General features: G+C 28.8%; 84 protein-coding genes (1 of these 84 cut by a window edge). 30 read left to right on the forward strand and 54 right to left on the reverse strand.

Going from position 1 to position 89,018, the window contains the following annotated elements; genetic code table 11:
* The 8 genes from pheS to HRT41_05870 form a co-directional block, all read left to right on the forward strand.
* Positions 1–214 carry the 3' portion of a phenylalanine--tRNA ligase subunit alpha gene (pheS, locus tag HRT41_05835; GenBank protein ID NQY23532.1) on the forward strand. It extends 779 nt beyond the left edge of the window, so 214 of the gene's 993 nt are visible here — the last part of the coding sequence; its start codon lies off the left edge, out of view; the stop codon is at positions 212–214.
* On the forward strand, positions 211–2,535 hold the full coding sequence (locus HRT41_05840) for a phenylalanine--tRNA ligase subunit beta (GenBank protein ID NQY23533.1): 2,325 nt from the start codon (positions 211–213) through the stop codon (positions 2,533–2,535). Before pheS ends, HRT41_05840 begins: the two co-directional genes overlap by 4 nt.
* Positions 2,536–2,538: 3 nt before the next feature.
* Positions 2,539–3,819, forward strand: a complete 1,281-nt coding sequence (gene aroA, locus HRT41_05845) for a 3-phosphoshikimate 1-carboxyvinyltransferase (protein NQY23534.1) — start codon at positions 2,539–2,541, stop codon at positions 3,817–3,819.
* The gene (locus HRT41_05850; protein NQY23535.1) at positions 3,819–4,652 is read left to right on the forward strand and encodes a 4-hydroxy-3-methylbut-2-enyl diphosphate reductase; all 834 of its coding nucleotides are present in this window, start codon (positions 3,819–3,821) and stop codon (positions 4,650–4,652) included. The genes aroA and HRT41_05850 overlap by 1 nt, the downstream gene beginning before the upstream one ends.
* 69 nt (positions 4,653–4,721) lie before the next feature.
* Positions 4,722–6,380 carry a 30S ribosomal protein S1 gene (locus HRT41_05855; GenBank protein NQY23536.1) on the forward strand — a complete coding sequence of 553 codons (1,659 nt, stop codon included), beginning with the start codon at positions 4,722–4,724 and terminating at the stop codon, positions 6,378–6,380.
* Positions 6,381–6,393: 13 nt separating this feature from the next.
* Positions 6,394–7,977, forward strand: a complete 1,584-nt coding sequence (locus HRT41_05860; GenBank protein ID NQY23537.1) for a phosphoglycerate dehydrogenase — start codon at positions 6,394–6,396, stop codon at positions 7,975–7,977.
* Positions 7,978–7,983: 6 nt separating this feature from the next.
* Entirely contained in the window at positions 7,984–8,547 is a 564-nt protein-coding gene (gene efp, locus HRT41_05865) for an elongation factor P (protein NQY23538.1), read from the forward strand.
* 310 nt (positions 8,548–8,857) lie between these two features.
* Positions 8,858–10,066, forward strand: a complete 1,209-nt coding sequence (locus HRT41_05870) for a pyridoxal phosphate-dependent aminotransferase (protein NQY23539.1) — start codon at positions 8,858–8,860, stop codon at positions 10,064–10,066.
* A 109-nt stretch (positions 10,067–10,175) separates the two neighbouring features.
* On the opposite strand, the gene ribD is transcribed toward HRT41_05870, so the two are convergent.
* The 12 genes from ribD to nadA form a co-directional block, all read right to left on the reverse strand.
* A complete protein-coding gene (ribD, locus tag HRT41_05875; protein NQY23540.1) occupies positions 10,176–11,183 on the reverse strand; it encodes a bifunctional diaminohydroxyphosphoribosylaminopyrimidine deaminase/5-amino-6-(5-phosphoribosylamino)uracil reductase RibD in 1,008 nt (335 codons plus the stop codon).
* A gap of 73 nt (positions 11,184–11,256) precedes the next feature.
* Positions 11,257–11,685 (reverse strand): ribosome maturation factor RimP, encoded by a 429-nt coding sequence (gene rimP, locus HRT41_05880; protein NQY23541.1) that lies wholly within the window; start codon positions 11,683–11,685, stop codon positions 11,257–11,259.
* Complete coding sequence (gene rbfA / locus HRT41_05885; GenBank protein NQY23542.1) at positions 11,682–12,038, reverse strand: 30S ribosome-binding factor RbfA; 357 nt, start codon at positions 12,036–12,038, stop codon at positions 11,682–11,684. Before rbfA ends, rimP begins: the two co-directional genes overlap by 4 nt.
* Before the next feature lie 8 nt (positions 12,039–12,046).
* A complete protein-coding gene (gene infB / locus HRT41_05890) occupies positions 12,047–14,716 on the reverse strand; it encodes a translation initiation factor IF-2 (protein ID NQY23543.1) in 2,670 nt (889 codons plus the stop codon).
* Positions 14,691–14,993: a DUF448 domain-containing protein gene (locus HRT41_05895; GenBank protein ID NQY23544.1), complete on the reverse strand. Its 303-nt coding sequence runs from the start codon at positions 14,991–14,993 to the stop codon at positions 14,691–14,693. The genes infB and HRT41_05895 overlap by 26 nt, the downstream gene beginning before the upstream one ends.
* 35 nt (positions 14,994–15,028) lie before the next feature.
* Complete coding sequence (locus HRT41_05900; protein NQY23545.1) at positions 15,029–15,910, reverse strand: homoserine kinase; 882 nt, start codon at positions 15,908–15,910, stop codon at positions 15,029–15,031.
* 10 nt (positions 15,911–15,920) lie between these two features.
* Positions 15,921–16,373: a hypothetical protein gene (locus HRT41_05905; GenBank protein ID NQY23546.1), complete on the reverse strand. Its 453-nt coding sequence runs from the start codon at positions 16,371–16,373 to the stop codon at positions 15,921–15,923.
* Between the two features lie 2 nt (positions 16,374–16,375).
* Positions 16,376–17,287: a UDP-3-O-acyl-N-acetylglucosamine deacetylase gene (locus HRT41_05910; GenBank protein NQY23547.1), complete on the reverse strand. Its 912-nt coding sequence runs from the start codon at positions 17,285–17,287 to the stop codon at positions 16,376–16,378.
* Entirely contained in the window at positions 17,284–18,657 is a 1,374-nt protein-coding gene (locus tag HRT41_05915; GenBank protein NQY23548.1) for a M23 family metallopeptidase, read from the reverse strand. Before HRT41_05915 ends, HRT41_05910 begins: the two co-directional genes overlap by 4 nt.
* The gene (locus HRT41_05920; GenBank protein NQY23549.1) at positions 18,647–19,630 is read right to left on the reverse strand and encodes a bifunctional oligoribonuclease/PAP phosphatase NrnA; all 984 of its coding nucleotides are present in this window, start codon (positions 19,628–19,630) and stop codon (positions 18,647–18,649) included. Before HRT41_05920 ends, HRT41_05915 begins: the two co-directional genes overlap by 11 nt.
* Positions 19,631–19,880: 250 nt before the next feature.
* Positions 19,881–20,702, reverse strand: a complete 822-nt coding sequence (locus tag HRT41_05925; protein NQY23550.1) for a carboxylating nicotinate-nucleotide diphosphorylase — start codon at positions 20,700–20,702, stop codon at positions 19,881–19,883.
* Positions 20,699–21,688: a quinolinate synthase NadA gene (gene nadA / locus HRT41_05930; GenBank protein ID NQY23551.1), complete on the reverse strand. Its 990-nt coding sequence runs from the start codon at positions 21,686–21,688 to the stop codon at positions 20,699–20,701. Before nadA ends, HRT41_05925 begins: the two co-directional genes overlap by 4 nt.
* 192 nt (positions 21,689–21,880) lie before the next feature.
* Between nadA and plsY the strand changes: the two genes are divergently transcribed.
* From plsY to prfB, 5 genes are all read left to right on the forward strand, one after another.
* Positions 21,881–22,501 carry a glycerol-3-phosphate 1-O-acyltransferase PlsY gene (plsY, locus tag HRT41_05935; GenBank protein NQY23552.1) on the forward strand — a complete coding sequence of 207 codons (621 nt, stop codon included), beginning with the start codon at positions 21,881–21,883 and terminating at the stop codon, positions 22,499–22,501.
* A 167-nt stretch (positions 22,502–22,668) separates the two neighbouring features.
* Positions 22,669–22,980: a dihydroneopterin aldolase gene (locus tag HRT41_05940; protein NQY23553.1), complete on the forward strand. Its 312-nt coding sequence runs from the start codon at positions 22,669–22,671 to the stop codon at positions 22,978–22,980.
* 237 nt (positions 22,981–23,217) lie between these two features.
* Positions 23,218–24,306: a porin gene (locus HRT41_05945; GenBank protein NQY23554.1), complete on the forward strand. Its 1,089-nt coding sequence runs from the start codon at positions 23,218–23,220 to the stop codon at positions 24,304–24,306.
* 97 nt (positions 24,307–24,403) lie between these two features.
* Positions 24,404–25,027 carry a c-type cytochrome gene (locus HRT41_05950; GenBank protein ID NQY23555.1) on the forward strand — a complete coding sequence of 208 codons (624 nt, stop codon included), beginning with the start codon at positions 24,404–24,406 and terminating at the stop codon, positions 25,025–25,027.
* A 1-nt stretch (position 25,028) separates the two neighbouring features.
* Positions 25,029–26,123: a peptide chain release factor 2 gene (gene prfB, locus HRT41_05955; protein ID NQY23556.1), complete on the forward strand. Its 1,095-nt coding sequence runs from the start codon at positions 25,029–25,031 to the stop codon at positions 26,121–26,123.
* A 47-nt stretch (positions 26,124–26,170) separates the two neighbouring features.
* Here prfB and HRT41_05960 read toward each other — a convergent pair whose 3' ends face one another.
* The 17 genes from HRT41_05960 to HRT41_06040 form a co-directional block, all read right to left on the reverse strand.
* Positions 26,171–28,513, reverse strand: a complete 2,343-nt coding sequence (locus tag HRT41_05960; GenBank protein NQY23557.1) for a PD-(D/E)XK nuclease family protein — start codon at positions 28,511–28,513, stop codon at positions 26,171–26,173.
* The gene (locus HRT41_05965; GenBank protein ID NQY23558.1) at positions 28,503–29,066 is read right to left on the reverse strand and encodes a hypothetical protein; all 564 of its coding nucleotides are present in this window, start codon (positions 29,064–29,066) and stop codon (positions 28,503–28,505) included. The genes HRT41_05960 and HRT41_05965 overlap by 11 nt, the downstream gene beginning before the upstream one ends.
* Before the next feature lies 1 nt (position 29,067).
* On the reverse strand, positions 29,068–29,694 hold the full coding sequence (locus HRT41_05970; protein NQY23559.1) for a hypothetical protein: 627 nt from the start codon (positions 29,692–29,694) through the stop codon (positions 29,068–29,070).
* A gap of 84 nt (positions 29,695–29,778) precedes the next feature.
* Positions 29,779–30,009 carry a DUF4006 family protein gene (locus tag HRT41_05975; GenBank protein ID NQY23560.1) on the reverse strand — a complete coding sequence of 77 codons (231 nt, stop codon included), beginning with the start codon at positions 30,007–30,009 and terminating at the stop codon, positions 29,779–29,781.
* Between the two features lie 13 nt (positions 30,010–30,022).
* Positions 30,023–30,913: a c-type cytochrome gene (locus HRT41_05980; protein ID NQY23561.1), complete on the reverse strand. Its 891-nt coding sequence runs from the start codon at positions 30,911–30,913 to the stop codon at positions 30,023–30,025.
* A gap of 1 nt (position 30,914) precedes the next feature.
* Complete coding sequence (locus HRT41_05985) at positions 30,915–31,133, reverse strand: CcoQ/FixQ family Cbb3-type cytochrome c oxidase assembly chaperone (protein ID NQY23562.1); 219 nt, start codon at positions 31,131–31,133, stop codon at positions 30,915–30,917.
* A 9-nt stretch (positions 31,134–31,142) separates the two neighbouring features.
* On the reverse strand, positions 31,143–31,826 hold the full coding sequence (gene ccoO / locus HRT41_05990) for a cytochrome-c oxidase, cbb3-type subunit II (protein ID NQY23563.1): 684 nt from the start codon (positions 31,824–31,826) through the stop codon (positions 31,143–31,145).
* A 13-nt stretch (positions 31,827–31,839) separates the two neighbouring features.
* On the reverse strand, positions 31,840–33,306 hold the full coding sequence (gene ccoN / locus HRT41_05995; GenBank protein ID NQY23564.1) for a cytochrome-c oxidase, cbb3-type subunit I: 1,467 nt from the start codon (positions 33,304–33,306) through the stop codon (positions 31,840–31,842).
* Positions 33,307–33,814: 508 nt separating this feature from the next.
* Positions 33,815–34,288 carry an SsrA-binding protein SmpB gene (gene smpB, locus HRT41_06000; protein ID NQY23565.1) on the reverse strand — a complete coding sequence of 158 codons (474 nt, stop codon included), beginning with the start codon at positions 34,286–34,288 and terminating at the stop codon, positions 33,815–33,817.
* A complete protein-coding gene (locus HRT41_06005; GenBank protein NQY23566.1) occupies positions 34,275–35,045 on the reverse strand; it encodes a 4-(cytidine 5'-diphospho)-2-C-methyl-D-erythritol kinase in 771 nt (256 codons plus the stop codon). Before HRT41_06005 ends, smpB begins: the two co-directional genes overlap by 14 nt.
* On the reverse strand, positions 35,045–35,893 hold the full coding sequence (gene truB, locus HRT41_06010) for a tRNA pseudouridine(55) synthase TruB (protein ID NQY23567.1): 849 nt from the start codon (positions 35,891–35,893) through the stop codon (positions 35,045–35,047). The genes HRT41_06005 and truB overlap by 1 nt, the downstream gene beginning before the upstream one ends.
* Positions 35,894–36,086: 193 nt before the next feature.
* The gene (locus HRT41_06015) at positions 36,087–38,141 is read right to left on the reverse strand and encodes a UvrD-helicase domain-containing protein (protein ID NQY23568.1); all 2,055 of its coding nucleotides are present in this window, start codon (positions 38,139–38,141) and stop codon (positions 36,087–36,089) included.
* Between the two features lie 234 nt (positions 38,142–38,375).
* On the reverse strand, positions 38,376–39,719 hold the full coding sequence (locus HRT41_06020) for an amidophosphoribosyltransferase (protein NQY23569.1): 1,344 nt from the start codon (positions 39,717–39,719) through the stop codon (positions 38,376–38,378).
* A gap of 135 nt (positions 39,720–39,854) precedes the next feature.
* Positions 39,855–40,628: a 4-hydroxy-tetrahydrodipicolinate reductase gene (locus HRT41_06025; GenBank protein NQY23570.1), complete on the reverse strand. Its 774-nt coding sequence runs from the start codon at positions 40,626–40,628 to the stop codon at positions 39,855–39,857.
* 3 nt (positions 40,629–40,631) lie between these two features.
* The gene (trxB, locus tag HRT41_06030) at positions 40,632–41,561 is read right to left on the reverse strand and encodes a thioredoxin-disulfide reductase (GenBank protein ID NQY23571.1); all 930 of its coding nucleotides are present in this window, start codon (positions 41,559–41,561) and stop codon (positions 40,632–40,634) included.
* A 255-nt stretch (positions 41,562–41,816) separates the two neighbouring features.
* Positions 41,817–42,473: a response regulator transcription factor gene (locus HRT41_06035; protein NQY23572.1), complete on the reverse strand. Its 657-nt coding sequence runs from the start codon at positions 42,471–42,473 to the stop codon at positions 41,817–41,819.
* Complete coding sequence (locus tag HRT41_06040; protein NQY23573.1) at positions 42,470–44,626, reverse strand: hypothetical protein; 2,157 nt, start codon at positions 44,624–44,626, stop codon at positions 42,470–42,472. The genes HRT41_06035 and HRT41_06040 overlap by 4 nt, the downstream gene beginning before the upstream one ends.
* 185 nt (positions 44,627–44,811) lie before the next feature.
* Between HRT41_06040 and alaS the strand changes: the two genes are divergently transcribed.
* The 3 genes from alaS to HRT41_06055 are packed head-to-tail and all read left to right on the forward strand — an operon-like array spanning position 44,812 to position 48,369.
* Complete coding sequence (alaS, locus tag HRT41_06045; protein ID NQY23574.1) at positions 44,812–47,367, forward strand: alanine--tRNA ligase; 2,556 nt, start codon at positions 44,812–44,814, stop codon at positions 47,365–47,367.
* A gap of 5 nt (positions 47,368–47,372) precedes the next feature.
* A complete protein-coding gene (locus HRT41_06050; protein NQY23575.1) occupies positions 47,373–47,852 on the forward strand; it encodes a hypothetical protein in 480 nt (159 codons plus the stop codon).
* Positions 47,853–47,865: 13 nt separating this feature from the next.
* A complete protein-coding gene (locus HRT41_06055; protein ID NQY23576.1) occupies positions 47,866–48,369 on the forward strand; it encodes a C40 family peptidase in 504 nt (167 codons plus the stop codon).
* Here the strand turns inward: HRT41_06055 and HRT41_06060 are convergent.
* The 3 genes from HRT41_06060 to HRT41_06070 form a co-directional block, all read right to left on the reverse strand.
* Positions 48,362–48,763 carry a VOC family protein gene (locus HRT41_06060; protein NQY23577.1) on the reverse strand — a complete coding sequence of 134 codons (402 nt, stop codon included), beginning with the start codon at positions 48,761–48,763 and terminating at the stop codon, positions 48,362–48,364. The two genes, HRT41_06055 and HRT41_06060, sit on opposite strands and share 8 nt — an antisense overlap.
* An 8-nt stretch (positions 48,764–48,771) precedes the next feature.
* Positions 48,772–51,255 (reverse strand): transporter substrate-binding domain-containing protein, encoded by a 2,484-nt coding sequence (locus HRT41_06065; GenBank protein ID NQY23578.1) that lies wholly within the window; start codon positions 51,253–51,255, stop codon positions 48,772–48,774.
* 65 nt (positions 51,256–51,320) lie between these two features.
* Positions 51,321–52,250 (reverse strand): AEC family transporter, encoded by a 930-nt coding sequence (locus HRT41_06070; GenBank protein NQY23579.1) that lies wholly within the window; start codon positions 52,248–52,250, stop codon positions 51,321–51,323.
* A gap of 350 nt (positions 52,251–52,600) precedes the next feature.
* Here HRT41_06070 and HRT41_06075 point away from each other — a divergent pair, with 350 nt between their 5' ends.
* From HRT41_06075 to HRT41_06085, 3 genes are all read left to right on the forward strand, one after another.
* Positions 52,601–53,083: an RNA polymerase sigma factor gene (locus HRT41_06075; protein ID NQY23580.1), complete on the forward strand. Its 483-nt coding sequence runs from the start codon at positions 52,601–52,603 to the stop codon at positions 53,081–53,083.
* Positions 53,076–54,077, forward strand: coding sequence for a FecR domain-containing protein (locus HRT41_06080; protein ID NQY23581.1), 1,002 nt, complete (start codon positions 53,076–53,078; stop codon positions 54,075–54,077). The genes HRT41_06075 and HRT41_06080 overlap by 8 nt, the downstream gene beginning before the upstream one ends.
* A 78-nt stretch (positions 54,078–54,155) precedes the next feature.
* Entirely contained in the window at positions 54,156–56,609 is a 2,454-nt protein-coding gene (locus HRT41_06085) for a TonB-dependent siderophore receptor (protein NQY23582.1), read from the forward strand.
* Positions 56,610–56,690: 81 nt separating this feature from the next.
* On the opposite strand, the gene HRT41_06090 is transcribed toward HRT41_06085, so the two are convergent.
* Complete coding sequence (locus HRT41_06090; protein NQY23583.1) at positions 56,691–57,638, reverse strand: 2-dehydropantoate 2-reductase; 948 nt, start codon at positions 57,636–57,638, stop codon at positions 56,691–56,693.
* Between the two features lie 70 nt (positions 57,639–57,708).
* On the opposite strand from HRT41_06090, the gene maf reads away from it, so the two are divergent.
* Genes maf through HRT41_06105 form a run of 3 tightly spaced genes read left to right on the forward strand, consistent with a single transcriptional unit; the run spans position 57,709 to position 59,576 of the window.
* Complete coding sequence (maf, locus tag HRT41_06095) at positions 57,709–58,260, forward strand: septum formation inhibitor Maf (GenBank protein ID NQY23584.1); 552 nt, start codon at positions 57,709–57,711, stop codon at positions 58,258–58,260.
* On the forward strand, positions 58,202–59,140 hold the full coding sequence (locus tag HRT41_06100) for a DMT family transporter (GenBank protein ID NQY23585.1): 939 nt from the start codon (positions 58,202–58,204) through the stop codon (positions 59,138–59,140). The genes maf and HRT41_06100 overlap by 59 nt, the downstream gene beginning before the upstream one ends.
* A 52-nt stretch (positions 59,141–59,192) precedes the next feature.
* Positions 59,193–59,576: a hypothetical protein gene (locus tag HRT41_06105; protein NQY23586.1), complete on the forward strand. Its 384-nt coding sequence runs from the start codon at positions 59,193–59,195 to the stop codon at positions 59,574–59,576.
* Between the two features lie 68 nt (positions 59,577–59,644).
* On the opposite strand, the gene HRT41_06110 is transcribed toward HRT41_06105, so the two are convergent.
* The 8 genes from HRT41_06110 to gap form a co-directional block, all read right to left on the reverse strand.
* Positions 59,645–61,447, reverse strand: coding sequence for a 1-deoxy-D-xylulose-5-phosphate synthase (locus tag HRT41_06110; protein ID NQY23587.1), 1,803 nt, complete (start codon positions 61,445–61,447; stop codon positions 59,645–59,647).
* 9 nt (positions 61,448–61,456) lie between these two features.
* Entirely contained in the window at positions 61,457–62,569 is a 1,113-nt protein-coding gene (locus tag HRT41_06115; protein ID NQY23588.1) for a histidinol-phosphate transaminase, read from the reverse strand.
* A 13-nt stretch (positions 62,570–62,582) separates the two neighbouring features.
* Positions 62,583–63,650: a chorismate mutase gene (pheA, locus tag HRT41_06120; GenBank protein NQY23589.1), complete on the reverse strand. Its 1,068-nt coding sequence runs from the start codon at positions 63,648–63,650 to the stop codon at positions 62,583–62,585.
* A gap of 19 nt (positions 63,651–63,669) precedes the next feature.
* Positions 63,670–64,878: a diaminopimelate decarboxylase gene (gene lysA / locus HRT41_06125; GenBank protein NQY23590.1), complete on the reverse strand. Its 1,209-nt coding sequence runs from the start codon at positions 64,876–64,878 to the stop codon at positions 63,670–63,672.
* A gap of 206 nt (positions 64,879–65,084) precedes the next feature.
* The gene (fabI, locus tag HRT41_06130) at positions 65,085–65,912 is read right to left on the reverse strand and encodes an enoyl-ACP reductase FabI (GenBank protein ID NQY23591.1); all 828 of its coding nucleotides are present in this window, start codon (positions 65,910–65,912) and stop codon (positions 65,085–65,087) included.
* Positions 65,913–65,922: 10 nt separating this feature from the next.
* Positions 65,923–66,621 (reverse strand): triose-phosphate isomerase, encoded by a 699-nt coding sequence (locus tag HRT41_06135; GenBank protein NQY23592.1) that lies wholly within the window; start codon positions 66,619–66,621, stop codon positions 65,923–65,925.
* Entirely contained in the window at positions 66,622–67,818 is a 1,197-nt protein-coding gene (locus tag HRT41_06140; GenBank protein NQY23593.1) for a phosphoglycerate kinase, read from the reverse strand. It lies immediately after the preceding gene.
* A gap of 7 nt (positions 67,819–67,825) precedes the next feature.
* The gene (gap, locus tag HRT41_06145) at positions 67,826–68,824 is read right to left on the reverse strand and encodes a type I glyceraldehyde-3-phosphate dehydrogenase (protein ID NQY23594.1); all 999 of its coding nucleotides are present in this window, start codon (positions 68,822–68,824) and stop codon (positions 67,826–67,828) included.
* A gap of 185 nt (positions 68,825–69,009) precedes the next feature.
* Here gap and nadD point away from each other — a divergent pair, with 185 nt between their 5' ends.
* Both nadD and rsfS read left to right on the forward strand, forming a co-directional pair.
* Entirely contained in the window at positions 69,010–69,567 is a 558-nt protein-coding gene (nadD, locus tag HRT41_06150) for a nicotinate (nicotinamide) nucleotide adenylyltransferase (protein ID NQY23595.1), read from the forward strand.
* Entirely contained in the window at positions 69,560–69,883 is a 324-nt protein-coding gene (gene rsfS / locus HRT41_06155; GenBank protein ID NQY23596.1) for a ribosome silencing factor, read from the forward strand. The genes nadD and rsfS overlap by 8 nt, the downstream gene beginning before the upstream one ends.
* Positions 69,884–70,024: 141 nt before the next feature.
* Here rsfS and HRT41_06160 read toward each other — a convergent pair whose 3' ends face one another.
* The 9 genes from HRT41_06160 to HRT41_06200 form a co-directional block, all read right to left on the reverse strand.
* Positions 70,025–71,614, reverse strand: a complete 1,590-nt coding sequence (locus tag HRT41_06160; GenBank protein ID NQY23597.1) for an arginine--tRNA ligase — start codon at positions 71,612–71,614, stop codon at positions 70,025–70,027.
* An 8-nt stretch (positions 71,615–71,622) separates the two neighbouring features.
* The gene (locus tag HRT41_06165) at positions 71,623–71,853 is read right to left on the reverse strand and encodes a twin-arginine translocase TatA/TatE family subunit (GenBank protein ID NQY23598.1); all 231 of its coding nucleotides are present in this window, start codon (positions 71,851–71,853) and stop codon (positions 71,623–71,625) included.
* Between the two features lie 118 nt (positions 71,854–71,971).
* Positions 71,972–72,352 (reverse strand): fluoride efflux transporter CrcB, encoded by a 381-nt coding sequence (gene crcB / locus HRT41_06170; GenBank protein NQY23599.1) that lies wholly within the window; start codon positions 72,350–72,352, stop codon positions 71,972–71,974.
* Position 72,353: 1 nt separating this feature from the next.
* Positions 72,354–73,037: a 1-acyl-sn-glycerol-3-phosphate acyltransferase gene (locus HRT41_06175; protein NQY23600.1), complete on the reverse strand. Its 684-nt coding sequence runs from the start codon at positions 73,035–73,037 to the stop codon at positions 72,354–72,356.
* Positions 73,021–74,280, reverse strand: coding sequence for a hypothetical protein (locus HRT41_06180; protein NQY23601.1), 1,260 nt, complete (start codon positions 74,278–74,280; stop codon positions 73,021–73,023). The genes HRT41_06175 and HRT41_06180 overlap by 17 nt, the downstream gene beginning before the upstream one ends.
* Positions 74,281–74,307: 27 nt before the next feature.
* On the reverse strand, positions 74,308–74,982 hold the full coding sequence (gene purQ / locus HRT41_06185; GenBank protein ID NQY23602.1) for a phosphoribosylformylglycinamidine synthase I: 675 nt from the start codon (positions 74,980–74,982) through the stop codon (positions 74,308–74,310).
* A gap of 3 nt (positions 74,983–74,985) precedes the next feature.
* Positions 74,986–75,231 (reverse strand): phosphoribosylformylglycinamidine synthase subunit PurS, encoded by a 246-nt coding sequence (gene purS, locus HRT41_06190; protein NQY23603.1) that lies wholly within the window; start codon positions 75,229–75,231, stop codon positions 74,986–74,988.
* Between the two features lie 83 nt (positions 75,232–75,314).
* Positions 75,315–76,268 carry a phosphoribosylaminoimidazolesuccinocarboxamide synthase gene (locus HRT41_06195; GenBank protein ID NQY23604.1) on the reverse strand — a complete coding sequence of 318 codons (954 nt, stop codon included), beginning with the start codon at positions 76,266–76,268 and terminating at the stop codon, positions 75,315–75,317.
* A gap of 8 nt (positions 76,269–76,276) precedes the next feature.
* Positions 76,277–77,566, reverse strand: coding sequence for a S41 family peptidase (locus HRT41_06200; protein NQY23605.1), 1,290 nt, complete (start codon positions 77,564–77,566; stop codon positions 76,277–76,279).
* Positions 77,567–77,697: 131 nt separating this feature from the next.
* On the opposite strand from HRT41_06200, the gene HRT41_06205 reads away from it, so the two are divergent.
* On the forward strand, positions 77,698–78,279 hold the full coding sequence (locus tag HRT41_06205) for a tetratricopeptide repeat protein (protein NQY23606.1): 582 nt from the start codon (positions 77,698–77,700) through the stop codon (positions 78,277–78,279).
* 7 nt (positions 78,280–78,286) lie between these two features.
* Entirely contained in the window at positions 78,287–79,258 is a 972-nt protein-coding gene (locus tag HRT41_06210; GenBank protein NQY23607.1) for a hypothetical protein, read from the forward strand.
* Between the two features lie 264 nt (positions 79,259–79,522).
* Here HRT41_06210 and HRT41_06215 read toward each other — a convergent pair whose 3' ends face one another.
* Complete coding sequence (locus tag HRT41_06215; GenBank protein NQY23608.1) at positions 79,523–79,774, reverse strand: helix-turn-helix transcriptional regulator; 252 nt, start codon at positions 79,772–79,774, stop codon at positions 79,523–79,525.
* A 186-nt stretch (positions 79,775–79,960) separates the two neighbouring features.
* On the opposite strand from HRT41_06215, the gene HRT41_06220 reads away from it, so the two are divergent.
* The 4 genes from HRT41_06220 to HRT41_06235 all read left to right on the forward strand — a co-directional run bounded on the left by HRT41_06220 (position 79,961) and on the right by HRT41_06235 (position 86,071).
* Complete coding sequence (locus HRT41_06220) at positions 79,961–80,182, forward strand: hypothetical protein (protein ID NQY23609.1); 222 nt, start codon at positions 79,961–79,963, stop codon at positions 80,180–80,182.
* Between the two features lie 797 nt (positions 80,183–80,979).
* Entirely contained in the window at positions 80,980–81,600 is a 621-nt protein-coding gene (locus HRT41_06225) for a hypothetical protein (protein ID NQY23610.1), read from the forward strand.
* A 148-nt stretch (positions 81,601–81,748) separates the two neighbouring features.
* Positions 81,749–81,928, forward strand: a complete 180-nt coding sequence (locus tag HRT41_06230; GenBank protein NQY23611.1) for a hypothetical protein — start codon at positions 81,749–81,751, stop codon at positions 81,926–81,928.
* 72 nt (positions 81,929–82,000) lie between these two features.
* Complete coding sequence (locus tag HRT41_06235; protein NQY23612.1) at positions 82,001–86,071, forward strand: hypothetical protein; 4,071 nt, start codon at positions 82,001–82,003, stop codon at positions 86,069–86,071.
* Between the two features lie 207 nt (positions 86,072–86,278).
* Here the strand turns inward: HRT41_06235 and HRT41_06240 are convergent, their stop codons facing one another.
* The 3 genes from HRT41_06240 to HRT41_06250 all read right to left on the reverse strand — a co-directional run.
* Positions 86,279–87,412 carry an epoxide hydrolase gene (locus HRT41_06240; GenBank protein ID NQY23613.1) on the reverse strand — a complete coding sequence of 378 codons (1,134 nt, stop codon included), beginning with the start codon at positions 87,410–87,412 and terminating at the stop codon, positions 86,279–86,281.
* A gap of 163 nt (positions 87,413–87,575) precedes the next feature.
* The gene (locus HRT41_06245; protein ID NQY23614.1) at positions 87,576–88,568 is read right to left on the reverse strand and encodes an LLM class flavin-dependent oxidoreductase; all 993 of its coding nucleotides are present in this window, start codon (positions 88,566–88,568) and stop codon (positions 87,576–87,578) included.
* A gap of 298 nt (positions 88,569–88,866) precedes the next feature.
* The coding region (locus tag HRT41_06250) for a hypothetical protein (GenBank protein ID NQY23615.1) at positions 88,867–89,018 on the reverse strand (152 nt) is incomplete at its 5' end.

Here is an 89,018-nt window from a genome sequence, read left to right on the forward strand (position 1 = left end):
AAAAGGATGTAGAGTTTGTTCACAAACAGGATGGATTGAAATTCTAGGATGTGGAATAGTGGATGAAAATGTATTTAAATCAGTAGGTTATGAAAACGTATCTGGTTATGCATTTGGTTTGGGAATCGAACGAATGGCAATGCTTATCCATAACATTGGAGATTTACGATCACTGTTTGAAGGTGACTTAAGACTATTAGGACAATATAAATGATTATTTCAAGAACATGGTTACAAGAATTTGTTGATATCTCTCAAGTTTCTACTGAAGATATTTGTGCAACATTAAATTCTATTGGTTTAGAAGTTGATTCTACAAGTAAAAACAGAATTCCAGAAGGTGTTGTAATTGGAAAAGTTACCCAAAAGATAAAACATCCTGATGCAGATAAATTAAATATTTGTCAAGTTGATGTAGGAGATCAAAGCGTACAAATTGTTTGTGGAGCAAAAAATGTTGCCCAAGGTCAATATGTACCAGTAGCTATGGTTGGTTGTAATTTAGGGGATGATTTTAAAATTAAAAAAGCCAAACTTAGAGGAGTTGAATCAAATGGAATGATTTGTTCGTCAAGTGAAATTGGTTTGACAAAACTTAATAATGGTATCTTAGAATTAGATGATTCTATTGGCAAGCTTATTTTAGGAAAAGAATTAAATGAATACAAACTATTAAATGATGACATTATTGAAATAGAATTAACTGCCAATAGAGGAGATTGTTTAAGTATCCACGGAGTAGCAAGGGAACTTGCAGCTTACTACAATTTAAAAACCTATGAATTTGAGAAAAAATTAAACTACAATGATTCAGGAATTGGACAAAGCCTGGAAATAGAATGTGATTCAAAAATGGACGCATCGCTTATTTTTAAAGCCATTGATTTTTCTGATTTTAAATTACCAATTATGCACAAACTTCGTCTTGCATTATTAAATAAATATGAAAATAATGACATACAAGATGCTATTAATTATGCCATTCATACCAATGGTGTTTTATTAAATGCTTATGCTAAAAATCAAACAGATAAATGCAATGATTTATCTGTTTTACATATTAAAAAAGATGAAAACAATTTTGATTGTGTTTATGGAAAAGAAAAATTAAGTACTATTTGTATTTCACATGAAAAAGTATCGCAAGAAGACACAGAATATATCTTAGAAGCTTCCTACATAAACCCAGAATTATTGGCTAAAAACGTATTTGAAAAGAAAATTAAAACGGGTGATGTTTATTATAAAAGTTCAAGAGGAAGCGAACCTGATATTTCTTATGGTATTGATTATTTTACAACACTTGTATCTTCTTTTGGTGCTTTAATTCATAAAGGAAGTGAAATATTTGTTGATGACAAACAAAAACTTGCTTTAGATGTTAGTGTTAAAAAAGTAAACTCAATAATTGGACAAGTTACAAAAAAAGCAAAAATAGAATCTATTTTATCTTCTTTAGGTTTTGAAGTAAGAGAAGGTATTGATAATGTTCTTGGAGTAAAAGTACCCTTATACAGACATGATATTAAAAATATTGCTGATGTAACAGAAGAAATTGTAAGAATTATTGGAATTGATAATATTAAAGCAAAACCTTTAAGCATAGAAGAAGTAAACAGAACAAATAAAACATCACAAGCGTACGAAAAGAAGAATATTATAAGACAAAGATCGGTTTCAAATGGTTTTTATGAGACCTTGACTTATGTATTTACCAATAAAGATATTTTAGAGAAATATCATTTTCCTGTAGTAGAGGAAAGCTTGGATATTTTAAACCCTATTGTAAAAGAGTTAAATACCTATAGAACTTCTTTGCTTCCTAATTTAATTGAATCTCTTGGATTAAATGTAAAACATGGATTTAAATCCATTGCATTTTTTGAGATTGGTACTGTATTTAATGAAAAACGTGAAGAAAGTTCTAAAATCGCTTTTGTTTTTTCAGGTGAAAAAGAACAAGAACAATTATCAAATGCAGGAAAACCTCAAAACATTAACTTTTTTGAGTTTGCTAAAAAAGTATTAAATTGTATTGGTACTTTTGAAATAGTAAAAAATGAAGATAATGAAAAATTAAATGATTTTATTCACCCTTTTCAAAATGGTGATATTGTAATAAACAATAAAAAAGTAGGTTATATCTCTAAACTTCATCCAAGTGTAGCACGTGATTATTCATTAAATGATACCTTTATTGCAGAACTTGATTTTACTGCTATTAAAAATAATTTAGTAAAATCTCAAACATATTCTAAATTTCAAGCCTCTAAAAAAGATTTATCTCTTATAGTTCCTAGAGATTTAGAATATGCAAAAATTAAAAAATGTATTATTAATTTAAAAAATGAAAATATTCAACAATTTAATTTAATTGATATTTATTCTGATGATAAATTAGGAGAATTTGATTCTCTTACTATTCGTTTTGTTTTACAAAACTTTAATAAAACAATGGAAGAAGAAGATATTACATCCACAATGGATGCACTGGTTAAAACATTAAATGAAGAATTAAGTATTACACTAAGGTAAGAAATGGAAAGTATAAATATTGAAGCAGTAAAACAAAGTTTTAACAAAACAATTGACACAATAGCAAGTGATAAATCTATTTCACACAGATGTGCAATGTTTTCAATTTTTTCGAATAAAACAAGTAAAATTAAAAATTTTTTAACAGCAGAAGATACACTTAATTCCTTAAGTATTATTGAGCAATTAGGTGCAAGTGTAAAAAGAGACGGTTCTTACATTGAAATTACTCCTAATGAGAATTTCATTGAACCAGAAGAAATTTTGGACTGTGGTAATGCTGGTACAGGAATGCGTTTATTTACGGGTTTATTGTCTTCAATGAATGGTGCTTTTGTTTTAAGTGGAGATAAATATTTAAACAACAGGCCAATGAACCGTGTGGTTAAACCTTTACGTAGTATTGGAGCAAATATTGATGGACGTGAGAATGGAAACAAAGCGCCTTTATTTATAAGAGGTGGAACATTAAAAGCGTTTACCTATACTTCTCCCATTGATTCAGCTCAAATAAAATCTGCAATGATTTTAGCTGCTTTAAAAGCAGATGGCATTTGTAAATATAAAGAAAACGAATTAACAAGAGACCATACAGAGAGAATGCTTAAAGGGATGGGAGCTGATATTTTTACAGATGAAGAAGGTTTTATTAATATAAGCCCCTTAAAAGGAAAACTTAAACCTCTAGAAATTACTGTTCCAACGGATCCCTCCTCTGCCTTCTTTTTTGCAGTGGCAGCTGCAATTACTCCTAATGCAAAAGTTGTATTAAAGAATGTAACCTTAAATCCTACACGAATAGAAGCCTATAAAATTCTTGAGAAAATGGGTGCAAAAATAGAGTTTATATTGAAAGAAAATAAATATGAACCTATGGGAGATATTGTAGTAGAACAGAGTGAATTAAAGCCTGTTCATATTAAAGACAATATTCCTTGGTTAATAGATGAATTACCTGCTCTTGCTATTGCTATGGCTTGTGCTAAAGGAATATCTAAAGTTTCTAATGCAAAAGAGTTAAGAGTAAAAGAAAGTGACAGAATAGCTTCTGTTGTAAATAACCTTAAACTGTGCAATATAAACTTCAATGAGTTTGATGATGGTTACGAAATAATAGGTGGAAACTTACAAAAAGCAAGTATCGATTCACATGGAGATCATAGAATTGCCATGAGTTTTGCAATTGCAGGACTTAAGTGTGGTATGGAAATTAAAGACATAGAATGTATTCAAACCTCCTTTCCTAATTTTTTTGATATCTTAGATGATTTAAGGAAAACATAATGAAAGTAGAACTAGCGGCTTCTTATGGTTTTTGTTTTGGTGTAAAAAGAGCCATTGAAATCGCAGAGAAACATAAAAATGCTGCAACAATGGGACCTTTAATACATAATCAAAATGAAATCGATCGTTTACAAAATGATTATAATGTAGGTTTATATGAAAAACTAGAAGATGTAAAAGACAATCAAACCATAATTATTAGAACCCATGGAATTCCTAAAAATGATTTGAAGTTTTTAAGAGCTAAAGATACAAAAGTAATTAATGCAACCTGCCCTTTTGTAACAACGCCTCAACAAATTGTTAAAAAGATGTCTAAAGAAGGGTATTCCATTTTAATTTTTGGAGACAGTAATCATCCAGAAGTTAAGGGTGTACAGTCTTATGGTGAAGACCAAGAGGATGTTCATATTGTAATCAATCCAAAAGAGATAGATAGCATTAAATTTAAACACGATAAAGTTGCAACCATTGCGCAAACAACAAAAAAGAAAGAAAAATATCTTGAAATTGTAAACGCGCTTATTTTAAAAAACAAAGAAGTAAGAGTATTTAATACTATTTGTGATGCAACGCTTGAAAATCAAGATGCAGCAAAAGAACTGTCTCAAAAAGTTGACATTATGATAGTAATTGGTGGAAAAAACTCGTCCAATACCAAACAACTTCATTCCATTTGTATTGAGAACTGCAAAGACTCGTATTTAATCGAAAACGAGAAAGATTTAAAACCCCAATGGTTCAATAATAAAAGTAACTGTGGACTTACTGCAGGTGCTTCAACACCTGATTGGGTAATACAAGCTGTACAGAAATATATAGAAAAAATATAGGGCAAGTATTAAGGGAAACTTAGATATAATCTTCGCATTTAATAAATACGGTAAATACGAAGGAATAATATGGGTATTGATGACATTGATTTAGGCGAAGAGTTCGATTTTGAGCAAATGCTTAACGAGTCTTTTGAAAATACAGAGAATAACTCTGTAGTAACAGGTGTGGTTGTAGAAATCGAAGGTGACAGAGTTTTAGTAGACGTTGGTCAAAAGATCGAAGGTCAACTTTATGTTTCTGAAATCACAGTTAATGGTGAATTAAAGTTTAATAAGGGTGATGATATCCCTGTTATGCTTTTAGGTGTAAGAGGTGAAAGACCTTCTATTTCTTACAGAAAAGTACTTCAAAAAGAAAAATTTGATGCATTTATCGCTGAACACGGTGAAGATGTTGAAGGTATTGTAATTGAGGGTAAAATTATTTCTGTAAAAAACAGAGGTGGATTTGTACTTGAAGATGAGAATGGTTGTGAATATTTCATGCCTATGGCTCAGTCTTACTTAAAAGCAATTGGTGCTGTTGGTAAAAAAATTAAAGCGAAAGTTTTAAAAGTAAATGCAGCACAAAATTCAATTATTGTTTCTAGAAAAAAATTAATTGAAGATTCTAAAGCTGAAAAAGATTCTAAAGTTGCAATCATAATTGAAAAAGGTGAACCAGTTAATGGAATCATCAAAAAAATTACATCTTACGGTATGTTTATTGATTTAGACGGTATTGATGGATTGGTTAACTATAACGAGATTTCTTATAAAGGTCCTGTTAATCCTGCAAATTATTATGATGAAGGTGATGAAGTTACTGTTGCTATTCTTTCATATGAAAAAACAAAACAACATTTATCATTATCAATCAAAGCAGCACTTCCAAACCCTTGGGAAGAAATTAGAGACGAATTAGAAGTAGGTGATACTATTACTGTTACTGTTTCTAACTTTGAATCTTATGGTGCATTTGTTGATTTAGGAAATGATATTGAAGGTTTATTACATATTTCTGAAATTTCATGGAATAAAAACTTAAAAAACCCAAAAGACATTCTTACTTTAGGTGAAGAAATTAATGTTGAAGTAATTGAACTTGAAATTGATAAAAAAAGATTAAGAGTATCATTAAAAACATTACAAGAAAAACCTTTTGCTAAATTCAAAAAAGAAAATAAAACAGGTGACATTGTTACTGGTAAAATTGCAACATTAACTGAATTTGGTGCTTTTGTTACTATTGGTGAAGTTGATGGTTTATTACACAATGAAGAAGCTTCTTGGGAATCAAATGCTAAATGTAAATTAATTTACAAAAAAGGCGATGATGTTGAAGTTAAAATCATTAAAATTGATTCTGACAAAGAAAATATTTCTTTATCTGTTAAAGAAATTTCTGAATCACCTGCACAAGCATTCCAAGCAGCTAATAAAGTTGGAGACATTATTAAAGGGCAAATTAAAGACTTAAAAGACTTTGGTTTATTCATTAAAATTGAAGATAACTTAGATGGTCTTGTACGAACTGAAGACTTTGGACCTTTAGCTGAAGAACCAGAAGCATTAGAAATTGGTAAAGAAATTGAAGCAGTAATTGTGAATATTGATACTAAAAGAAATAGAGTTAGATTATCTATTAAAAGATTAGAGCAACAACAACAAAGAGAATTATTAAAAGAAGTAAATGATACTTCATCTATGACTTTAGGTGATTTATTAAAAGACCAAATGAAATAAGGATTTACATAATATGACTAAGCATACAATTGTAGTTTGTGACCATATCCATGAAGATGGATTAAATATTTTACAAAATACGCAAGACATAAATTACGTTTACGCGGCCGATATTGATAAAACTGCTTTATTAGATGTAGTTAAAGATGCTGATGTCGTAATTACGAGATCCTCAACAGATGTAGATGAAAGATTTCTTTCATCTGCAACAAATTTAAAAGCTCTTATTAGAGCTGGTGTTGGTTATGATAATGTAGATATGGATGGTTGTAGTAAAAGAGGAATCATCGCTATGAACGTTCCTACAGCTAATACAATTGCAGCAGTTGAACTTACTATGACTCATTTACTTTCTTGTATGAGAAAAATGCCTTATGCACACTCTCAATTAAAAGATCAAAGAATCTGGAAAAGAGAAGACTGGTATGGTAGAGAATTATTTGGTAAAAAATTAGGTGTTATTGGTTTTGGTAACATAGGTCACAGAGTTGCACTTAGAGCTAAATCTTTTGAAATGGACGTAATAACGTTTGATCCATATGTTCCTTCGACAAAAGCAACAGATTTAGGGATTAAGTATGCATCCTCTTTTGAAGAAATTCTTGACTGTGATATTATTACTATACATACACCAAAAAATAAAGAAACTCTAAATATAATAGGCGAAGAAGAAATAGCAAGAATGAAAGATGGTGTGGTTTTAATTAACTGTGCTAGAGGTGGTTTATATAATGAAGATGCATTGTATAACAACCTTAAATCTGGAAAAATTTCTATGGCAGGAATAGATGTATTTATTAAAGAACCTGCTACTTCAAACAAATTATTAGATTTAGACAATATTATAGTAACTGCACATTTAGGTGCAAATACAAAAGAATCACAAAAACAAATTTCAATTCAAGCGGCACAAAATGCTATTGAAGCAGCACGTGGAATTGCTTATCCAAATGCTTTAAATTTACCAATTGATGAGAGTAAAATTCCTAATTTTGTTAAACCATATATTGAATTAACTCAAAAAATGGCTTTTTTATTAGCACAAAGTGATAAAGCGGCAATACGTTCAATTACTATTTCTGCTCAAGGTGATATTAAAGAGTATTTAGATTCTTTAACTACTTTTGCAACAGTAGGAGCATTAAGTGTTAGTGCTGAGAATGATGTTAATTATGTAAATGCTTCTTTTATTGCAAAAGAAAAAAACATAACATTTGAAGAAACAGAAGTTCTAAGCTCTACTGGTTATTCTAATAGAGTTAAAATTACTATTACTACCGAAAATGGTATTAATACTATTTCTGGTACTGTTTTTGATAATGATGTTCTTAGAATTGTTGAATTTAATGGTTTTACTTTTGATATCGAACCTAAGGGAAATATGATTCTAATTAGAAATTCTGATGTACCTGGTGTTATTGGGGAAGTTGGAAGATTATTAGGTGATAATGGTGTTAATATTGCAGACTTTAGACTGGCACGTGGAAAAGAGTGTGCTTTAGCTGTAATCTTAGTCGATTCAAAAATAGATCATACCGTATTAAAAAAATTAGAAAACATAGAAGCTGCTATTAGCGTTTCTTATGTAGAAATCTAAGGAGAAATAATGGCAATAGGAATGAGTGAATTAAAAAAAGGTATGAAAATCGAATTCGATGGAACACCTTATAAAATTACAGATTATCAACATGTAAAACCTGGAAAAGGTGCTGCTTTTGTAAGATGTAAAATCAAATCATTTTTAAATGGAAAAGTAATTGAAAAAACTTTCCATGCTGGTGATAAGTGTGAAAAACCTGATTTAGAACAAAAAGTTATGCAATTTTTGTATGATGATGGTGAAATGTTGCAATTCATGGACACTAAAACTTATGACCAAATTGGTTTAACGTATTCCCAAGTTGGTGATACTGAAAAATGGATTATAGATGGAATGAATGTAGATATGTTATTCTTTAATGGTGTAGCTATTACAGTTGAACCACCTGCTACAGTTGAACTAATTATTACTGAAACTCCTCCTAACTTTAAAGGGGATTCTCAAGGTGGTAAAAAACCTGCAACCTTAGAATCAGGAGCTGTTGTACAAATTCCTTTTCATTTAATTGAAGGTGATAAAATTAAAGTAGACACCAAAACAGGTGACTATGTAGAAAAAGTAAAATAAAATAAAAAGGCAAAACTATATCGTGTAAATACTGCGATATAGCTGCTTTTCTTTCTTTCACCTACAAATGTAGGCTTTTCAATAAAAACAAAATATCTTATTTACCCAATATTTTTTATCTTTTTTTAAATTTAACTGTATTAAAATTCTTCAAATGCTTTAATTCTTAAACACTAATTTACATTATTCAAATAATTTATTATTAATAAAATATTGTTATACTTTATATATGAATAATTAATAAGTTAAGCTACTCCAATAAGCTAAATAGGATAAGCTCTTTCTTTCAGTATTTACACAAAGGAAATACATGAATGATTATCTCTCTACTCGCATTAAAAATATATCTGAATCTCTCACTCTCTCTTTAGTAGCAAAAACACTTGAATTAAAAAAAAGGAATAAACCTGTTATTTCTCTAGCAATCGGTGAACCTGATTGGTCTTGTTTAGAATGTGCTAAAAATGCAGCAATTACAGCTATAAATGCTAATAAAATAAAATATACATCAGCAAATGGAATGCTTGAGTTAAGAAGAGAAATTTCCAATAGATTTGAAGAATTATATGGTATTTATTATAATATGGATGAAATAACAGCTGGAAGTGGAGCAAAATACATACTTACTTCTGTTTTTCAAACTCTTTTAAATGAAAAAGATGAAGTAATTTTATTGGCACCTTATTGGTTGAGTTATCCTGATATGATTGAATTAACAGGTGCAAAATGTAAAATAATTAAAAATGATTCTTTTAAAATAAGCCCTGATGATTTAAAGAATGCAATAAATAAAAAAACAAAAATCTTATTATTAAACTCTCCTTCTAATCCAAGTGGAATTATGTATTCAAAAGATGAACTTTTATTATTGGCCCAAGAGTTAAGAAAACATGAACAAATAATAATTGTATCGGATGAAATATACAATGAAATTATTTTTGATAAAGATTTATCTCTTGCACACAATCTTGTTTCACTTGCACCTGATTTAAAAAATAGAATTGTATGTATTAATGGTGCATCTAAAACGTATGCGATGACGGGATATAGAATTGGTTGGGCCTTGGGTCCCAAAAAAATTATTAATAAAATGACTGCGTATCAAAGTCAAACAACAGGTTCTGCATCTCAAGTATCACAAATAGCTTGTATTGCAGCATTAAAAGACAAATCTTCTTATATTAAAGATCTTAATCTTACACTTTTAAAGAAAAAAATTCTTGTATGTTTAACTATAGAAAAAATAAAAAACCTAGATTATATAAATCCAGATGGAGCTTTTTATATATTTTTGAATATTAAAAATTTTTTCAATCTTAGCTATAAAGGTAAAATAATTAGTAATTCAGAGGATTTTGCAAATATTTTACTTAATGAGTTTTATGTAGTTACACTAGCTGGCTCTTATTTTGGAACAGAGGGATACTTAAGAATTACACTGGCTACGTCAACAAAACAAATATTAGAAGGTTTAGAAAGATTGGAAAATTTTGTTAATACTCTAAAGCATGTTAATTGACTGTATAAATATTTTTTAATAAAAGATATAAAGATTCTAATAATAATTTATACGATGGTTTACAGTAAATTTCTGATGAATTTTTGAGAGTAGTAATAAAAGAGTATATTTAAAGAGTTAATCTTTTTAAATATACTATTTTTTCTTTTCCAATGTAGTTTTCATGTACTACTTTGAAATTTTGTTCAATTGCAATAGCATTTAGACCTGTTCTCATTTTGGGAGAGATGATTAATACTAGATAATCAATTCTTTCTTTTAGTACTTCAAGGAGCGTATAAGTACCTTCAAACATAATGAATTTATAATCCAGAAGTTTAAATAAATCATCACTTATTATTACTTTTCTATTGGGAATTTTAAATAAAGGAATGTTTGTATCAAAGACTTTGTTTTTTGAATAAATAAATACATCAGGTGCTCGTCCTGCAATATATCTGGCATCAAGTGTAGGTTTATCAATCCTTACAGTATTTCCACCAATGGCTAAAAGATCAATTTTTTCTCTTAATGCATGAACATAAGCCAAAGCTTGGTTTCCTGATATTTTTCCTGAAACAGTACCATTTAATGTTTGTGCCATTTTAAAAAAAATGAAATTGCTTTTACTCCATTTTAAAAATGGGTATAGAAGCTCATAGGCCTCTTTTTTCATACAACCTAGATCAATATCTATATTATCTGCTTTAAGAGTGTCTATCCCCTTAGCTGCTTCTTTATTCATATCCTCATGGGCAATAATCACTCTCTTTAACTTTAATTCTTTTATTAAGTTTGCACAAGAAGGTGTTTTTCCTATATGATTACAAGGTTCCAGCGTTACATAAATTTCACAATCTTTAAAAAAACCCTTATGATTTTTAATTAAATATTCATGAATTTTGAAAGGATCATGCATTGTTTTTAAAACATCATTTTTGTGTATTTTTAAATATGCAGCTTTTAAAGCATTTACTTCGGCATGTGCTTGGCCAGCACTTTTGTGTGCTTCAATGCTTAATATTGCCCCATTTTTAACTACCACTGATCCAACTGCTGGATTAGGATAGGTTAATAATTGATATTTCCACGCTTCATCAAGTGCTAACTTCATATAAAAATTATCATCAATTTTCATTTTTTTCCTTTAAAAAATGTAAAAAAAAAGGAAGCTGAATATTCAACTTCCTTTTTTATGTTTTACTTATATTCTACCATTCAAAATAAGTAGCTGCTGAAAGAATAGAATCATAATCTAAGGTTTCTTCACCAAATTCAGTTTTAATAACAATATTATCATTATTAGCACTTAATAATTCGCCTCTGAAAACTTCAGTTGCAATATTTTTAACTTTAATTTTTTCACCAACTGAACCTAAATAATGATGAGGATATTTAAGTTTTCGCTCAATACCAGGAGAGCTTACTTCTAATATATAATCCCCATTTAAAGGCTCATTTAAATCCAAAATAGGAGAAATCAATCTTGAGATTTCAGCACATTTATCTAAGTTAATACCGCCCTTTGCAGTAACTAAAACTCTGTAAATATTCCTATTATGTTCTTTAGCTGTAACAATATCATACAACATTGCATCACAACCTTCGACAGTTATTCTAATTGATTCTTCTAAATTCACGATTCACTCTTTTTATTTTTAATTTGAGAAAATAAAGCTTCTATATTAAGACTTTTTTCTAATCCTGTATCTGCTTTAAATTTAAAGTCTGGACATTTATACCAGCCTGTTGAATTTAAACAATAAGACTTAATTGCGCCAGATGCTTTTATAAGAAGTTTATTCAAAACCTGATGCTCAGGTTTTGAAAAGTCACTTCCATCATAATAAACAATAGCATCATATTTACCATTTTTACAGTTAACTGCTGTAATAGATAAAGAATTAATTCTGGTATCATTTAATGTAGCTAATGCCTCAGGTATTAGCTCCATTAATAAAGATTCTGTTCGTTGTAAGTTTACGCTTTTCAAATATTATCCTAGTCGTCTATACTAACTTTTTCTTCAATTTCAATGAATGTTTCAATGAAATCTCCGACTTTAATGTCATTAAAGTTTTCAAATATAATACCACATTCGTAACCATTTGATACTTCTTTAACATCGTCTTTAAATCGTTTAAGCGATTTAATTTTACCAGTATATGTAATAACACCATCTCTAATGATTCGTGCTAATCCACCTTTAATTACTTTACCATCAGTTACAACTGTTCCTGCAACTGTTCCTATTTTAGGAACAACAAAAGTATCTCTAACTTCTGCTTGACCAGTATTTTCTTCTCTAATAATAGCTGACATCATACCAGATAATGCAGCTTTAACATCGTCAATTAAATCATAAATAATAGTATAAGTATTAATAGTTACACCATCCGCTTTAGCTTTAGCTTTAACAGAACCAGTAGGTCTTACATTAAATCCTAAGATAATACAACCCTCAGATGCATTTGCTAATACTAAATCTGAATCAGTAATCCCACCAACAGCAGCATGTAAAACTTTCACTTTTACTTCATCATTTCTAATTTTTTCTAATGAACCTTTTATTGCTTCCAATGATCCTGAAACATCTGTTTTAATGATTACTGGTAATTGTTTAATTTTACCTTCAGCAATTAATCCTGACATTTCTTCTAAAGTAACTTTAGTAGATTTAGACAATTCTTTAGCACGTGCATGCTCAGCTCTAGTAGTTGCGATATCTTTTGCTTCTTTATCCGAATCTTGTGCAACCATAACAGCACCAGCAACTGGAACCATATTTAAACCTAAAACATTTCCAGTTTCACTTAGTCCTAATTCTTTTACAGGTTTTCCAGCATCGTTAGTTAAAGCTTTTACTCTACCGTAAGTAGTATCACAAACAATATTGTCACCTACTCTTAATGTACCATTTTGAACTATAATAGTTGCAACGGGACCTCTTCCTTTTTCAATAGTAGCTTCAACAACAGCAGCTTTTGCTTTACCAGTAGGATCTGCTTGTAATTCTAGAATTTCTGCTTGAATTAAAATATTTTCTAATAAATCATCAATTCCTTTACCTGTTAGTGCAGAAACTCCAATAAATTCAACATCTCCACCCCAATCAGCAGGTGTTAAATCTTTTTCTGCCATTTGAGCTTTAACCATATCCATATTAGCAGCTTCTTTATCCATTTTGTTAACAGCAACTATAATAGGACAACCACTTGCTTTAGCATGTGAAATTACTTCTTCAGTTTGAGGTTTAACCCCATCATCAGCAGCAACAACAATTACAATAATATCAGTAATGGCTGCTCCTCTAGCTCTCATAGCTGAGAAAGCAGCATGTCCTGGAGTATCAACAAAAGTAATTTTTTCATTATTTTGTGTAATTGTATAAGCCGTAATATGTTGAGTAATACCACCTGCTTCAGAAGCAGCAACTTTTGCAGATCTGATTTTATCCAATAAAGATGTTTTACCATGATCAACATGACCCATTATAGTAACCACTGGTGGTCTTGTTACAAAGTTTGTTGCATCAATTTCTTCTGCATAATCTTCAATATAATTTACATCTTCTAATGCATCTTTAACAGTAACTTCAATACCAAATTCTTCACCAAGTATTTCTAATTCGTCTTGTTTTAAAAAGTCATTTTTAGTAACTAACATTCCTAAACCAAATAAAACAGTAATAACTTCAGAAGCGGATTTTCCACAAGCTTCAGCAAATTCGTAAACTCTTACATCTTCAGGAATAGTAACAGCTGTAATATCTTCAATTATTTCTTCTCTTGTATATCTTTTTTTACGTTTACCACGTCTTAAACCTCTAGGTCTGTTACCAAAAGCAGAAGGTCTTGTAGTTCTTAGTTGTTGTGCTTGTTGTTGTTTTTTTCTTTCATCTTCAAATAATTTTGAAGTATCAGATAAATCCATATCTAATAAAACAACTTCTTCACCTAATAATGAAGAAGTAGAATTATTAAATTCATTAGCATGATTTTGATTGTTATTGATATGCATAACTTTACCATGCTCATGAGCTTTTGCACTAACTCTCTTTTTTTCTTTTCTTACTCTTTGAGCTTGTGCTACTTTATTATCATCTGAATTATTTCCAAGTATTTCACTTAAAGATTTCATTTGTTTTTTTGATGAAGAGAAGTTATTAAATACTTCTTCTTTTACAACAGGTGCTGGTTTTGCTTTTTTAACAATTTTTAAACCTCTACGTTTTGGAACAATTCTTCTTGAATCAGAGGCATTCTTTACAGGTTCACTTACAACTGGTTTAGCTGTAACTTCAACTTTAACTTCAACTTTTGCCTCAGTGTGTTCAACTTTTGCAACTTCTGTTTCAGTTTTAGGACTTTCGTCTTTTTTAACTTCTGATGTTTTTTCTTCTGTTGTAGAAACTTCAGTTTTTTCTTCTTCTTTTTTTTCTACGATTTTCATTGCTCTTTTAACAGGTACTTTTTTCTCTTCTACTTTTTGTGGTAGTTTTGAACTTTTACCCGTCATTATATAATTTGCAATTTCTTCCGCATCTGCATATGAAACTGCGCTCTGAGGTGATTTTAGTTCAATCCCTAAATCTTTTGCTTTCGTAATAACATCATTGCTACTAGCTCCAGCCTCTTCAGCTATTTCATAAACTCTTACTTTTTCTGACATGCGTTAATATCTCCTTAAGTTGTACAAGGTACTCATCTTTATTTTTACACTCTCTAAAAAGTGATTTTTCTAGTTTTTTTATACTTTTTAGATTTTTTGTTTCATCTGTAACATCGAAACATACATCTAAGCATTGGTTACAAATATAAAAACTTCTGCCATAGTTATTGTATGGTACAAGTTTTTTATTTTCACACCTTAGCCTTAATAAATCAACTTTTTCAAGTTTACTTCTACAGACAATACACGTTCTTAAACACTTTTTTAAATTTGCCAATCATTATATCCAAATATTACTTAATTCAATACGGCTTAGTTTTCTATAGCTAAACCAGTATTGTCAAAACCAGAAATAAACACTTTAAAATGTGGAAATTTCTTTCTTAAAGCCGTTTCTATTCTTTTCGCATCACCTGCATGAGTAATTGAAAATAAAGTAGATCCAGAACCAGAAAGCGTTGACATTAAAGCACCTGTTTTTAATGCAACTTTTTGTACTTCAAAAAGTTCGGGCATTAATTTCATTCTGTATTGTTGATGAAAAGTATCTAAAGATGCTGTTCTTAACATATCCCAATTTTCACTCATAAAAGCAGCCGTTAATAAAGACGAATGTGAAATATTAAAGGTTGCATCTTCTTTTGAATATTTATAAGGAAGGGCTTTTCTTGAAAGATTTGTAGACATTGGTCTTGAAGGAACAACAATTACAGCAGATAAATTTTTTGGTAAATCTTTTTTAATGTATTGAACTTCATTGTCTTTTACTGTTGCTACACAAAAACCACCCATAACGGCTGGTGTAATATTATCAGGATGTGCTTCATAAGAAAGAGCCATATTCAAAAGTTTGTCTTTACTTAATTCAAGTCCTTCAATAGCATAAGCAGAAGCAATTGCAGAAACAATTACAGCAGAGGAAGACCCAAGTCCACGAGATAGTGGAATTTGGTTTTCAAATTCAAATCTAAAATGTTTTCTTCTTTGTGTCAAATTAAAATAAAAATCATTAAAAATGGAAACAAACATATTATTGTCTTTTAACATTGGGTTTTTTGAACCCTCACCTTTTAGTGAAACAGAATGAAACTTAGCTGGTTTTATGATAACTTGGTTTTTTAACTTAATTGCTAAACCTAAAGTATCAAAGCCAGGGCCTAAGTTTGCAGATGTTGCTGGTACCGTTATTCTCAATTATCTTCCTTTATACTGCTGGTAAATTATATATGGGCAAAGTATTTTTACTAAATAATTTTGTATTTAATACTTTTGGTAATAAAAATTGCGCAATTGTACACTCTTTATGCAAAAAGTCTGTAATAATTTCATTATTTTTATAAAAAAAGTATTTTTTCCCTAAAGCTTTTATGGGTGAGTTCTCATTAAAATGAAAACCAAAACTCGCAAAAAACTCAATATCTTTAACAATACAAAGTGTTTTTAAAAAAACATAAGCAACTTTTATAGCCATATAAGAACCAGGAGAATTAACATAATATATTTCATTAATATCATATTTTTTGAAAATTGATTTTAAGGAAGAAGGTAAAATATCAGAACTTTTACCTTCCTCATCATAGGTCTTAATTAAATTATAGTTTTCATATAAACCAATTTGTATTGGTTTTGCTATTGAAATAACGAATACTTGATACAAAACTACTCTTTATTATTAGATGTTGCATAAGCAAGTTCAAAAACACGGCTTTCTTCTTGCGCAAGTTCTAAATCAATTATTTCATAAGCACTTTTATCTGCTAAAAGTTTTTTGGTTAATAAATGATTTAAGTGATGAGATCCTGCATGTGCAGTATATTCACCAATAATTGTATATTCTAATAAACTCATGTCCCCAATAGCATCCAAGATTTTATGTCTTACAAATTCATCGTGGTATCTTAGACCTTCTGGATTAATTACTTTATTATCATCAATAGCTATCACATTATCCAAAGAAACACCTTGGGCAAGACCTACTGCTTGAAGGGATTGTAAATCATGTAAAAAACCAAAAGTTCTTGCTCTTGAAATATTCTCTTTATATTCTTCAAGCGAATAATCCAATCTGTAGGCTTGTTTTCCAATAACAGGATGTTCAAAATCAATAGAAAAATCATAAATAATATGAGAAGAAGGTTTTAAACATACTCTTTTACCTTCAGGTGTTGTAACTTCTACTTCTTTTTTTATCTTAATTACTTTTTTTGAAACATCCAGTTCTTTAATACCTGCTTCATCTAATAACATACAGTACCCAGAAGAGCTTCCATCAAGTGCAGGCATTTCATCATTATCTACAATAATTCTTAAATTATCAATTCCATAAGCATAAATTGCTGATAATAAGTGTTCAATGGTGGAAATTACAACACCTTCTTTTCCGATAACCGTTGCCATTTTTGTATCCACAACATTTTCTACTTTTAAAGGAATAGAAACACCTTTATCGCTGCGATAAAATACAATTCCCATATCTGCATCTAATGGTTCTAGAATCATTTTTACGGCAACACCTTTGTGTAAACCAATTCCTACTATTTCTACTTTTCGCCCTATTGTTCTTTGTCTCATTTATTATTTATCACTTTCTTTGCTTCATCAATTACATCAAAAATTCTACTTTTCATCCAAGTTTTGTCCATCCACTCTAAAGGATTAACTTCAATACCTTGAACTAAAACTCCAAAATGTAAATGATCACCTAATACAGCACCTGTGGTTCCTGTATTAGCTATTTGCTCACCTGCTTGGATATAATCACCTACATTAACATTTGTAGCACTTGTATGTGCATATAAGGTTTGTAAACCTAAAATATGGTCAATTATAACAGTATTTCCGTAAATTCCTAAATAATCATTAAAAATCACGCGTCCAGGATTTGATATTTTAATAGGAGCTCTTTTATATGAAGCCCAATCCATACCTAAATGCCAAGCTTCATCAATTTTTTGCCCATCCAAATAATAATGCCGTCTGTTTGCAAAACCTGCAGCAGTTGCTGAGTTTTTTAAGCGTTTAAATGCTTTTAACTCTATTTTAGAAATCATTTCTTTATTCATATATTTTCTAGAAACATCTTCAATGCTTTTTACATTGCTAGCTCTTAAAATATTATTACCTTCTACAAAAATTTCTTCTAAAGAACTTGGAACATTATAAGAACTCGTTTCTAATACATTTACCGTTACATTTTTAATAAAAGAGGAAGAAATATTTATCTTTGAATCTTTCATTTTTAATTTTCTTATATATAGAGGAATTTTTGTTTTTACAAGATTATTTGCTTTATCACTTGCAACTAATGTAACTTTTGTAAATTCTTTTACATCTACAGGCCAAGCAATTAAAGCTATATAATATCCTTCTTTATAAAAAGGAATTAATTCAAAACGTTTTTGATTTGAAAAAGAGATATAAGCATCTTTTAAATTTTCATCATTAACTTGGGCAATAACAATAGCAGAACCACCTCTTCTAATGGCATAAGAATTTGAAATAATATTAACCTGAGGTCTTTTTTTATCAATATTAACAGTAAACTCTTTAATACTTTTATTTCCCTCTAAAAAATTCCATTTAGAATCATCAATGGCTTCAACTAAAATTTTTACAACTTTTCCTTTAAAAAACATATCTAAAGCAGGAGGTGCGATTTTTAGATTTAATATTTTTTCAGGATTTTGCAATACTTTATTAAAAAGTACAATTTCATTGTCTTTGTCTTTATAAGTAACTTTATAAAATTTAATACCACTTTCATCTTTTAATTGTAAATCTAAAGAGTCTTTTAAATTCCAATAAATTCCATCTTTAAAAGTAATTGTAGGTACTTTTTTTTCAAAAGTAGGAGAAATATAAATAAATACACCTGCACATACTGCTGCTATTGTTATTAAATAAAATACAACTTTTCCAAATCCACTTTTATTATTTCTCACTTATTTCCTTTAATACTAATTCTTTTGCTTTATATATATCAAGTGTATCTATTGCACAACCTGCTGCATTAAAATGGCCACCACCACCAAATATTGCTGCTATTTTAGAAACATCAATATTATCTTTTGAACGAAGAGAAACTCTAACTTTTTCATTTACTATTCTAAAATATACTGCAATTTTAACTATACTCATAGAAAAAATCATATCAAGTGCTACTTCTGTTTCATGATATACAGCACCCGTTTGTTTAAACCATAAAGGTAAAGCGTAAATACTAGCGACTTCTCCTTCTTCATGTAATTCCAAAGAATCAAATATTTTTGGCAAAATTCTATATTTTGCCAAAGAATCTCGTCTTATTAATAAAGAAGCAATTAATGAGGGATCTGCCCCACATTTAACTAAAAAGTTAATTTTTTCATAAGTACCTTCATCACACCTAGAAGAAGTAAATGCCAATGAATCTTCATAAATACCTACATACAATGCACTTGCCGTATTTTTTGTAATATATAAACCATTAAATTTAAAAAAGTCATATACCACTTCTGCTGTAGAAGATTTATTCTCATCTACTAAATTTACTGTTCCAAAACCATCATTGGATTTATGATGGTCAAAATTAATTAAAGGAATATCCTTAGGTATTGGTATTCCCAAACGTGATCTTGCCCCACAATCCACAGAAATCATCAAATCAAAGGTTTTTGGTAATTCTTGAACAATTTTATCAAAACGATGCAAAAAATCAAGCCTTGAAGGAATATCTGCTGTTCGTACATTAAATACTTTATGATTGATTTTATTTTCACTAAAATAAGAAGATAAAGCTAAAGCAGATGAAATAGTATCAGCGTCTGGATTAATATGACTTACAATAACTATATATCGTGCTTTTGAAATCAAAGAAAGTGCTTCTGCAAAAAACGAACTATCAAGTTTATTGTTCAGTATAAAATCTTTTTTCAAAATAAGTCCTTATTCCTAATGTAATTTCACCATTAAAATAATTTTCGTAATTATAGCAGAGTTCTAATAACAATTAATTAATAAAAAAGAATTCTAACAATCATAGTAAAATAGAGGGAGAAATTATTGAATTTTTTTTCTAATCAAGGATGAGTTAGAATTTTTCCCGCAGTGTACATTAGTACATGAGGACAAAAATTATATCTCAGACGAAGAGTAGGAGAAAAAGGCAATAAGTTATACCTCTATTTTAGTCGAATTTCATTGAGAAGTCTAACCACGTTGCTTGATGAATCATTGAACCCGAACTCAAAGCATCAACCCCAGATAAAGCATACTCTCTAACAGTCTCCAAAGAAATGTTTCCAGAAGCTTCAATTAATATATGAGAATGATTTTCATCTCTGTATTTTATAACTTCTTTGATTTCTTGGGGTTTCATATTATCACACATTATAATATCAGCTCCTGCATGCATAGCTGTTTCTACTTGTGCAAAGGTCTCACATTCAATTTCTATTTTAGTAACCCAAGAAATTCGTTTACGCGCTTTTTTTATAAATTCTTCTAAATTATCAATAGTTCTTAAGTGAGTATCTTTAATCATTAAACAATCATCTAATCCTAAGCGGTGATTAATAGCTCCACCCACTCTAGTTGCATATTTTTCAAATTCTCTTAATTGTGGTCTTGTTTTTCTAGTATCTAACATAACTACGTCTAAATCTTCTATTTTTTTAACATAAGAATTTGCCATAGTAGCAATGCCACTTGCATGTTGTAAAAGATTTAAAAAAGTACGTTCGCTTGAAAGTAAAACAGAAGCTTTACCTTCTAACTCAGCAATGATATCCCCTTTTTTGAGAACATCCCCATCGTGTTTTAAAAACTTACAGTCAAATCTTTCTGTTCTTGCTAATACTTTTGCATACTTAACACCCGCCAAAATTCCATCTGCTTTTGCTATTGCTCTTGCTTTAAAACGTCCTTTTGGGGCAATATCAAAGAATAAATCACCTCGCCCATTGTCTTCTATAATTGCGTTTTTAACGAATTTTTTTATGTGAATCATACTTCAAACATCCTTTCTAATGCTACTCTTGCCCATTTTATTACGTCTTTATCTACAAAAACTTCATTTTCTTTTTTAACCGTATCGTTTTTAATATCAAGCAATACTTTATATACTTCTTCAAGTGTTGTTTCATTCATTGTTGGACACTCAGGTTTAGTTGAGCTTAAAATATAGGTATTTTTAGTTCGTAAACGTGAAACCATATTGTATTCAGTACCCACTGCTACTTTTTGCTCAATTGGTAATTCTTTAATATATTTAATTAACTGTGAAGTGGAACCTACAAAATCAGCCAAATCACAAATTGAGGGATCACATTCAGGATGGACTGCTATTAAGATACCAGGATATTTTTCTCTATAAAACTCAATATCATCTACTGAAAACAATTGATGAACCGAACAAAAACCATTGTAACAAATAACATCAGCATCTTGTAAATTTTCATCTTCGCCAATTACTGCTGATTTTAGATTCATTTGTTTGGCAAAGTTTTGCCCCAAACAGCGATCAGGTAAAAAAAGAATCTTTTTTCCCGATTTCAGACCTTTTTCTATTATTTTATAAGCATTAGAAGAAGTACATACCAATCCACCCATTTCACCCACACGTGCTTTTACAGCTGCACTTGAGTTAATATACGTAATAGGCAAAATATCTTCTTTTTTTATTCCAGCTTTTCTAAGTGTTTCTATACTTTCATCATAATACAACTCATCAATCATTCTAGCCATTGCACAACAGGCAACTTTTGGCATGATTACTCTTTTATGAGGTGCTAATACTTTTACACTCTCACCCATAAAACCAACCCCACAAAATACAATATTGTGAGCATCTGTTTCTACTGCTTTTTTTGCAAGTTCTAAAGAATCACCTGTTATATCACCAATATCAAAGACTTCATCTCTTTGATAAAAGTGAGCAACAATAGTTACATCTAATTCTTCTTTTAAAGCCAATACTTTTTGTTTTAAATTCAATTCCAACCTTTGCGCTTAAAATTATTCATTTTTCTAAGCCTTAAGTAATACTATTTTATATGCGAATATAACTAAATTTTTGTTATAATCCTTTTAAATTATAAAAAATTACTTTAAAATTTAATATTACTTTGAATGTTACGTATATATAAGGTCATCATTTTATAAAAGATTGTTTGAAAGAAGGTTTGTATGGATTTTATAAATGAAAATCTGTTTTTTTATTTATTGGCGTATTTAGTTGGTTCTATTCCTTTTGGTTTACTAATAGCGAAAACATTTGCAGGGGTTAATATCAAAGAATTGGGAAGTAAATCTATTGGAGCAACAAACGTTTTAAGAGTAGTAAAAGAAATTAATCCTTCTTTGGCTAAAAAACTTGCAGGGGCTACTTTGGTTCTTGATGCTATTAAAGGTACTATTATTTTATTAATTGCTTCTGCTTATGGATTAAGTATGGAAAGTTTATGGGCTGTAGCAGTATTATCAATTATTGGGCATTGTTACAGCATATATTTAGGGCTGGAAGGTGGAAAAGGAGTGGCTACTGGATTGGGTGTATTTTTAGTACTTCTTCCTATTCCTACTTTAATAGGAGGTCTTGTATGGGGCTTTTGTGCAAAAGTACTTAAAATCTCATCAATCTCATCTCTACTAGGTTTATTAGCCGTAGTAATAGCTGCACTAGTCTTAAACAATGGTTTAGAAATAAACTCAAATGTACCTATGTATTTAATTATGTTTATCATATATTATAAACACATACCTAATATTGTTAGATTGTTTAAAGGGGAAGAGAAAAAAGCTATCTAACATAGCTTTTTTCTCTGAGTAAAAGAAAGGCCATATAAATGGCGTTTTTCTTCTGAGTAAAAAAAGGCGATCTGCTGATTTTTTCTCTGAGTCTAACCTTCAACAACCCCTTCCAAATAAATTCACAAAATACAAAAAATCCCACCATATATATACAAGGACTAAAAATGAAAATACAAATCAAAGAACTAAGCTTCAACTGCATCATAGGAATACTTCCAATAGAAAGAATAAAAGAACAAAAAGTAATCATCAACGCATCCTTTATTTATACTTATCAAAAAGATTCTTTCATTGATTATTCCCTCGTTGCTAATGATATAAAAAACATCATGATAAATAAAAAATTTGAATTACTTGAAGATGCCCTACTTTTCATCAAAAATGATTTAGAGACATCTTACAAGATGAAAAAACTCAGATTAAAAATCACAAAACCGGATATTCTTCCTGATTGTTTTGTATCAGTTTCATTATAAAAACAAAAAAAAACCTATTAATATTCTATAAATAGTACATTTTGTATAGCATTTTCTTAAATTTGGCAAAAATTTGGCAAATTTACATCTCGTTTAAGTTAAATTTAAAAATATTCCTTGTAGTATTTTCTCAACGGTCTTTCAGGAAAGTCTTTTTATGCCAAGCAATTGGAAAAAAGGCAGTTCGCGCGCCCTGATTACTGATTAAAAATAAATTTCGAAATTTTAGGAGAACAAATGAAAAAAATCGCAAAAATGAGTTTAGTAGCTGCATTGGCTATATCTGGATTAACATCTGCATCTGCAGTTGATTTAACTGAAGCAATCAAAGGTGTTAAAGTATCTGGATTTGTATCTTACACTATGGAAAAAGTAAACAACAGTAACAAAGCAACTGCTGATAAAGATGGTCAACATGATCTTGATATAAGAATCCAAGCTGTTATTCCTGTTAACGATATGGTTACTGCGACAATCAGATTAGATGAAAAAGAAGATGATGATGAAAAAGAAGATGGTGTAGATTCTTCTTCTTTATCTTTAGAGGTAGATAGAGCTTACTTTACATACAAAAACTCTATGTTTACTACAAATTTTGGTTTAATGTCAGCTCCATTAACTGATGGTTCAAATGCAGATGGAATCTCTTTCTCTAAAGACTTTGGAGCTATTGCATTAACTGCTGGTTACGCATACTCAAATGCTACAACTGCTAATGGTGCAGATGATTTAGCATACATTACTGCAAATGGTTCAATTGATCCTGTATCATATTATGTAACTTATGTTGCACAAATTGGTACTGTAGGTACTGCTAAAACTGATGCAAACTTCTTAGCTTTAGGTCTATCTGGAAATATTGAAATGATTTCTTTAGGTTTAGATTATGCTCAAATGACTGGTTTAGACGGTACTAAAGATCAAAATCAAGTTAAAGTATCTATTGGTGCTGATTTAGGTATGGTTTCTTTAGGTTTAGCTTATGCAGCTAATGATAAAGATGGTGGAGAAACTACTGTTAGTCAAGATGATACTGCTGCATCAAATATTTCTGTAGCTGGTATTGAATTACAAGATCATGCTGATGCTTCTGCTATTCAAGCAAGTATTGCTTTTGATATCAATGCAACTAACAATGTTAAATTAACATATGTTTCTTTAGACCAAGATGTATCTGGTACTAATGATATGACTGCATATAAATTAACTTATACAAATAAAATGTCTTCAAACTTCTCAGTTTATGCAAACTATGAGTCAACTGACATAGATAATACAAATAATGATAAATCAGAATTAACTTTAGGTGCTAAATACTCTTTCTAGTATTTTTTACTTAATTGTTAAAATATTAAAAGCCTGAGGATTTTCCTTAGGCTTTTTTTATTTGTTATATGCTATTATCCTAGCCAAAGGATAATTAATGATCAAAAATAAAACTCTTAAATTTTTACTTCTATCACTTTTAGCTACTAGCAGTTTATATGCTCAACAAACCTTATGTTATAAAGAAAATTTAACATCCATCTCACAAATTGAATATGTCAATCTAGATGGTGGCCTATGTAAGGGTGAAAAAAATCTTCAAGATATGAAAAATGACTCATGGATAATTGATGATGTTAAAATAAATCCTAATAATGGAACATATTCTTTTACTTATATTTTTAAAAAATACAATCAACAAAATGTCTCTAGTGACAATATTGATGAAAAAATCAATAAAATATTAGCCCAAAGAAAAGTAAAAGCAAAAAAAGAAAGAAAAGCAAAAATACTTCTTGCAAAAAAACAAAGAGTAATTGATGGAAAAACCTTATATGAAAGTAAATGTTCAACCTGTCATGGTATTGATGGAAATAAACGATCAAGGTTTTATGATAAATTATCAGAAATTCATGAGTTTACCTATTTTCAGCAAATGAAAGCTTATGGTGTAGGAGCTGTAAAATCTCCTCTTGCTTATCAAATGAATTCTGTTTCTCAATTTTTGAGCGATAAAGAAATAACCAATATTTATTTATATCTTAGAACATTAAAGAACTAATTTGGATGCTTATGAATACAGAGAGCTTTTAAAAAAACTCAATACTAAAGTGAGTAATATTCAGGGGATTTTAAAACCCGATGAGATTGAAGCTAGGCTTAATGAAATACAAACAGATGAAGCACAACAAGAGTTTTGGAGCGATGTTGAAAATGCTACAAAAATTGGTATTGAAAAAAACAGGCTTTTATCTAAATTGGCTAAGTATAAAAAAGCCTACGAAGCAATTGAAGGAACAAATGAATTATTTGAACTTGCTAGTGAAGAAAAAGACGAAGATACCTTCGAGCTTCTTTATGAAGAAGCTCCCTCTTTGCAAGAACTCATCTTAAAAATAGAAATTGAAGTCATGTTAAGTAATCCTGATGATGCGTCTAATGCTATTGTTACTATTCATCCAGGCGCAGGTGGAACTGAGAGTCAAGACTGGGCTGAGATGTTGTACAGAATGTATTTAAGATGGGCTGAGAGGCAAAACTATAAGATTGAACTACTTGACTACCAAAAAGGTGATGAAGCCGGAATTAAAGATGTATCCTTTATTATTAAAGGCGAAAATGCTTACGGGTATTTAAAAGCGGAAAATGGAATTCACCGTTTGGTTCGTATTTCTCCTTTTGATTCTAATTCAAAAAGACATACCTCTTTTTCTTCTGTGATGGTTAGCCCTGAGGTTGATGATGATATTGATATTGTAATTGAAGACAAAGATATTAGAATTGATACCTATAGAGCAAGTGGAGCAGGAGGGCAACACGTTAATAAAACGGAGTCAGCCATACGAATTACTCATATAGCTACAAACGTTGTTGTACAGTGTCAAAATGACCGCTCACAGCACAAAAATAAAGCAAGTGCAATGAAGATGTTAAAATCTCGTTTATATGAACTAGAATTAGAAGAACAACAAGCCTTAAAAGATGGGGTTGAAAAATCAGAAATTGGTTGGGGTCATCAAATAAGATCGTATGTTATGCAACCTTACCAACAAGTAAAAGATACCCGCTCAAATATTGCTTATTCCAATATTGATGCAATATTAGATGGAGATATAACAAAAATAATAGAAGATGTATTAATAGCAACTGCAAAATAATAGTTTTTTTCAAAAATAATTAGAGGATAAAGATATTTATCCTCTATTTATCGTTTACAAATTGTTTTATAATCACAGTATAAACAGGTAGCTTTTTCTTCACATTTTGTAAAATTAACACTTGTGGTTTTAAACCCTTCTAAATGGGCGTACAAAAGCTGTAGTTTTTCATCCAATACCACTTCTTCTAATAGTTTCATTTTACTTAAGTCATAATAAAAAACATTTATATTTTTATTTTTATAAAGCTCTCTCATTGCCAAATAATAAAACTCTAATTGAAAATCCTTGCTTTTTGCATACGTTTTCAAGGTATCTACTTTTAATGATGAAGAGGTTTTATAATCAAGTACTTCATAAGAATCATCTAATTCATCTACTCTATCAATCACTCCACTTAAAGTAATGCCATCAACTTGAATTGAGAATTTTTTCTCCAAGTGTAACACTTTTCTTTTATTTTGAAATCTTCTTAACTCAAGCTCAACAAAATCTTTTAGTTTTTCTCTCCATACTTCTAATTCAAAACTCAAAAAGGCATTTTTTGCTTTGTGTTTATTAAATACTTGCATTAAACTTTGATAAGAAATATCATTGTTGTTGGTATAAAAATCTTCCAGGGTTTCATGAATAATGGAACCCAATTCATAACCTTTTGGTTTTAAAGAAATATCGTGTTCTTTTAGATGGGCAATATATTTTAAATAATACTTTCGTTTACATTCCAAATACACTTTTAAAGAAGTAGATGACCAGCTTTGTTTTGATAAATCAATATCTAGAAATATTTCTTTATCAAAATGCTGTATTTTATTGTTTGTATATAAAATACTTTTATATTTTTCATCTTGAACGTAAGGCGAAATTTTAAAATCAAAGAGTTCTTGAGCAAAACGTGAAATGCTAGAGCTTTCATTAGAAACAAAAGAAATATATACGTTTTTAGCTTTCTCTATTACGCGTTTGTAATAATACTTTTGTAAGTTTTGCCTGTCTATATTCGTAGGAAGTTTTGCTAAGGCTTTTACAGTAGTTGATAAGAATTTATCTTTAACAGAGCGTTTGGGAATAAAACTTTCATTAAAATCCACAATAATCAAACCCTCAAAACTAACATATCGGCTTTCTAATAAACCTAAAACGGTAATTTTCCCCGAATTAACATCATCCGTACTTAAAGCAGCTATTTTTTGAAAAAGAATTTTGAAAACATCTTTAAACAAAAGTTTTTCATCATAAGTAAACAATAATTTATACAGTTTATACACACATTCATTATAGCGTTCATTAATATCTTCGTTTGTTTCTTCACTTTTAAGATATAAAACTACCGTTTCAAAAGTACTTAAAGAAATTTTTTCATTCCACAAAACTAAAAACTGTTCTTTTATCTCTTTTTCTTCTAATTTTAAATAGTGTAAGTTTTCAATGTTTTTTGAAGACTGTTCTTTTATATACTCATAAATTGCGTAGGTTTTTTTGTACAAAGAAGAGTCATAAATATCAAGACCCATGGCATAGTTAAAATAGCCTTCTGTATCAAATAAGCGCATAGAACTTGCAAATGACTCATCGGGCAGTATTAAAGCTATATTTGACGCTTCTATCCCATCATTTATCATAGTAGTAATACTTTTTTTGATATAAGCAATTTGATTGACTCTGGTATTAAAAGCACAAAGCTCAATATTTTTATTAGAAGATATATATTCTTTTTTTTCTAGTATTGTTTTTGCATTAAAATCTAGAATATAATCATAATTTTCTTCCAAATCAAAACCAACAAAACACTCCAAAGATTTATGATTGTATTCATTGGCATTTAAATGAATAATAATATTTTGATGTTTTGAAATATTTTTTATAATATCAAACTCAACTTTTGTAAAATATCCTTCAAAATACAAATCAATTTTTTTGTATTTTTTTACATAATTCTCATTAATACTATACGAAGCAGCTAAATTAATTTTATCAACGGCTAAGTTTTCATCTAAGATGTTTAGGTAGTTTTTATAAATATTTTTTAATATGCTTAAATGTTTTTCATAAAACTCATAAGTATCTACACTTGAAATTTCATCAATGGATACTTTTTCACTGGAAATCTCTTGAAAAAATCTAAAAATATAATCGCTTTGATGAATAAAAGATGAGAAATCTTTAGCAATTCCCAACGCTTCAAAATTATCCACATTTATAGCTTCTTTTAAATACAGCAAACGCTGTTCTTCATCAATATAGTTTTTATTATTTATTTGAATGGATTTTTTAAAAAAATCATCGATAGTAAGAAAAGTAGGCAATAGTCTATCGTTTTGTTCTGTTTTAATAAACTCTCTTATTGCTCTACTTGTAGGAAATACTTTTAGTTCTTGGTTAAATTGCATTAGACTTTATAAAAAAATACCCTTTTTTACCTGTTTTAGTTTCAACAAAACCAGTTATATTTAAGTTCCCTGCTTTGTCTATTTTTACTATTGTACTATAAGTATTGTTTTTTTGTTCTAAAGAAGCATTATCATAGTTTAAATCTGAATAAGAATTAGTCGCTCGTGATATATTAAACTTGATTTTTATACTTTGTGTTTCTTGTGTTTTTTTATTTTTAACAAAAAACAGTATTTTATTATCTCCCACTTTGTATAAATCTTTGTGCAAAGATTTTTTATCAAGTACACGTTGGGAATAATACACATCTTGAATATCCAGCTTAAGTTTTTGGGAATTAATACTCAAAACAAAATCATACTCTTTTAAAAAATCATGATTAGATTCTACAATTTTATTAAAATCTCTGTCTAAATTATGATAAGAAATTAAAAAACTCTCATCTTCATGAACAGGTGTTTTAATCGCTGAACTTATAGTCCAGAAAATCATGCCAAGTGTAAAGGTAAAAATGCCAATAAAAAATAATGGCCAATAATTTCTAGTTTTCATATTATTTCTTTTTTGAACGTAAAACGATAATTGTGTAAGCTATTATTCCAAAAAGCACCAAGGAGTACATTAATACTCTCCAAATTGCAGAAAAAGTTCTTCCCGAATCTCCAAGAGCAGAATCAAGTTTTTCTATTCCCTTAAAACTAACTATTTGAGCTGCAATTTCATCATATCCATTTAATACAGCCGCGCTTACTTTTGCAAGCGTTGAATTTTTGTCTTTGGAAGCCAATAAAGGAATAACATAAGAATCAAGAATATCATCTTTATCAAGTGCTTTTAATAAGTCTTTAGATCTTAATAAATTAACATGGGTTTGATCCAAAGAAAAAGTCAATACCACATAAGGTTTTTCTAGGTTTTGCACTAATCTTTGTTCATACTCTTTTATAAAAGCAATTTTTTCTTTTGTTGTAATATTAGTTTTCATGCCAAAATTATTTTTAACATGAACATAAATACTTATCTGTGTTTTACTTTTGAGTTCATTTCCAATTTCGTTGATTTTAATAACGGTTCTTTTATCTATTAAAGAACCCGAATCTAAGGTAAAATCATTAGCAGCAATTAAAGAACTTGTGCCAATAAAAAATCCTAAGAATAAGAGCCTTATAAACTTAACCAATAAAAACCCTTGTACTATCAAAAAATGATTGGTAAATAGTAATTATTGCAGTAATTCCTAATAAAATCCATATAATCTTATCCATTATTCACTCCCTTTTTTACCAACTAAAGTATAATGTTTGTAATTGTCTTTGCTATTAAACTTAATCGCATTAATATCTTGATTTATTTTATAATAATTTTGGGCTTCATTTTGCTGTACAATTATTGCATAATATGTAAGAACACCTAAAATACTTAATAACAATACAACAGCAATTAACATACCTGTTAATCCATGCAGTTTAAAAATTCCACGTTCACTTTCATCCATTGAAGACTTCATTTTATTCTCCTAAACTTCGAATATAAGCAGCAAGTGCTTTTTCTTGTGTATTACTTAGTCTGCCTCTAAAACTAGGCATTGCACCGATTTCTGCTTTTTTACCATCCAATAAAACAGCATGCATTAAAGCATCATCATAAGCTAAGATATTTGGAGCAACATATTCCATACCCTTACCATCAATTCCATGACAAGAAGCACATGCTTCATATGCTGCAGGAGCTTGTCCTTTAAAACCATTTGCGACATAGCTTGAAACTTCATCTATTTCTTTTTCATCGCTTAACATCATAGCTGGCATTCCACCTGGGTAGGCAGTTTTGAAATTATTTGCACCATTTTTAATAATATATTTGACAGAAGACTTTAACACTCTTTTTGTTAAATCCTGAGCTTTTCCATTAATGCCTTCAGCATCAACACCATGACAAGGAGCACACTGCACTAAATACAAAGATTCACCCATAGATTGCAAAGTTTCTTCATCTGCATTGTGCCATTTTTTCTCAAATTTTTCTTTATACTCCAGCGTTTCTTCATTCCACTGTCCAAGTTGAGAATACTGATTCGTTGGATATCCAAGAAGTAAATACCAAATAGCCCAAACAATGGTTCCAATATAAGCCAAAGCCCAACCTTTTGGAACATCATTTTTATATTCACCAATACCATCCCACGATTCATTTGCAAGCTCGCCACTTGCTTTATCGTTTTTGATTTGATTAATATATTTAATAGCTGTAAAAACAGTAATTGCAATAATTGCAAAAGCCCCAAGCATAGTTAAATTATTAATATAATCATCCGTAATAAATGCATCTCCAGCAACAAAATATGTTCCACCCATTAATGCAATAATAAGAATAATTCCACCTATAACCATAGATTTCATTTTAACTCTCCTTCTTTTCTTGTTTTAACTCTCTGTTTTCAAGAGGCTGTGAATGTATTGAATCATCATGAACCAAGTTTGAATATTTTTCATAATCACGCTCACCACTTTTATCTCTTTTATAAATTGAATATGCATACGAATAAAAAACAATACAAACAACAAGTAATAAAAAAAACTTCACATAACCTTGCAAATCAACCAATTCTTGATGTGTCATTACAAATCCTTATTTTAAAGAATTTAAATAAGCAATTAATGCAACAATTTCAGGAATTTTTCCTGCATTCACGGCATCTTTTATTGCTTGATTTTTCATATCAGCAGTAATACCTTTTGCTTCAATAAGAGCTTGTTTCATTGCTTCTTCATACGTTCCTAAAGGAATATCAATTTTTCCATCTCCATTAATATCTACATCATAAGGCGTAGCAAATACATGTTTAATAGTATACGCTTCTCCATAAGAAGTATCCATATCTGTTATATTTGTAAACATATGAGGGTAAGCAGGCATTACAGTACCAGGGACCACAGAAGCAGGATCCATCATATGATTTTCATGCCAATCCGTAGTTCTGTAGTTTCCAACTCTCATTAAATCCGGACCTGTTCTTTTTGATCCCCATAAAAAAGGTCTATCATAGGCATATTCTCCTGATAAAGAATACATACCATATCGGTCAGTTTCAGATTTAAAAGGTCGAATCAATTGTGAATGACACGAGTTACATGAATCTTTAATATAAATATTTCTACCTGCTAATTCTAAAACGGTATAAGGTTTAGTACCAACTGTAGGACGTGATTGTTTTGCAAAATCGGGAATAATTTCAATTATTCCAGCGAATGAAATAAAAATAAACACCAATACTGCAAAAAAGAACGGTCTTTGTTCAAACCAATGAAACATAATTCTTCCTTTCTTAAGCTGCTACAGGAGTAGCATTAGTAGGTTCTTTTTCAAGAACTTCACCAGCGGTTGCTGTTTTATACATATTGTATGAGAACAAAAGAAAACCTACTAAGTATAATAAACCACCAACTGCTCTGATTGTATAATAAGGCTGTAAAACAGTAACCGTATCAATAAAAGAGTAAACCAATGAACCATATTCATCGTAAGCTCTCCACATCATTCCTTGCGTAATTCCAGCAATCCACATTGAAGTAAAATATAAAACAATACCCGTTGTTTGTAACCAAAACTGAGTATCCATTAAAGACTTAGAATAAATCTTTCTTTTATACATTCTTGGTGCCATATGAAATAAACCTGCCATAATCATAAATACAACCCAACCAAGTGTTCCATCATGTACATGTCCAGGAATCCAATCTGTAAAGTGAGCAATAGCATTTACTGATTTTATAGCTTGAATAGGTCCTTCAATAGTTGATAACATATAAAAAGTAGAAGCTAAAATCATAAACTTAATTAAAGTATTGTTTTGTAATTGAGCCCATTGTCCTTTCATTGTTAAAAGCATATTAATAGCAGATCCCCATGAAGGAAGTATTAAAATAACAGACATTACAGAACCCATAGTTTGCATCCAATCAGGAACGGTTGAATAAATCAAATGATGACCACCCGCCCAAAGGTATACAAATAATAAACCCCAAAAAGATAAGATAGATAATTTATATGAATAAATATTTTGTCCCGATTCTTTAGGAAGAAAATAATATACCATTGCAATAATAGGAACAGTTAATACAAATGCAACCGCATTATGCCCATACCACCACTGAACTAATGCATCATTTGTTCCAGAATACATAGAAACAGAATGCATCCATGAACCGTAACCTGAATATAAAGCAGTTGGAACTTCCATTGAATTAAATAGATGAAGCATTGCAATAGCTAAAAAAGATGCTATAAAATACCAAATCGAAATATACAGAGTTCTCTCACGTCTAATACCAATTAAACCAAAAATACCAACTCCCCATAAAAGCCAAAATACAGTAATTAATATATCTAAAGGCCATTCTAATTCAGCGTATTCTTTTGATGTTGTATATCCTGCTAAAAGCGTACCTACAGCTAATAACATAGTAATTAAATATACTGCAAAATGTAATTTTGCAACTATCATTAAAAAAGGTGACTCATTTAATGAAACCTTTAATACTCTTTGAGCAATATAATACCAACAGGCAAAAATACCACTTAATGTAAAACCAAAAATGGCTCCACTTGTATGGATTGGTCGTAATCTACCAAATGTACCGTATTCACCCGCTAAATTGTTTAAATCAGGATATGCCAGTTGAAAAGCAATAATAACACCTACTAACATAGCAATAATTCCAAATAATATAGCGGTAAAAGTAAATGCTTTTGCTACGCTATAGTCATATTCAATAATTGTATCGTTGGACACAATGGACTCCTTTAGTTTTTCTTAAGCTCTTGCTTTTGAATCTTTAGTAACAATATAACTCAATTAAAATGAAATTAACCTTAACAATTGATTATTTTTTTTAAGGTTAAATTAATATATCTACATTTCGTTATTTATTTAGGCTTATAGTAACAAAATATATTCTGAATTTCATTGATGAATATCAAGACACATAACACATATATTATTTATTAAGTACTGTATAAAGTCTATACAAGACAAATATTGTCCTATTTTATTTTATTCTAAATTTACGATGTAGTCGTATTTAATTTTATATTAAGTAATTATTTTATTTCTAAAAACATTAGTTTAATAATAAATACAGTTATTAAAGATAATTATGTAGCTCACAAATATAAGTATAACTAATATTCGAATTAATATATAATTTTATATTTAATTAATAAATAATTTTTAGTAAATTTTGAAAGTTTTTAAAAAAATAAGTGATTCGATAGTAGTGTAAATGGGATTGGAAATAAAACTATTTCCAATCTTTTAGTGCTATTTGTGTTTCTCTTTTTAGTGTTCGCTCTTTTAGGTCATTTCTTTTATCATAAAGTTTTTTACCCTCAGCCGTAGCTATTTGCATTTTTAACATATTTCGTTTATTAAAGTAGAGTTTTAATGGCACAATAGTAAGACCATCTTTCATAACTCTTTCATGAATCTTATTAATCTCTTTTCTATGAAGTAATAGTTTTCGTTCACGACGTTCGTCTGGTCGATAAGAAGCATGAGCAGTGCTTAAGTGAGTAATATGCATATTAAAAACAAAAAGCTCATTTTTAACTACTCTAATATGAGAATCTTTTAAATTAACTCTTCCTTCTCGTATTGCTTTTACTTCAGAACCTTGAAGCTCAATTCCTGCTTCATATGTTTCTAGAATATTAAAATCATGCCAGGCTTTTTTATTCTTAAACGATAGTATTTTTTTAACTTTATCTTTTGCCATTCTTAACCTTAAAAAAAGTACTTCCAGAACCTGAGAAGTACCAATTATTTTTTTCATTTTCTTTTAAAGAAGGATAAAGCGTATATGCAGCTTGATATAAATCATTCGCTTCTTTTATATCCATAATTTTTAATACATCTATTGACTTCATAGACATTAGTTTATTTTTTTCTTCAAGTGATACTGCACGATAAAAATCTGCCCTGTACTTTTGATAGATTTTTACAGTATTACAAGAAATTGAAGGAGTGTAAGTTTCTATCTCTAAAGATTCTTCTTTATACTCTTCTACAACTTCACCTATACCACTGACATTTGCACTGTCATATTCATAAACAAAAAAAGCAACATCTGCCCCTATTTTAGAGCCAATGTTAGCCAGTTCATCTTTTCTTAAGTTTAAAGAAAAATACTCATTACACATATTTAAAAAACACGCACAATTTGAGCTTCCTCCCCCTAAACCAGCAAATTCTGGAATATTTTTTTCTACTTTGACCTTAATAGTTTTAAATTCTTCTTCTAAAAAAGAAAAACGTTCTTTTAAGAGAAAGTAAGCTTTGTAAATGGTATTTTGAGAAGTTTCACAGCCAAAATTCCCTTCCAAGGTAAATGTTTTATTTTTGGCAGGAATAAAAGAAATAAAATCATATAAATTCTTTACTCGTACAAAACGAGAAGCCAATTCATGATAGTTTCCTCTTTTTCCTGTAATTTTTAAAAAAATATTTACTTTTGCATAGGATTTTTTTTGCACTATAATAAAACCTTATTTAACAAATATTTAACTTCTTTGTTTTCTATTTGAATTATACTAAAAAAGTCATCAAAAACAATCAAGTATTTACCTTCATCTTTTATTTCCAAATAATCAAGAGCTATTTTTTTACCAAAGTCTAACCATTCTTTAGTCCCCGTATATTTATTTCTTGGGATATCCAAATAATCCAAAGGATTTAAATCTTTTTCATTATCATAAAAAAACTTCCCTTCATTTAATCTCTCTAAATAAGATAACGTTCCTACACGATCAAGCTTTTTTAATAATTCTTGTGCAAGAGAACGAATATATGAACCTTCGGATACTGTTGCTTCAAAAGTAAGAAAAGGATGAGAATAAGATAAAAATTTAGTATCAACAATAGTCATAGTTGATTCTTTCATTTTAACATCAATTCCTGCACGTGCTAAATCATAAGCACGTTTCCCATCTATTTTTTTAGCCGAGTATTTAGGAGGAAAATAAGTAATATCACCTATTAAGTTTTTGATTTCTTCTTTTATTAACGCTTCACTTACTATTTCACATTCTTCATTTGAGTGAATATTCTCTAAATCCAAAGATTCAGAGCTTGCCCCTAACCAAATAGTAGTACGATACGATTTAGGTGTTTTTTCCAAATAATTAAAAAGTTTAGAATATTGCCCAAAAGCAACAATCAAACACCCTTTTGCAAAAGGATCTAATGTTCCAGAAAAACCTGCTTTTTTATTCTTATATTTTCTCTTAATTCTATTCAAATAAGAATTAGAAGACATAAACATAGGTTTTTTAACTACCACTAATTTGTTCAAAGGTTCTTTATCATAAAGTCGTTTTTGCATTAATCTACTTTTTATTTTTTAATATTAATTTAATTTTTTATTTAAAATGTTCTTTAAAATAGGGGAAGAAAGGGATAGATTTTGTCATAAATCAAGGCGGAGATATAAATTCATGAGAAGCTTACACTAGTAAGTGCCGATTGAATTTATATCTCCAACGCAGAGTTAGGGCAGAAGCTAGCGCTTTATTACCCTATTTTTTTTCTACGAAAGAGGAAAGTATGTCTCTCTTGCTTCCACCAAAGTTAATCGTCAACTTATACTCTTTACCAACTTTATTACTCTTCTCCACCCTACCCATTCCAAATATTTTATGAGTAACCATATCGCCTTTTCTAAAATCCGAGCGTCTCTCAATTTTTAATGAGCCTTTTATCAAGCCAGATTCACTTAAGAACCTCGATTTTGTAAGCATTGCACGTTTACCTTTATAAAATCGAGAGTGAACAAAAGACAAAGTCAAAGTATCCATTGCTCTTGTAAATGCAACATATCCTAAGCGTCTTTCTTCTTCAAGATTACTTCCATCCCCAATAAGAGGAAAAAATCCTTCTTCAAGCCCTATTACAAAAAGATGTTTGTATTCTAAACCTTTTGAAGCATGAATACTCATCATTGAAACTGCTTCATTAAAAAGTTTATCTTGTTCCGATTCTAAAGAAATTTCATTTAAAAAATCTTCTAAATTTAAATGTGGATTTTGCATAAAATAATCTCTAATAAAACCTGAAAATTCATCAATATTTGCCTGTCTATCCATACCATCTGGAGCATTATCATAAGATGAACGGTAATCAAATATCTCTTCAAAAGCGTCTAAAAATCTCATTTTAGATTCTTCTAATACATCTTTTAAATCCAAAACTGAAGCAATAAATACTTTTAAAGTACGGCTGTTCTTTTTTCCAACCAGCAGAATTAATTCTTCTGGGCTTAAATCATCAATAAGTTTAAAAATTGGTTTTTTATCTTGAATTGATCTGGCGTCTAGTTTATCTATTGTTGTTTTTCCTATTCCACGTTTTGGTTTATTTACTATTCGTTTAAAAGAAAAATTATCAGTTGGATTGGTAAGTATTCTAAAATAAGCGATTAAATCTTTAATCTCAGCTCTTTCATAAAACTTCATTCCACCAACTAATTTATAAGGAAGTCCTGCTTTATTAAACCCTTCTTCAAGCGATCGTGAAAGCGCATTCACTCTAAATAAAATTGCAATATCACTGGCACACTCACCTGCTAATAGGAGTTTTTTTATATCATCAACTAATTTTCTTGTTTCTTCATTTTCATCATGAGATTCATAAAGTTTAACTGAATCTCCTTTATGTCGTGTTCCTCTTAAATTTTTACCTAATCTGTTTCTGTTATGTTCAATTAACTGATTGGCATGATTTAAAATAGTATCTGTTGAGCGATAATTTTCTTCAAGTTTTATAACTACTGTATCTTTAAAGTGTTCCGTAAAATTTAAAATATTTTTAATCGTTGCACCTCTCCAGCCGTAAATACTTTGATCATCATCACCAACTACACAAAGGTTATTATGAGTACAACATAAAGCACGTAATAACTTGTATTGTAATTCATTTGTATCTTGATACTCATCAACCATGATATATTGATATTTTGCAGATACTTCTTTTGCTAGTTCTTTATTTTTATCCATAATTTTATAAGGCAATAATAATAAATCATCAAAATCAACTAGATTATTTTTTAATAAATATGCTTCATATTTTTCATAAATATCTGCGATTTGAGTATAAAGTTTTAGTTGTGCACTTTGTTTTACTTCAAAGGGAGATAAAATACTGTTTTTATATTTTGAAATTTCATTTGCCATTAAAGCAGTCGTTATTTCTTTATCAATACTTCTTAAAATTCTTTTTTTATCGTCTGTATCAATAATAATAAAATTATTTTTTCTATCCAATACTTGCATATGCAGTTTTAAAAATAACAAACCAAATTTATGAAAAGTACATAATAAAGGAGGAGTATTAATAAGATTTGGGTCAATCAAAGAAAAAGCACGTTCTCTCATTTCTTTTGCTGATTTATTTGTAAATGTCAGGGTTAAAATAGAGCTAGGATCAATTCCAATAGAAATTAAATAAGCCAGTCTTGTGGTTATTGTTTTTGTTTTACCAGAACCTGCACCTGCTAAAATAAGCAAAGGTCCATCAATATGCTGTGAGGCTTTTTGTTGAGATTCATTTAAAGTAGCTAAAAAATTTTCTGACATTTATACTCCATTTAGCGCAGATTATATCATATTATTTATAAAAAATTAATTTCTTTTTTAGATTTAATTCTATTTTACAAAGTAAGAGAATATACTAAAAATAAATATCTTTTTAATTTTAAGAAGAATAACACAAGGAGTAGAAAAGAAAGGAAATATAATAATTAATAATTATTTAAAAAGCATAAATAAAAATAGCTTTAAATTTTTAAAGCTATTTTTTTATGTTTGAAGCTATTTTTTTACGAAATAATCTCCATCAAAACTTTCCAATCCATAATTTCTATCCCCAATAGCATTGGTCAAGTCTTTAATAGATAAATACTCCAACGTATCAGCACCAATATATGCACAAACTTCATCTTTTGTCATACCAGCAGAAATAAGTTCATCTTTATTAGGTGTATCAATTCCATAAAAACAAGGAAATTTTATTTCAGGACTTGCTACTCTAAAATGTACTTCTTTAGCCCCTGCTTCTTTTAACATTCTTACTATTCTTTTTGAAGTAGTTCCTCGGACAATTGAATCATCAATAACTAATAAAGACTTCCCTTCTATTAATGATCTCATTGGGGAAAGTTTCATTTTTACTTTTAACGCTCTCATTTCTTGAGTAGGTTCAATAAAAGTACGTCCAACATAATGATTTCTGATAATCCCATATTTAAAAGGAATACCACTTTCATCCGCATAACCTAGTGCTGCTGGAACACCTGAATCAGGAACAGGTACAACCATATCTACTTTAATTTGATTGTTTTTATCATTTAAAGCTAAAGTTTTACCCATTTTTTCTCTGGTAGAATAAACTGTTTTTCCGTCAATTACAGAATCAGGTCGTGCAAAATATACGTATTCAAAAGCACAAGGTCTAAATTCAGGTTCAAATATTTGAAGTGACTCAGGTTCTTTTCCTTCTGCAAAAATCAACATTTCACCTGGATTTATATCTCTAATAAACTCAGCATCTACTAATTCAAAAGCACAGGTTTCTGAAGATACAATATAACCACCTGTTTTTATTTTTCCTAAAGACAAGGGTCTAATACCGTATCTGTCTCTAATAACAAACTGTTTTGAACGAGATTGTATAATAAAACAAAATGCACCAATAGTTTTTTCTAAAGCTTCTTTAATTCTGTCTCTTAATTTATCTTTTGAAGATTTTGCAATTAAATGCACTAAGTTTTCAGAATCAAGCCCAGATTGGAAAATAGCTCCATCATCAATTAACTCTTGCCGTACTTCATCTTTATTAATTAAATTACCATTATGAACTATAGAGATTTCACCCAATTTATATCTTGCGAAAATAGGTTGAGTATCATCTAGTGTATCCCCACCAGCAGTTGAATACCTATTATGACCAATTGCCATAGAACCTTCTAATAAAGCAAGGGTATCTTCTTTAAAAACTTCAGATACCAAACCTCTTTTTTTGTAGGTTTTAATTTTATTATTGTTTGAAGAAGAAATACCACTTGCCTCTTGACCTCTGTGTTGCATTGAAAACAAAGCTAAAGAAGCCATTCTTGCTGCATTTTCATTTCCGTAAATTCCAACTATTGCGCACATTTATTTTACCCTTTAAAATGAAAACAAAAAGTGAACGTTATGCACGTTTATAAAAGATTATAAACAAAATATCTTTTTATTTTCATTGCTATTTATTCTAGTGTTTAAAACGAAGTATACCCTAAATAACTAAATTTATAGTCCAAGACAATCATTAATTGAATATAATCCTGCTTCTTGTGTAATCAACCATTTAGCAGCTTTTATAGCACCTTTTGAAAAGGTATTTCTAGTAGTTGCTGTATGATGTAATTCAATAAATTCTCCATCATTATATAATCCAACAGTATGACGCCCAACTATATCACCACCTCTTAAACTCATAACGCCAATCTCATCTTTTGTACGTACGCCAATATCTCCATCACGTCCAGAAACTCTAACCTTATCTAGGTCTAAACCTCTAGCATTAGCTGCTGAATGAGCAAGTGTTAAAGCAGTTCCAGAAGGAGAATCTACTTTATATCTGTGATGTTGTTCCACTACTTCAATATCAAAATCGCCCAAAGATTTAGAAGCAAGAGACACTAATTTATTTAAAACAGCCACTCCCAAACTCATATTTGAAGCATATAAAACAGGTACAAGTTTGCTGGCTTCTAATAAAAGATTTTGCTGATGTTTGGAAAAACCAGTTGTTGCAATAACCAAAGGTTTTCTAAGACCATTCTCTACAATTTGTGTTAACAAGTCTTCGGTAGCTTCTGGTTTTGAAAAATCAATAATAATATCAGAACTTTCGCATAAAGTCTTCATATCATTTGTAATAACAGTACCTTCTGGCACTGTTTTATCTAATTTATTTTGAACATAACAAGCCGAAACTTTTGCTTCTTTATCAGTAGATAAATCATCAATTAATAAAGAGCCAACACGTCCTGTACTTCCTAAGATTCCTATGTTTATCATGTATTATCCTAAATATTCAATAATATTAATGGCTGCTGTTGAACCATCTCCAGCTGCACAAACAACTTGTTTAGATGCTTCAATTCGAACATCTCCTGCTGCATATAAACCAGGAACATTTGTTCTCATTCCTAAATCAACAACAATTTCACCTGCTTTATTTGTAGCACATAAAAAAGTTCCATCATCTTGTTTTAAAGAAGTATTTAATACATCCCGTCCTACAAAAACAAAAACACCTGGGGTTGGAAGATCTCTGATTTCACCTGTGATTTTAGATTTAACTTTTAAACCTACAACACCCATAGCGTCTCCATATACTTCTTCAATATCATGGTTTGTAACTTCTTCTAAGTTTTCTAATGCTTTCATATGAGCAATAGTACTGGGAGCTGCTCTATACGTATCACGTCTGTGTACTAAATATACTTTTTTACACATTTTTGCTAAATAAATTGCTTCTTCAATAGCAGTATCTCCACCCCCAATTACAGCTACTTCTTTTCCTTTATAGAAAAAACCATCACAAGTAGCACAAGTAGATACACCTTTTCCAAATAAAGCATCTTCGCCTTTAAAACCAGCACGTCTAGGAACAGAACCTGTTGCTAATAATACAGCTCTTGCTTCTTGTGTTTTTTTATCTGCTGTAGTAATAGTAAATATATCACCTTCTTTAGTAACTTTTGTAACTTCATTCATTTCATGTTTTAAACCAAATTGTTTACATTGTTCGGGCCATTCTTCCATTAGTGCCATTCCTGTAACAACTTCTTTTTGTCCTGGATAATTTTCAATTTCTGATGAAGTAATAATTTGTCCACCAGGAAGTCCAAGTTCAAACATTGTTACATTGTCTAATCCACCTCTAGTTGCATAAAGTCCTGCAGTAAGTCCTGCAGGTCCTCCTCCGATAATTGCTAAATCTAACATATACATTCCTTCTTTTGGTTTATCCTAAATGAAAATATACTTTATTCAATGAATATTTTGTGAATATATTCTCATTTAGAATAGGCGTAATAATACTCAAATTTAATTAAGCCTTTGTTTAATTTCTTTAAAGAAAAAGTCATAAAGGATAATTTTTATCCTTTGATAATATTTATCGTATTAAACAAGAATATTGCTTTTACTTTGCTTTAATTTAAAAACAAGAAAATAAACTTATATTTACTTAAGAAATTACTATACAATTTCAACGCTTTTATTTAAAGAATAACCATAACCTTTTACAATAGTAATACTCTCATAGGGGATTTTTTTTCTAAGCCTCTTGATAAGTGCTCTTATATTTGTTAAGTTGGTACTTTCGCCTTCCCAGACATACTCTTCAATTTCACTGTAGGTAGCTATATGATGTAAATTACTAGCAAATAATTCCAGAAAAAGTATTTCTTTTTTGGTTAATTCTACTTCTTCTTTATTGTGAAATAAAACTTTTTTTGAATAATCGTATTTATACTCTTCATTTAAAACAAGAACACTTTTTGTATTTACACATAATTTATTAACTTTTTGAATAAGCTCAAAGATAAAAAAGGGTTTTTTAATATAATCATCGCAGCCATATTCATAAGATCTACGTATATGATCTAAATCATGATTAGAAGAAATAATCATGCAAGGAATATGTTTATGATTAATTCTAATATATTCTAAAACAGAAATACCATCCATTCCAGGAACATTTATATCTAAAATAAAACACGAATAACCATTTCCAATTGAACCTAGGGCATCTTCTCCATTGTAAAAGTTATCTACTTCATAAGCTTCTTTTTTCAAAGCCTGTTTAATTAACTTTGCCAAACGTACATTGTCTTCTAATACTAGTATTTTCAAATTATTTGTCCTATTTTAATAGTAAAACATGCACCATCATTGATATTCTCAACCTTTATAGAGCCTGCCATTTTATCTTCTATAATCACTTTCGCCATATATAAACCCAAACCATGCCCTGTAACTTTTGTGGAAAAATAAGGCTCAAATATTTTTTTTATGTCTTTGTCTTTTATTCCGCCTGCATTATCTTGTACTTTTATAACTACATAATCTTTTTCATTGTATATATTGATATTGATATTTCTTTTTTTAAAATCATTTTTAAGTAAAACATCTCTGGCATTATTAATTATATTTAAAAAACTCTGCATAAATTCATTTTTAAATCCAAGAACCTCATCATTGGTATTTTTGTCTACCTCAATAGTAATATTAATATAATTAAAAACGATATTATGATTCATAATTTCAAGCATTGATCCAATCGCTTCTTTAACCGAGAAAATATGTTTAGAATAAGAAGGTTTTATGAATTCTTGAAACTCATTCATAGTATCATTCATATATTTTACTTGTTTAAAGATTTCTCCCACATAAGATTCTCTTTCATTTGTATCATTTTTAGAACTTGTGGGAGAGGAATAAAAGAGTTCTTGTGCAATAGTAGTTATTTCTACTAAAGGTGCTTTCCATTGATGAGCAATAGATGAAAAGATTTCACCCAATTCTGCAAGTTTTGATTGTTGTAAAATAAATTGTTGGTTTCTTTTTCTCTCAATTGCAATAGCTCTCTCAGCTGTAATATCCGTAAAAATACTAACCACTCCCGAAGAGCCTGTTTTTTTATCAAAGTATTTTTTTTGTTTTATGAGATAAATTTTATCATCCAAGTCTTTATCGCTGTATCTAAAGATAAAGTCTTTTCCTCGTTGTTTTTTATTCTCTTCTAAAAAATCCATTACTATATTTACTTTTTTATTTTTTTTAAAATCTTTTAATTTTTTATGCTGCAATTTTTTTAATTTTATATCAATCAAAGTACAAAACTTTATATTTGCATCTATAATTCTTTCATTTTCATCTTGCCAAAAAATAGGACTCTCAATTGCATTTAACATTACATTATCAAAATGTATTCTGGCTTTTAATTTCTTTTCTAATTCAAAACGTCTGTAAATATTTAAAACCAAAGCAAAAATTAGAATCATTAATAAAGGAGATAAAATGAATACATAATTAATCAAAGCTCTGTATTTATCAAAAAAGTTTTCATTTTTATTAATCAAAGTATAGTCTTTGATACTAAGAATAGGAAATAAATCAAAACGTAGAAGTTCTTGATAATTAAATATAATTTTACTGTCCCTAGAAAGTTTCACAACACTCTGCTCTTTTTTGATTATATCCAAAGCAAGTCTGCCTGAATTTTTTCCAAAAAGTTCTAAAGACAATACTTTTCCACCCAAGGCTCCTTTTCTTATAAAAAGTGAGTTATTGATAAATACGGGTAATAAAGAGTTTTTCAAAATCTTAGTTATTTTATTGTTATTAACTTCATTTTTTTTGTTCTTAGAAAGTTTTATAAAGAATACTGCTGCATTCTTTTCTTTTTTGGAGAGTATTTTTGCTAGCTCCTTTGTATTGTTTATTGACAAGTACTTTATATTTTGAATTGTATTTTTTAAAAAGAGTTTATTGTTTTTATTGCCTAAAGTGCTGTCTATTATATATAAAGTTTTAAGCCTTGGAATTAAGGTTTTAATTATTTGAACATTTTCACTCATGTTTTTTTTGATTAAATATACAGAGACTTTGTTTTGAAGCTTGAGTTTTTTAAGTTCTTCTTTTTTGTAAGAAAACAGTCCCAAAGCCAGTATTTTTTCACTTGTAAAAAAGTACTTATAGTTTTTTATAATAAATTTATACGCAAAATCATCAAGGGTAATAACTAAATCATACTGCCTGTTCTTCATCTGCACGGAATAGAGTTCTTTTAATTTATCAAAATACTCCGGCGAAACAATACGTTTAGAATCCATATACAAAACACTTATATCTGTATTCTTATCTTTACTGAGTATATTTTCAATTGCTTCAATGATTACATCGCTTTTAGTATAACCCTTATGATAAGAGTTTACAATCAAGATAGAAGTATTTGCAGATAAATAGCTAATAAAAACAGAAAAAATGAGAAAAAACCTAAACATATATGAATATCCTTTATAGTATTAAACGTAAGTATATAATATTTATCTATAAGCTTTTCTACATGCTATAGAACAAGGCTTCATAAGAAATATTATTTCTTATATTTGCACTAATTATACTTAAATGCTTATTTAGGTAAAATATCCAACTTAAAAAAAGATTAGATAAGAGATGGGATAAAAGAATGGATATTAGAAAAGAGTTTTTAGATTATTTTGAAAATAAAGGACACAAGGTTATTTCTTCTATGCCTTTGGCCCCAAATGATCCGACATTAATGTTTGTTAATGCTGGTATGGTTCAATTTAAAGATATTTTTACAGGCGCTGTTCCAAGACCTGAAAATCCGAGAGCTACTTCATGTCAACTGTGTTTACGAGCGGGTGGAAAACACAATGATTTAGAAAATGTTGGTTATACAGCAAGACATCATACACTTTTTGAAATGCTTGGAAATTTTTCTTTTGGAGATTATTTTAAAGAAGAAGCAATAAAAAATGCTTGGGAATTTATTACCATTAATTTAGAACTGCCTATTGAAAAACTATGGGTTACTGTTCATGACAGTGATGATGAAGCCTATGACTTATGGAAAAAACACATAAGTGAAGATAGAATTATTAAATTTGGAGATAAAGACAATTTCTGGTCTATGGGAGATACGGGTGCCTGTGGTCCATGTTCTGAAATCTTTTATGACCAAGGAGAAGAACATTTCAACGGCCCAGAAGATAAAATGGGTGGTGAAGGTGATAGATTCTTAGAAATTTGGAACTTAGTATTTATGCAATACGAAAGAAGCAAAGACGGAACATTAACGCCTCTACCAAAACCTTCTATTGATACAGGTATGGGATTAGAGAGAGTTATTGCTATTAAAGAAGGTGTATTAAATAATTTTGATTCATCAAACTTTTTGCCTTTAATTAACAAACTAGAAGAACTTGTAGGTAAAAAAACCACCAAAAAAACCATTGCTTCATACAGAGTAATAGCAGATCATTTAAGAGCAAGTGCTTTTATGTTATCTCAAGGAATACTTTTTGATAAAGAAGGAAAAGGGTATGTTTTAAGAAGAATTTTAAGACGTGCTGTAAGACATGGTTATTTACTTGGTTTTAGAAAACCATATATGGCAGACCTATATGATACATTAGCAAATATTTTAGGCGATCACTATACAGAGCTTAAAGAAAATGCTGCTTATGTAAAAGAACAACTTACGCTAGAAGAAGCAAGATTCTTTAAAACAATTGATTTGGGTATGACTTTATTTAATGCCGAACTTAAAAATACGAAAGATGTTTTTTCAGGAGAAGTATCTTTTAAACTTTACGATACTTATGGTTTTCCCCTAGACCTTACACAAGATATGTTAAGAGATGATTCTATAAAAGTAGACATAGAAAAATTTGACAGCTTAATGAGTGCACAAAAAATAAAAGCAAAAGCTTCTTGGAAGGGTGCTGTTGATTCTTCTTCAAGTGGAGATTTTAAAGCTTTATTAGAAAAGTATGGAGAAAATGAATTTGTTGGTTATGACAAAATTTCAAATGAAACAAAAATTCTTGCAATTTTAGATGAAAACTATAAAGAAGTATCTGTTTTAACAAAAGGACAAATAGCTTATGTTCTTTTAGAAAAAACACCATTTTATGCTACTTCTGGGGGACAAAATGGAGACATCGGTTTCTTGAAAAATAAAGAAGTATTAGCAGAAGTATTAAGTACTTCTAAATATTTCGGACTTAATTTATCTAAAATTCTTGTAAAAGCTGAAAATCTTAAACAAGGTCAAACAATAAATGCAAGTGTAATAAACAGAAATGAAGTTGAAAAACATCACAGTGCTACTCACCTTTTACAAAGTGCCCTAAAAACAGTTCTTGGAAAAACGGTTTCGCAAGCGGGTTCTTTAAATGATGCAGTTCGTTTAAGATTTGACTTTACCTACCCAAAAGCCATGAGCAGTTCTGAACTAAATGAAGTTGAAAACTTAGTAAATACTATGATTGCAGATGCTATTTCAGGAAATATTGAAGAATTACCTATAGAAGAAGCCAAAAACAAAGGTGCTATTGCTATGTTTGGTGAAAAATATGGGAAAAGTGTAAGAGTGGTTTCTTTTGAAGATGCCTCTGTTGAGTTTTGTGGGGGTACGCATGTAAACAATACAGCTGAGATTGGTTCTTTTTATATTGTTAAAGAATCAGGTGTTAGTGCGGGGGTACGGCGTATAGAAGCCGTATGTTCATTAGCAGCTGTTAAATATGCAAAAAACATTATTTCCAAAATGAATGAAGTACAAAAAGAAGTAAAAAACATTGATGTTCTTCAAGGAATAACAAAATTAAAAGATCAAATAAAAGCACTTAAAACAGAAGTAAATGAAGCCTTAAGCGCAGGTGCATCACCCTTAAAAGAAGAACTTGTTGGAGATGTTAAAGTTGTTGTAGATATTGTTACAACAGGTGATATTAAAAAAATAGTAGATGATTTAAAAAATGCCAATGATAAACTTGCTGTTCTTTTAATTCAAGCAAAAGGGGATAAAGTAATGTTGGTTGCTGGAAGTAAAAATACTTCTATTAAAGCAGGCGATTGGATTAAACTTATTGCTCCTATTGTTGGTGGTGGTGGCGGTGGTCGTCCTGATTTTGCACAAGCAGGTGGAAAAGATGTTAGTAAAATAGAAGAAGCAAAAATTGCTGCTTTAGCCTATGCAAAAGAAAAACTTTAGTACATATGAGTGATGTCTTTTCTTCTTTTTTAACTCAAATCGTATTTCTACATGTAATCTCTGCCATTATATGGTTAGGAGGAATGATAGTCTTACGATACGCAGTTCATTTCTCTATGCAAGAAATTCTTGAGCCCAAAATAAAAATAGAGAGAAGTTTACAAAACCTCAATAATTTTTTTAAATTACTAATTCCTTCTATAGTTCTTTTATTTATATCTGCACTTATTCTTATTTATACACTTGCTTTAAATCAAAGTACTTTATATTCCACTATAATACTTAAAGAAGTTATTTTTACTCTTATGACGGGAGTATTTATTTTGGTTTATATTAAAACAAAACAAGCCAAAAAAGCTTTTCTTATGGGTGAAATGTTAAAAACAAAAAACACCCTAATACTCATATCAAAATATTTAATTCCTTTAAATATTTTTTTAGGATTAATAGCTGTTTATTTAGGAGTAGTTCTAAGAGCTATTTAATAAAAGAGGTAAGATGAAAAAAACATTTTTTTTATTAATTTGTGTAAGTTTTCTTTTTATATCTTGTACTTCTACGCAAACAAAACAAATAACAGCTCCTAAAAAATTCTATACAAAACTAACTTATCAAAATAACAATATTTCAAGAGCTTTATTAGCCTATTTTAATACTCACAGAGATATTTCTTATAAACTAGGTGGTAATACAAACAAAGTACAAGACTGTTCTTCTTTTGTTCAAAAAGCCTTTAAACAAAGTCTTGATATATCACTACCGCGAACAACATATTATCAAGCCAAAAGAGGTTTTTTTGTCAATAAAAGGGACTTACAAACAGGGGATTTGGTTTTTTTCAAGCCTTCTCAAAAATACCGTCATGTAGGAATTTATTTAAAAAATAAAAAATTCATGCATATTAGTTCTTCAAAAGGTGTTATTATTTCTTCTTTAGACAATGTATACTGGGCCAAATATTATTGGAAAAGCAAAAGAGTTATTCCCTCAAGCACTAAATAAAATATTCTAAGTTTTCAAAATCCTCTTCTTTAAGCGATTTTAATCTGCTTTGCAAAGAACCCACATGTATTTCTATTTTATGCAAATCAGGATCTAAAAGATATAAAGATTTCCCTTCAGAGGAATTTTCTTTCCATAAATGAACTTTTTTTTCTAAAAGAAAAGTAACATATTTATCATAATCTTCCTCTTTTATATCAAAAGCAATATGAGAATAATCTCCTCTTGAATCAACGTCATCTGTATTCAAACAAAACCACAAATCACCTATTGATAAATAAGCACCTTTTTTCCATTTTGCATGTGCTTTAAAACCCAAGATATTAACATAAAAATAAAAGGACTTATCAAGATTGGATACAGCTAAAGTAATATGATTAAGGCCTTGTAACATAGACTCTCCTAAGCAATTATGGTTTTATTTTTACCTTCACTTTTGGCTTTATATAGGGCATTATCTACTCTTTTAAAAATACTATTAATACTGTCTTCTTTTGTGAACTGTGTTAAACCTAAAGAAATAGTTTGCTTTTCCACTTCTTCAAAATATTCTTTTTCTATTATCTTTCTAATATTTTCTGCAATAATATACGATTTTGCTGTATTCGTATGCTCACACACAATAATAAATTCTTCTCCACCCCATCTGGCAACTATATCAGATATTCTAACATTATCTTTTAATATTTTTGCAATATGTACTAAAACTTTATCTCCCACATCATGTCCATATTCATCATTAACACATTTGAAATTATCAATATCAATCATAATAATTGAAAAATCAACTTGATACCTATTAAATTCTTCTATTTTTAGTATCATTAATTCATCAAATTTATTTCTATTATATAAACCTGTTAGTTTGTCTTTTAAAGAAAGTGCTTCCAGTCTTTTTTTATCTGTAATATCTTGACAAATCGAGCGATAACCAATTTTTACTTTTTTATTGTAAATAGCTTCAATATAAATAGTAAATTCTTTTGTTTCTTTATTTTTTGTATAGTTTTTAATCTCACCAACAAAAGATTTCCCTTCTCTAAGAGTATTCCACATTTTTTTTGTAAATTCTCTAGTGGTACTTTCATGTTTTATTAAAACATGATTTTTTCCTAAAAGCTCTGCTTCTTTATATCCCAAACACAAAGAATAGGCTTTATTTAGATGGGTAATATTTCCTCTTAAATCTGTATTTAATATCAGTACATATTTATCTACCATTTCTTGTTTATCTTTAATTTCCATATTAGCAAGTATGAGTTTTCCATTAATACTTTTAACCGATCTGTTTTTATAAAAAATTGAAGATAAAATTATCAAAAAAACAACAGATAGTTGAGTAATCATTGTGTAATCAACAGCATTTTGATAATTAACTGAAATCCACTTATTGTTAATAGCTGTTTTTTCTTTTTCGGAAATATCTGCTATTATTTTGTTAAAAATATCATTTAAAAGAGTTTCATCATTTCTACTACCAATACTTAGTTTCCATTTTTCATCAAATTTTCCTGATATTTTTAAATTTTCGATATATTTATTTTGGATTACATAAGCAACCGAATATAAAGAACCTATATATCCAAATATTTCGCCATCTTTTACTTTTTCCAGCCCATCTTCAACACTTGAAACTTCGATTAATTCTAAAGAAGGATACTTTTCTTTTAATATATTAGCATATGCATAGTTTTTCGTAATTCCTATTTTTTCTTTAGGAATATCAGCTATTTTATTAATAAACCCTTGATTAAATCTGGTTGCTATGATTAAAGGAACCTCTAAAAATACTTTTGAAAAATTAAGATATTCTGATCTCTCTTTGGTATCCATAATTAAAGGAAACATATCACATCTTCTTTTTTTTGCATATTCTAAAGAATTGCTCCAGGAAGACGTTTTAATTAGTTTTAAGGGAATGGGAAGGTGATTTTGAAAAAGTTTTATGTAATCTGAGGATATTCCAATATGTTTGTTATTATCGATTTTTTCATAAGGCATCCAATCCGGATCAATACAAAAATTAATTCTTTGTTTATTTGTTAAAAATTGCCTTTCTTTATTTGTGAAAAACTCTTTTTGTTCTTTTACTTTGTTAACATTCATCCATTTTAATTTTAAATTTTGTAACTTTGTATAACCTACTTCTTTTTGTGCTTTTTCAAGAATATTTTTTAATATATTGTCTTTCTTAACACCCATTTTTAAAGCTGTATTATTGGGTAAAGAAAAATCACTCGCATTTACAATTTTCAAATTACTTAACCAAGAGTTTTCCATGTAATAAGAAAGTGAAGGCATACTTCCAATTGCAACATCTGCTTTTCCTAAAGAAACTGCTTCAACTGCTTTTTTTGTAGAAACAGTCAAAATTAAGCGAATCAATGGAAAATTTTTCTTCAAATATTCATGTAAAAAAGTACCACGGGTAAGAGCTAATTTTTTATTCTCTAAATCTTTCATCTTACTTATCTTTATACTTTTTTTAAGTAAAAAACCGGTGCTGTAACTTATATAATCAAAAGAAGTAAAATCAATATATTCTTTTCTTTTAGGTGTTACTGCTATATAAGGAATAACATCTATAGAGTTTGTTTTTAGCATGTCTAGATATTGAGACCATGAATAATTAAATATAAACTTAGGTTCTAAACCAATTTTTTGGGACAATAAACGTATGTATTCAACAGAATAACCTTTTGCTTCATTGTATTTAGTAAATCCAAAAGGGGGGAAATCATTTAAATGAGCAATTTTAAGATATTTTTTGTTTTTAAGATATTTTTTTTCTTCTTCGTTTAAAACTAAGTCTAAAGAATATAAATTATTTCCTAGAAAAATAAAGGCAATAATAAAAAATAATTTTCTTAAAATATAAGTACTCATGCAACAGTCTACTGAATTTAATTATATTTATTCTTAAATTAAAATAAATAATTTTTAAAACATTATTAAAAACCACCATATAAATAAACAAAGAAAGGAATACTAAGTACAGATACAAGGGTTGAGAGAAAGACAGTTAAAGCAGTTTTTTCTGGTTTTGCATTTAATAATACGGCTAAAGTAACTGAATTTCCAGCAAGGGGAACAATAGAGAATAAAAATAAAACCTTATATAAGTCATTGTTTAAAATTTGTAAAAATGTTTTATCTATATATATAAAAAACAACATTGCAAGTGGCCAAAAAATAAATTTTATAATAAAAGTAATGGTAATAAATTTTTTATCCCAGTTGTCTTCATTTCCTTTTAACCCAATAAGGCCCATTCCTAACATCATCATTCCTAAGATTCCATACGCCCCTTTAAACTGCGAAGTATAAGCACTCAATGTTTCTGGAATTTCTAAACCAATAATATTTAAACACAGTCCTAAAACAAAAGCATATAAAATGGGCAGTTTTGATATTTTAACAAGAGATTCTTTAACCGTGAAATTTCCTTTTGCTGTTACATAAAAACCAGTAGTACTCTCATACAATAAAGAAGCAAGAACAGCAAAAATATAAATATCAGCTAAAGCAGGAGGAAAAAAAATAACAGCAAGAGGAATACCGAAATAACCAGTATTTCCCGTACCTGCAGAAAAAGCCAAAATATTTCCTGTGGGATTATTCCAAGATTTTCCCCATATAAATAAAGCTAAAAAAGCGATTAAAGAACAAAAAATATATAAAAAAATGGGAATCATTGCAATTGCAAAATTAATTTTCACAGAAAGTGTTGCAGAAAAAACAACTATAGGTCCCAAAATATAGATCAATAAAGTGGCAATAGATTCTCGTTGTACCTGCAGTGATTTAGCAGCAACATAACCTAAAATGACATTAAGGTATAAGGGAAATATTTTAAGTAAGATTATAAAAAATAAAGACATTGAAAATCCTAGGTAAGTAATAAAGCTTATTATAACCTAGATTAGTTGAATAGAAGTAAATACGAAATCATTATATAAAAAGTATAGGGAGAAAGGATATGATTTATATGATTAAAAAATAATCGTATAATCGCTTTATTTAAATTAATATAAAAGGAGTTCATAAAAATATCAAATAAAACAACTCGTGTTTACTTCAACTGCTGAAATTATAATAAAGCTAAATGAACTAAAAGTGACATTTCAAAAAAAAAGAAAATATATAATATTTACTTCTTTTCTTTAATTTAAGTTTTTACTTATTATTTTATGATTATAATTCTCAGTATTAATCATAGGAGCTTGAATACATGTTATCGTATTATAAAGAATTATATTTTTATATTCAAAAAATTGTACGAGACAAAGAATATGCTAAAGATATCACACAAGAAACCTATGCCAGAGCGTTAGAATCTCATCCTAACACTCCTATTTTAAATAAACGTGCTTTTTTATATAGAGTAGCAAAAAATATTATTATTGACCAAGCAAGAAAAAATAATAAAAATCATCTTATTAATTTTGAAGAAGAACGTTTTATCTCAGAAGATAAACAAGCAGAAGAAAAAATACTGCAAATAAATGAAAATCAGTTTTTATTAGAAGAAATCCAAAAATTACCAAAAAAAAGAAAACAAGCTTTTGTTTTACATGTTGTTGAGGGTTACTCAAGAAAAGAAATTGCTGTTTTACTTAATATAAGCGTAAGTGCTGTTGAAAAACATATATCAAGAGCTTCTTTGCAAATAAAAGAAAGTTTAGAAAACAATAAGGATGTAGTGTATGAATAAAAGACTTTCAATACAAGAACAAGCCTGTATTTGGTTGAGTTTACAAGATGAAAAACACTCAAGCTTTAAACAAGAGGCATTATTATCATGGTTAAATGAAAAAGAAGAACATTATTTTGCTTTTGAAAAAGAAAAAAGTTTAAAAAGAAAAATTAAAAATTTATCAAAGGATATACTAAAAGAATTAAGCCAAGAAATATTTGAAGAACTTAAAATTGAGAAAAAAAGAAAGAATTTATTCAAAACCATACTACCCTACACAATTGCTGCTTCTTTACTTTTATTATTGTCTTCTGGAATATTCACTTATTATAAAAAAGAAGAAATATTATTTCAAAGAAGTTATATGAGCCAACAAAAAGTTATTAAGAATATACTTTTAAAAGATCAATCTATTATTTCTTTAGATTCTAATACAAAACTGAGTATTAAATATTACAAAAACACAAGAGAAGTCAATTTAGAGCAAGGGAGGGTTGTTTTTTCTGTACATTCTAATAAAAGTCGCCCTTTTATTATAAAAACAAATCATACTAGTATTGAAGTCCTTGGAACAACATTTGAAGTTAGCAATATTAATGGTTTTGTGAATATAAAAGTAAAAGAAGGAAAAGTAAAAATCGCTAAAATTTACAATATTAATAAAGAAGGAAAAATTTTAGCTCTTTTAAAAAAAGGAGAAAAAATATCCTTAAATAAACAAGGAGATGTACTTAAACTTACCCATCTAGATGTCAATACCATCGCTTTATGGGAACAAGGAAAATTAATATTTGAGCAAACTCCTTTAAAAGAAGTTATGAATGAATTTGCAAAATATTTGGATATTAAAATTAATTTTGAAAACACTTTACTCGAATCTTATTTGATTTCTGGAGAATTTGATGTTAATGGTTTTGATAATTTATTAACAACCCTTCCTTTAATTCACCCCATACATATAAGAAAAAATAAAAATATTGTCTACATAAAAAACAAATTTCAAAATAAATAGATTTTTTTGTCTGTTTTTTTTTACTTTCACGTCTTCCTTTCTAAGAGAACAATTCTCATAATCATTACAAGGATATAAATGAATCTATTTAAAAGCTCTGTGATTGCTCCTGGTCTTGCTTTATTACTGTATGCAAATACCTTAAGCGCGCAATCATATACTACAAATACCTCTTCTTTAAAAGAAGCTATTCAAGAAATCTCTAAAATTGCTAAAATACCTTATTTAGTAGATAGCAGTATTTTAGAAAACAAAGTAAGCAAAAAAATCACCAAAGTAGAAGGTTTAAAAAATGCTTTAGATCTCTTATTAAAAAACAGTGGTTTAGAAGCAATAATTAAAGACAATACAATAGTTATTAGAAAAAAACTACTCCCTACTAGTTCAAAAGCAGACATTACTCATGAAGTCTTGTCTTATGAAGAAAATGCCTATGAAAACATAAAAGGCTATATTGCAAGGAAAAGTTCTACAGGTTCTAAAATGAACATGGATATAAACAAAATACCACAAAGTGTAGCCGTTATTACCAGTGATTTAATGAGAAGTAGAAATGCTCAAACCATTAATAATGCAGTATCTTATACCTCTGGAATTTCACAAGAGTACGGTGAAAATGGAGATATAAGGAGAAACACAGATACAATAAGAGCCTCAGGGATGTTGGCCTCTTCTACTTTTTTAGATGCTTTACAAGTACCTTTTTTGGGATATTTTGGAAGAATAACAGATATTTATTCTTTGCAAAAAGTTGAAGTTTTAAAAGGACCTTCTTCTGTATTGTATGGAGCAAGTTCACCTGGTGGTTTATTAAATATGCAAAGTAAAAAACCAAACCTTGAGGATAAAAATGAAGTGGGAATAGCAAACGGCTCATTTAATTCAAAATCTATTTTTGCAGATTTAAACACATCTCTTAATAAAAATATTCTCTTTAGACTCACCGGAAAATACAAAAAATCCAAAGGAGAAGTTGATTTTGTAGAAAATACAAACTATTTTATAAACCCTGCTTTTACTTTTTATATTAATGATAATACGACGTTAGATGTTTTAACTTCTTTTTCAAAGAATAATATGTTAGCCGCTTCCTATTTATCAGGAAATACAGGAGAATTAGTATTCCACAAAAATATATTAAAACATTATTCCCATGTACAAACAAGTGCGGACTCATTAAACAATGCAAATCTTTCTAGCCGTATGTACTTAGGAGATGCAAAAGATGATAAATTAAAAAGAAGTACTCAAAGTATTACTACTTTATTAAAGCATAAAATCAATGATTCTTTAAGCATTAATTCTAATCTTAGAATAGAAAAAAACAAAGGTGAATATATTCAATCCAGACTTGATAACAATTATTTACCTACCATGATTGGAACTGCAAATTTAAGTACCATTAGAATGACAAAAGATAAAGAGCTTAGTTCTTTAGACAGTATTTCTTTTGACAATAATATTCAATATTCTTGGCAAACAAAAGATATAACGAATCAATCTATGATTGGAATAGATTATCATCATCAAAAACTTGAACTGGAAGGTTATGAGGATATCTTATTTTTAGTTGATTTGTTTAATCCTTACAGCACTCAAAACATTGCAAAAAATTCTCAAATAGATAAAAAAGAGACAGAAAGTATTAATAAATTAGCTTTCTATGCACAAAATCAAGCCATTATTAATGACAGAATCATTTTATCCACAGCACTAAGATATGACAAAATCAAGCAAATAAACGATGATACTTTTAATGATACAAAACAAAAACAAAAAGATACAAATCTTTCAGGTAGGATTGGATTAGCATATGCTTTTGATAATGGGTTTAGCCCTTATATTTCCTACTCTACATCTTTTGTAACCAACCCAGGGACGAATAAACAGAAAAAACAATATGTGCCTTCACTTGGAAAACAAATAGAAATAGGGGCTAAATATAAACCTAAAAATATTGATGCTTTACTCTCTTTCTCTTTTTATAATATCAAAGAAGAAAATATTCTAAGCTCTGATCCTACAAACAGTACAAGTGAAAGTTTTCAAATACAAGATTCAAGCTCAGATATAAAAGGAATAGAAATAGACTTATCTTTTCAAACCAGTAAAAATACCAATATTATTTTTTCATTATCTAAAATATCTGCAAAACAAAGAGATACTACTAATGCAGAACATGAAGGCAGAGATATGGAGAGAATTCCAGATTTAAGTCTTTCTTTATGGGCAGATTACACCTTGAAAAATACAGCACTTGGAAATATAACCCTTGCTTCTGGAATAAAATACATTGGTAATATCAAACACTATATTACAGATTCTTTTGATCCTTTAAAAAAAGAAGATACTATTGTCTCTGACTCTTATTTGCTTGTAGACAGTAGAATCTCAAGCCAATACAAAGATTTTAATTTAAGTTTTGCCGTAAACAATGTTTTTGATAAAACCCCAGAAATTGATCCAACTATTGTACGAAGCACTTTTTTACAAGGAAGAACCTATAATATAGCTATGACTTACAAATTCTAAAGCATATTTATTTAATTATTACAAACTTTATTTTTACTGTTTAAAAATAAAGTTTTGTATTTCAGATTTATATATTTTGAATTATTTCTGTCTTGTTTTATTGTATAAAAATTCTAAAACAGTAGAAATACTTCTTGTATAAGGGGCATCAAGGCCTTGTACTTCACAGTATTTAATCACACTTCCACAAATTTCTTCTAATTCTAAATCTTTATTATTGTTTTTATCTATCCACATGGAGGGTTTAATTGAATCGAATTTTTTCATTAATTCAAACATTTCATCAACCTCTTTTTGTGTTATTCCTAAATTTAATGCTTTAGATGCAATTCCTGCTTCTTGCATTAATCCATATACAAGTTTAGAGGTTTTTTGGTTGTTTATTAAAACACCCGATTTCTCTTCTAAGAGTGCACAAGAAGCACTTACTCCATTATTAATAATTAGTTTAAGCCACAACTCTTTTATTATATTCTTTGAAAGTATTGTTTGAGTTGGCGTTTCATCTAATATTTTTTTTAAGTTATTTAGAAAAATTTGATTTTCCTTATTAGGTACTAATGCACCTAAAATAGTCTCCACTTCGCCTTGGGATTCTACTAATCCAGGCTTTACTATATGAGCGGCAATCAAACGTGTTAACCCACCAATAATAAACTCTTTTTTTATATTTGTACTAAGTATATTCTCATTTTCAACCCCATTTTGTAAAGATACAATATAAGGAATTTTTACTGAGTCTTTAAACCAAGAAGACAATTCTAAAGAAATTTTTTCTGTTGACATAGATTTTGTTGTAAGAAAAATAACATCAATGTTTGAAAAGTCTTTTTTTATTAGCTCTTGCATTGAACAAACATTTATATTTTTTTCAATCCTAAATTTAGGATGATTTAATATGAGTGTATTATTTTGTAAATATTCTAGAGTTTGGCCTCTTGATACAAACTGTACCTGATGTTTTTGCTCTTGCAATAAAAGCCCATAAAAACTCCCAATACCACCTACTCCAATAACAACAATATTCATAAAAATCCTTGAATAATTTTTAAGTGTATTATATATAAATAGAGTATAATTCAAATAAAAAAGGTAGATTTTGTTAAGACTTGGTTCAAACTCAATAACACGTGCAAATATATTAAACAGTTTTGATATCAATTTTGTTCAAAACGGTGGAAGTTTTGATGAAGATTCTATTAAAACTAAAGATCCAAAAAGTTTTGTTTACCAAGCAACACTAGGAAAATACAAAGAATTGTACGCTAAATATGGTGTTAATGATATGCCCCTTTTAGTTGCCGATTCAGTTGTAACAGCTAATGGGGAGTTATTAAGAAAAGCAAAAGATGAAACAGATGCAAGACGTATGTTAGAACTTCAAAGTGGAAATAAAACGTCTGTAATTACTTGTATGATTTACAAATCAGAAGATATAGAAATTATTGATATTTCTATTACTACTTATACTTTTTCTACTTTTGATAAAAAAGATATGGATGAATATATAAGCTCAGGAGAGTGTTTTGGAAAAGCTGGAGCTATAATGGTTGAAGGTTTTTGTAAACCTTATATAAAAGAAGTTAAGGGTTATGAATCCTGTGCCATGGGGTTATGCATTGAAAAACTTCTTCCTTTTTTGGAGAGTTAATACCATGTCAAATAATCATTTAAGAGCTATTTTACTTACAGCACTTGGTATATTTATAATGAGTTTTGAATCTTTGTTAATTAAATTAACATCTATTTCTTCTTTAAGTTATTCTTTTTATATAGGAATTTTCATGTTTTTTTCTATGAATCTTTTATTATTTAAAAAAGAAAAGAAAAATTTTCTAAGTGCTTATACCAGCGGCTTTTTAATTATTTTACTTTGTGGTGCTTTTTTTGGTCTGTCCAATATCTTTTTCATATCTGCTATTAAAAATACCTCTGTTGCAAATACTGTTATGATATTAAGTGCCTCGCCTTTGTTTTCTTCTATATATGCTTATGTATTTTACAAAGAAAAAAGTACTAAAAATATTTATATTTCTTCCTTTTTTATTTTCCTTGGTCTTTTTGTAATATTTTATTCTCAAAATCAAGAAAGTACAATGATTGGAAATTTTTACGCATTTTTATGTGCCAACTTTTTTTCTTTGGCTTTTGTATTTTTATCAAGATATAAAAAAGTAAACAGACTTGCAGTAACCTCAAGTTCTGGATTTTTTACTTTTTTTATTGCTTTAGTTTTTGCTCAAAGTTTAGAAATAAATACAGATAATTTGTATATATTAATCCTTGCAGGTTTATTAATTGCTCCTGCTTCTAGGCTTTTAATTGCCGTTGGAACAAAAACATTACCTGCTTCTGAAATAAGTTTATTAATGATAGTGGAGACCATAATGGCACCTATTTGGGTTTGGATGTTTTTAAATGAAGTTCCTGCTACTAATACTTTTATTGGTGGAGGAATTATTTTATTAACCCTTGTTCTTAACTCTTTATATTTAATTCGCATTAATAAAAAGAGTCTAACAACACTTTAAAGCAGATTATTTTATCATAGAGAACAAATAATTATTTTTTAAAAGGATATTTTTGAAAGAACAAGCAAAACAATTTTTTTCACAATATGGAAGTACTTTTGATTCTTGGGATATGGAAAAGTTTTCTTCTTTTTTTAATGAACCTTTTATTTCTGTACGAGGAGATGGTAAAAGCATCATTATGAATACTAACAATGATGCTAAAGTTTTTTTCACCTCTGTTTTAAGTAAATGGAAAAAAGATGGTTATGTTAAATTTTCTACAAAAGATTATGAAGTTATTAACTTAGGAATAAAAAGTATGTTGGTTACGTTTACTTGGCAAATGATGGGCAAAAATAATGTAGTAATCAAAGAATGGAAACAGTCTTATAATCTAATCAAAAAAGAGGATACTTGGAAAATAATTATGTCTACTTTTCATATTGAAAACTAAAAAAATTATTGTTAGGAAAGAGTAGTTTAAAATTTAAAATAAATATTCAAAACTACAATAAAAAAGATTTATTTTATCTTTTTTACCAGCTGGTGGGGAAGTAAACCTAAACCTTCTTCTACATCAGGCGTATTCCCATGTTCAATAAAATAGTCTTCATACTCAAAAGAGGTAACTTTTGCTTGAACATTATCTTCATTTAAAAATTCTAAAATAGCTGAAGCAACCCCACCTTGTTTTTGAGAATCAGAAAACACATACCAATCATTGTATTTTAATGCTAGGTTTTTTAACATTTCTGTATCCAGTGGTTTTACAAAACGTAAATCTACTATTGCAATATCTTCTTCATGTAGTTTTTCAGTTTCACACGCTCTTCTAACACCTGCTCCATATCCAATAAAAAGTTTTTTACTTGTTCCGTCTTTTAATAATTGTGCTTGACCTAAAATATAAGGGTCATTGGGATATTCAAGGTTTTCAAAACTTCCTCTTGGGTATCTTAGTGCACAGGGTTTATCAAGTGTATAAGAAAAATGAACAGCATCAATTAATGTTTTTTCATCTCTTGGTGCCATTATTATCATATTGGGTAAATATCTTAAATAAGAGATATCAAAAGCCCCTTGATGGGTTTCTCCATCAGCTCCAACCGTTCCAGCTCTATCAATTGCAAAAACAACAGGTAAAGCCATTAAACATACATCATGAATAATTTGATCAAAACCTCTTTGTAAAAAAGTAGAATAAATCGTAATAAAAGGTTTAAAACCCTCTTTAGCCATTGCTGCCATAGATGTAACGGCATGTTGCTCAGCAATTGATACATCCCAGAAACGCTCGGGAAACTTATCCATAAGTTTTGAAATTCCAGTACCGCCTGGCATTGCAGCGGTTACTCCAACTACATTTCCATGTTTAGAAGCTAAATCACATAAAGCATCTGCAAAAATAGCAGTTGCACTTTTTGGTGCTGGTTTTTTAACAAACTCACCTGTTGTTTTATCAAAAGGACCTACTCCGTGCCATTTTTCTAATTGGCCTTCAGATATTTTGTATCCTTTTCCTTTTACTGTTCGTGCATGAACAATAACAGGTTTACCCAATGCTTTTGCAAGTTCTAGCGTATCAATAATCTCTGCTAAATCATGCCCATCAATGGGACCAATATAATCAATTCCCATTTCTTCAAATAAAATACCAGGTGTTATTAGTTTTAAAGAAGCTTCCATTCTTTTAGCAATATAAGAAGTTCCTTCTGGCATATTATTTTTAATAAACGTATCTACCTTACCTTTAAAACTCTGATAGTATTTTCCAGCCAATAATTTTGATAAATGTTTTGAAATTGCACCAATAGGTTTAGCAATTGACATTTCATTGTCATTTAAAATAATAACAACAGGAAGTTTAATATCACCTAACTCATTTAAGGCTTCATAAACCATTCCAGCTGTCATGGACCCATCGCCTATCATTACAACAGGGATATTATCCACTTTTTTTAATTTAAAGGCTTTAGCAGCACCCACTGCTAAAGAAATAGAAGTAGAGCTATGTCCTGCTACAAAATAATCACTTTTATGTTCTTTTGGTTTTGTAAATCCAGAAAGTCCACCATATTGCCTTATGCTCTCAAATTCATCCCATCTGTCATTGATTAGTTTATGGGCATAACACTGATGAGATACATCATAAATAAAAGGATCTTTTTTTACATCGAATACTTTATGCATAGCAACTGTTAATTCAACAGCACCTAAAGTTGATGAAAAATGTCCACCTTTTCTTGATACAACATCAATAATTCTGTCTCTGATATCTTGACAAACTGTTTTTAGCTCTTCAAGCTCTTTATTTCTAATGTCCATAAACTGTCTTTATACTGATTTTGTTTCTTCTAATACTTCTGTGAGTATTTTAAGAACTTTTTCATTTTGAGAAGTGGTACCAATAGTAATTCGAATAGCATTTAATCCATAAGCACTTAAATCTCTAATTATTATACCTCTTTGCAGTAAAGCTTGCGCTACATCTGATGAAATATATTTATTTTCGAATTTAAAAGTGATGAAATTAGTATACGATTCAATATAAGAAAAACCTTTTTCTTTGGCATATTCTTCATATTTTTTCATTTCAATAAAATTTTTAGCTATGCATTCATTTACAAACTCTTCGTCTTTTAACGCTTCAATACAAGCAAGTAAAGACAAAGTCGTAATATTAAAAGGAGGACGTAGTTTTAATAAAGCTTGAATGATTTCTTTTTGAGCAATACCATAACCCGTTCTCATTCCACCCAAAGAATACGCTTTTGAAAAGGTTCCTAAATAAATACAATTAGGATATTTAGAAATTAAATCTTGAGCTTTTATTTCCTTTTTACTGTCTTTGAATGTTGCGAATTCTTGATAAGCTCCATCAATTACAACTAAAGTATCTGAAGAAATTTCATCTAAAAAAGTATATACATCATCTTTATCCAAACACTCACCTAAGGGATTATTAGGTAAACACAAAAAAATCAAAGAAGGTTTATGTTCTTTATATAAAGCTAAAAATTGATCTAGGTTATGTTCATCGTCTTTTGTTTGTATGATTTTACAACCCGTTTGTTTTGCATAAATTCCATACATAGCAAAAGTAACTCGGCTCATTAGAACAGAAGAATTTTTATCACATTTTGCTTTTACACAAAAGTCCAAAATTTGATCACTTCCTGCTCCAATAATAATATTTGAACTTTGTACATTAAATTTACTTGCTAATCCTTCTTTTAATTCATACATAGAATCATCTGGATACATAAACATATTTTTTGCATGTTCTTGTACTTTTTTTACTACTTTTGGTGAAGTACCATAAGGATTTTCATTAGAAGCCAATTTGATAATATCTTTTAAATCAATTCCATATTCACGAACTACCAATTCAATTGGTTTACCTGCTTCATATATTTTACATTCATCTAAAACTTTATTAAAATTCATTTATATTTCCCTTTTAAATATCGTCAATTTCTTTTACATATGAGCCTAATAATTTTATATGCTCTCCATGTTTTTTAAAAATACCGCTTACATTTTCATCGTCTTTATGCCCATTAAAATCAAGAAAAAAGATTGATTGCCCATCAACAATATGCGATTTTATTTTGGTAATATTAATTCCTGCTGCATCAAAATCAGTTAAAAAACCTACCAATGCCCCAGGAGTATGTGGTAGTTTTGCTAAAACGCTTGTTTTATCATTTCCAGAACTTGCATTTTCAAAATCACTTACAATAAAAAATCGTGTTTTATTATTGTCTTTATCTTCAATATTTTCAAATAATATTGGTAAATTGTACATTTTTGCACCCACATGAGAACAAATTGCTGCACTATTTGCTTCAGTAAGAGCAAGTTTTGCAGCTTTAGTAGTTGATTCAATAGGTATATGCTCAACTTCATCCAATCCAAAGTTTTCTAAAAAACGTGCACATTGATCAAAAGCAATGTCTTTTGAATAGATTTTTTTAATATCACTTACTTTATCACAAGTAGTTGCAAGCGTATGGTGAATATCTAAAACTACTTCTGCAATGATTTTTAAATCGTATTTATTTAAAGAAGAAATAGTATCTGATACTATTCCATTAGAAGAATTCTCAATAGGAATTACTCCAAATTTTGCTTTTTTGGTGCTTACTTCTCTGAAAACACCCTTAATAGAAGAAATAGAAATATAAGAACTCATAGCTCCAAACCTGGCTTCCGCCGCTTGATGAGTAAAAGAGCCTGCAGGCCCTAAATATGCAACGTTTTCTGGTAATTCTAGATTCCTAGAAATTGCAAATACTTCTAAAAACAATGCTTCTATGGCAGCTCTGTTTAATAAACCATCATTTAATTTATCCAACCTGTCTATAATTGCTTTTTCACGTTCAGGGCGGTAAATTGAGCCACCACTTTTTGCTTTTAAGGTACCCACATCTTTTACAATTTGCATTCTTTCATTAAGTAATATTAATAATTGATTATCTATTGAGTCCAGTTTGTCTCTTAAAATTATTAGTCCTGATTCATCCATAAATATTCCTTAAATACTATTAGTTAATAAATTCTTCTTCTAAAGCAATCAAATCATTAAAAGTTTCTCTTTTTCTTATTAATCGCTCTTTCCCATCTTCATATGCGATTTCAGCAACTCTACTTCTGGTATTGTAATTAGAACTCATTGTAAAACAATACGCTCCTGCACTGTGTAAGAGTACTAAATCATCATGAGAAGTTTGTGGTAAATCAATATTTTTAGCAAAAAAGTCTCCACTTTCACAAATAGGACCTACTAAATTACAATCGCTTATGTTCGTATTGTCATTTAATACAGTGATTTTATGTTCAGCCCCATATAAAGCAGGTCTGATTAAATCATTCATAGCTCCATCAACAATAACAAAACGTTTATTACCATTAACTTTTTCATACAAAACTTTAGTAACAAAAGTACCACAGTTTCCAACTAAAAATCTTCCTGGTTCCATTATTACTGTAATATCTAAACCAAAAAGTGCTTTCATTATCATTTGACCATATTCTTCTGTAGAAATTAGTTTTTCATCATCATAAACAATTCCTAATCCTCCACCTACATCAAAAAATAAGATTTCCATATTAATTGCTTTTAGATTTCTTACTAAATCTGCCACTATATTAATAGATTCAGTTAAAGGTTCTAATTGTGTTAATTGAGAACCAATATGACAGTGAATTCCAACAGCAGTTAAACTCTTTGAGTTTTTACAACGAATATACATACGTTTTGCAGTATCTATATCTACACCAAATTTATTTTCATGTAAACCTGTTGAGATATAAGGATGGGTTTTAGGATCAATATTGGGATTAACACGAACAGAAATTCTACAAATCTTATCCATTGAAGCTGCTATTTCTTCAATACGAATTAGTTCCGCTTCACTTTCTACATTAATCATTAATATATCTAATACAAGTGCTTCTTTGATTTCAGAATCAATTTTACCAACCCCTGAAAAAATGATTTTATAAGGTTTTACACCTGCTTTTAATGCTCTATTAACTTCTCCAATAGAAACACAATCAGCTCCAGCTCCCAAAGTATTTAAATGTTTTATAACAGATAAATTTGAGTTCGCTTTTACAGCATAAGCAATTATTGATTTTCTTGCTTTAAAGGCCGCTTTTAATTCATTGTATTGCCCAGTAATATGGTCAAAATCATACACATAATATGGCGTTGCATATTTTTTACTTAATTCTTTGAAATCTATACTCATAACTATCCTATACTTTTAAAATCTTTATTTTAAATTCATTAAATCCAAAATTAAAACTTTTTCTTATGCTTATAAATAGTCTCAAAGTGTGAGGTTTTTTTCAAGACCAAGGCGGAGTAAAAATCTAGGCAGGAGCGTACTTTCGTACGTGACTGTCTAGATTTTTAAGACAACGAAGGTATTGGTAAAAAGCTTACGCTTTGTGGCTATTTATCTGTGCCGTTCCATGCTATTCTTTGCTTCCCATTCTCATCAAATCTAGTTGCTGGCATACCCATAATATTGTAACCACAATCCACATAATGAATTTCACCTGTAACAGCTGAGCTTAAATCAGATAATAAATACATACCAGAATTCCCAACCTCAGTAGTTGTTACATTTTTCTTCAAGGGTGCATGCGCTTCATTCCACTTAAGCATGAATCTAAATTCACCAATTCCAGCAGCAGCTAGGGTTTTAATAGGACCTGCTGAAATAGCATTTACTCTAATACCATCTTTTCCTAAGTCTTCTGCTAAATATTTTGTAGTCATTTCTAAAGCAGCTTTAGCTATTCCCATTAAATTATAATTAGGAATATATTTAACTCCTCCATAATAAGTAAGCGTTAATACGGAACAAGAATCACTCATAATTGGTTTTAACTCTCGTACTACTTCTATTAAAGAATAAACAGATACATCCATTGCAATATCAAAAGAAGCTTTAGGAATATCATAAAATCTCCCTGTTAAACCATCTTTTGGAGCAAAAGCAATTGAATGTACAATAAAATCAATTTTTCCAAAGTCTTTTTCTAAAGAAACTTTTAACGCTTTTATTTCATCTGGATTAGATACATCACATGGATAAACATAATCTTGGCTTCCAAATTCAGCAGCTATTGGCTCAACACGTTTTTTAATTGCATCATTTACATAAGTAAAAGCAATTTCTGCGCCTTGATCTGCACATGCTTTTGCTATTCCATACGCAATAGATTTATTATTAGCAACCCCTAAGATTACTCCTTTTTTGCCCTTCATAAACATCGTTGATCCTTTATTTTGTTAATTCTATAATTTTTGTAAAATCTTCTTTTATCCAAGAAGCCGTACCTATTAATGCACCATCTACATTAGCTAAAGAACAAATTTCTTTTGCATTTGATACTTTAACAGAACCACCATATAAAAGAGGTTTTTTAATATTCTTTTTAATAGCATCATGAACATTTGTAATATCACTAATAGTAGCAGTAACTCCCGTTCCAATTGCCCAAACAGGTTCATACGCTAAGATTAGATTTTCATAAGAAGTATCAATGCCTTCTAACTGAGAATAAACATATTCTAATGTTTTATCAAGTCCTTCTTCTTTTACTTCTAAAGGCTCTCCAATACAATAAATAATAGTATATCCCAATTCCATATAGTATTTATATTTTTCTACAATCAAACTTTGAGACTCACCAAGTACATGTCTTCGTTCGCTATGACCTATTAAAATTGTTTTGATATTAAACTCATCCAAGTGAATGGTTCCAATTTCACCAGTATATGATCCTGCTTTTGTTGTATAAGCATTTTGAACACCTATGTGTAAATTGTCTTTTTTATCAAATGTATCTAAAGATGTAGCTGATGGGAAGATATACACTTCACTTGAACTATTATCTTCTAAATAATCATTTACAAAAGATACAAATTCTTTTGTAGATTTTCTTGTATGATTTGTTTTAAAATTTGCCGCTATTATCATTTATTCTCCTATTACTAATGCTTTTACACCAGGCAGTATTTTACCTTCTATTAATTCTAAAGAAGCTCCCCCACCTGTTGATATAAAAGTCATTTCATCTTCATCGCCTGTAATTCTTACTAAGTCAGCAGTATCACCACCTCCAACAACTGTTGTTGCAAAAGAAGAAGCAACAGCATGCGAAAGTTTCATAGATCCTTTCATAAACTTGTCCATTTCATAAACACCCATTGGACCATTCCATAAAATAGTATTTGCATCTTGAATAGCTAAATTAAATAAAGAAGCAGTTGCAGGTCCTACATCTAGAGCCATCCATTTTTTAGGAATTTCTTGTATAGTTGTTACTTTTGCAATAGCTTCTGCATCAAAAGCTTCCGCAACTACAACATCTACTGGTAAATAAAATTTAACACCTAATTCTTTTGCTTTTTCCATAATTCTTAAAGCATCTGGAATTAGATCATCTTCTACTAAAGATTTACCAATTTCGTGTCCTTGAGCTTTAAGAAAAGTAAAAGCCATTCCTCCACCAATAATAATCTTATCTACTTTGGTAATTAAGTTATGTAAAGCTTCTAATTTTCCAGATATTTTAGAACCTCCAACAATAGATACAAAAGGACGTTTTGGTTCATTTACAATATGGTGAAAAAATTTAATTTCTTTTGCAAGTAAAAATCCAGCCGCTTTATGTTCTTTATCAAAGTATTTTGTAATAGCTTCTACAGAAGCATGAGCTCTGTGAGATACACCAAAAGCATCATTGATATAAACATCTGCCATTGAAGCTAATGTGCTTGCGAATTCTTCATCATTACTTATTTCACCCGGATTGTAACGTACATTTTCAAGTAATAATATTTCACCTGCTTGTAGGTTTTTTGCAATTTCCAAAGTATCAGGCTGAATAACATTTTTTGCCATTTTGATTTCTTGTTTTAAAAGTGTATGCAAACGTTTAGCAATAGGTTTTAAAGAATATCTTTCATCATATTTATCTTTTGGTCTTCCAAAATGTGAAGCCAAAATAACAGCACAATCATTGTCAATACAATATCGAATTGTATTTAATGCCGATTTAATTCGCCTGTCATCTGTAATATTAAAATATTCATCCATAGGAACATTAAAATCACATCTAATAAATATCTTTTTTCCTGCTATATCTAAGCTTTTAATTTCTTGTAATTTCATACTAAACCTATTTTTTAGCTACAAACATAGCCATGTCAATAAGTCTTGAAGAATAACCCCACTCATTGTCATACCACGCCATTATTTTAATCATGTCATCACCAATTACTTGTGTTAAATCAGAAGCAATAATAGTAGAATTTGTATTTCCTATTAAATCACTAGAAACCATCATATCATTGTCAACAGCTACAATTCCAGGTAAGTCTTTTACTTTTGATTCAAATAACGCATTAATTTCTTCTTTTGTTGTTTTTTTAGAAACCACAAAGTTTACATCTACCATAGAAACATTAGGTGTTGGTACTCTTACGCTTTGTCCATGAATTTTACCATCTAAATGAGGCATAATTAATTTCATAGCTTTTGCAGCTCCTGTAGAGGTAGGAATCATATTTTGAGCCCCTGCTCTAGCTCTTCTTTTATCTTTTGAATGTTTTACATCTAAAATATTTTGATCATTTGTATAAGAATGAATAGTTGTCATTAACGCTTTCTCAATCCCAAAAGCATCATCAATAATTTTAGCAACAGGTCCAAGACAATTGGTTGTACAAGAAGCATTAGAAACAATGTTTTGCCCCTTATACTCATGCTCATTTACTCCAATAACAAAAGTAGGTGTATCATCTTTTGCAGGTGCAGACATAACTACTTTAGAAGCTCCATTATCTATATGAACTTGACATGCTTCTTGTGTTAAATAAGCACCTGTACATTCTAAAATAACTTCGGCTCCACAATCTTTAGCAAAAGACAGTTCTTTGGCATTTCTGGTTGAATATAATTTTGCATTTACATTTCCCATTTTTAAATACCCATTTTCTACTTTAACATCACCATCAAATGTTCCATGAACTGTATCATATTTTGTAATATATTCTAACATAGACAGCTCTGCTGTGTCGTTTATAGCAACTAACTCAATATCATTTCGTTTTGCTATTATTCTAGCAACACATCTACCTATTCTTCCAAAACCGTTAATTGCGACTTTAATAGCCATCATGTCCCTTTATTTAATGCAATATTATCAATAAGCACTGTATAATTTTGAGATATTTTATCCAAAAGTTGCTATAATAAACGTTAAGTAATATTGTAAGTTTAAATTATATATTTCCTAAGCTAAAAAAAGAAAAATTCTTTCTTAGTTTTTGCAAAAAATAATTTAAAAGAAGGATTAGATAAGTGAAAATTGGTATTTTTGGCGGTAGTTTTGACCCTCCTCATATAGGGCATAAAAAAATCGTTAAAAAAGCGCTCAAAAAATTAGATCTTGATTTATTGATTGTTGTACCAACTTTTTTAAATCCTTTAAAAAACACATCATTTTTGGATGCATATTCTAGATTGGACTTACTAAAAACCATCTTTTCTAAAAAAAAGAAGGTTTTAATAAGTGATTATGAAATTAATCAAAATCGGCCTGTTTATTCATTAGAAACAATTAAGTATTTAAAACATAAATACAAAAGCTGCCAAATCTATTTGATTATTGGCGCTGATAATTATAATTCTTTTGGTAAATGGAAAGATCATGAAAAAATCAAAGAACTTTGCACCCTAGTTGTTGCAAGTAGAAATACTTATGAAACAAAAAAAGATGATGATGTTAAAAAACTAAAAGTGGACATTGACATTAGCTCAAGTGACATTAGAGGTTTTTTAAATCTTAAATATATTCCTAAAAAAATAAGAAAAAAAGTCAAAAAAATTTGGCAAAAAAAAGGCTTAAGCATTGAATAGATGTGATCAAATAGTAAACGTATTAAACGAAAAAAAAGCAGAAGATATTGAAGTTATTGATTTAAGATCAAAAAACTATATTGTTGATTATGTGGTTATTGCAACTACATTAAATAATAAACATGCCTACTCATTATTGAATTACTTAAAAACAGATGTAAAATCTGATACTGAAGATTTTGTAAGAGTTGATGAAGATGATGATTGGACTGTTGTTGATTTGGGAGATGTTCTTATTCATTTAATGAGTGAAAAGTACAGAAAAAAATACACTCTTGAAGAATTTTTATCACAACTGAATGATAAAGAAGTATAAATAAAAGGCTAGCCTTTTATTTACTACTTGGGTTTAATAAAACCTTAGAATAATTAGAGGTGGCGTTTTTAGCTCCACCCATATTATCTGTCAAAATTGCGTATCCAACGCCTACAGCTACTAGAATTAAAAACCATTTCATTACATTACATCCTTTGCTTTAATACCTAATAAATGAAGCCCCAGTTTAATACTTAAAGCCACCATAGATAACATTTTTAAATATTCATCTTGTTCTTTACTGTCAATAATTCTGTGTTCATTATAAAATTTATGTACAGAAGCAGCCAAACCATGTAAATAGTCAGTAATCTTTTGCATATCTCTTTTAATAAATCCCTCTTCTAAAATAGCAGGTAATAAAAGTGCCTCATATAATAAATTAAGCGCATCTTGGTTGATATTTGTAAATTCAACATCTTTCACATCACTAGGCGTTTTATTTGCTTTTTTAAACAACTGATTAATTCTAGCATGAGCATAGTTAATATAAAAAGTTGGGTTTGAAGAGTCATGATTTTTCAAAGAATCCAAATCAAATTCTAAGTGAGTATCTGATTTTTTAGTTAAAAAGATAAATCTTAGTGCATCAGCCCCAATTTCTTTTGTTATATCAGACATTAAAATAACTGTTCCCGCTCGTTTAGACATTTTGTACGGTTTTCCACCTTGTAATAAAGAAACCAACTGAGATAAAATAATCTCTAATTTAGAAGAATCATAACCAGAAAATTCAACACTAGATTTCACTCTTTTAATATATCCATGGTGATCTGCACCCCAAATATTAATACAAGTATCGTATTTTCTATCAAACTTATTTTTATGATAAATAATATCTCCTGCTAAATAAGTAGGCATTCCATTGTCACGTACAACTACACGATCAGAATCATCTCCATGTTCAGTAGATTTAAGATAGATTTTTTTATCTTTTGTATATAAAGCACCTTTAGCTTCTAAAGAAACTTTTGTTTCATCCCATTTAGAATATAACTCAGACTCATAAACAAAAGAATCAAATTCAATATCTAAGTCTTTTAAATCTTTTACAATAATATCTAATACTAAATCTTTTGCAAAAATAGCAATTTTTCTGTGATTTTTTTCATCATAAAAAATATCTTTTCCAAATTTAGCTTCTACTTTTTCAGAGATTTCAAAAAGATATTCTCCTCGATAAAATGTTTCTGGGAATTCTACAACTTCATTATAAAGATATTCTTTTGCACATAAACAAATTGATAAACCCAACATATCCATTTGAGAACCTGCATCATTTACGTAATACTCACGTGTTACATCATAACCAATATGATTACCAACTCGTGTTAGGGTATCTCCTAAGATAGCACCTCGTGCATGTCCAATATGTAAAGGTCCCGTAGGATTTGCAGAAACATATTCTAGAAGAATTTTTTCTTTTTTTTCACTTATTTTTCCAAAATCAAAGTTCTCTTTTAAAGCTTTATTGCTCAAATCAAAAAGAAAATCTTTAGACAATCTAAAGTTAATAAAACCCTTAATAGCACTTACTTCTTCAAACATTGAACAAGCATCAAATTCTTTTGCTAAATCTTGCGCAATTTGCATAGGATTTTTTCTTAGCTCTTTTGCCAAAGAAAAAGCAACAGGTGTTGCATAATGTCCAAAAGAAATATCTTTAGGTTTTTCTAATACTACTTCTCTTTTTAAAATTTTTTCAATAAAACTTTTAACTAACTTTTGCAATTATTTTCCTAAGCGTTTTTTGTTTCGTCTTTTTTACTTGACGTTTCTTTATTTTCATTCTTTTCAAGTTCTTCATTTTTAGTAACTTCAACTGTTTCATCATCTTCTTTAACAGCTTTTTTGAAGTTCTTAATTCCTGAACCCAAACCCTTCATTAATTCTGGTATCTTCTTTCCACCAAAAAGTAACAATACTACAAATGCAATTAAAATCCATTCTACACCACCTGGCATTCCCATTTGACACTCCTGCGTTATTTTTATTTTGAAGTATTATATCGGCTTAATGCTTAAAAAAAATATTGAGTCAAATAATATTGACTAAAAGAAAATCTTCTTTAACTAGCAATTTTTACTTTTATTTTAGAAAAAAATGAAAAATCTTATATCCAGAAGCTGCTGCTAAAATAGAACCACATACATTAAATAAAACATTTGCAAGGCCTAGGAAAAAAGATGTTTCAAGAAGGAAAAAACTTTCAATTGCAAAAGTAGAGTAAGTGGTAAAAGCACCTAAAAACCCTGTGCTCAAAAAAGATTTACTTTCTGTAGAGAAGTTTTGTACAGCAAAAAGTGCAAATAAACAACCAATTAAAAAAGAGCCAAGAAGATTTACCCCTAAAATTCCATAAGGAAAATCACTTGCAAATGTTTTATTAGATAAATGCACTATATAAGCGCGTGCAATAGCACCCAAAAAACCGCCAAGTCCTACAGCTAATATAGTAGAACCCGTCATTTTATGCCTTTTTTAATTCGTTTTGTAAAACTTCATTCATTAAGGTTTCAGTATCTTCAAACCAAGTGGTTTTTCTTTTTGCTTGTACAGGTTTTAAATAAATGACTTTAACCGTGCCAGCGTTTACTTTGAAGTTTTGAGAATCTAAGATAGCTCTTGTATTAAGTAAAATAATAGGCTGGACTCTTAGTTCTAGTTTAGAAGCCACCATTGAAGATCCCGCTTTAAATGTTAAAAGTTGTTCACCATTTGAGCGTGTTCCTTCTGGAAACATAGCAATAGGACGACCTTTTCCTATTCTGTCTTTAGAATCCTTGATTAATTTTATTAAACCCGATTTATTTTCTCTATCAATACTTATCATTTCAGGCATTTTCATAATATGTCCAAAAAAGAATAAATCAGTAATCTCTTTTTTTCCGACCCAAGCTAGGTGTCTTGAGTGAAGATGTTCCATAATAATAATATCTAACATACTTTGATGATTCATGATTATCATATCACAAGATTCGTCCAGTTTTCCTACTTCAACAATTTTTATTCCCAAACATAAAATTTGGAATTTCATCCATATTTTAATTATTCTGTGAATTTTATTTTTAAAGCAGAACATAGCAACAATAACTATTCCTACCGTCAAAGAAAATTGTATTGCTATAAATAATGCTTTAATTCTTGCTAACATTGTTTTCCTTAATCCAACCAATTATTTCAGTACTTTTATCATTCGTATTAAATAAAACCTTATAAAAACCAGCTTTATGGTTTAGTATTTCTACCAGTTGTTCTTTTTGTGTTTTAAAAAAAACAGTTGAGTTTTTTGTCGGCAAAATATAAATAATTACATCTTTTTGTATAATAGCTGTTTTATTTGGCATTACATATAAAATAAGTAATATAACAAAAACAAGGGTTATTATAAGATAAATCAATTTTCGTTTCCACAAAGTAATAATAAGAAAGAAAAACAAAAAAGCTGAAATTGCTATTTTTTTATAAAACTCAAAATTTGAATTATTTGGGTTTAAATCACTTTGAGTAGAAATCAACTCGTTTTCTAAGATAATAGGTAAATTAATACTTATAAAAGAGTTTGTTTTAAGACTGTAATAATTAAAAGTAATCTTTTTTGTATGAATAGGAACAATTACATGGTAAATAAGATTTTGTGAAGGATAATCTTGATCAAAAGAGGTAGAACCTTGCTCAAGGTATTCAAGTCCTAGAGTAAAATCTTCTAGGTTACCTTCTTGGGCTGATAAGTCTAATACCGTTAATAGTTCTTTATTATTGTACTGTTTGGTTTTATAATTATTTACTATTAATTCTTTTGCAATTACATTTGAAAACCTTTTATTTCCATTTGCTAAGTGAGTGAATTCAAGTTTTAAAGCATCTAAATATTGGGTTTCTTGAAGCATTCCATTATTATAAAGCAGAATTTGAATACGAGGCATTACAAAATCAGAAGAACTTACTTTAAAATAAAATTTATTTTCATATTCTTGTTCTTCTTTTTCACTCCAAAGGGAATCTTTATTTAAAACACTTACATTTAATGCATCAAGAAAACGTATATCAATTTTTTCATAATTATCTCTTGCTACTATTACTTTAAGATCAATAGCAAAGGTTTGTTTTTGATAAATAACATCTGGAAATTTTTGATAAGAGAGGTAAAGCGTTTTAGCTTGTGAAAAAGTATCATCAAGTAAAAAAACCTCTTTACTGTAATCTATTATTTCTTTTTTTGGTGTTTGAAAAGAAGTACTTTCTTTTATTTCAAGTAAAGTCGTTTCTTTTATAACTTGTGTATTTTCTACCTCTTCACTTATAGCAGGGGAAGAGAAAACAGAGACTTCTTTATTTTGAAGTTCACTGGAAAAAAGAATTTGCGTGAATAAAAAAAGAGCGAGTATATAGTTCATATCTGTCCTTGTATAAGCAGCAAAAAGCTACTTATTTAAAAAACCTTCTAACATTTTGATTCCATGGGTAGAACCTAAAATTTCTTCTAATGCACGTTCAGGATGTGGCATTAATGCAAAAATGTTTTTTTCTTTATTACAAATTCCAGCAATATTTGAAACAGAACCATTTAAGTTAATTTCTTCTGCTTCTTCATTACAATATCTTAAAAGAATTTGATCATTTTTTATTAACTCTTCTAAACCAGCTTCATCAATAAAATAATTACCATCATGGTGGGCAACTGGAATATTAAGAGTTTCACCAACTTCAAGTTTTTGTAAAAAAGTATTGTTATTTGATACTACTTTTAAAGGAACAATTTTAGAAATAAAATGTAATTTATCATTTCTTTTCATAGCACCTGGTAATAAACCAGCTTCTAAAAGAATTTGAAAACCATTACAAATTCCTAAAATTTTTCCACCCTTAGAAGCATATTCTTGAACTGCATCCATAATAGTAGCAAATCTAGCAATAGCTCCAGAGCGTAAATAATCTCCATAAGAAAATCCACCAGGAATTACTAAAAGATCAGTATTTGAAGGTAATGTTGTTTCTTTATGCCATATAATACTTACATTGCATCCAAGTTTTTCAAAAGCATACTGTGTATCGTACTCACAGTTTGTTCCAGGGAATTGTAATACTGATACGTTCATCACTTAGCCTATGATTTCTATTGAATAATCTTCAATTACAGTATTTGCGAGTAGTTTTTCACACATTTTTGTAACTTCAGTTCTTGCATCTTCTTCATTTGAAGCATTTAACTCAATAATAATTTGTTTACCAATTCTTACATCTTTAACAATATCTTTAAAACCTAAAGTATCTAAAGCATGGTGAGTTGCTTTTCCTTGGTCATCTAATACACCTTTTTTTAATCCAATGTTTACAATTGCTTTCATTTATTACCTTCATATATATTTTTGCGATTATATCTAAAAGAGCTTTATATCACTTTTAGATACGTCTTAACTGTTTTTTAATACTATTTATTTAGTCTTTTCTCAATCATTGAGTAAGCACTTAAAATACCTTGCGTAATTGAAGAAGGAACTTCTACGTCTAGTTTTTCACCCACTTTTAAACTCTTCGCTTTTTCTTTCCAAGAATTCTTTTTAGCAAAATCACGAAGAATTTGTTTATCCATTGAAAGATAATTTCCAGCTTCAAAATTCTCACGAGCAATAAAACGTGAACTCTCAGGAGTTAATACTTCATCTCCAAGAACCCATTCACCTTTTTGATTAACAAAGATTTCAAACTTTGTATCCACAACTACAATACCATTGTCATGCGCATAAGAAGTAAAATCTTTAAACAGTTTTTCCATACTAGAAATAATCTCTGGGAAAACTTCTTGAACTTTAGCTGTATTTAAAGGTTCGTCTTTAATTCCTTTAGTTGTAGGAGTAAAAATTGCAGTCTCAAATTTATGCCATTGTTTTAAATCTTTTGATAAATCCAAACCATAAGGATCATTTCCATTTTGACAGGCTTCAAATAATGAACCTGTTAAATAGTTTCTAAAAATGAACTCAAATTGTACAAGCTCACCATCAATTACAGCTTCTAAGGGTTTACAAAGTTCCATTAATTGACATCTTGGAGCAATATCTAAGGAAGCATCAATTTTTTCATCTAAAATAGCTGTTCTAATTCCTGATTCTTTAGCATATGCAGCACCATTATTTGAAATACTTGTTTGAGAAACGCCTTTTCCGATAATTTCAAGATTTAAAGGAATATCAAAAACAGAACATCTGTCACTTCTTACTAATAATACTTTTTGATCTTTACCTGGGCAAGTATAAAGATCTGCATTTTTCCCAATATAAAATAAATTGTATCCTAAATCTTCAAGTTCATAAATACCTTTTTTTGAGGTAGTTTTTTTTGCTTCTGGCCAAAGTCCTAGTTCTACAATATCACTAATTTTCATTTACTCTCCTAATTCATTATAATTAAACTTTTTAGAATATTAACACCTATGGTTAATTGATTGTCTAAAAGTAATTTTTCTTTTGTAATAATTGTTTTGTTTTCTTTTTCTTCTATTTTTTCTTTTATTTTTCCATCAACTTTTTCAAGTTCACTTTTTAAATGTTTTTTTAAATCTGCTTCTTTAATTTTAAAATCATTTTCTTTTTCACTTACTGACTCACCTGCATAAGCAATAATATCTGGCGTTACTCCTACAGCTTGTATTGTTCTACCACTTGGTAAATAATATTTAGCAATAGTAATTTTAATACCTTCACTTTTATCTTTAGTAATTGGTAATACTGCTTGAACAGAACCTTTTCCAAAAGTTTTATCTCCTACAATAATTGCTCGTTTATGATCTTGAAGCGATCCTGCAACAATTTCAGAAGCAGAAGCACTTCCAATATTTACAAGTACAACCAAAGGAGCTTTTGTTAACGTGGCTCGATAAGAAGCGGTAAACTTCTCTTCATCATTAACATCTCTTCCTTTTTGTGAAACAATAACACCCTTGTCAACAAAAAGATCTGTAACTCCAATAGCTTGGTTTAACAAACCTCCAGGATTATTTCGTAAATCTAAAATAATTCCTTTGAATTTTTTATTTTCTTTAATGGCTTTACTTAAACCTTTTACTACTTTTCTATCAAAAGAACTCACTCGTAAATATAAAATATCATCTCCAATGGTTTTTACATAAACACTTTGAATTTTTATAATGTCTCTTATGATTTTGATTTTAATAGGTTTGTTTTGACCTTTTCTTACAACCGTTAAAACAATAGCCGTTTTAGGTTTTCCTCTCATAAAACCAACGGCTTCATCAAGAGTAATGTTTAAAGTAGATTTATCATCAATTTTTAAAATAATATCGCTTGCTTTAATTCCGGCCCTATCAGCAGGGGTATCATCAATAGGAGATATAACCGTTAAAGCTCCATCTCTCATTCCAACTGTAATACCTAAACCTCCAAATTCTCCAGAAGTTTTTATTTTCATTTCTTTGAAATATTTTTTGTCCATATAAGTAGAATGAGCATCTAATTCTTGCATCAAACCTTTAAGTGCTTTGTTCACAATTTCTTCTAATTGTAAATCATCCACATAATACTTCTCAACTGTGCCAATAACTTGCGTTAACTTCGATAAAGACTCAAAACGTGAGGGTTTTGCTTCTGGATCTTTATGTTCAACTGCATGAAGCGAAATAAAGAAAGAATTCATTAGCATAAACGATATTAGTATTTTTCTCATTGTCTACCTTTGGTCATAATTATTTTGATTTCAGTTTTTCTTAATATTTGGTATTATATTGAATGTTTTATAAAAGTAAGGTTTTATGCTTTTTTTTGTAGTATATGTATTAATTTTTCAAAAGGTAAATAATGGCGCTAAAAGATAATATTGATTTCGTTAAAAATGAAATTTCAAGTGAAGAAAAATTCTTAGAAGGTTTTGTAAGAAGTGAAAACTTTTTCAAAAAATACAAAACAATAATTATTGCAGCAGTTGTTGTAGTTATTGTTGCAGTTGTTGCATACAATGTCAACTCATATAACAATGAACAAAGTAAAATAGAAGCAAACATAGCATTTAATACCATTTTAGAAAACCCAAATGATAAAGATGCATTAGTAGTTTTAGAAAATAATAATAAAACGCTATACGATTTGGCTTTGTATATACAAGGAAATAAAGAAGGTAAGATTGTTGATACGAATGTGAAGTTTTTAAAAGAACTTTCTATTTATCAAAAAGCCTTAGAAACAAAAAACATTGCTGCACTAAATTCAGTGTCTATGCAAAAAGACTTTTTGTTAAAAGAATTTGCAATTTTTAACAGAGCTTTATTTTTAGCTCAAGATGGGAAATATAAAGAAGCGAAAACAACACTAAAATTAATAAAATCAGATTCAAAAGTGAATGAATTAGCAAGTTTGCTTAATCACTATTTGATTACAAAGTAAAATCATGATAAAAAAAGTTTTATATTTTTGTACATTTGTACTATTGTTCCAAGGCTGCTCTTCAAAACAATATTTTGAACCAGAAGACTCTTTGTCGTTAAACGTAGATACGCAATCTTTAAGTGCAAATATTATTGCTTTTAATAGAGATGGGGCTACACTTGATAACAACTTAGTAATTACTAAAGAGGGTATTTTAAAAGAAAAACTACCTGAAGGCTTCACTTTTATTAATTATTCTAATAAAAGATTAATTGCTAGTAATAACAAAGATCAATTGTATATTGATTCAAAAATACTAGACTTAAAGAAACATGTAATTGCAGCATCTGTACAAGGCGATATTTTAGCTTTATTATTAAATACAAATACTATTGAGATTTACAATTTAAAAAGCAAAAAAGTTGTTTTTAAAGAATATTTGTCAAAATCTTTAGTAAATGATGTAAGAATAGCAAATCCTGTATTTTTAGGAGAATTACTTTTATTCCCTAGTTTAGATGGAAAAATTGTAATTGTAGATTACAAAAAGAATGTAATTTCAAATTCAATTGTACTTGATGCAAACGGTCAATTTAATAATCTGATTTATTTAGATGTTGTTGATGATAATTTAATTGCAGCAACCTCTAGTAAAATCATTTCGGTTAGTTCTGCTAATGTAATTATCAAAGATTTTGAAATAAGAGATGTTATTTCAAATGAAAAAGAAATTTATATTGCTACAAATGATGGACAAGTTATGCATTTAAGTTCTACACTAGAAACGAAGAACAGTAGAAAATATAAATTTGCTAAGTTTTATACTCTTGCTTTTGGAGAAGAGTTATATGCTTTAGAATCGCAAGGATATTTAGTGGCAATCAAACCTGATTTTTCACAAGATGCGATTTATGATTTTCCTTTAGATGAAGAAGACAAGGCTATTTCTATTGGCAATACTATTTATTTTGATGATAGTTTTGTTATTCTAAAATAGTTTCTTCATTAAAACAAGTAGTTTAAAACTACTTGTTTTAAGCTTTTCATTCCCCTCTTTCTACAGACAAATATTTACCACCTTACATTTTAACAATCATTTATAAAATTAGCTTCTTTTTAGAGCTCAACTACACTAAAATTTTCTGCTTCTTGTTTTCAATATTAAAAAAATAATAAAAGTACAAGGGTATAATAATTAATTATTGACTTCCCCTTATATAATTTTCATTCCTCTATCTACTTCAGCAAAAAAATCAAAGTGTTATTTTTCAAAAAATTTTGATAATGTAATATCAAGAACTTTTGAAATTAAATATAACTGTCTAATATTAAAATGTTTATTTTCAAGTCCTGCTTCAATCTTAGAAAGCATACTTGCAGATGAGTGACCAATAGCTAAAGCCAATTGTTCTTGTGTAAACCCTTTTTCTTTTCTATATTTCTTAACATTATTGGTAATATTAAGAAATAAATTTTCAAATTCTTCTTCTTCTACTTCTAAAAATATTTTCATTGTATATAATTCCCTATAGGTGTAATTAATATTTAAGTTTATAAAAGATATGATTTATTTATAACTCCCTATGGGTGTATAATATTATATTTAATTTAAATAATAGAATAATAATTTGTATATTAATAATAAATTTAAAAGAAAAAATAATTAAATCAAGATTCAAAATAGAATGGGGAGTTAAAATTGAAAAAAAGAATGTTAAACGAACTAAACCTAAATCAGAATATTTGTTATAATAAAATATCTCAAACCGATAAAGAAATACGTATTACAAAATCTAACATTAGAGTTGGATCTATAATAGAAATTAGAGAAATATGTGATATATATATGATTTTAGAAAAATATAAATCTGATTTTGATATTGTTGTTTCAACTCAAGAAGTTCTAATCCAATTTAAATAAAAAATTTAATGTAGGCAAGAGATATTTATATCAACTTTCTATTTAATATAAATTACTACATTCATAGTTTTAGAGCTCGTGAAAGCTAGCGCATTCGTTTTTTACTTTTCTTTATTGAAAGAAACGTAACAAAAGAAGCAACTGCCACGTTGTTGAAAGCAAAGCTACCTTCCCTTATTATTTTCTTCTTTCTGCTCTGCAAAACTCATTAAAATGTGCTAAAGAGCACATTTCTTAACATTCAAACAGTTTCGAGCTGTTTCGAAAGAAAAAAACAAAACACTCTGTTTCAACAAAGGCAGGACTTCCGCTCCACGTTTTATTTTAAAAATGTTTTCTCTTTTAAAGATAAAAGAATATAGAACATATATTACGTAAAATGATTTTTCATTAGGCTCTTTCCCTGACTTTGATAAAGCTAAATCTTTTTATTTTTTAGCGGAAAGAGGTGAAAACTGTGTGAGCGTAAAAAATGTACTCTCTAGCACGTTTTAGCGAATTTTTGAGCCTAGCTAACAAATAAAAATATTTAGGAACCCGAAGGGCTTTATCATTTCGTCAGTTGCTTTCTTGTTTCTTCTTTTCAAGAAAAGAAGAAAAAAAACGCAAAGGGTACTTTGTATGAGTACTTAACAAATAAATAATATGGCTATGTTGCTAAAATTATTAAGAATAATAAAATTCGTTAATTCTGTGACGTAAACTGTGACAGGTTTTTTGTATACTTCAAATAATTCAGTCAATTTATATGCAATATATCTCTTGTGGATAATTAGACTCACTTACCAAGGAAATTTATGAATATCACAAAAACCACTTCTTTAAAATATAAAGTTATTATAGGATTGAAAATATTTATTTTATTATGGATTCTAGTATTTTTAATTGTTACATTTACTGCATCATATTTAAAATTATTAAGTGTAGCTATAAATTTAATGATTATGTATTTAATATTCACATTGGTTTATTTTAGTTTTTTGGCAGAAAAAGAAGAGAGAATAGTTATTTTAAATATGTGGAAAGTATATTTTTCTGTAGTTACGATTATGTTTATATTTATGTACTCAACAGAATCTAACTTACGTAAAGATAGTTTAGATTATCAAAAAACGAAGTTAGATTATGAACTAAGAACTAATTCAAATAATATAAATAAGACTTTTTTTGCCTACTCAAACATAGTAACTCAACATTTAAACTCAAATAAACAAGAAAAACTTATAGATATATCAAAAGTATCTATAAGAAATAAGAAAGAAAAAGTCTATACTCTTTGGTATGCAAATCTTTCTGTAAGTGTAATAATTATAATTACACTTTTTATGTTTTTATGGTCTTTAATTGAATTAAAGTTTTTTCAATATAAAAGGATAAGTAAAAAATCAGACTTCTTAAAAATCAAGTTAAGGAAATGATATATCAGAACTTATGCAACCTATTTTAAGAGCTCTAAAATAAAAATAATGAATTAATAAGTTTTGTAATATTAGAAGTAAGATTTTCCAATTTTATCTTAGATACAATAACTCTACAAAGATGCAAAACTCTTAGAAGGAACTACATATGTATGAAATATTAAATGCAGTAATCTCAATTATTGCAGGAATATATCTTTATTTAATAGCAGCAGAAAAAATTAAAAGTAGAATTAATCAAACTACACTAATAAAATATTCGAAAGCAATGAAAGGCTTAGCTATTTTTTTTATTGCTTTTGGAATTATAGGACTTTTTACACCTTAAATTTAGTGTGAATATTCCCATTAATTAAAATAAAAACATTTCTTAGAATAATCTAAAAGTAAAAGGCTATAAGTGAACAAGTACATAATCCAAAATATGATTAAATACAGTGACTATGAACATTACTCTGAGACATTTAGTAAAGATTATATGTCTTATTTTGATGAGTCAAAAACATCCCCAAGTTTTAATGATATATATTCCTTTAAATATTTAATGATTATTGCAGAGCCTGGATATGGAAAAACAAGGCTTTTCAAAGAGCTTGTTTTAAAAGCAGATCAAAATAATTCAAAAGTTTTCTTTATTGATTCAAAACAAATTAAAAACTCAATAGTTGAGAGTATTAATAAATGTAAAATAGTTGAACAAGACATATCTGAAGAAAAACTTCAAAAAAAGATCTATTTTTCTAACACGCAGGATTATACACTTACTGAAAATACCATTATTTGTTTAGATGCACTTGATGAAATACCCTTTTCAAAACTTTATAGTTTTTTTGAAGAAGTTGAAGAATTTATATCTGACTACCCAAAAACAAAAGTATTTCTCTCTTGTAGAACTCATCATTTAAAAAAAGTAGAGTATGATTTAACTAATATCTCTTTTGCATATATTACATTAGATAGTTTTTATGAGAGGCAAATAGTAAAATATTTGGAGAATATAGGATTATGTAAAACTAAGATTGATGAAATAAAAGAAAAGTCTCATTTAACAAACTTAAATTCATATCTATCAATACCAAGATACTTGTACTATTTTAGTGAAATTACAAAAAATAAAAGCATCAAAGAAGTAATGAGTTTATCAAGAACTGAAATATTTGAAGAGTTTATATATAGAAAAATCAATAAAGAAAGAGATGTACAATATCCAGAATCTGAAAATCACAGTATAAAAAGAGTTTTAGAAGAACTAGCTTTAGTTATGAAACTATTTCAAGTTTCACAAATTAGCAAAGATGATTTTTTTACAGTTTTTAAAGAATTAAATTTAAGTAATATATTTACTGGTGAAGGATTAATTGAAAAACTTACAGAGAAGAGTCTTTTAAAAGATAATATAGATTATTTAGAATTTGAGAATCAAGAGTTTTTAGATTTTTTAGCAGCAAAAGAATTAAGCAGATTTGAAAAAGTTGAACAAGTATTTTTTGATATGGCTGTAGAACCACACTTCAAAGAAGTATATGCAAGCTGGTTTTATGTTATGCCATTTGTTTTAGAACAACACCCTCAGTTAATAAATATTATATTAGGTTTTTTAGAACAAAACTCTGATAAAATTTTAAGAGAAGCATATTTTGATGTAATAACAAGCATAGATATTACACAAATAAATAAAAATACTAAAAGCAGAATATTCAATATTGTATTTGATTATTACTATGAACATAGACAACCGCTTTATCCTAATAAATTAATTTATTTTTATATAGAAGAAGAACACTACAGTAAAATACTTCATTCAATTAATTCTGATATAGATAAAGTGAGAAGAAGAAATGCAATCGAGCTTATTGAAGAGATAGCTAATCATTATGAGTTATCTCCTAGTCAAATCAATTTTTGGAAAGAAACATTTTTAAAATGGCTAAAGTTAGAACCTAAAAAACATAGACATTTACATGCATCATTGATATCGAGTTGTGCAATTATTATGAAAAATGATTTTAATTGGATAAAAGATATATATTTTATTTTTGAAAATGGCATTGAAGTTCAACATGAATATTCAAGAACTTGCAACAAGATAGCTCCAAATGATGAATTTAGTATAAATGTATATTTAAAGTGCACTAGACAATTTAAAAAGAATCAACTTGAAAGAGCAGGAAGATTAGATGACAATATAAAATATATATGCAATATTAATAATCAAAGTGGATTACAATATTTATTAGAAAAACTAGTCTCAAAAGATTATAAAATACATTTAGACTACTTATTTCATGGTAGTACCAAAGATAGATTTCAAAATGATTTAAAGATCTTAATATCAAATATTCGTAATTATATAAATAAAGAAATCTATTACTTATTAAAAAAAATTATTCTTAATTTATTAATAGAAAATATGTCTTACCGTAGAGAAGAAAATCAATATTTATTTCAGAAACTTTTTCAAGTATTAATGAAAGAAAACCCTAGTTATATATATGAATTTATAGATAAAATATATTGTTTATACCTAAGTAATAAAATTTATAATTTTCAACTTGAAGATATAATAGTTTATCAATTAGCTAAATATTTCAATATAAAAAACTATTTGAGAATTTATGGACAATTGAAACAATTTAATTTAAGAAATTTTGATGATTTAATAGCTAGTAGACTCTACTTTAATGAAAAATTAGATGGAGATGTCAAAAAGAAAATAGAGGAATCTTATAGTAAAGAATTATCAGAACTTCTAAAGTCTAACAAAAAATATAAAGAGAAAAGTCAAAGAGATGATGTAAATAGACAAAGAGGCTTATGTAAGCAATGGGGACATAAAATAGAGCCTGAACCTAGAAAATTTGTAACTGATTTATTCTACTTCTATAAGAATAATAAGGAGGCATTAAAACATTGTAAAAATTTTGAAAGTAATAAAATTAAAACTATTAATTTAGCTAAAAGTGTACTACTACACAATAATCCTCTTGATGGAAAAATTAAGGTTAATGGGAGAAGTTCAACTATTTGGGGTGTTCATTATTATAAAGAAGCCATTGAACTTTTATATAATGAACATATTGAATTAAAACAGCCTGAAGAACAAACTTTGATAGATAATATATTTCGATATTTACCATTTGACATAAATTCAGAATATGAAAGTACGTTAAAACTTGCGTACAGCCCATCAACAGAAGCCATAAAAGATATTTTAGATGTATATTCAGGGGTAAGAGACGATGATTTGGATATATCACATCCAAGAAATCTTATTGAAATATATAGGAATATGAGAATAATTGAAGCAGATAAATTACTTTTAGGGATGCTTTATAACTCTAAAATAAGTGAATATATCCGCGAACAAATAATTACTATCCTTCCAAAAGAGATATTGACGCAAGCAGATATTGAAGGTTATATTAAAACTAAAGGTGAAAAAGACGAGCTTTATGAAAGCATGTTAATAGCTTTAGTTAAAAACTTTAATAATGAAGTTGCTATAAAAAAAATATTTGAACTAGTTATAAAAAAAGGTAAAGAAACGGAAATTCCAGACGATGCATCTAATTTATGGGACACATCTTTAGATTTGGATAGAACTCATAATAAACTAGCTCATACATTGATGAAAATAAATTATAATTTAAAAGAAGATAAAAAACTACTTGAAATTGCACTAATATTAAGAAAGAATGAGAAAAATTTAAATGCTTTATTTTTTGAAGAAATAGTTTTTGGTCATTTAAAACATCTAAACAATAAAAAATCATTTGAACCTTTAATTGAAGTGGAGAAATTTTTACAAAGTAAAAAACTAAATTCATTTGAATATAAACTCAAAGAATTAAAAGATATTTTCTTAAATGAAATAGCAAAACCAAAGCATATTATGGAAGCAATTAAATCTTATAAAAAAGCGAAAGCAAATGAATATCTTCTAATTACTTCGCCTCTTCATTTAATGGAAATAGTTAAAGGTTCTATAAATAATGAAATCAAAAACTGGATTGAAATAGAAGGTGCGTATAAACATATCCAGGAACTTTCTAAAAAAAATACAAATACAAACGCTGAAGACTTTATTCAAAAGACCTTAACACCTCAAATAGAATTAGCTTTATTAAAAAGAGGATTAAGACATACAGATATTAGGATTAAAAGAGAAGAACAAACATTAGATGATAAAAGAGCTGACTTTACAATCAGTTACGGATTTGTAGGACAAGTTTTATTGGAGTTAAAGTTATCACATAACCCAGAATCAAAAATTAATTTTCAACAAGGTAAAGAGTATAAATCTAAATTACAAAAATATATAGGTGCAACAAATTCTGATTATGGAATATTTGTTATATTTAATATAAGAGAACACAAGACTATTTTTAAAAATCAAATAAAAGATCTAGCAAAATATTATAATGAAGAAAAAAATATTTTCATTCAAGGAATTGATTGTAAAATCAATTGAGAGAGTATGAAATTATAATTAAACCGCAGAAAAGGAAGCTCCTCTTTATAATAAAAGAGGAGACATACTTTGCCTTTGCCTTAAATTTACATCATTTACAATTAATACTTTTAAAAATTACAAATTACACCCCTGTGAATGAATCTCCACTTTTAATAAATGTGGAGACGTATTATTCCTACTTTATTCTTTTATCTTAAATTTCCATCATTTATCTCTAATACTTTTAAAAAAATCTATTAAATCCTTTGCTAACAATTCTGCTTGTTCACTTGCAGCAAAGTGCCCCCCTTTTGCCATTACGCTCCAACGTTTAATATTATAAGCTTTTTCAAGAAATTCACGAGGTGGTTTAGATATTTCTTTTGGAAACTGAGCATATGCCACTGGGCATTGAATGTAATCATTTTTCCCAAAGACCATTGGATTTTTAGAATTCTCATTATATATTCTAATAGAAGAATGAATGCTTTGCGTAAACCAGTACAAACTTACATTGGCTAATAATTCATCTTTGGTGAATACTTCTTCTATATTACCATTGTGATCACTCCATGAATTAAACTTCTCAATAATCCAAGCACATAAACCTATAGGAGAATCGTTTAAACCATAAGCTAGAGTAATGGGTTTAGTACTTTGAATATAAGCATATCCCGCTTCTTTTTGGGCCCAAGTATTTAATTCTTCTTGGTAATTACGCACTTCTTTAGAAACAGTATTCTCATCATAAAAAGCTGGTTTAAAAGAATCAGATACATAATTTAAATGTAAACCTATCATGTGTTTGGGATAATTCATAGCGAGCCTTGTACTAATACCAGAACCAATATCTCCACCTTGTGCAGCATATTTACTGTATCCAAGCTCCAACATTAATTTATGCCACAAACTTGCAATATAGGTATTATTACACCCTTCTTTTGTAGCTTTTGATGAAAATCCAAAACCAATAACAGAAGGAATTACTACATCAAAAGCACAGTCTTCATTATTTGTTAATAAAGGAATTAACTTAAACATTTCGAGAAAAGAGCCTGGCCATCCATGCGTTATAATGAGTGGGATAGCATTTTCATGCTTACTTTTAATATGAAGGAAATGTATAGTATTTCCATCTACATCAAAGGTATAATTGGGAAAAGAATTTATTTTTTCTTCGACTTTTTTCCAAGAAAAAATATTTAACCAATAATCAGCTAAGTCTTTCATATAACTTAGATTTGAGCCATAATTCCAAGATGAATCGTGCATTTCATCTGGCCAACGAGTATTTTTGATTTTTTCTTTTAATTCAGAAATGTTTTCATCTGAAATATTTGCAGTGAATTTTTTTATCATAAAAAGATATCCTTAGCAGCTAAAGTTTATTTTCTTAAAATATATTATCACAGATACTTCGTTTTAATAAGTAAAAAACTAGAAAAGTATCTTTAGTTGACTAAATGGTCAATTAAGTAGCATTACCCCGAAGGGGCAATAAATTTTTACTTAATTAAAAGATTTAATTTTTATTGATATCTTTGATTACCTCTGCTGTTATGCTATAAGATTTTAACCTTGCTTCATGATTATGTATTGGGCTATTAATTATTATTTCATTGGGTTTATATCTATCTATTAGTGAAGAGAGTTCTTCTTTAACTTTTGAAGCGTTACCTATAGCACAACATCGTAAGGTATTATTAACATTTGAAAGGGTTACACTGTCTAACACTTCATTAATATCATTTACAGGGTGTGGTAATAAACTTGGATTCCCAAATCTTAGATTTGCAAAACCTTGCTGATGTGAGCTGCGAATAAATGCTGCTTCTTCATTTGTATCAGCGGCAAAAACATTAATTGAAAACATAAAATAAGGTTCTTTTAATGTAGCTGATGGCTTGAAATTCTCACGATAAATTTTTGCAGCTTCCCCAAGTGCATCAGGCGCAAAATGAGAAGCAAAAGTAAAAGGTAGTCCAAAATTTGCAGCTACTTGAGCGCCATAAAGACTAGAGCCAAGAATCCATAAGGGTACATTTGTTCCATCTGCTGGAATTGCACGTATTGAATCCCCTGTATATTCACTAAAATATTGTTGCAATTGTGCAATGTCATGAGGAAAGTTATCATTGCCAGATAAATCACGCCGTAAAGCTCTTGCAGTAAGGCCATCAGCCCCAGGAGCTCGTCCTAGTCCTAAATCAATTCTGCCTGGATACAATGTTTCTAAGGTACCAAAATGTTCTGCTATTACTAAAGGAGCATGATTAGGCAACATAATACCTCCCGCTCCCACTCGTATATGTTTGGTTCCTCCTGCAATATATCCAATCACTACAGAAGTAGCAGAACTTGCAACGCCTGGCATATTGTGATGTTCTGCAAGCCAATAACGTGTATAACCAATTTGTTCTGCGTGTTGTGCCAAAAGAAGAGAATTCTTTAAAGAATAAGTAGGGCTTGAACCTTCAACAATAGGGGAAAGATCTAAAATAGAATAAGCTGTCATGATAATTTTCTCTTTAATTTTATTTGTTTAGTATATTATTATCTGAGTTTTACTTAGATAATTAAAATTTTATGCTTTTTATTTGTATTAAAATGTCTATAAATAACAATATTTCCATTTGCTAATTAATTAATTATAACACATCTATATATGTAATTATATTCACAAAAGTAAAAAAAAGGAACACCTAAACGGTATTCCTTTTTTAAATTTCGGTTCAGGAGAGAAATGAAATTTTGCAATAATTTTGTTAAAGACTTAGGTTGGTTCGCGTCAACTTAAGTTTTGATATATTGTTTTAGTTTATTCTTGTAGCAAATGTTTTACCATATTCATTACGAACAATCATACTTGATTTGTCCCCAACGTTAATATTTTGTGAACCTGAGATAAATGTATACTTATCTACTAATACTTCTTTTCCATCAATTGCCCAAATACCATATGCAC

Source organism: Campylobacteraceae bacterium, assembly GCA_013215945.1.
Lineage (GTDB): Bacteria > Campylobacterota > Campylobacteria > Campylobacterales > Arcobacteraceae > NORP36.

Bases quoted from the DNA above. Each gene is read 5' to 3' on its own strand.
- smpB (NQY23565.1), bottom strand. From the start codon at position 34,288: ATGGCAAAAGATAAAGTTAAAAAAATACTATCGTTTAAGAATAAAAAA.
- HRT41_06180 (NQY23601.1), bottom strand. From the start codon at position 74,280: ATGAACTATATACTCGCTCTTTTTTTATTCACGCAAATTCTTTTTTCC.
- HRT41_06225 (NQY23610.1), top strand. From the start codon at position 80,980: ATGAATATCACAAAAACCACTTCTTTAAAATATAAAGTTATTATAGGA.
- fabI (NQY23591.1), bottom strand. From the start codon at position 65,912: ATGTTTATGAAGGGCAAAAAAGGAGTAATCTTAGGGGTTGCTAATAAT.
- HRT41_06245 (NQY23614.1), bottom strand. From the start codon at position 88,568: ATGACAGCTTATTCTATTTTAGATCTTTCCCCTATTGTTGAAGGTTCA.
- plsY (NQY23552.1), top strand. From the start codon at position 21,881: ATGGATTTTATAAATGAAAATCTGTTTTTTTATTTATTGGCGTATTTA.
- HRT41_05925 (NQY23550.1), bottom strand. From the start codon at position 20,702: ATGATTCACATAAAAAAATTCGTTAAAAACGCAATTATAGAAGACAAT.
- HRT41_06075 (NQY23580.1), top strand. From the start codon at position 52,601: ATGTTATCGTATTATAAAGAATTATATTTTTATATTCAAAAAATTGTA.
- HRT41_05960 (NQY23557.1), bottom strand. From the start codon at position 28,513: ATGCAATTTAACCAAGAACTAAAAGTATTTCCTACAAGTAGAGCAATA.
- HRT41_05910 (NQY23547.1), bottom strand. From the start codon at position 17,287: ATGAGACAAAGAACAATAGGGCGAAAAGTAGAAATAGTAGGAATTGGT.
- HRT41_06055 (NQY23576.1), top strand. From the start codon at position 47,866: ATGAAAAAAACATTTTTTTTATTAATTTGTGTAAGTTTTCTTTTTATA.
- HRT41_06085 (NQY23582.1), top strand. From the start codon at position 54,156: ATGAATCTATTTAAAAGCTCTGTGATTGCTCCTGGTCTTGCTTTATTA.
- HRT41_06100 (NQY23585.1), top strand. From the start codon at position 58,202: ATGAATCCTGTGCCATGGGGTTATGCATTGAAAAACTTCTTCCTTTTT.
- HRT41_05840 (NQY23533.1), top strand. From the start codon at position 211: ATGATTATTTCAAGAACATGGTTACAAGAATTTGTTGATATCTCTCAA.
- HRT41_06140 (NQY23593.1), bottom strand. From the start codon at position 67,818: ATGAAATTACAAGAAATTAAAAGCTTAGATATAGCAGGAAAAAAGATA.
- HRT41_06230 (NQY23611.1), top strand. From the start codon at position 81,749: ATGTATGAAATATTAAATGCAGTAATCTCAATTATTGCAGGAATATAT.
- truB (NQY23567.1), bottom strand. From the start codon at position 35,893: ATGCAAAAACGACTTTATGATAAAGAACCTTTGAACAAATTAGTGGTA.
- HRT41_06200 (NQY23605.1), bottom strand. From the start codon at position 77,566: ATGAGAAAAATACTAATATCGTTTATGCTAATGAATTCTTTCTTTATT.
- HRT41_05945 (NQY23554.1), top strand. From the start codon at position 23,218: ATGAAAAAAATCGCAAAAATGAGTTTAGTAGCTGCATTGGCTATATCT.
- HRT41_06110 (NQY23587.1), bottom strand. From the start codon at position 61,447: ATGGACATTAGAAATAAAGAGCTTGAAGAGCTAAAAACAGTTTGTCAA.
- gap (NQY23594.1), bottom strand. From the start codon at position 68,824: ATGGCTATTAAAGTCGCAATTAACGGTTTTGGAAGAATAGGTAGATGT.
- HRT41_06175 (NQY23600.1), bottom strand. From the start codon at position 73,037: ATGTTAGCAAGAATTAAAGCATTATTTATAGCAATACAATTTTCTTTG.
- infB (NQY23543.1), bottom strand. From the start codon at position 14,716: ATGTCAGAAAAAGTAAGAGTTTATGAAATAGCTGAAGAGGCTGGAGCT.
- HRT41_06090 (NQY23583.1), bottom strand. From the start codon at position 57,638: ATGAATATTGTTGTTATTGGAGTAGGTGGTATTGGGAGTTTTTATGGG.
- trxB (NQY23571.1), bottom strand. From the start codon at position 41,561: ATGTTAGATTTAGCAATTATCGGAGGAGGACCTGCAGGACTTACTGCA.
- HRT41_06165 (NQY23598.1), bottom strand. From the start codon at position 71,853: ATGGGAATGCCAGGTGGTGTAGAATGGATTTTAATTGCATTTGTAGTA.
- HRT41_06205 (NQY23606.1), top strand. From the start codon at position 77,698: ATGGCGCTAAAAGATAATATTGATTTCGTTAAAAATGAAATTTCAAGT.
- HRT41_06215 (NQY23608.1), bottom strand. From the start codon at position 79,774: ATGAAAATATTTTTAGAAGTAGAAGAAGAAGAATTTGAAAATTTATTT.
- HRT41_06135 (NQY23592.1), bottom strand. From the start codon at position 66,621: ATGATAATAGCGGCAAATTTTAAAACAAATCATACAAGAAAATCTACA.
- HRT41_06060 (NQY23577.1), bottom strand. From the start codon at position 48,763: ATGTTACAAGGCCTTAATCATATTACTTTAGCTGTATCCAATCTTGAT.
- HRT41_05980 (NQY23561.1), bottom strand. From the start codon at position 30,913: ATGAAATCTATGGTTATAGGTGGAATTATTCTTATTATTGCATTAATG.
- HRT41_06025 (NQY23570.1), bottom strand. From the start codon at position 40,628: ATGATAAACATAGGAATCTTAGGAAGTACAGGACGTGTTGGCTCTTTA.
- HRT41_05860 (NQY23537.1), top strand. From the start codon at position 6,394: ATGACTAAGCATACAATTGTAGTTTGTGACCATATCCATGAAGATGGA.
- HRT41_05870 (NQY23539.1), top strand. From the start codon at position 8,858: ATGAATGATTATCTCTCTACTCGCATTAAAAATATATCTGAATCTCTC.
- HRT41_06040 (NQY23573.1), bottom strand. From the start codon at position 44,626: ATGTTTAGGTTTTTTCTCATTTTTTCTGTTTTTATTAGCTATTTATCT.
- HRT41_06070 (NQY23579.1), bottom strand. From the start codon at position 52,250: ATGTCTTTATTTTTTATAATCTTACTTAAAATATTTCCCTTATACCTT.
- HRT41_06020 (NQY23569.1), bottom strand. From the start codon at position 39,719: ATGTGCGCAATAGTTGGAATTTACGGAAATGAAAATGCAGCAAGAATG.
- ribD (NQY23540.1), bottom strand. From the start codon at position 11,183: ATGAAAATTGATGATAATTTTTATATGAAGTTAGCACTTGATGAAGCG.
- HRT41_06015 (NQY23568.1), bottom strand. From the start codon at position 38,141: ATGTCAGAAAATTTTTTAGCTACTTTAAATGAATCTCAACAAAAAGCC.
- HRT41_05855 (NQY23536.1), top strand. From the start codon at position 4,722: ATGGGTATTGATGACATTGATTTAGGCGAAGAGTTCGATTTTGAGCAA.
- HRT41_05985 (NQY23562.1), bottom strand. From the start codon at position 31,133: ATGACACATCAAGAATTGGTTGATTTGCAAGGTTATGTGAAGTTTTTT.
- HRT41_05950 (NQY23555.1), top strand. From the start codon at position 24,404: ATGATCAAAAATAAAACTCTTAAATTTTTACTTCTATCACTTTTAGCT.
- lysA (NQY23590.1), bottom strand. From the start codon at position 64,878: ATGAGTATAGATTTCAAAGAATTAAGTAAAAAATATGCAACGCCATAT.
- purQ (NQY23602.1), bottom strand. From the start codon at position 74,982: ATGAACGTATCAGTATTACAATTCCCTGGAACAAACTGTGAGTACGAT.
- alaS (NQY23574.1), top strand. From the start codon at position 44,812: ATGGATATTAGAAAAGAGTTTTTAGATTATTTTGAAAATAAAGGACAC.
- crcB (NQY23599.1), bottom strand. From the start codon at position 72,352: ATGACGGGTTCTACTATATTAGCTGTAGGACTTGGCGGTTTTTTGGGT.
- ccoO (NQY23563.1), bottom strand. From the start codon at position 31,826: ATGTTTCATTGGTTTGAACAAAGACCGTTCTTTTTTGCAGTATTGGTG.
- aroA (NQY23534.1), top strand. From the start codon at position 2,539: ATGGAAAGTATAAATATTGAAGCAGTAAAACAAAGTTTTAACAAAACA.
- pheA (NQY23589.1), bottom strand. From the start codon at position 63,650: ATGGATGAATCAGGACTAATAATTTTAAGAGACAAACTGGACTCAATA.
- HRT41_05975 (NQY23560.1), bottom strand. From the start codon at position 30,009: ATGGATGAAAGTGAACGTGGAATTTTTAAACTGCATGGATTAACAGGT.
- HRT41_06065 (NQY23578.1), bottom strand. From the start codon at position 51,255: ATGAGTACTTATATTTTAAGAAAATTATTTTTTATTATTGCCTTTATT.
- HRT41_06050 (NQY23575.1), top strand. From the start codon at position 47,373: ATGAGTGATGTCTTTTCTTCTTTTTTAACTCAAATCGTATTTCTACAT.
- HRT41_06195 (NQY23604.1), bottom strand. From the start codon at position 76,268: ATGAAAATTAGTGATATTGTAGAACTAGGACTTTGGCCAGAAGCAAAA.
- HRT41_06240 (NQY23613.1), bottom strand. From the start codon at position 87,412: ATGATAAAAAAATTCACTGCAAATATTTCAGATGAAAACATTTCTGAA.
- HRT41_05850 (NQY23535.1), top strand. From the start codon at position 3,819: ATGAAAGTAGAACTAGCGGCTTCTTATGGTTTTTGTTTTGGTGTAAAA.
- HRT41_05940 (NQY23553.1), top strand. From the start codon at position 22,669: ATGAAAATACAAATCAAAGAACTAAGCTTCAACTGCATCATAGGAATA.
- HRT41_05965 (NQY23558.1), bottom strand. From the start codon at position 29,066: ATGAAAACTAGAAATTATTGGCCATTATTTTTTATTGGCATTTTTACC.
- HRT41_06080 (NQY23581.1), top strand. From the start codon at position 53,076: ATGAATAAAAGACTTTCAATACAAGAACAAGCCTGTATTTGGTTGAGT.
- purS (NQY23603.1), bottom strand. From the start codon at position 75,231: ATGAAAGCAATTGTAAACATTGGATTAAAAAAAGGTGTATTAGATGAC.
- HRT41_06115 (NQY23588.1), bottom strand. From the start codon at position 62,569: ATGAATTTTAATAAAGTTTTAGATGAATGTAAAATATATGAAGCAGGT.